The sequence below is a fragment of the Frigidibacter oleivorans genome (genome assembly GCF_003993775.1).
In the GTDB taxonomy this organism is placed as follows: Bacteria; Pseudomonadota; Alphaproteobacteria; order Rhodobacterales; family Rhodobacteraceae; genus Frigidibacter; species Frigidibacter oleivorans.
In genome coordinates this window covers 1-104,737 of sequence record NZ_RJRZ01000012.1, presented here as the reverse complement: position 1 = coordinate 104,737, position 104,737 = coordinate 1, and the positions used below count along the sequence as shown (strand labels likewise).

Annotated in this window: 109 protein-coding genes, 3 tRNA genes, 1 other RNA gene and 2 pseudogenes; 33 read left to right on the top strand and 82 right to left on the bottom strand. The window is 69.0% G+C overall.

Translation table 11 applies throughout. The annotated features are described in order from the left end of the window. Window positions 1-1,871: hypothetical protein (locus EEY80_RS14650; protein ID WP_205749132.1), on the bottom strand; the 1,871-nt coding region annotated here is incomplete at its 3' end. After that, window positions 1,862-2,863: a phosphatase PAP2 family protein gene (locus EEY80_RS14645; protein WP_164738269.1), complete on the bottom strand. Its 1,002-nt coding sequence runs from the start codon at window positions 2,861-2,863 to the stop codon at window positions 1,862-1,864. The genes EEY80_RS14645 and EEY80_RS14650, both read right to left, overlap by 10 nt. A 217-nt stretch (window positions 2,864-3,080) precedes the next feature. Here EEY80_RS14645 and EEY80_RS14640 point away from each other — a divergent pair, with 217 nt between their 5' ends. Further along, window positions 3,081-4,685 carry an SARP family transcriptional regulator gene (locus EEY80_RS14640; RefSeq protein WP_126977615.1) on the top strand — a complete coding sequence of 535 codons (1,605 nt, stop codon included), beginning with the start codon at window positions 3,081-3,083 and terminating at the stop codon, window positions 4,683-4,685. A 13-nt stretch (window positions 4,686-4,698) separates the two neighbouring features. On the opposite strand, the gene EEY80_RS14635 is transcribed toward EEY80_RS14640, so the two are convergent. The 8 genes from EEY80_RS14635 to EEY80_RS14600 all read right to left on the bottom strand — a co-directional run bounded on the left by EEY80_RS14635 (window position 4,699) and on the right by EEY80_RS14600 (window position 12,624). Beyond that, on the bottom strand, window positions 4,699-5,373 hold the full coding sequence (locus EEY80_RS14635; RefSeq protein WP_126977651.1) for a TetR/AcrR family transcriptional regulator: 675 nt from the start codon (window positions 5,371-5,373) through the stop codon (window positions 4,699-4,701). Further along, window positions 5,373-6,374, bottom strand: a complete 1,002-nt coding sequence (gene ppk2 / locus EEY80_RS14630) for a polyphosphate kinase 2 (RefSeq protein WP_126977613.1) — start codon at window positions 6,372-6,374, stop codon at window positions 5,373-5,375. The genes EEY80_RS14635 and ppk2 overlap by 1 nt, the downstream gene beginning before the upstream one ends. 73 nt (window positions 6,375-6,447) lie before the next feature. Next, entirely contained in the window at window positions 6,448-7,386 is a 939-nt protein-coding gene (locus EEY80_RS14625; protein WP_126977611.1) for an alpha/beta fold hydrolase, read from the bottom strand. A 1-nt stretch (window position 7,387) separates the two neighbouring features. Further along, window positions 7,388-8,329 carry a homoserine O-succinyltransferase gene (locus EEY80_RS14620; RefSeq protein ID WP_126977609.1) on the bottom strand — a complete coding sequence of 314 codons (942 nt, stop codon included), beginning with the start codon at window positions 8,327-8,329 and terminating at the stop codon, window positions 7,388-7,390. Between the two features lie 59 nt (window positions 8,330-8,388). After that, window positions 8,389-9,267, bottom strand: coding sequence for an ATPase (locus EEY80_RS14615; protein ID WP_126977607.1), 879 nt, complete (start codon window positions 9,265-9,267; stop codon window positions 8,389-8,391). Window positions 9,268-9,337: 70 nt separating this feature from the next. Then, a complete protein-coding gene (locus EEY80_RS14610) occupies window positions 9,338-10,264 on the bottom strand; it encodes a DMT family transporter (RefSeq protein ID WP_235829861.1) in 927 nt (308 codons plus the stop codon). A gap of 158 nt (window positions 10,265-10,422) precedes the next feature. Then, window positions 10,423-11,571 carry an outer membrane protein transport protein gene (locus EEY80_RS14605; RefSeq protein WP_126977605.1) on the bottom strand — a complete coding sequence of 383 codons (1,149 nt, stop codon included), beginning with the start codon at window positions 11,569-11,571 and terminating at the stop codon, window positions 10,423-10,425. A 132-nt stretch (window positions 11,572-11,703) separates the two neighbouring features. After that, window positions 11,704-12,624 (bottom strand): DMT family transporter, encoded by a 921-nt coding sequence (locus EEY80_RS14600; RefSeq protein ID WP_235829860.1) that lies wholly within the window; start codon window positions 12,622-12,624, stop codon window positions 11,704-11,706. Window positions 12,625-13,082: 458 nt separating this feature from the next. On the opposite strand from EEY80_RS14600, the gene EEY80_RS14595 reads away from it, so the two are divergent. Genes EEY80_RS14595 through EEY80_RS14585 form a run of 3 tightly spaced genes read left to right on the top strand, consistent with a single transcriptional unit; the run spans window position 13,083 to window position 15,495 of the window. Beyond that, entirely contained in the window at window positions 13,083-13,895 is an 813-nt protein-coding gene (locus EEY80_RS14595; RefSeq protein WP_126977603.1) for a TIGR04255 family protein, read from the top strand. Window position 13,896: 1 nt separating this feature from the next. Then, window positions 13,897-14,625: a hypothetical protein gene (locus tag EEY80_RS14590; RefSeq protein ID WP_126977601.1), complete on the top strand. Its 729-nt coding sequence runs from the start codon at window positions 13,897-13,899 to the stop codon at window positions 14,623-14,625. Window positions 14,626-14,637: 12 nt separating this feature from the next. Continuing rightward, complete coding sequence (locus EEY80_RS14585; RefSeq protein WP_126977599.1) at window positions 14,638-15,495, top strand: hypothetical protein; 858 nt, start codon at window positions 14,638-14,640, stop codon at window positions 15,493-15,495. Between the two features lie 142 nt (window positions 15,496-15,637). Here EEY80_RS14585 and EEY80_RS14580 read toward each other — a convergent pair whose 3' ends face one another. The 5 genes from EEY80_RS14580 to EEY80_RS14560 all read right to left on the bottom strand — a co-directional run bounded on the left by EEY80_RS14580 (window position 15,638) and on the right by EEY80_RS14560 (window position 20,602). Next, window positions 15,638-16,714 carry an ABC transporter ATP-binding protein gene (locus EEY80_RS14580; protein ID WP_126977645.1) on the bottom strand — a complete coding sequence of 359 codons (1,077 nt, stop codon included), beginning with the start codon at window positions 16,712-16,714 and terminating at the stop codon, window positions 15,638-15,640. 62 nt (window positions 16,715-16,776) lie between these two features. Next, window positions 16,777-17,586: an ABC transporter permease gene (locus tag EEY80_RS14575; protein ID WP_126977597.1), complete on the bottom strand. Its 810-nt coding sequence runs from the start codon at window positions 17,584-17,586 to the stop codon at window positions 16,777-16,779. A gap of 49 nt (window positions 17,587-17,635) precedes the next feature. Then, complete coding sequence (locus EEY80_RS14570) at window positions 17,636-18,529, bottom strand: ABC transporter permease (protein ID WP_126977595.1); 894 nt, start codon at window positions 18,527-18,529, stop codon at window positions 17,636-17,638. A gap of 124 nt (window positions 18,530-18,653) precedes the next feature. Then, a complete protein-coding gene (locus EEY80_RS14565) occupies window positions 18,654-19,175 on the bottom strand; it encodes a hypothetical protein (protein WP_126977593.1) in 522 nt (173 codons plus the stop codon). Window positions 19,176-19,177: 2 nt separating this feature from the next. After that, window positions 19,178-20,602: an aminotransferase-like domain-containing protein gene (locus tag EEY80_RS14560; RefSeq protein ID WP_126977591.1), complete on the bottom strand. Its 1,425-nt coding sequence runs from the start codon at window positions 20,600-20,602 to the stop codon at window positions 19,178-19,180. A gap of 85 nt (window positions 20,603-20,687) precedes the next feature. Here EEY80_RS14560 and EEY80_RS14555 point away from each other — a divergent pair, with 85 nt between their 5' ends. Then, window positions 20,688-20,900: a DUF1127 domain-containing protein gene (locus EEY80_RS14555; protein ID WP_235829859.1), complete on the top strand. Its 213-nt coding sequence runs from the start codon at window positions 20,688-20,690 to the stop codon at window positions 20,898-20,900. A gap of 124 nt (window positions 20,901-21,024) precedes the next feature. On the opposite strand, the gene EEY80_RS14550 is transcribed toward EEY80_RS14555, so the two are convergent. After that, window positions 21,025-21,654: a lytic transglycosylase domain-containing protein gene (locus EEY80_RS14550; protein WP_407920738.1), complete on the bottom strand. Its 630-nt coding sequence runs from the start codon at window positions 21,652-21,654 to the stop codon at window positions 21,025-21,027. A gap of 250 nt (window positions 21,655-21,904) precedes the next feature. Between EEY80_RS14550 and ssb the strand changes: the two genes are divergently transcribed. Further along, window positions 21,905-22,438, top strand: a complete 534-nt coding sequence (gene ssb / locus EEY80_RS14545) for a single-stranded DNA-binding protein (protein ID WP_126977587.1) — start codon at window positions 21,905-21,907, stop codon at window positions 22,436-22,438. Between the two features lie 7 nt (window positions 22,439-22,445). Here the strand turns inward: ssb and EEY80_RS14540 are convergent, their stop codons facing one another. Together EEY80_RS14540 and EEY80_RS14535 are read right to left on the bottom strand one after the other, a co-directional pair. Then, entirely contained in the window at window positions 22,446-23,168 is a 723-nt protein-coding gene (locus EEY80_RS14540) for a phosphotransferase (RefSeq protein ID WP_164738268.1), read from the bottom strand. A gap of 26 nt (window positions 23,169-23,194) precedes the next feature. Beyond that, window positions 23,195-24,373: an NAD(P)/FAD-dependent oxidoreductase gene (locus EEY80_RS14535; RefSeq protein WP_126977583.1), complete on the bottom strand. Its 1,179-nt coding sequence runs from the start codon at window positions 24,371-24,373 to the stop codon at window positions 23,195-23,197. Between the two features lie 237 nt (window positions 24,374-24,610). Here EEY80_RS14535 and EEY80_RS14530 point away from each other — a divergent pair, with 237 nt between their 5' ends. Further along, entirely contained in the window at window positions 24,611-25,378 is a 768-nt protein-coding gene (locus EEY80_RS14530; protein WP_126977641.1) for a helix-turn-helix transcriptional regulator, read from the top strand. A gap of 463 nt (window positions 25,379-25,841) precedes the next feature. On the opposite strand, the gene tsf is transcribed toward EEY80_RS14530, so the two are convergent. The 3 genes from tsf to EEY80_RS14515 all read right to left on the bottom strand — a co-directional run bounded on the left by tsf (window position 25,842) and on the right by EEY80_RS14515 (window position 29,448). Continuing rightward, the gene (tsf, locus tag EEY80_RS14525; protein WP_126977581.1) at window positions 25,842-26,750 is read right to left on the bottom strand and encodes a translation elongation factor Ts; all 909 of its coding nucleotides are present in this window, start codon (window positions 26,748-26,750) and stop codon (window positions 25,842-25,844) included. A 148-nt stretch (window positions 26,751-26,898) separates the two neighbouring features. Further along, window positions 26,899-27,666, bottom strand: coding sequence for a 30S ribosomal protein S2 (gene rpsB, locus EEY80_RS14520; RefSeq protein ID WP_126977579.1), 768 nt, complete (start codon window positions 27,664-27,666; stop codon window positions 26,899-26,901). Between the two features lie 216 nt (window positions 27,667-27,882). Beyond that, window positions 27,883-29,448 carry an NAD(P)H-hydrate dehydratase gene (locus tag EEY80_RS14515; RefSeq protein ID WP_126977639.1) on the bottom strand — a complete coding sequence of 522 codons (1,566 nt, stop codon included), beginning with the start codon at window positions 29,446-29,448 and terminating at the stop codon, window positions 27,883-27,885. Between the two features lie 204 nt (window positions 29,449-29,652). On the opposite strand from EEY80_RS14515, the gene EEY80_RS14510 reads away from it, so the two are divergent. The 3 genes from EEY80_RS14510 (at window position 29,653) to EEY80_RS14500 (ending at window position 32,520) form a co-directional block, all read left to right on the top strand. Then, window positions 29,653-29,991 carry a P-II family nitrogen regulator gene (locus EEY80_RS14510; RefSeq protein ID WP_126977577.1) on the top strand — a complete coding sequence of 113 codons (339 nt, stop codon included), beginning with the start codon at window positions 29,653-29,655 and terminating at the stop codon, window positions 29,989-29,991. A 69-nt stretch (window positions 29,992-30,060) separates the two neighbouring features. Next, window positions 30,061-31,467: a type I glutamate--ammonia ligase gene (glnA, locus tag EEY80_RS14505; protein ID WP_126977575.1), complete on the top strand. Its 1,407-nt coding sequence runs from the start codon at window positions 30,061-30,063 to the stop codon at window positions 31,465-31,467. A 216-nt stretch (window positions 31,468-31,683) separates the two neighbouring features. Continuing rightward, window positions 31,684-32,520 carry a hypothetical protein gene (locus EEY80_RS14500; protein WP_126977573.1) on the top strand — a complete coding sequence of 279 codons (837 nt, stop codon included), beginning with the start codon at window positions 31,684-31,686 and terminating at the stop codon, window positions 32,518-32,520. A gap of 124 nt (window positions 32,521-32,644) precedes the next feature. Here EEY80_RS14500 and EEY80_RS14495 read toward each other — a convergent pair whose 3' ends face one another. Further along, window positions 32,645-33,106 (bottom strand): Lrp/AsnC family transcriptional regulator, encoded by a 462-nt coding sequence (locus EEY80_RS14495; RefSeq protein WP_126977571.1) that lies wholly within the window; start codon window positions 33,104-33,106, stop codon window positions 32,645-32,647. Window positions 33,107-33,241: 135 nt separating this feature from the next. On the opposite strand from EEY80_RS14495, the gene cobA reads away from it, so the two are divergent. From cobA to infC, 7 genes are all read left to right on the top strand, one after another. Next, window positions 33,242-34,006, top strand: a complete 765-nt coding sequence (gene cobA / locus EEY80_RS14490) for a uroporphyrinogen-III C-methyltransferase (protein WP_126977569.1) — start codon at window positions 33,242-33,244, stop codon at window positions 34,004-34,006. Then, window positions 34,003-34,308 (top strand): DUF2849 domain-containing protein, encoded by a 306-nt coding sequence (locus EEY80_RS14485; RefSeq protein ID WP_126977567.1) that lies wholly within the window; start codon window positions 34,003-34,005, stop codon window positions 34,306-34,308. The genes cobA and EEY80_RS14485 overlap by 4 nt, the downstream gene beginning before the upstream one ends. Next, on the top strand, window positions 34,301-35,968 hold the full coding sequence (locus EEY80_RS14480) for a nitrite/sulfite reductase (RefSeq protein WP_126977565.1): 1,668 nt from the start codon (window positions 34,301-34,303) through the stop codon (window positions 35,966-35,968). The genes EEY80_RS14485 and EEY80_RS14480 overlap by 8 nt, the downstream gene beginning before the upstream one ends. Next, window positions 35,958-36,776 carry a phosphoadenylyl-sulfate reductase gene (locus EEY80_RS14475; protein WP_126977562.1) on the top strand — a complete coding sequence of 273 codons (819 nt, stop codon included), beginning with the start codon at window positions 35,958-35,960 and terminating at the stop codon, window positions 36,774-36,776. The genes EEY80_RS14480 and EEY80_RS14475 overlap by 11 nt, the downstream gene beginning before the upstream one ends. Next, window positions 36,773-37,144 carry a DUF934 domain-containing protein gene (locus tag EEY80_RS14470; protein WP_126977560.1) on the top strand — a complete coding sequence of 124 codons (372 nt, stop codon included), beginning with the start codon at window positions 36,773-36,775 and terminating at the stop codon, window positions 37,142-37,144. The genes EEY80_RS14475 and EEY80_RS14470 overlap by 4 nt, the downstream gene beginning before the upstream one ends. Window positions 37,145-37,248: 104 nt before the next feature. Continuing rightward, on the top strand, window positions 37,249-38,088 hold the full coding sequence (locus EEY80_RS14465; RefSeq protein ID WP_126977558.1) for a ferredoxin--NADP reductase: 840 nt from the start codon (window positions 37,249-37,251) through the stop codon (window positions 38,086-38,088). 141 nt (window positions 38,089-38,229) lie between these two features. Then, a complete protein-coding gene (gene infC / locus EEY80_RS14460; RefSeq protein WP_328590529.1) occupies window positions 38,230-38,838 on the top strand; it encodes a translation initiation factor IF-3 in 609 nt (202 codons plus the stop codon). Window positions 38,839-38,946: 108 nt separating this feature from the next. On the opposite strand, the gene ndk is transcribed toward infC, so the two are convergent. Beyond that, entirely contained in the window at window positions 38,947-39,369 is a 423-nt protein-coding gene (ndk, locus tag EEY80_RS14455) for a nucleoside-diphosphate kinase (protein WP_126977556.1), read from the bottom strand. Between the two features lie 264 nt (window positions 39,370-39,633). Here ndk and EEY80_RS14450 point away from each other — a divergent pair, with 264 nt between their 5' ends. The 4 genes from EEY80_RS14450 (at window position 39,634) to EEY80_RS14435 (ending at window position 43,542) form a co-directional block, all read left to right on the top strand. Further along, complete coding sequence (locus tag EEY80_RS14450; protein ID WP_126977554.1) at window positions 39,634-41,481, top strand: ABC-F family ATP-binding cassette domain-containing protein; 1,848 nt, start codon at window positions 39,634-39,636, stop codon at window positions 41,479-41,481. A gap of 83 nt (window positions 41,482-41,564) precedes the next feature. Next, window positions 41,565-42,215, top strand: coding sequence for a MarC family protein (locus EEY80_RS14445; RefSeq protein ID WP_126977552.1), 651 nt, complete (start codon window positions 41,565-41,567; stop codon window positions 42,213-42,215). A 44-nt stretch (window positions 42,216-42,259) separates the two neighbouring features. Then, on the top strand, window positions 42,260-42,853 hold the full coding sequence (locus tag EEY80_RS14440; RefSeq protein WP_126977550.1) for a retropepsin-like aspartic protease family protein: 594 nt from the start codon (window positions 42,260-42,262) through the stop codon (window positions 42,851-42,853). Next, the gene (locus EEY80_RS14435) at window positions 42,853-43,542 is read left to right on the top strand and encodes a M48 family metallopeptidase (protein WP_126977548.1); all 690 of its coding nucleotides are present in this window, start codon (window positions 42,853-42,855) and stop codon (window positions 43,540-43,542) included. The genes EEY80_RS14440 and EEY80_RS14435 overlap by 1 nt, the downstream gene beginning before the upstream one ends. A 33-nt stretch (window positions 43,543-43,575) precedes the next feature. Here the strand turns inward: EEY80_RS14435 and EEY80_RS14430 are convergent, their stop codons facing one another. From EEY80_RS14430 to EEY80_RS14420, 3 genes are all read right to left on the bottom strand, one after another. Then, window positions 43,576-44,646 (bottom strand): aldose epimerase family protein, encoded by a 1,071-nt coding sequence (locus EEY80_RS14430; RefSeq protein WP_126977546.1) that lies wholly within the window; start codon window positions 44,644-44,646, stop codon window positions 43,576-43,578. Window positions 44,647-44,652: 6 nt separating this feature from the next. After that, window positions 44,653-45,465 (bottom strand): RlmE family RNA methyltransferase, encoded by an 813-nt coding sequence (locus tag EEY80_RS14425; RefSeq protein ID WP_126977544.1) that lies wholly within the window; start codon window positions 45,463-45,465, stop codon window positions 44,653-44,655. 83 nt (window positions 45,466-45,548) lie between these two features. Next, window positions 45,549-46,667 carry a Ppx/GppA phosphatase family protein gene (locus EEY80_RS14420; RefSeq protein WP_126977542.1) on the bottom strand — a complete coding sequence of 373 codons (1,119 nt, stop codon included), beginning with the start codon at window positions 46,665-46,667 and terminating at the stop codon, window positions 45,549-45,551. Between the two features lie 224 nt (window positions 46,668-46,891). Between EEY80_RS14420 and rimK the strand changes: the two genes are divergently transcribed. From rimK to EEY80_RS14405, 3 genes are all read left to right on the top strand, one after another. Continuing rightward, window positions 46,892-48,289 carry a 30S ribosomal protein S6--L-glutamate ligase gene (gene rimK, locus EEY80_RS14415; RefSeq protein WP_126977540.1) on the top strand — a complete coding sequence of 466 codons (1,398 nt, stop codon included), beginning with the start codon at window positions 46,892-46,894 and terminating at the stop codon, window positions 48,287-48,289. Between the two features lie 20 nt (window positions 48,290-48,309). Beyond that, window positions 48,310-48,667: a transfer-messenger RNA gene (gene ssrA, locus EEY80_RS14410) on the top strand. Between the two features lie 79 nt (window positions 48,668-48,746). Next, entirely contained in the window at window positions 48,747-49,406 is a 660-nt protein-coding gene (locus EEY80_RS14405; RefSeq protein ID WP_235829858.1) for a DUF1194 domain-containing protein, read from the top strand. 6 nt (window positions 49,407-49,412) lie between these two features. Here the strand turns inward: EEY80_RS14405 and EEY80_RS14400 are convergent, their stop codons facing one another. The 7 genes from EEY80_RS14400 to EEY80_RS14370 all read right to left on the bottom strand — a co-directional run bounded on the left by EEY80_RS14400 (window position 49,413) and on the right by EEY80_RS14370 (window position 56,163). Beyond that, on the bottom strand, window positions 49,413-49,625 hold the full coding sequence (locus tag EEY80_RS14400) for a ribbon-helix-helix domain-containing protein (RefSeq protein ID WP_126977537.1): 213 nt from the start codon (window positions 49,623-49,625) through the stop codon (window positions 49,413-49,415). Beyond that, window positions 49,622-49,819, bottom strand: a complete 198-nt coding sequence (locus tag EEY80_RS14395) for a DUF4169 family protein (protein ID WP_126977535.1) — start codon at window positions 49,817-49,819, stop codon at window positions 49,622-49,624. Before EEY80_RS14395 ends, EEY80_RS14400 begins: the two co-directional genes overlap by 4 nt. Window positions 49,820-50,072: 253 nt before the next feature. Continuing rightward, window positions 50,073-51,467, bottom strand: coding sequence for a class II fumarate hydratase (gene fumC, locus EEY80_RS14390; protein ID WP_126977533.1), 1,395 nt, complete (start codon window positions 51,465-51,467; stop codon window positions 50,073-50,075). 131 nt (window positions 51,468-51,598) lie between these two features. Then, window positions 51,599-52,060 (bottom strand): SspB family protein, encoded by a 462-nt coding sequence (locus EEY80_RS14385; protein WP_126977531.1) that lies wholly within the window; start codon window positions 52,058-52,060, stop codon window positions 51,599-51,601. A 75-nt stretch (window positions 52,061-52,135) separates the two neighbouring features. Then, a complete protein-coding gene (gene chrA / locus EEY80_RS14380) occupies window positions 52,136-53,413 on the bottom strand; it encodes a chromate efflux transporter (RefSeq protein WP_126977529.1) in 1,278 nt (425 codons plus the stop codon). Between the two features lie 102 nt (window positions 53,414-53,515). Then, window positions 53,516-54,889: a cytochrome P450 gene (locus EEY80_RS14375; RefSeq protein WP_126977527.1), complete on the bottom strand. Its 1,374-nt coding sequence runs from the start codon at window positions 54,887-54,889 to the stop codon at window positions 53,516-53,518. Continuing rightward, window positions 54,886-56,163, bottom strand: a complete 1,278-nt coding sequence (locus EEY80_RS14370) for a hypothetical protein (protein ID WP_235829857.1) — start codon at window positions 56,161-56,163, stop codon at window positions 54,886-54,888. Before EEY80_RS14370 ends, EEY80_RS14375 begins: the two co-directional genes overlap by 4 nt. 190 nt (window positions 56,164-56,353) lie before the next feature. Here EEY80_RS14370 and EEY80_RS14365 point away from each other — a divergent pair, with 190 nt between their 5' ends. Further along, on the top strand, window positions 56,354-57,394 hold the full coding sequence (locus tag EEY80_RS14365) for a cytochrome-c peroxidase (RefSeq protein WP_126977631.1): 1,041 nt from the start codon (window positions 56,354-56,356) through the stop codon (window positions 57,392-57,394). A gap of 54 nt (window positions 57,395-57,448) precedes the next feature. On the opposite strand, the gene EEY80_RS14360 is transcribed toward EEY80_RS14365, so the two are convergent. The 4 genes from EEY80_RS14360 to purM all read right to left on the bottom strand — a co-directional run bounded on the left by EEY80_RS14360 (window position 57,449) and on the right by purM (window position 59,904). After that, a complete protein-coding gene (locus tag EEY80_RS14360; RefSeq protein WP_126977525.1) occupies window positions 57,449-57,916 on the bottom strand; it encodes a PPC domain-containing DNA-binding protein in 468 nt (155 codons plus the stop codon). Window positions 57,917-58,009: 93 nt separating this feature from the next. Then, a tRNA-Val gene (locus tag EEY80_RS14355) sits at window positions 58,010-58,085 on the bottom strand. Between the two features lie 155 nt (window positions 58,086-58,240). After that, on the bottom strand, window positions 58,241-58,846 hold the full coding sequence (gene purN / locus EEY80_RS14350) for a phosphoribosylglycinamide formyltransferase (protein ID WP_126977523.1): 606 nt from the start codon (window positions 58,844-58,846) through the stop codon (window positions 58,241-58,243). After that, window positions 58,843-59,904, bottom strand: coding sequence for a phosphoribosylformylglycinamidine cyclo-ligase (gene purM / locus EEY80_RS14345; RefSeq protein WP_126977521.1), 1,062 nt, complete (start codon window positions 59,902-59,904; stop codon window positions 58,843-58,845). Before purM ends, purN begins: the two co-directional genes overlap by 4 nt. Before the next feature lie 230 nt (window positions 59,905-60,134). Here purM and EEY80_RS14340 point away from each other — a divergent pair, with 230 nt between their 5' ends. The 3 genes from EEY80_RS14340 to EEY80_RS14330 all read left to right on the top strand — a co-directional run bounded on the left by EEY80_RS14340 (window position 60,135) and on the right by EEY80_RS14330 (window position 61,467). Further along, window positions 60,135-60,653 (top strand): hypothetical protein, encoded by a 519-nt coding sequence (locus EEY80_RS14340; RefSeq protein ID WP_126977519.1) that lies wholly within the window; start codon window positions 60,135-60,137, stop codon window positions 60,651-60,653. A gap of 191 nt (window positions 60,654-60,844) precedes the next feature. Then, window positions 60,845-60,920, top strand: a tRNA-Ile gene (locus tag EEY80_RS14335). 163 nt (window positions 60,921-61,083) lie between these two features. Next, window positions 61,084-61,467: a DUF6283 family protein gene (locus EEY80_RS14330; protein ID WP_126977517.1), complete on the top strand. Its 384-nt coding sequence runs from the start codon at window positions 61,084-61,086 to the stop codon at window positions 61,465-61,467. Here the strand turns inward: EEY80_RS14330 and mnmH are convergent. After that, a complete protein-coding gene (gene mnmH / locus EEY80_RS14325) occupies window positions 61,446-62,588 on the bottom strand; it encodes a tRNA 2-selenouridine(34) synthase MnmH (protein WP_126977515.1) in 1,143 nt (380 codons plus the stop codon). The genes EEY80_RS14330 and mnmH overlap by 22 nt on opposite strands. Window positions 62,589-62,795: 207 nt before the next feature. Here mnmH and EEY80_RS14320 point away from each other — a divergent pair, with 207 nt between their 5' ends. Continuing rightward, complete coding sequence (locus EEY80_RS14320) at window positions 62,796-63,026, top strand: hypothetical protein (RefSeq protein WP_126977513.1); 231 nt, start codon at window positions 62,796-62,798, stop codon at window positions 63,024-63,026. Between the two features lie 28 nt (window positions 63,027-63,054). On the opposite strand, the gene EEY80_RS14315 is transcribed toward EEY80_RS14320, so the two are convergent. Beyond that, entirely contained in the window at window positions 63,055-64,371 is a 1,317-nt protein-coding gene (locus EEY80_RS14315) for an ATP-binding protein (RefSeq protein ID WP_235829856.1), read from the bottom strand. Between the two features lie 283 nt (window positions 64,372-64,654). On the opposite strand from EEY80_RS14315, the gene EEY80_RS14310 reads away from it, so the two are divergent. Together EEY80_RS14310 and EEY80_RS14305 are read left to right on the top strand one after the other, a co-directional pair. Further along, window positions 64,655-65,473 carry an MBL fold metallo-hydrolase gene (locus EEY80_RS14310; protein ID WP_235829862.1) on the top strand — a complete coding sequence of 273 codons (819 nt, stop codon included), beginning with the start codon at window positions 64,655-64,657 and terminating at the stop codon, window positions 65,471-65,473. 182 nt (window positions 65,474-65,655) lie between these two features. After that, window positions 65,656-65,730, top strand: a tRNA-Asn gene (locus EEY80_RS14305). 258 nt (window positions 65,731-65,988) lie between these two features. On the opposite strand, the gene EEY80_RS14300 is transcribed toward EEY80_RS14305, so the two are convergent. The 6 genes from EEY80_RS14300 to EEY80_RS14275 are packed head-to-tail and all read right to left on the bottom strand — an operon-like array spanning window position 65,989 to window position 68,426. Beyond that, entirely contained in the window at window positions 65,989-66,333 is a 345-nt protein-coding gene (locus EEY80_RS14300) for a hypothetical protein (RefSeq protein WP_205749131.1), read from the bottom strand. Continuing rightward, the gene (locus tag EEY80_RS14295) at window positions 66,330-66,572 is read right to left on the bottom strand and encodes a hypothetical protein (RefSeq protein ID WP_126977505.1); all 243 of its coding nucleotides are present in this window, start codon (window positions 66,570-66,572) and stop codon (window positions 66,330-66,332) included. The genes EEY80_RS14300 and EEY80_RS14295 overlap by 4 nt, the downstream gene beginning before the upstream one ends. Window positions 66,573-66,576: 4 nt before the next feature. Next, a complete protein-coding gene (locus EEY80_RS14290) occupies window positions 66,577-66,870 on the bottom strand; it encodes a hypothetical protein (RefSeq protein ID WP_126977503.1) in 294 nt (97 codons plus the stop codon). Then, complete coding sequence (locus tag EEY80_RS14285; RefSeq protein WP_126977501.1) at window positions 66,867-67,184, bottom strand: hypothetical protein; 318 nt, start codon at window positions 67,182-67,184, stop codon at window positions 66,867-66,869. Before EEY80_RS14285 ends, EEY80_RS14290 begins: the two co-directional genes overlap by 4 nt. Further along, window positions 67,184-67,648, bottom strand: a complete 465-nt coding sequence (locus tag EEY80_RS14280; RefSeq protein ID WP_205749130.1) for a DUF5681 domain-containing protein — start codon at window positions 67,646-67,648, stop codon at window positions 67,184-67,186. Before EEY80_RS14280 ends, EEY80_RS14285 begins: the two co-directional genes overlap by 1 nt. Before the next feature lie 37 nt (window positions 67,649-67,685). After that, on the bottom strand, window positions 67,686-68,426 hold the full coding sequence (locus tag EEY80_RS14275; protein WP_126977499.1) for a hypothetical protein: 741 nt from the start codon (window positions 68,424-68,426) through the stop codon (window positions 67,686-67,688). Between the two features lie 229 nt (window positions 68,427-68,655). Between EEY80_RS14275 and EEY80_RS14270 the strand changes: the two genes are divergently transcribed. Beyond that, on the top strand, window positions 68,656-69,030 hold the full coding sequence (locus EEY80_RS14270; protein ID WP_126977497.1) for a hypothetical protein: 375 nt from the start codon (window positions 68,656-68,658) through the stop codon (window positions 69,028-69,030). 159 nt (window positions 69,031-69,189) lie between these two features. Here EEY80_RS14270 and EEY80_RS14265 read toward each other — a convergent pair whose 3' ends face one another. Then, window positions 69,190-69,543, bottom strand: coding sequence for a hypothetical protein (locus EEY80_RS14265; protein ID WP_126977495.1), 354 nt, complete (start codon window positions 69,541-69,543; stop codon window positions 69,190-69,192). A 227-nt stretch (window positions 69,544-69,770) separates the two neighbouring features. Here EEY80_RS14265 and EEY80_RS14260 point away from each other — a divergent pair, with 227 nt between their 5' ends. Continuing rightward, window positions 69,771-70,586, top strand: coding sequence for a hypothetical protein (locus EEY80_RS14260; protein ID WP_235829855.1), 816 nt, complete (start codon window positions 69,771-69,773; stop codon window positions 70,584-70,586). A gap of 390 nt (window positions 70,587-70,976) precedes the next feature. Here EEY80_RS14260 and EEY80_RS14255 read toward each other — a convergent pair whose 3' ends face one another. From EEY80_RS14255 to EEY80_RS20140, 36 genes and pseudogenes are all read right to left on the bottom strand, one after another. Further along, a complete protein-coding gene (locus EEY80_RS14255) occupies window positions 70,977-72,227 on the bottom strand; it encodes an AAA family ATPase (RefSeq protein ID WP_205749129.1) in 1,251 nt (416 codons plus the stop codon). Window positions 72,228-72,448: 221 nt separating this feature from the next. Next, the gene (locus EEY80_RS20515; protein ID WP_235829854.1) at window positions 72,449-72,778 is read right to left on the bottom strand and encodes a helix-turn-helix transcriptional regulator; all 330 of its coding nucleotides are present in this window, start codon (window positions 72,776-72,778) and stop codon (window positions 72,449-72,451) included. A gap of 427 nt (window positions 72,779-73,205) precedes the next feature. Then, window positions 73,206-73,397 carry a hypothetical protein gene (locus EEY80_RS14245; protein ID WP_126977491.1) on the bottom strand — a complete coding sequence of 64 codons (192 nt, stop codon included), beginning with the start codon at window positions 73,395-73,397 and terminating at the stop codon, window positions 73,206-73,208. Window positions 73,398-73,637: 240 nt separating this feature from the next. Beyond that, on the bottom strand, window positions 73,638-74,978 hold the full coding sequence (locus EEY80_RS14240) for a tyrosine-type recombinase/integrase (RefSeq protein ID WP_126977489.1): 1,341 nt from the start codon (window positions 74,976-74,978) through the stop codon (window positions 73,638-73,640). Between the two features lie 1,612 nt (window positions 74,979-76,590). Beyond that, window positions 76,591-79,129: pseudogene (locus tag EEY80_RS14235) on the bottom strand (baseplate multidomain protein megatron); the annotation flags it as partial. Further along, a pseudogene (locus EEY80_RS20770) lies at window positions 79,108-79,224 on the bottom strand (DUF3883 domain-containing protein); the annotation flags it as partial. The pseudogenes EEY80_RS14235 and EEY80_RS20770, both read right to left, overlap by 22 nt. Window positions 79,225-79,285: 61 nt before the next feature. After that, entirely contained in the window at window positions 79,286-80,098 is an 813-nt protein-coding gene (locus EEY80_RS14230; RefSeq protein ID WP_205749128.1) for a DNA adenine methylase, read from the bottom strand. 137 nt (window positions 80,099-80,235) lie between these two features. Then, on the bottom strand, window positions 80,236-81,048 hold the full coding sequence (locus tag EEY80_RS14225; protein WP_126977487.1) for a hypothetical protein: 813 nt from the start codon (window positions 81,046-81,048) through the stop codon (window positions 80,236-80,238). A 1-nt stretch (window position 81,049) separates the two neighbouring features. After that, window positions 81,050-82,756, bottom strand: coding sequence for a hypothetical protein (locus EEY80_RS14220; protein WP_126977485.1), 1,707 nt, complete (start codon window positions 82,754-82,756; stop codon window positions 81,050-81,052). A 129-nt stretch (window positions 82,757-82,885) separates the two neighbouring features. Then, window positions 82,886-86,275, bottom strand: a complete 3,390-nt coding sequence (gene gpJ, locus EEY80_RS14215) for a TipJ family phage tail tip protein (RefSeq protein WP_126977483.1) — start codon at window positions 86,273-86,275, stop codon at window positions 82,886-82,888. A 23-nt stretch (window positions 86,276-86,298) separates the two neighbouring features. After that, a complete protein-coding gene (locus EEY80_RS14210; RefSeq protein ID WP_126977481.1) occupies window positions 86,299-86,724 on the bottom strand; it encodes a C40 family peptidase in 426 nt (141 codons plus the stop codon). Then, window positions 86,721-87,251 (bottom strand): hypothetical protein, encoded by a 531-nt coding sequence (locus EEY80_RS14205; protein WP_126977479.1) that lies wholly within the window; start codon window positions 87,249-87,251, stop codon window positions 86,721-86,723. The genes EEY80_RS14210 and EEY80_RS14205 overlap by 4 nt, the downstream gene beginning before the upstream one ends. Then, a complete protein-coding gene (locus EEY80_RS14200) occupies window positions 87,248-87,679 on the bottom strand; it encodes a hypothetical protein (protein ID WP_235829853.1) in 432 nt (143 codons plus the stop codon). Before EEY80_RS14200 ends, EEY80_RS14205 begins: the two co-directional genes overlap by 4 nt. Beyond that, a complete protein-coding gene (locus tag EEY80_RS14195) occupies window positions 87,664-91,326 on the bottom strand; it encodes a phage tail tip lysozyme (RefSeq protein ID WP_126977477.1) in 3,663 nt (1,220 codons plus the stop codon). The genes EEY80_RS14200 and EEY80_RS14195 overlap by 16 nt, the downstream gene beginning before the upstream one ends. A gap of 2 nt (window positions 91,327-91,328) precedes the next feature. Further along, a complete protein-coding gene (locus EEY80_RS20730; protein ID WP_407920737.1) occupies window positions 91,329-91,550 on the bottom strand; it encodes a DUF1799 domain-containing protein in 222 nt (73 codons plus the stop codon). A gap of 128 nt (window positions 91,551-91,678) precedes the next feature. Beyond that, the gene (locus EEY80_RS20505) at window positions 91,679-92,008 is read right to left on the bottom strand and encodes a hypothetical protein (protein ID WP_126977475.1); all 330 of its coding nucleotides are present in this window, start codon (window positions 92,006-92,008) and stop codon (window positions 91,679-91,681) included. 58 nt (window positions 92,009-92,066) lie between these two features. Continuing rightward, the gene (locus tag EEY80_RS14180; protein WP_126977473.1) at window positions 92,067-93,005 is read right to left on the bottom strand and encodes a phage tail tube protein; all 939 of its coding nucleotides are present in this window, start codon (window positions 93,003-93,005) and stop codon (window positions 92,067-92,069) included. A 1-nt stretch (window position 93,006) separates the two neighbouring features. Continuing rightward, window positions 93,007-93,198 (bottom strand): hypothetical protein, encoded by a 192-nt coding sequence (locus tag EEY80_RS14175; protein ID WP_126977471.1) that lies wholly within the window; start codon window positions 93,196-93,198, stop codon window positions 93,007-93,009. Then, a complete protein-coding gene (locus tag EEY80_RS14170) occupies window positions 93,195-93,626 on the bottom strand; it encodes a phage tail terminator protein (protein ID WP_126977469.1) in 432 nt (143 codons plus the stop codon). Before EEY80_RS14170 ends, EEY80_RS14175 begins: the two co-directional genes overlap by 4 nt. Next, window positions 93,626-94,054 (bottom strand): gp436 family protein, encoded by a 429-nt coding sequence (locus EEY80_RS14165; protein WP_126977467.1) that lies wholly within the window; start codon window positions 94,052-94,054, stop codon window positions 93,626-93,628. Before EEY80_RS14165 ends, EEY80_RS14170 begins: the two co-directional genes overlap by 1 nt. Window positions 94,055-94,204: 150 nt before the next feature. Next, entirely contained in the window at window positions 94,205-94,591 is a 387-nt protein-coding gene (locus EEY80_RS14160) for an HI1506-related protein (protein WP_126977465.1), read from the bottom strand. A gap of 3 nt (window positions 94,592-94,594) precedes the next feature. Further along, window positions 94,595-95,491 carry a Mu-like prophage major head subunit gpT family protein gene (locus EEY80_RS14155; protein WP_126977463.1) on the bottom strand — a complete coding sequence of 299 codons (897 nt, stop codon included), beginning with the start codon at window positions 95,489-95,491 and terminating at the stop codon, window positions 94,595-94,597. A gap of 12 nt (window positions 95,492-95,503) precedes the next feature. After that, window positions 95,504-95,950 carry a hypothetical protein gene (locus tag EEY80_RS14150; RefSeq protein ID WP_126977461.1) on the bottom strand — a complete coding sequence of 149 codons (447 nt, stop codon included), beginning with the start codon at window positions 95,948-95,950 and terminating at the stop codon, window positions 95,504-95,506. Continuing rightward, a complete protein-coding gene (locus EEY80_RS14145) occupies window positions 95,950-97,002 on the bottom strand; it encodes a phage protease (protein ID WP_126977459.1) in 1,053 nt (350 codons plus the stop codon). The genes EEY80_RS14150 and EEY80_RS14145 overlap by 1 nt, the downstream gene beginning before the upstream one ends. Before the next feature lie 113 nt (window positions 97,003-97,115). Continuing rightward, the gene (locus tag EEY80_RS14140) at window positions 97,116-97,589 is read right to left on the bottom strand and encodes a phage virion morphogenesis protein (protein WP_164738267.1); all 474 of its coding nucleotides are present in this window, start codon (window positions 97,587-97,589) and stop codon (window positions 97,116-97,118) included. Window positions 97,590-97,656: 67 nt separating this feature from the next. After that, window positions 97,657-98,937, bottom strand: a complete 1,281-nt coding sequence (locus tag EEY80_RS14135) for a PBECR3 domain-containing polyvalent protein (RefSeq protein ID WP_126977455.1) — start codon at window positions 98,935-98,937, stop codon at window positions 97,657-97,659. After that, window positions 98,930-100,588: a DUF935 domain-containing protein gene (locus EEY80_RS14130; RefSeq protein ID WP_126977453.1), complete on the bottom strand. Its 1,659-nt coding sequence runs from the start codon at window positions 100,586-100,588 to the stop codon at window positions 98,930-98,932. Before EEY80_RS14130 ends, EEY80_RS14135 begins: the two co-directional genes overlap by 8 nt. Further along, window positions 100,585-100,791, bottom strand: a complete 207-nt coding sequence (locus EEY80_RS14125; RefSeq protein WP_126977451.1) for a hypothetical protein — start codon at window positions 100,789-100,791, stop codon at window positions 100,585-100,587. The genes EEY80_RS14130 and EEY80_RS14125 overlap by 4 nt, the downstream gene beginning before the upstream one ends. Before the next feature lie 57 nt (window positions 100,792-100,848). Then, the gene (locus EEY80_RS14120) at window positions 100,849-101,028 is read right to left on the bottom strand and encodes a hypothetical protein (protein WP_126977449.1); all 180 of its coding nucleotides are present in this window, start codon (window positions 101,026-101,028) and stop codon (window positions 100,849-100,851) included. Beyond that, window positions 101,028-102,518, bottom strand: coding sequence for a phage terminase large subunit family protein (locus EEY80_RS14115; RefSeq protein ID WP_126977447.1), 1,491 nt, complete (start codon window positions 102,516-102,518; stop codon window positions 101,028-101,030). Before EEY80_RS14115 ends, EEY80_RS14120 begins: the two co-directional genes overlap by 1 nt. Then, a complete protein-coding gene (locus tag EEY80_RS14110; RefSeq protein ID WP_126977445.1) occupies window positions 102,519-103,055 on the bottom strand; it encodes a phage protein Gp27 family protein in 537 nt (178 codons plus the stop codon). 1 nt (window position 103,056) lies between these two features. Beyond that, window positions 103,057-103,362 (bottom strand): VpaChn25_0724 family phage protein, encoded by a 306-nt coding sequence (locus tag EEY80_RS14105; protein WP_126977443.1) that lies wholly within the window; start codon window positions 103,360-103,362, stop codon window positions 103,057-103,059. Then, window positions 103,359-103,715: a DUF2730 family protein gene (locus EEY80_RS14100; protein ID WP_126977441.1), complete on the bottom strand. Its 357-nt coding sequence runs from the start codon at window positions 103,713-103,715 to the stop codon at window positions 103,359-103,361. Before EEY80_RS14100 ends, EEY80_RS14105 begins: the two co-directional genes overlap by 4 nt. A gap of 138 nt (window positions 103,716-103,853) precedes the next feature. Next, window positions 103,854-104,108, bottom strand: coding sequence for a hypothetical protein (locus EEY80_RS14095; RefSeq protein ID WP_126977439.1), 255 nt, complete (start codon window positions 104,106-104,108; stop codon window positions 103,854-103,856). Continuing rightward, window positions 104,108-104,488 (bottom strand): hypothetical protein, encoded by a 381-nt coding sequence (locus tag EEY80_RS14090; RefSeq protein WP_126977437.1) that lies wholly within the window; start codon window positions 104,486-104,488, stop codon window positions 104,108-104,110. Before EEY80_RS14090 ends, EEY80_RS14095 begins: the two co-directional genes overlap by 1 nt. Window positions 104,489-104,499: 11 nt before the next feature. Further along, a partial coding sequence (locus EEY80_RS20140) for an SH3 domain-containing protein (protein ID WP_407920736.1) occupies window positions 104,500-104,737 on the bottom strand: 238 nt, incomplete at its 5' end.

The following is a 104,737-nucleotide window of genomic DNA, read 5'->3' as shown; positions in this document are numbered from 1 at the left end:
GGCAGCGCGGCACCGTCGGCCAGCCGCTGCGCCAGCCAGCGCGCCACCTGCGGCGCCGCGACCGAGGTGCCGGTCAGCCGCGCCGCGCCGCCGCTGCGAGAGGCCGGGGCCGCGATCCCCCGTGCCGCATGCCCCGCCTCGCAGACCGCGCGCAGGTCGCCGCAGCGCGGATCGCCCTGCCCCGGCAACAGCCCCGCATAGGGCAGGTCGCCGCCATCGCCGAAGGCGCCCCCCACCCGCAGCGGCGCCTCGCCGCAGGCGAAGGCATTGAGCGTGCCCTGCCGCCGCACCGGACCCGCGGGCGGGACCGGATCGAAGCCCGCCACATGCCCGTCGGGCAGCCAGTGGCGGAAGGCCGGATCGTCGAAGCGGCCCTGATGTCCGGCGCGGCGGAAGCCCTGCACCGCGTCGTCGCGCTGGACCGAGGCCTGCCACGCACCCCCGTCCGCGTCGGAGACCGCCAGCGTCCAGCGCCCGGCCTGCGCCTGCGGCAATCCGGGGGCCATCGGCGCGGTGGGCGGCAACACCAGAACGATCCCCTCGCGCCAGCCGCCCCGCGACCGCAGCAGCCGGTGATAGGCGCGCGCCGTCTCGCGCCCTGCCCCGTCGGTCAGCCGCTGCCAGTCGCCCGCGGCGGCAAAGCCGGTCGTCACCGGGGCGGCCAGCCCGGCGCAGCGCAGGGTCAGCTGCGCGGGCTGCGGGGGCGGCGCGGGCCGGACCGGACCCCAGAACTCCACCGCGCTCGGCGTGCGGTCATCGGGCGCCACCAGCCAGTCGACCGGCGCGCCGGGGGCCAGTTCGGCATGCAGCCGCGCCATCCGGTGGTTGCCCGCGGGCAGCACGAAGCGCACCTGCCCCAGCCCCGGCAGGCGGGTGCCCGACAGCGCATCGATCAGCCGCGACAGCGGATCGCTGCCGTCGCGCGGGCCGGCGGTCACCCCATAGGCGATGACCAGCGTCACCGGCGGCCGCAGGCTGCCCTGCGGCAGGCCGCGCAGCGCCTCCACCCGCCGGGCCAGGCGCCGGGCGCGGTGCAGGATGAACAGGATCCCCAGCATCAGGAAGGGCGGCGCGAGGCTGCCCATCGTGTCGCGCGTCACCTCGGCGGGCAGGCTGACCGCGATCAGCGGGTGGTCGCGGCCCGCGCGCTCGGCCAGGGGATCGCCGGGGTCATGCCCCGCCGCCAGCCCCGCCACCGCCGCGCCATGCCCCTGCGCATAGGCGGCCGAGGGCACGACATCCCGCGCGAAGTCGAGCGCGCCGGTGCGGCGGTAGAGCGTCTCTTCATCCGGGATCGCGGCGCTGCCCAGCCTGTCCAGCATCGCGCCGATGCCGGAGCCCCGCCATTCCCGCCCGAAGGGCAGGTCGCCGCCGGGCGCCTGCGCCGCGGGTCCGGGCCAGGCATCCTGCAGCCAGACCGCGGCGCAGCGGCTGGCCTGCGCCTGCGGCCCACAGCGGAACAGCCGGTGGGCGAAGGGGATCGCGTCGTCGATCACCCCCAGCACCGACAGCCGCGCCGGATCGTCGGGCAGCGCCGCCGCGTCGAGGAAATCGCCGCCGGGCCGGGTCTCGTCCCCGGCCCGGTAGGAGCCGGGGTGCGGGTTCAGCCGGTCCTGCCCCGGCAGGCCGGCCATGCCGGCGAGCGTCGCGGCCAGCCCGGCGAAGGGGTCGGCGCCCTCACCCTCGCCCGTCAGACGGTCGGCCAGTGCGTCGAGCCGCGCCTCCAGCCGCGCGGCAAGGTCCACCAGCCCGGCGCGGCGGCTGCCGTCGGGATGCGGCGCGGCCCCGGCCGCCTGCCAGTCGCGCCAGGCATGCAGAACGGGCGGCACCGCCCCGGCGGGGGGTGTGCCGGGGGTCCAGGTCAGCTCCATGTCTCGCCCCATTCCTTGACGGCCTCGGCCCAGATCCCGGCGAAGAGCGGCGCCTGCAGCACCGCCCCCCCGGCGCTGCGGTCGATGGTGCCGTCGCCCGCCAGCGCCGCCAGCAGTTCGGCAAGGTGGAAGTCGCGCGGCCCCGGCGCCAGGTCCCAGGCCCCGCCGTGGAACTCGAAGGCCTCCGCCGCCCCCGACGCCTGCGCCCGCGCCGCCAGATAGCCGCCGACCGCGATGCCGATCACCGCGCCCGCCGCGCTGTCCACCGGATAATGCACCCCCGCCACGGTGCGGTTCGCCGCGATCCGTGCCGCCATGCGGAACAGCTGGCTGTCGGCCGCGGGTTCGCCCCCGGCGCCCGACAGGATCGACAGCACCGTCGCCACCGTGAAGGCCTGCGTCGCATGGCCGGACGGATAGGACGCATGCACCGGCCCCGGGATCGCCGGTTGCAGCGAGGTGGAGAACTGGTAGGGGCGCGGCGCCGCCAGCGCCAGCTTCGCCCGCTGCGACACCGCCGTGGCGATGTCGAGCGCCAGACCCAGCACCAGCCCCGTCCGCTTCATCCGCGGCTGTTCCATCCGCAGGATGCCGGCAAAGAAGCTGACGATGTCGCCGGTCTGGATCTGGATCTCGGCCATCCGGTCCAGCCGCAGATCGGCATAGGCCGCGACCAGCTGCACCTGTTCGGCGAATTGCGCATCGGTGGGCCGGGCGATCCGCAGCAGCGGCACATAGCTCGCGCTGCGCGGCGCCGCCCCCGCCTCGCGGCGCAGCACGGTGATGGCGCTGGCGGCGAGCCCCGCCGGTTCGACCTCGTAGTCGAGATCGGCCAGAAGCTCGGCCTCGAGGATCGCGCGGCGCAGGCTCGCGTCCAGCCGCAGCAGCCGGCCGACCGGATCGAGCGTTACCGCCCCCGGCGGCGACAGCGGCAGCGGCCCGCCGTCGACGATCCCGTCGCGGGCCTGCATCAGGGCCGCGGCCAGCAACATCGACCCTACCCCCGCGCCCCACGTGCCTTCGGCGGATTGGGCGTTCTGCGCGTTCTGTGCATTTTGCGCGTTCTGCGCATTCTGGGCGTTTTGCGCATTTTGCGCGTTCTGTGCGTTCAACAAAGACATCGGCACCCTGCAATCGCTGAGATTGAAATGAAATTTCCTTCACCCGCCGGGACGGGCCGGGCTAACCTAGCACGCAAGATCAGCGGGGGTGAAGAAACTGGGGCCGAAGATCATCCTGCAGGTGGCGGGACCGCTGCGCCTTGTCACGGCGCAGGGCCTGGACCTGACACCGCGCGGCATGAAGGCGCGGGGCGCGCTGGCCGCGATGGCCACGGCGCGCGACATGCGCATGGCGCGGTCGCGGCTGCAGGACCTGCTGTGGAGCGGCAGCCCCCCCGACCAGGGCGCGGCCAGCCTGCGGCAGGCGCTGCGCGAGATCCGGGCGAGCCTCGGTGCGTGGCGCGCGGTGCTGCTGACCGGGCCGGGCTGGGTGGGCCTTGACCCCGAGGCGCTGCATCTCGACGCGGCGGCGCCCGCAGAGCCGGGGACGGAGTTCTGCGCCGATCTGGACATCCGCGACCCGGAATTCGAGGACTGGCTGCGCGAGATGCGGGCACATCACGCCGCCCTGTGGGAGGGGCGGGCCGCGCCGATGCCCGCGGCGGCCCGCCGCGCCGCGCCGGCCGATGCGGCGGGCCTGCCCGACCTCGTGGTGCTGCCGGTGGCGGCGGGCGACGAACCCTCGGCCATCGCCGCGACCATGCTGCTGCAAGAGGCGGCGGCGCGGGGGGCGGACCTGCTGCCGATGGCCGTCTGGGATGGCGGCGGCGGTGACGGCGGCGCGCCGGCCACCGGGCTGGAACTGTCGGGCATGGCCACGCGCGAGGCCGAGGGCTGCGCGGTGCTGGTGGTGCTGCGCGACCGGGCGAGCCGGCGGAACCTGTGGCTGAAACGGTTCCGGCTGGACAGCGCGCATCTGTCGGAAACGCTGGGCGCGGCGGTGGGGCAGATCGCCTTCGCCCTGCTGCGCGCCGCCGAGACATGGACGGATCGCAGCCTTGCCGCCCGGCTGCCGGTGTCGGACGTGTTCAGCTATGCCGCCGACCGGCTGGAGGCCGCGGACCAGGCGCTGGCGCGGTTCGAGGGGCTGGCGGAACCGGCGACGATCTGGGCGCTGCGGGCCTATCTGCGCAACACCCAGGTGCTGGAACGGCTGGCGCCCGATGCGCGGCAGGCCGAGGACGAGGCGCAGGATTTCGCCGTCCGCGCGCTGGAACGGGGGCCGGACAATCCCGTGGTGCTGTCGGCGGCCTCGCTGGTCGCCTCGCTGCGCCGCGAACCCGAGGCCGCGCATGTGCTGGCGCGCCATGCGGTGGCGGCCGATCCGGGCAACGGGCTGGCGCGGCTGGCCTTGTCGCAATCGCTGAGCGAGATCGGCCGCCATGACGAGGCGCTGGCCGAGGCGCGCGTCGCCCGGGCCCATCCGATCGCGGCGCTCGGCCCCGCCACATGGGAGATGCGTCAGGCCATCGCGGCGCTGCGGGCGGGCCGGCTGGACGAAGCCGAACGCCACGCGGCCACCGCGCTCGGCTTCGCGCCGGCCTATCGCCCGCCGCTGCGGCTGCTGGCGGCGCTCAGGCACCGGCGCGGCGATCTGGCGGGCGCGGTCGATGCGCTGTCCCGGTTGCGGCGGTTCGAACCGGATTTCACCCTCGACCGGATGGCAGAGCCGGACTATCCGGTGGCCTCGCTGCGCGCGCTCGGGCTGCTGCTGGTCACGCGCGATCCGGGGCTGCGCGAACGTTTCGGCTGAGGGGCCGGGCGGGTCAGGCCGCCGGATCGGCGGGGGCGGTATCCGGCGCCGTGCCTGCCGAAGGGTCGGGCGCCGTATCCGCCGGGATCAGCCCCAGCCCGCGCAGGTAGATGCCGATCCCCGCCTCCAGCAGGTCCTCGGGCGGATAGGGGCCGCGCGCGCCGGGGGCGCCGCGCGCGAAGAGCTCGACGACGCCGTGGCTCATCGCCCAGACATGGGCGGAAATCATGCTGGCCGGCGGGCGGCGGCCCTCGGGCAGATGGTCGCACAGCGCGGCGGCGGCGCGGGTCAGCACGCCCTGCGCGCGGGCGGCGGCGGCGGCGAGGTCGGGCGTCACCGAGGGCGACAGCCCGCTTTCGAACATCGCCATGTAATGCCCCGGAAAGCGCCGCGCGAAGGCGAGATAGGCCCGCCCCGTCGCCTCGAAGGCCAGAAGAGCCGAGGGCCGCCCGTCATTCCAGGCATGGTTCATCAGGTCGCCGAAGATGCGGAACCCCTGCAGCGCGCATTCGGCGATCAGGTCGTCGCGCCCGGCGAAGTGGCGATAGACGGCGGCGGGCGTCACCCCGGCGGATTTCGCCGCCTCGGACAGGGTAAAGCCCTGCGGCCCCTGCGCCTCGATCAGGCCAAGGGCAGCCTCGACCAGCGCCTGACGCAGATTGCCGTGATGATAGCCCTGCTTGGCCATCACGCCCCGCCCTTGCCGCCCTTGCCGTCGCCCTTGCCGGTTTCGCCGTCGCCCTCGCTCTCCGGCCCGGTCAGCGGCGGCAGCACCTCGGGCCCGCCGCAGATCGCGGGGTCGGGCGTGCCGATCGCCGCGGGGTCCTTGCCCGGATAGTCCACGGCCAGCAGCACCGACTGGATCGCGGCGATGCGCGCCCGGTCCTTGTCGTCGGACAGGATCACCGTCCAGGGCGCGGGATCGGTATGGCTGCGGGCCAGCGTTTCCTCGATGGCGGCGCTGTAGCCGTCCCACCGCCGCAGCCCCTCGACATCGATCCAGCTGAGCTTCCATTGCTTCAGAGGGTCGTTCGCCCGGTCGAGGAAGCGGCGCAGCTGTTCGGCGCGCCCGACCTCCAGCCAGATCTTCACCAGCGTGATCCCGTCCTCGACCAGCATCTTCTCGAAATCCGGCAGCTGGCAGAAGAAATGCTCGCGCTGGCGCGGCGTGCAGAAGCCGAAGACCTGTTCCACCACGCCCCGGTTGTACCAGCTGCGGTCGAAGAGCGCGATCTCGCCCGCCGCCGGCAGCCAGTCGACATAGCGCTGGAAATACCGCTGCGCCGCCTCGCGGTCGTCGGGCTTCGGCAGGGCGACGATATAGGCGGCGCGGGGGTTCAGGTTCTCGCGCAGGCGTTCGATGGTGCCGCCCTTGCCCGCGGCGTCGCGGCCCTCGAACAGCACCGCCACCCGCCCGCCGGTGACCTTCAGCCCGGCCAGCATCTTGACCAGTTCGACCTGCAGCGCCTGCATCCGGTCGTCATAGTCGTCGCCGTCCATCTCGCGCCCATAGGGATAGAAGGGGGCGAGGATGTCCTTCTTGCCGGCCTTGGCGATGGCCTTGCGGATGGATTTCGGCGCCGTCTCGGCGTGGTAGCGGCGGATATCCTCCGCCAGCGCCAGTTCGGGGGCAAGCGTGGGGGCGGTGGCCGCATCGGTGGCGGCATCTGGCAGCGGATCGGTCGGCATCGTCATCCTCCTCGGGCCGGCCGAAGCTAGGCCAGCCGTGCCGTCACTGCAATCGGCAGCGCGGGACCGCCCCTCACCGCAGCCCCGCCCGCGCGGCGGCGCGGTCGATGGCGGCGACCACCGCCTGCGGATCGGCGTGATGGGGCATGTGGCCCACCCCCGGCAGCACCGTCAGCCGCGCCCCTGGCACCGCGCGGGCCAGCGGGCGGGAATGGATGTCGAGCCCCACGGTCCGGTCGGCGCCGCCATGCACCACCTCCACCGGCACATCTATCCCGGGATAGCGCGGCACCAGCGCCGCCAGTTCCGGCTTCAGCGTGGCGCGCTGCTGCGCATTGGCGGCCAGCGTCCGGCGCGAGGCCGACATCAGCGGCCCGAAATGCGCGGCATAGCCGGGCGGCTCCTGCTGCGGGGCGAAGACGTTCTCGACCATGCCGTTGACCGTGCCTTCCGGGACCAGCGCGGTGATCGCCGGCACCACCGTCGCCCGCCCCACCGCCGAAGAGGTGACGCGGTAGAAGAACGGCAAGTCCCCCTCCCAGGGATGCGAGGCTGCCGCCAGCGTCACCAGCCCGGCGATGCCGTCCGGCCGGTCCGCCGCCCAGGCCAGCGCCACCGCGCCGCCATAGCTGTGGCCCGCCACGAGCGGCCGGTCCGCGCCCAGTTCCGCCGCCGCCCCGGCCAGCAGCGCCGCCTGTTCGGCCAGCGTCCCGCCGCCCGGCAGCGGATCGGACCAGCCGAAGCCCGGCCGGTCGGGCACGATCACCCGGTATCGGTCTTCCAGCCGGCCCACGAGGTCGAAGGTCATGTCGCGCCCCGAACCCGAGGCGCCGTGGATCAGCACCAGGTCCGGCCCCTGCCCCCGCACCACCACATGCACCCGCTGCCCGCCGACGCTGACGAAGCGGCCCTCGGGCGGATAGGCGGCGCGGGTCGCGGCCTCGCGCGAGGCGGCGCAGGCCGACAGGCCGAGGCTCGCCACCAGCGCCATCAGGCCGGTGCCGCGCGCCATCCTAGCGGCCAGCGACCGGGTCCAGGCCGATCTCCTCGATGCGGAAGGGCGTGGTCTGGTAGATTTCGTTGATCCAGTTGCCATAAAGCAGATGTGCATGGCTGCGCCAGCGGTTCAAGGGCGGGCGGGCCGGATCGTCCGAGGGATAGTAGTTGATCGGCACGTTGATCGGCTTTCCGGCCGCGACGTCGCGATCGTATTCCTCTTTCAGCGTGCCGGTGTCGTATTCGAAGTGGTTGAAGATATACAGCGCGCGATGCCCCGCATCCTCGATCAGGCAGGGCCCCACCTCGTCGGAGCCGAGCAGCGTCACCAGCCCCGGCGCCGCGTCGATCTCGTCCTGCCGCATCTCGGTCCAGCGGCTGACGGGGATGACGAAATCGTCGGAAAAGCCGCGCAGAAAGGGCGAGGCCGGCACCCGGTTCTGGTGGCGGAAGCAGCCGAAGGCCTTGGCGTTCAGCAGGTGTTTCCGCACGCCGTGGAAATGATAGATCATCGCCATCCCGCCCCAGCAGACGCCGAAGGTGGAATGCACATGGGTCTGGGTCCAGTCGAAGACCCGCTGCATCTCGTCCCAGTAGGTGACCTGGGCGAAATCCAGATGCTCGATCGGCGCGCCGGTGATGATCAGCCCGTCGAACTTCTCGCCCGAGGCCTCGACCTCGGCGAAGGGGCGGTAGAAAGCCTCCATATGTTCGGCGGCGGTGTTCTTCGTCTCGTGATCCGTCATCCGGATCAGCTGGAAGTCGATCTGCAGCGGCGTCGCCCCGATCAGCCGGGCGAACTGGTTTTCGGTCTGGATCTTCTTCGGCATCAGGTTCAGCAGCCCGATCCGCAGCGGCCGGATGTCCTGCGTCGCAGCCCGGCCCGGCGACATCACCATCACGCCCTCGCGCGACAGGATGTCGAAGGCGGGCAGCGTTTCGGGCAGGGTCACGGGCATGGCGGTTCTCCTATCGAGCCGCTCAGATAATCCGCGGGCGCGGCAGGCTCAAGCCCCGCTCACGCCGGGCGGGCCAGGGCGGGCCGGTCCAGCGCCGCGGCGATCAGCGCCTCGAAGTCGCGGGCGTCGCGGACCTGCGCCACCTCTTCGGCGGTGACCGACACGCCCCAGTTGCGCGCCATCGCCGCATAGCGCGGCTGGCGATGGGCCAGCGCCCGGGCATAGGTCCAGCGCACGAAGGCATCGGGATCGACCCCCGACTCTGCCGCGCCGGTTTCGGCCCGGTAATCCGCCCAGGCCTGCTGCAGGAAGTCGGGCTGGTAATACATGGGCTTCGGCGCGCGGTCGAAGCGGCGGACGAGTTCGGCGGTATGTGCCTCGGACCCCTCGATCCAGACCATCAGCGTGGCGGCGGCGAGCGCGGTCAGCACCGGATCGGCGGGATCCTCGGGGTCCACCACCTCGCAGATCGACCCGCCGCTGTCGCAGACGAAATGCGGATAGGCATAGATCTCGCGCGCGCGGTCGATGAAATGCGGCGTGTCGAGCAGCGCCGCGATCTCGCCCCGCCGGTGCTGGTCCTGCCGGCGCAGGTATTCGGCGAAGGGCAGCCCGTGCCGCGCCGGGTCGCCCGGCTTGCCCAGATAGGTGGACAGCGGCGCGAGGTTGTCGAAGGTGATGTTGGACGCGATGCAGACGGAATCCGTCATCAGCAGTTCGCGCAGCAGCGGCACCTTCATCGCCTCGCGCTTGAAGTTGTCGGCGATATGTTCGCCCATGTAGCGGGTGCCGATGCGGTAGTCGATCGAGTAGTGGAACCAGTCGCCGGTGCCGCGCAGCGTGTTCGACAGATGGGTCTTGCCCAGTCCCGACATGCCGAACAGCAGCACCCGCTTCTGCGCCGCCGCCCGCCAGTCTGCCCCGCTGGAATAGATCATCGCCCTGCCCGCCCGTCCGCCTGCCATCCGGTCTGGCCGGGATGTAGCGGCAGGCCGGGGCCGCGTCACGTCAAATCCGGGGGCGGGGCGGCAGCGGCCGGTAGAGTCGCGGCAGGAAGCGCCCGTCGATGACGATCAGCCCCGCCGCCAGCAGCGCAAAGCCGCCATAGGCCCGCAGGGGCAGCGTCTCGCCGAAGATCAGCGCGCCCAGCAGGATGCCCACCGGCGCCACCATCAGCGTGACCAGGCTGGTGGTCCCGGCCCCGGCCAGCCGCAGGATGCGGAAGAAGACGAGATAGGCCGCCCCCGTCGCCACCAGCCCCAGATAGCCGAGCGCCCCCAGCACCGAAGGCGCGGGCAGGCGCGCGGGCAGACCCTCGACGATCAGCGCCAGCGGCAGCACCACCGCCGCCGCCGCCGTCAGCGTGCCCGCGGCCGCCACCTCGGGCGCGGTGCTGCGGCTGATGCCGCGGCCGATGCTGCCCGCCACCGCATAGCACATCGCCGCCGCCAGCACGGCCAGCTGGCCCGCCGAGGTCGGATCGAACGCTGCCAGCCGCGCCGGGCCGATCACCGTCGCCACGCCGAGAAAGCCGAGCGCCACCCCCGTGCCGCGCCGCGCCCCCAGCCGTTCGTCGCGGAAGACCAGCGCCGCCACCAGCACGCCGAAGATCGCGGTGGAGGCGTTCAGGATCGCGGCAAGGCCGGAATCGATGCGGGTCTGGCCCCAGACGATCAGCGAGAAGGGCAGCGCGGTGTTCAGCAGGCCCGTCACCGCGATCCGGCCCCAGACGCCCGGCCGCCGCGGCAGGGGCGCCCCCCGCAGCGCGACCAGCGACCACATCACCGTGGCCCCGAGGCAGATCCGGATGGCGACCGTCGTCAGCACCCCCATTTCGGCCAGCGCCAGCCGGTTGGCCGGGAAGGACCCGCCCCAGATCAGCGCGAGAAGGCCCATCAGGGCCCAGACGAGGGCGGGAACCTGGCGTTCGGTCATGATGCAGCCTTCCTACGCCCCGCGCCCCCGCCCGGCGACCCGGATCTTGTGCCAAGGACAATTCCGCGCGGCGCCGGGGCCGGTGCAGGCCGGACCCCGACGCGAAAGGGGGGCGCATCGGCTGCGCCCCCCGGTCTTCGTCCCGATCCCGTGAGGGATCAGAAGCTGTAGGCGACGCGCAGCCCGAAGGCCACGCCCTCGTTATCCTCGAACTCGCCGAAGGTGGTGCCGCCCGGATAGGGCAAGGGCGCCTCCGTCTCGGTATCGCCCAGCCAGATGTAGCGCGCGCCGCCCGTGATCTCGACCGGGCCGCGGGTATAGGTCGCGGCGACGCCGAGCGCCGTGGCCCCGTCGGTCGGGCCGAGGTTGCCGGAATAGCCGCCGACCGCATCCTCGTAGCTGGCGGTGACCGCGCCCGACCAGGTCTCGTTGAAGCGGCGGCCCAGACCCAGCGTATAGGTGATGGTGTCGCCGTTGTAGTCGACGAGGTTGTCCTGCGCGCCCGCCACATAGAGCGGCGGGGCGATCACGAATTCCGACCAGTCCACCCAGCGGATCGAGCCGAAGAGCAGCGTATCGGCCATGATCCCGGTCTGGAACTCGAGGTTCAGCGATTGCGGGATCGTGGTCGAGAAGTCGTTCTGCTGCGACACGGGCACGATCACCCCCGGCGCCACCTCGACCAGCGCGCTTTCGTCGGCGCTGAAGTCGTGATCCACCGCCGAGTTGTAGGTCAGCGAGACGCGGGCTGCGATCTCGGGCTTCTCCCAGGCGACGCCCAGCAGGTAGCCCCAGTCGGTTTCCTTGTCGACCGACATCTCGTAGCCGTTGAACAGCGACACCTCGCCCTCGGTCTGGATCGCGCGGATCCCGCCGATCACCGAAAAGGCCGGCGTCGCCTTCCAGCGCAGCATCGCCGTCAGCGCGTCGCTGTCGAGCGTCGCGGTCGAGCCGCCATAGGAATAGCCGGTGTCGTCCGGGTAATCGACATCCGCCCCGATCGGCTGGTCGATCACCAGCGCGAAGGCGAAGCGGTCGCCCAGGTCGGTCTTCACCCCCATCGACCAGGTCATGTAGTCGCCGGCCATGTCGCCCGACGAGTTGCCCGCGGGTGTCGTCAGCGGCACCTGCTGCACCCCGCTCACATCCGGGCTGACGCTGCCGAAGGTCAGTTCGACGTAATCCCCCGTCTCGAACAGGATGGCGGTCGACTGGGTCGACCGTTCCACCCCGCCCGCGACCGCGGCCCCGGCCGTCAGTCCCGTAGTCAGGGCCAGAACGCTGGCCCCGGCGATCAAATGTTTCATGTCCGTCCTCATCCCCGACATGCTCCTCCTGGAACCAGCTAAGGTCACAGGGACGTGACGGTCAATCCGTGACGCGGCGTTCCGCCGCATGGGCGAAGTTTCTTTTGCGCCGCAGCGACTTGTCCAGCCTATTTACGGTGCCAGCGCCGGACTGCCCCGCCGGTCGCGGCGGTCGAGCCACAGATTGAGGCTGTTGGCGCCGAAGATCATCGCCCCGCCGAGGAAGACGAAGGGGTCCAGCGCCTCGTCATAGAGCAGCATTCCGATGACCGCGATCAGCGGCAGGCGCAGGAAGTCGATGGGCGTCATCATCGAGGCGGGGGCGAGCGACAGCGCCACGGTCAGGCACAGATGCGCGAGCAGCCCCGCGACCGACAGCACCACCACCGGCAGCACGGTCGCCGGCCCCGGCAGCGCGATGTCGCCGTCCCCTCCGGCGCAGGCCAGCGCCATCGCCAGCTGCATCAGGCACAACCAGTGCAGGATCGCCGTCAGCGAGGTGCCGGCGGTCAGCCGCTTGGTCGCGATGGCGGAGCCGGCGAAGCCGAAGGCCGCCAGCAGCGCCGCCACCTGCCCCGGATCGAACCCGCCCGAGGGCGAGGGCCGCGCCACCAGCAGGATCCCCGCGAAGCCCACCGCCGCGAAGACCAGCACGCGCGGGCGGAAGACCTCGCCCAGCAACAGCGGCGCCAGCAGCGCCACGAGGATCGGATAGGTGAATTCCAGCGCGAAGACCTGCGCCAGCGGGATCGTCGCCACCGCGTAGAGCCAGCAGTTCTGCCCGAAGAAATGCGCGGCATTGCGCGCCGCGTGCAGGCGCAGCCGCTCGGGCCGCAGCGCCGCCGCCTGCCCCGTCGCCAGCGCCACCGCATCGACCAGCACCAGCCCGATCAGCGACCGCCAGACCAGGATCTCGAAGGTGTCGAGTTCCGCCGAGGCCGAGCGCCCGGTGACCGCCATCGCCGAGAACCCGGCCAGCGCCCCCAGCATCCACAGCGCACCCAGGAGGGGCCGCTGCCCCCGCGCCGGGGCTGGCCCGCCGACCGTCTTCATGCGCCGATCCTCCCGCCCCCCGCGCGCGCGCCCCGGATGGCCGCGCCCCCGGATTAGGGCGGCGGCGGCGGATGTGCAAGCGGGGGGTGGGGGGGGTGGTGGGGGGACAGGCCGGGGCGATGGGTTTGGGTGGGCCTGTGTAGGGGGTGAGGTGATGTGTGGCGGCGGGCGGCGGACGGCGGACGGCGGGGAGCACTTTGGGCGGAGAGCGGTCTTTCGCTGCGAAGCGAACGAGTGGCTGCGACGTCGCAGCCGGCGCCCAGCCACGGCATGGGGAGAACCACACAAGGGCTTGGCTGCATTTTGTCTGCTCCTTCGGCTTGCTGTTGCGACTGCGCCAGCTCGCGCTCGAGTAGTGCACCGACCGTTGAAGGATTCTTCAACCTCTGACGGCTAGAAATTCGTACTTCACACTTTACTTCATATGCTATATTCCGTTCAAAAAGAGGGAGAACAACATGGCAGACCGTTGCGACGACCCCCTCTTCGGGGAGGTTCCTGAGCGCGTGCTGCTGAGCAACGCGCCGTTGGTGCGCGTGCTGGGTCAGGTGAAGTTCCCTAGGATCGCCAAGATCGCGGAAGAAAGCTACATTGCGAACTTCCAAGAGGCTATCCGCGGGGAGTACCCGCATTTTCAGAGGGATACGATCCAAGGCGTCGACATCGTTATCACGGGCAACGAAGTGAGGCCGCACCAACTCACTACCACTATCTGGCGATTTTTCGACGCGCGCAGAGTGATACGTGTGTCTTTAGCGCCCGATGCAATCACTCTGGAAACTGCGAGCTACGTGTCGCGAAACGATTTCCTTTCTAGGTTTGAGTTCATTCTGTCGAAGCTCGTTGAGACGATCCACCCTGCACTGGTTCAACGGGTGGGGTTCAGGTATGTCGACCGGCTGCAAGACCCGAACGACCTCGCCGCGCTATCTGATTTGATCCATGCGGAACTCTTGAACGTGCTTCAATCAGGGTTGGTGCAACACATTGATATTTCGATGACCGAGATCACCGGCACGACCAAGGAAGGTAAGATCATCGCTCGATATGGGCTCGCACCACCTAAGTTCAGCCATGACCCTGAAATGGCGCCGCCGGTTCGCGTAAAAAGCTGGGTCCTTGACGTAGATTCTTTCAGTACAGATTGTGCTGGACAGGCATTCGATACCCAAGTGCTGTGCGCTGAACTCGACAAGGTTGCCGCACGCGCTTATGCTTTCTTCCGCTGGGGTGTGACTGAAAAATTCTTGGAACGTTTTGGAGCCAAGTGACATGCTGATTGAACAGCTTCCCGCAGGCGCTGTCGCCGCGGCGATTTTTCTCGCTCCCGGATTGCACGGGGCAGGTCGACTGGACGCAATGGACGAAGCCATTCCCGAAGTGGCAGCGCCCTTCTCGCACGCGCCGAGCTTCAAGATATCTGTAAGTGACATTCAGGCGCTCGCGCTTCGCCAAGAGTACTTGGAAGGCAGTACGGCTCTGAACCTACCAGTGTCCTTTTCTATGAAGGACGAAGGTTATTTCGCGAACCAGACCCCTGCCGAACTGGTCAACGAACTCCGGCGGGTTTCTGGGCTGACGTGGGCGCAGGTTGCGGAGGTCTTCGGGGTTTCTAAGCGCACACCGTACCATTGGTCATCAGGTGAAACGGTATCCGCTGAAAACCATGAGCGTTTGGGCAGGGTCGTAGCTGTCCTTAGGTTTATCGACAAAGGGTCTGCGGAAGAAAACCGGAATCTGCTTCTGGGGCATACACGTTTTGGACAAACCTACTTGGAATTGCTGCGCAGCGGTGAATACGAGCTTGTCCGCGATCTGGCCGGGAAAGGTGCGGGGCGGCCGTCCTTCGACCGCGTGTTGACGCAGGAGGCTGAAAAACTCAATGCTTCAACACATTGGGGGAAGGCCATCGTAGCAGCGGACGGAATGGATGAAACAGAGATCTTACCGCTCAATCAGCCGAAGCTTCGGCGCGCAAAAGCGCGTCGGGGCAAGGTATAAAGGACGTGCCGGTTGCCCGAGGAAAAATCGGAGAGCGACAAAGATCTTCTGGTTCGCCTTGCTGAATGGCAGCAAGGCGATTTCTCTCTTAATTGCGGTGACTTCCTCTTTCGCGACATATCCGAGCGGACAGAAGATGGCGAAGATGACGGAGGAGCCGTCTTTGACTCCGAAGTAGTCGGTTTTGCCGTCGTTTCGCAGACTTGCGAAGTGGTTCGCGAACCAGCGCGCGTTCCGCACGTATCAGTCTGCTCAATGGTCACCGTCGATGCGAAACGCATTGAGGACATCGAGCGTGGTCAAGCGCCTCGTTACGGTTTTCTGTCGGCAGCGCCGGAAGGCGCAGTTGTCGATTTCTCTCGCACCATGAGCGTAACCAAGAAGCTTCTTGTAACTTGGAAGCGCCATCGAGGATGTAAAGACGAGCAACAACAGCTCGAATTTGCATCGGCGCTCGAAACTTACTTTGGCCGTTTCGCTTTCCCAGACGACTTCGTCGCGTCGGTCGCGTCATTGCGCAGGGCGATCCTATCGAAGCACCCGAAAGGCGAGTCAGACTTGGGAAAAGCGGTGCGCTCAATACGTGAGTTGCGCGTGTATCCTCATGCAAGGTGGTCAAACAAAGACTCTATCCCAATCACTTTCATCGCAATTCTTGACGACGAGGAAAAACGCGAACTGGCGGATCGCGACGAGATCAAGAGGCATATTTCGCCGAAAATCAACGGCATCAGATGGATAGCTCCGTTCTCTTTGTCCGAGATCGGTCTCCGATTGGCGACGTTGAGCGACCTGACTGCTGCCGACTATCTGAACTCATACCCTCTTGACGTAAACTCGCTGTCGTTCGCGCGACGGAACATCACGTAAATCTTCGTTTCGAGGTCAGCGATGCTGCGCGCTCTCTGTTCGGAAATCTGCCGTTCGCAGCGCCTAGTCCGAACTGCCGGTTTGGGCCGAATCCAGCCCCCCGCCACACCAACCCCGCCCGCCCGCTTCGGACCGCCCCCCCTCACCGGAACAGCACCAGCGCCCCCGGGCTCCAGGCGACGCGGGTGCGGGTGCGGATGTCCAGCACCGGCCGGCCGAAGACGTTGCGCATGGAAATGCGCACGGGCCGGTCCACCCCGTCCAGCTTCACGTCGTAATAGGTCATGTCGCCGTAATAGACGACCTCCTCGATGGTGCCGGGGGTTTCGCGGTCGGTGGCGGTCTGGCCGTCATAGAGGATCGTCAGCGTTTCCGGGCGGAAGCCCACCTCGGCCGCGCCGCCGGTCAGCGCGCCGGGGGCCTGGCCCGCGTCGATCTCGCAGGGGCCGAGGCCCTGCACGTCGATGGCAATGCGCCCCGCCGCCTCGGAGGTGACGGTGGCGGGCAGGAAGTTCATCACCCCGATGAAATCCGCCACCTGCCGCGTCGCCGGGCGGCGGTACAGCATCTCGGGGTCGGCGAGCTGCGCGATCTGGCCCTCGAACATCACCGCGATCCGGTCGGACATGACCAGCGCCTCTTCCTGGTCATGGGTGACGAGGATGAAGGTGATGCCCACCTGCCGCTGCAGCCGGATCAGCTCGACCTGCATCTGTTCGCGCATCTTCTTGTCGAGCGCCGACAGCGGTTCGTCCAGCAGCAGCACCTTGGGCTTCAGGATCAGCGCCCGGGCCAGCGCCACCCGCTGCCGCTGCCCGCCGGACAGGGCATGGGCGGCGCGGGCGCCATAGCCCTTCAGCCCCACCATCTCCAGCGCCTCGTCCACCCGCCGGGCCTTTTCCGCCGCGGTCCCGCCCTCGCGGCGCAGGCCGAAGCCCACGTTCTGTGCCACGGTCAGATGCGGGAAGATCGCATAGGACTGGAACACCATGTTGGTGGGCCGCACATTCGCCGGCACCCCCTGCATGTCCTTGCCGTCGATCAGCACCGCGCCCGAGGAGATGCCCTCGAACCCGGCGATGGTGCGCAGGAGCGTGGTCTTGCCGCAGCCCGAGGGCCCGAGCAGCGAGAAGAACTCCCCCGCCCGGATCGTCGCGGTGATCCCACGCAGGGCGTGATAGTCGCCGTAATATTTGTGGACGTCGCGGAACTCGATCATCGTCGGGCGCGGCGTCGCGGCGAGCGTTGCGGCGGGGGCCGCCAGAGGGTTGGGGGCGAGCGTCACAGGAAACCTCCGGTATCCTTGCCGCCGACCTTGGCGATGCCGCGGCGGCGGAAATATTCGGCGATGGTCAGCAGCACCACCGACACGGCCACGAGGATCGTGCCGAGCGCGAGGATCGAGGGGATCTGCTTGGGGAAGCGCAGCTGCGAGTAGATATAGACCGGTAGCGTCGGTTCCGCCCCGGCGAGGAAGAAGGCGATGATGAACTCGTCCATCGAGATGGTGAAGGAGATCAGCAGCGCCGAGACGATCCCTGGCATCACCAGCGGCAGGGTGATCAGCCGGAAGGTGGACCAGCGGCTTTCGCCGAGGTCGTAGGCCGCCTCTTCCAGCGAGCGGTCGAGGCTCTGGAACGCGGCCGAGAGGATGGCGATGGCGAAGGGCATGCAGATCAGCGTGTGCCCGAGGATCACCGACCAGACGGCAAGGTTCAGCCCCATGCCCAGAAGGACCATCAGCAGCGACATCGCCACGATGATTTCCGGCAGGACCAGCGGCAGCATGATCAGCCCCATGATCGGACCCTTGCCGGCGAAGTCGTAGCGGCTGGACGCGCGGGCGGCGAACAGGCCGAGCGTGGTGGCGAGGATCGAGGAGGAGACCGCGATGATCAGCGAGTTCCTCAGCGCGTCGAACAGCGTCGGCAGCTGCGCAAGCTGGCCGAACCATTTGGTGGTGAAGCCCGACAGCGGGAAGGCCACGATGGTCGCGTCGTTCAGCGCGAAGACCGGCAGCAGCAGGATCGGCGCGTAGAGGAAGACCAGATAGAGGATGGCATAGAGTCTCAGCCCGCGACCGTCCGTCATCCGCGGCCCCCCTTTCCGTCACGCAGCCCGTTCCTGTCGCGGGACTCGCTCATTTCTTCACCTTCAGGAAGCGGGCGTTCAGCGCCACGAAGGCCAGCGCCACCACCGTCACCACCAGCATCGCCACCACCGCCAGCGCCGAGCCGAGCGGCCGGTTGTCGAGGTCCAGCATCCGGCTCTGGATCAGGTTGGCCACCATCGGGATCTTGCCGCCGCCGATGATCTGCGGGGTGACATAGTCGCCCACGGTCGGGATCAGCACGATCAGCACCGCCGCCACCACCCCCGGCATCGCCAGCGGCAGCGTCACCCGCAGGAAGGTCATCGCCTTCGATTCCCCCAGATCCTGACCCGCCTCCAGCAGCGAGCGGTCGATCTTTTCCAGCGCGACGAAGATCGGCAGGATCGCGAAGGGCGCATAGGCATGGGCCAGCGTGATGACGATGGCGTTGACGTTGTAGAGGATGAAGGTCAGCGGCTCGTCGATGATGCCGAGCGTCGTCAGCCCGGAATTGATCACGCCGTTATAGCCGAGGATCACCTTCCACAGGAACACCCGGATCAGGTAGCTGGTCCAGAACGGGATGGTGATCAGGAACAGCCACAGCGACTTGCGCTGCGGCGCGACGTGGAACGACACGTAGTAGGCGACCGGAAAGGCGAGGATCACCGTGACCGCGGTGACGAGGATCGACACCGACAACGACCGGATCATCACCGCGCGATACAGCGGTTCGGTCAGCGTGGCGATGTAATTGTCCAGCGTGAAGTCCCAGACGATCCGGGTCTGGGTGTCGCCATCGGTCAGGAAGGAATAGAGCAGGATGGTGGCCAGCGGCGCGGCCAGCAGCAGCAGCGCATAGAGGGCCGTGGGACTGACGAGCGCGAGGCCCGCGAAGGACTCGGATCGGCGGAACCGCCCCCACCAGCCTTGGTCTTCCATGCCCGCCTTCCCCGTCCGCGCCAGTCTCGGTGCCCCGATGGTGCGCCTGTCCCGTACCTTCAGTTTGCACAGGTCTTTCACGGATGGAAGCGGGCAAGCGCGGGGGGCGGCGCGGTTTTTGCGGTCAGAACCGGCAGATGCCCGCGATTTGGGCAAAGCCCTCTGCCGCCTCGGGCGGTCCGGTCAGCAGGCTCAGCACCCCCGGGGGCAGCCCCGCCCGGCGCAGGCGGTCGGCCAGCGCCACCAGCCCCGGCGACAGCGGCGCGGGGCGCAGCAGCACCACCGCAGCCCCCGCGGCCATCATCCGGGTCAGCCGGCGCGGACCGGCCCGGCCGACGACCAGAACCGGCTCCGGCTCGGCCCCCGGCTGCCATGCGTCGGGCAGCGCCTGCCCCAGCCCCAGCAGCACCGCGCGGCCCTCGCCGCCGCGCGCCCGCCAGCCCGCCCCCGCCGCGCGGGCGGCGGCCAGCGCCCGGGCCAGATCCGCCGGCCCCGCCAGCACCATCGGCCCCTCGCCCATCCGCACCGACAGCGGCGCGCGCCAGTCCCCGGCGACGAAATGCGTCAGCCGCCGCTCTGCCGCATCCTCGTCGATGCCGGTTGCGGGACCGGGTGCCCGGGCGGGAGGATGGCGACCGTCGGTCACCGCTAGACCGGCAGGTCGCCGGGCGGATTGGCCAGCAGCCGCGCCAGCCGGTCCAGCGCCCGGGCGAAGCGATCCTCGGGCACGCCCGCCGCCACCGCGATCCGCACCGCGTTCGGCGCGTGATGATCCTGCAGCGCATATTCGTCGGCCGAGCGGATCAGCACGCCCGCACCCTCGGCCTCGCGCGCGAAGGTCGAGGCCCGCCAGCCGGTGGGCAGCCGCAGCCACAGGAAGGACAGGCCCGGCTGCCAGGACAGGTCGTACAGCCCGAGCGCCGAGACCGCCATCGCCAGCCGGCGCGCATAGACCGCGTTCACCTTGTCGCGCAGCTCCGCCGCCCGGCCCGAGACCAGCAGGTCGGTCACGATGTCCGTCAGCGGCCGCGCCATGCCGAAGAAGCCGTGCTGCGCCGTCAGCCGCCCCGCCTCGCCCATGCCGCGCGGGGTGATGATGCAGCCCACCCGCAGCCCGGCCGAGACGGATTTCGACAGGCTCGACACATGCCAGACCCGTTCCGGCGCCAGCGCCCGCAGCGCCGGATCGGCATTGCCCGGCACCGAATAGCAGTCGTCCTCGATGATCTGCAGGTCATGGGCGCGGGCGACGGCCACGATCTCGTCCCGCCGGGACAGCGGCATCCGCACCGAGGTCGGGTTCTGCGCCTCGGGCGTGATGAAGACGATGCGCCCGCCGTGACGGCGGCAGGCGGCGTCGAGCGCGTCGGGCCGCAGCCCCTGCGCATCGAGCGCGACGGGCACCACCTCGGCCCGGCTCAGCCGCGCCGCGTGGCGAAAGCCGGGATAGGCCAGTTCCTCGGCAAAGACCACGGGCCGGTCGCCCCGCAGGCAACATTGCAGCACGATGTTCATCGCCGATTGTCCGCCATGTGCGGGTACAATCTCGTCGGCATCGAAACGCCCGAGGTCGCGGGGGCCGAGCCAGTCCACCAATGCCTCGCGCAGCGGGCGGTCGCGGCGCAGCGAGGGATATTCCAGCCAGTCCTGCCCGATCTCGCCCGCCGTCATCCGCGCGGCGACCCGGGCCATGCTGTCGGCCAGCGCGGCGCTTTGCCCGACATCGGGCAGTTGCGGCGACCGCAGGTCCACCGGCCCCCGCCCCGAGGCATCGGGTTCGGGCCGTTCCACATGCAGCGACTGGCTGGGACCCAGCCGGGGCTGGCGGGCCGAGACGAAGGTGCCGCGCCCCACCGCCGCCTGCAGCAGCCCCTCGTCGGTGCCGATCGTATACGCGCGGGCGACGGTGCCTGGCGTCACCCCGATCCGCCAGGCCAGTTCCCGCACCGGCGGCAGCTTCTGCCCCTCGGTCAGCCGGCCCTCGCGCACCGCGTCGCGCAGGGCATGGGCGAGGGCCAGATATTTCGGCCCTTCGGCAGAGGCGAGGTCGGGGCACCAAGTTGTATCTGTCACAATGTTTCTCTGGCAGCGATCCGGGAGCGGGCGTAGGGTACAAACTACCAGACAACATGAATTGTATCAACACAAAGGTGCCATGATGACGACGCTTCCCCTGAACGCCACGCCAGCCGCCACCACCGGCGCGGTGCGCCGCGCGGTCCGGGGCGTGGCGGTCACCATTGCCGACTATCGCCTGCGCCGCGCCACCCGCCTCGCGCTGCGCCGGCTCGACGCCCGCCTGCTGCGCGATATCGGCGTTGCGCCCGACCATGCGGCGCACGAGGCGGAAAAGCCCTTCTGGCGCGCCTGATCCCGGCGGCGCCATCCCTCCCTGACGGTTCGGGTTACCGCCAACCCCTGACGGCAACCCTCTTCCTGGCCGGGCCTTCGCGCCCGGCCTCTTTTCGTCGAGGGGCGCTCAGTCGGGGGGTCGCTCAGCTGCCGAGGATGACCTTCACGTAGTTCAGCGTCTCGACATAGGGCGGCACGCCGCCATGCTTCTGCACCGCCTCCGGCCCCGCATTGTAGGCCGCCAGCGCCAGCTTCCAGTCGCCGAACCGGTCGTACATCAGCCGCAGATAGCGCGCCCCGCCCTCGAGATTGGCGCGCGGGTCGGCCGGATCGACGCCAAGCAGCATCGCCGTCTCGGGCATCAGCTGCGCCAGCCCGAGCGCGCCCTTGGGCGACACCGCCCCCGGGTTCCAGCCCGATTCCTGCTGCACCAGCCGCAGGAACAGATCCTCGGGCACCCGGTGCTTGCGGGCGGCCGCGCGGGCGACGGGCAGGTACTCGCCCTTGTAGGCGCCGGCAAAGCGCGGGATGCCCCGCACCACGCTGTTGGTTTCGGCATCGTAGTTCGGCTGGTAGCGGACCGAGTTTTCGTATTGCTGCGACGCCCGGCCGTCGAGCACCGAAAGCTGGCTGGAAAACAGCGTCATCCGCGACTGGGTCGAGGCGCGGGGGGTCAGGCCCTCTGCCCGGACCGCACCGGGCAGCAGGACGGGAACCGCCGCCACCAGCCCGGCTGCCAGCATCAGGCCACGCGCGGCGCGGGCCGAAGACATGTCCTGCACTGTCTGTCCCTCGTGTTCTGTCGGCGGGACTATAGCAAAAACTCCGCCGCGCGCCAGATCGCCCGGATTCCCCGCCGCGCCGCCCGCACCGCCGGCAGCGAAAGCCCGCCATCGCCCGCCCCCGCCCGCCCCCGCCCTCGCGGCCGGGCGGCGTTTGCCTTCCGTCAACCATCTGTGGTCTAACCGTGGCTCGATACGGGATTCGCCGGAAACGCCGGCGCCGCGCAGCAGGGAGACGGTCATGGCAGGCTCGGTGAATAAGGTCATCATCGTGGGCAATCTCGGGCGCGATCCCGAGGTGCGCAGCTTCCAGAACGGCGGCAAGGTGGTGAACCTGCGCATCGCCACCTCGGAAACCTGGCGCGACCGCAATTCCGGCGAGCGCAAGGAACGGACCGAATGGCATTCGGTCGCGATCTTCTCGGAACCGCTCGGCAAGATCGCCGAGCAGTATCTGCGCAAGGGGTCGAAGGTCTACATCGAGGGCGCGCTGGAAACCCGCAAATGGCAGGACCAGTCTGGCCAGGACCGCTACACGACCGAGATCGTGCTGCGACCCTACCGGGGAGAGCTGACGCTGCTCGACGGTCGCGGCGAAGGCGGCGGCGGATCGGGCGGCGGCTATGGCGGCCCGGATGAGGGCTATGGCGGCGGCGGCGACTACGGCGGCGGCTCGGGCGGCTCCTATGGCGGCGGCGGCCGCTCGGGCGGCGGGTCCGGGTCGGGATCGGGCGGCGGCTCGCGCGGCGACCTCGACGACGAAATCCCGTTCTGAGGGGGGCCTAGCCCGCCCTCAGCCCCCGGGCGAGGCGGCGCGCCCGCGCAGGCTCGACATGCCAGCACACCGCGACCTCCCAGGCGAGGCAGGCCCGGGCCGCCACGGCGTCGTCCGCCTGCATCAATGCGGCGAGGTCGAACAGCGGCGCGTCCCGCCTCGCCTCGTCCCAGTCGATCAGCGCCGGACCGTCGACGGTCATCAGGATATTGCCCGGGCCGAGGTCGCCATGCAGCGCGGTCATCGGCTGCCCCGCCAGCGGCGCCCAGGCCCGCAGGCAGGCCGCGGCCAGATCCCCGGGCATTGCGGGCAGGTCGAGGTCGCCCGCGGCCGTCCGCGGCCCGGCCTCTGCCGCCGCGACGAAGCCCGGACGCTGCGGCAGGGGGCGGGCGTTCCGGTGGAACCGGTCCACCAGCGGCGCGATGCGGGCCAGATCGGCGGCCTCTGCCGGCACCCCGGGCAACCACGGCTCGCAGGTCCAGCCCTCCACCCGCAGATGCCCGGCCGCGCTGGCGATCAGCCCCGGCGCCCGCAGGCCCGCCGCCCGCGCCGCATCCTGCACCGGCCCCAGCCAGCGCAGCGCGGCCTCGTCGCGGCGCGTGGTCTTGAACACCAGATCGCGCCCGCCGCCCTGCCCGCGCAGCACGAGGTTGCGATGCCCGCCCGGCAGCGGCGTCAGCGCCAGCCCCTCGGCGCCCCAGGCGGCAAGCGGCGGCAGATCCCCGGTCACCCGGTCCCCGGTCGCCCGGTCCCCGGTCACACGATCGCCTGTTCCCGCGACCGCGCGCCCGAGGTCAGCCGCGCTGCCGACAGGTCCGACAGGTCGATGCTGACATAGCCGCCGGTCAGCATCAGTTCCGCCACGCCGCGCCCCACCGCGGGCGCCTGTTGCAGCCCGTGGCCGGAAAAGCCGTTCAGCAGGAACATGTTGTCCAGATCCGGATGCCGCCCCACCAGCCCGTTGTGATCCACCGGGTTGAAGTCATAGTGCCCCGCCCAGACCCGCGTCACCCGCGCCTGGTCGAAATCGGGGATGCGCGCCCAGATCCGTTCCCAGATCAGCGCCTCGAACTCGTCCGCCTCGGGGGCGAAATCCTGCGGGTCGCAGGGGCCGTCGCGGTCGGGGACGGTCGCGGTCAGCCATTGCCCGTGTTCGGGCCGCATCCAGTAGCCCGCCGGATCGACGATCAGCGGCGCGTCCGGCTGGCGGACCTTCGGCGCATCGACGACGAAGACGGTGCGCTTGCGCGGCTCGACCGGCAGATCGGCCCCCGCCATCCGCAGCACCGCGCCCGCCGCCGTGCCCGCCGCGCAGGCAAAGCGGTCGGCGGCGATGCGGCTGCCATCCTCCAGCCGGGCAGCGACAATGCGGTCGCCGTCGCGGTCCAGCCCCACCACCCGCCCGCGCAGGAACTGGGCGCCCTGCGCCCGCGCCGCGGCCTTCAGCCCGGTGACGAGGCCCATATTGTCGAACCAGCCCTCGTCGCGCGGACCGAAGCTGCCGGCCTGCAGCCCCGCCACCTCGATCCAGGGAAAGCGCGCGGCGATCTCGGCCGGGGTCAGCACCACGGTCGCGGCGCCGAGGCTGCGCTGCATCGCCGCCAGCGCCTCGAACCGCTCGGCCTCGGCCGCGCTGTCGGCGAGGAACAGATAGCCGTTCTCGCGGAAGCCCAGCGAGGGCACGCCGCCCGCGGGCCCGGTCCAGCGGGCGAAGTCGCGGATGAACTCCACCCCGAACCGGCTGATCGCCACGTTGACGGGTTCCGAGAATTGCTGCCGGATCGAGGCGGCGGAAAGCGCGGTGCAGGACCGGGCATAGCTGGGGTCAGGCTCGATCACCGTGACGGGCAGGCCCGGCTCCATCCGCGTCAGCCAGAAGGCCAGCGACGCCCCCATCGCCGCGCCGCCGATCACCACCACGCCGGTTTCCGTCATGCCCCGTCCCCCGCCTCCCGCGCCGCGCCGCCCGGGTCCCCCGGTGCTAGCAACAGCCGGGCCTCTCCGAAAGGGCTCTCGACATGCGGGAACGGGCATGGCAGGAAATTTCCGGGGACAGGCCGATCGCTGCAACAATCTGGCGCAAGGCGACGTGCCGCATATTTCGCGGCGCAAGGCACCGGCAGGTGCGGACGGCGGTCGGAGCGGTCCCCTTGTGTGGGAACGAGCGTGACGATGATTGACCATCTGGAACAGCTGATGCAGGCCGAGCGGATGGAGGACGTCTGGGCGCTGCATCTGTCGCGGATGGCGGAATACGGTTTCGACCGGCTGATCTATGGCTTCACCCGGTTCCGCACCGCGCATTCCTTCGGCGACCTCGACGACCTGCTGATCCTGTCGAACCACGACAAGGCCTATCTCGACGGCTTCATCCGCGGCGGGCTCTACCTGCAGGCGCCGATGGTCCGCTGGGCCGCCGATCACGAGGGCGCGCAGTCCTGGCGCATCCGCGAGGAGCGCGCGGCCCGGGGCGAGCTGACCGCGGCCGAGCGGCGGGTGATGGAGTTCAACCAGCTCCACGGGGTGGTGGCGGGCTACACGATCAGCTTCCGCGACGTGTCGAGCCGCGCGAAGGGTGCGATCGGGCTTTGCGCGCAGCGCGGGCTGCGGCAGGCCGAGGTCGATGCGATCTGGGCCCGCCACGGGCGCGAGATCCTGCTGCTGAACAACGTCACGCATCTGCGGATCACCGCCATGCCCTACACCACCCTGCGCCGGTCGCTGAGCCCGCGCCAGCGCGAGGCGCTGGAATGGGTGGGGGACGGCAAGACCACCGCCGACATCGCCAAGATCATGGGCCTGACCCCGGCCACGATTGAAAAGCACCTGCGTCTGGCGCGCGAGGCGCTGGAGGTCGACACCACCGCGCAGGCGGTGCTGAAAGCCTCGTTCCAGAACCAGATCTTCGTGCTGGAACATCCGGGCGAGCCCCGCCCCTGACCGGCGGGCGCCCCGGGTAGGCGCGCACGCTTGCGGCAGGGCCATCGGGCTTCAACGGCGGTTGTCAGAAAATTCTTACCGGACGGTAAGGATTTCCGGACTTTCCTTACGCTGCGTAAATGACGAAAGTGCGATCGTTCCGTGAGTGGTGGCTTTTGCCAGGAACAGCGGCCAAGGTTCAGCCCGGGCATTTCCGGGGAGCCTTGCCGCACGTCGTGTGCCGGCCGCGTTTCGGGCCGGCCCGACACCCATCGTGATGCGCGCCCTGTCCTCATCCCCAATGATGCGGCGCGTCCCCGGGGGCGGTGTCGGCTGGACCGGCATCGCCTTCCCGTGTTTCGTCCTCCGCTTTCGCCCTGCCCCGCCCGCGCAGGCGCGCCGGGAAAAGCGAAAGGGCCGGAGGTCTCCCCCCGGCCCGTCGGATCGTCTGGTGAAGGCAAGCCCGAAGATCGGACCCTCCGGATCAGGCGCCGCGGGTCTTGGCGACCTCGGCGGCGAAATCCTCTTTCTCCTTCTCGATGCCCTCGCCCACCATCACCCGGGCATAACCGGTGATGCGGACGCCCGCGTCATTGGCCGCCTGTTCGACGGTCACGTCGGGATTCATCACGAAGGACTGGCCGAGCAGCGTCACTTCCGACAGGAACTTCTTCATCCGGCCCGGGATGATGTTGTTCTGGATCACCGCCTCGGGCTTCGGCTTGGCCGAGGCCGCGTTCTCTTCCAGCGCCTTGGCCGTCTGCACTTCCAGCTCTCGCGCAACGACGGCCGGGTCCAGATCGGCCTCGCCGAGCGCCAGCGGCGCGGTGGCGGCGATGTGCATGGCGAACTGCTTGCCCACTTCGCGGGCCTTGTCGGCGGGACCGGTCAGCGCGACCAGCACGCCGATCTTGCCCATGCCTTCGGCGGCGGCGTTATGGACGTAGGACACGACGGTATCGCCTTCCAGCAGGTGCATCCGGCGGAAGGTCATGTTCTCGCCGATCCGGGCGATGGCATCGGTCAGCACCTGTTCGACGGTCTGGCCGTTCAGGTCGGCGGCTTTCACCACCTCGACCGAGTCGCCGGTTTCCAGCGCCACCCGGGTCACGTCGCGCACGAGGCCCTGGAATTCCTCGTTCTTCGCTACGAAGTCGGTTTCCGAGTTGATCTCGACCGCGACGCCGCGGCCATCGGTCACCATCACGCCCACCAGACCTTCGGCGGCCACGCGGTCGGCCTTCTTCGCGGCCTTTGCCAGACCCTTGGTGCGCAGCCAGTCCACCGCGGCATCCATGTTGCCGTCGGTTTCGGTCAGCGCCTTCTTGGCGTCCATCATGCCCGCGCCGGTCGATTCGCGCAGTTCCTTCACCATCTGGGCGGTGATTGCCATGTCCGGCTCTCCTCGATTGTGCGATATGGCCGGGAAGCCGGCCTTCCTTCGGAAGTCAGGCGGGGAGTATCCCCGCCCGATGACAGTTCCGTAACAGTGGGGACGGGCCGGCCCTGCCCGGAGGCAAGGCCGCGGCCCCGGCCCGGCCTCAGGCGCCGGCGCCTTCGGCCAGTTCCTCTTCCGGCGCCACATCCTCGAGCGCGCCGAGGTCCACGCCGGCCGCGCCCATCTGGGCGGTCATGCCGTCGAGCGCGGCCCGGGCGACCAGATCGCAATAAAGCGCGATGGCGCGGGCGGCGTCGTCATTGCCGGGGATCACATAGTCCACGCCCTTGGGCGAGCAGTTGGTGTCGACCACGGCCACGACCGGGATGCCCAGCTTCTGCGCCTCGAGGATGGCGAGATCTTCCTTGTTCACGTCGATGACGAACAGCAGGTCCGGCAGGCCGCCCATGTCGCGGATCCCGCCCAGCGAGGCCTGCAGCTTGGCCTGCTCGCGTTCGGTGTTCAGCCGTTCCTTCTTGGTCAGGCCTTCCGCGCCCGACGCCATGACCTCGTCGATCTGCTTCAGACGGGCGATCGACTGCGACACGGTCTTCCAGTTGGTCAGCGTGCCGCCGAGCCAGCGGTGGTTCATGTAGTATTGCGCCGATTTCTCGGCGGCCTCGGCGATGGCCTTCGAGGCCTGACGCTTGGTGCCGACGAAGAGGATGCGGCCGCCCCTGGCGACGGTATCGCGGATCACCTGCAGGGCCGCGTCCAGCATCGGGACCGTCTGGGTCAGGTCGATGATGTGGATGCCGTTGCGGTCGCCGTAGATGTATTCGGCCATCCGCGGGTTCCAGCGCTGAGTCTGGTGACCGTAATGCACGCCAGCTTCCAAGAGCTGACGCATGGAGAAGTCGGGAAGCGCCATGGTCGTTCCTTTCCGGTTTGCGCCTCGGCAGGGGATTCAGGCTTGCGCCCAACCGGCGGACCCTCGGGGATGTTTCCCCCTCGGGCCCAGCCCCTGCCTGTGAAGTGCCGCGCCATTACGCCATGCGCGGGGCTTTGGCAAGGGGAATGGCGGGTCGCGGGGTGTCGCGACCCGCACCTTCGCAGGATATCTGGGTCGGGTGCAGGGGGGGCGGAGTCAGAACCCGAGATCGCGGAAGACGCCCGGCAGCGCCTCGGGCAGATCCTCGGCGATCAGGCCGGGGCCGAAGCGGCGCGCGGCCTCCACATGCAGCCAGGCGGCGGTTTCGGCGGCGGCGGATGGATCGAAGCCCCGCGCGAGCAGCCCGGCGATGAAGCCCGCCAGCACATCCCCTGCCCCGGCAGTGGCCAGCCAGGGTGCGGCGCGGTCATAGGCGGCAGCGTTGATCGCGGCCCGTCCTTCAGGGGTGGCGATCACGGTGTCGGGACCCTTGTAAAGAACGGTGCAGCCGGCGCGGGCCGCGGCCTCGCGGGTGGCATCGACCTTGGACCAGGCGGGGCCGGCGGTGGCGGGGGCGGCGAGGCGGTCGGCGATGTCGGGGAAGAGCCGCGCGAATTCGCCGCCATGCGGGGTGATGACGCAAGCCCCGTGGAGCATGGCGAACAGGTTCGGGTCGGCGGCCAGCGCGGTCAGCGCATCGGCGTCGAGGACGGTTTTCCGCTTCGCCTCGAGCGCGACGGGGATCAGCGCCGCCGCCCTCTCGATGCCGAGCCCGGGACCGAGGCACAGCGCGTTGACGCGGGCATCCTCCAGCAGCTCGGCCAGCGCCGCGGCCTCGCTCTCGCCCCGCAGCGGGCGCAGCATGATCGCGTCGAGCCGCGCGGCATTCTCGATCAGCGCGGCGGGCGGGCAGGCGAGGGTTACCAGCCCCGCCCCGATCCGGAGCGCACCGCGGGCGGCAAGCCGGGCCGCCCCGCCCCGGCCCGGGCCGCCGGACAGGATGAGGGCGTGGCCGTGATGGTATTTGTGGCCGGATGCCTTGCAAACGGCCCCCGAAACCGAGGCCTCCTCGACCCTGGCCTGCCGCGAGGGCAGCCCCGGCTCGCGCCCCCGCCCGATATCCGCGACCACCAGCTTGCCGCAGGCGACGGGCCCCTCTGCCAGAACATGTCCCAGTTTCGGCGCGTGGAAGGTGACGGTCAGATTGGCCGAGGCCGCCCCGCGCCCGCCATGCGACGGGTTCAGCGTCTTGCCGCTGTCGGCGTCGATCCCGCTGGGCAGATCGACCGCGACGACGCGGGGCACGTCGAACGCGGACGAGACCCTCCGGACCGGATCGGCAGAGATGTCGGCGGCATCGCCGAGGTTGGACAGCACCTGCGTCAGATCGTCGAGGGGTCGCGTCAGTCCCGTGCCGAACAGCGCGTCGACGGCCAGATCGGCGCCGTGCCAGCCCCTCCGCCGGTCGAAATCCACAAGAACGTCTCCGACCTTTTCACCCCACCGCTCGTAATTCACCCGGGCATCCGGCGGCAGCCGCGCCGGGTCGCCATAGAGGAACACCTCCACCCTCCACCCCCGGTCGCGCAGCAGCCGCGCCACGACGAAGCCGTCGCCGCCGTTGTTGCCCGGACCGCACAGCACCACGGCACTCTGCGGGCCGGCCGCCAGTGCCGGCCATTCCGCCAGCACCGCCGCGACCACGCCCTGCCCGGCCCGCTCCATCATCTCCAGCCCGGAGGTGACGCCAGAGGCAATCGCCGCCTGCTCGATGGCGCGCATTTGGGCAGAGGTCAGGATTTGATGCTGTTTCACCGGCAATCCGTTCTCAATTCGCACAATCCGTAGGCGACATGATCATTTCCTGATCGCGACCCGCGAAAAGCTGCCGGGGCGTCCGGCAGGGCCAGCCTAGCCAATTGTGAGCCCCGGACGAAAGTGGTCTGACACGGTCCGAAGGGCGAGAGGCAGAGGGAGTCGTCGCGGATGAAGAAGATCGAGGCGATCATCAAGCCGTTCAAGCTGGACGAGGTGAAAGAGGCCCTGCAGGAGGCCGGCGTCCAGGGGCTGTCGGTGATCGAGGTCAAGGGGTTCGGCCGCCAGAAGGGCCATACCGAACTCTATCGCGGCGCCGAATATGTGGTCGATTTCCTGCCGAAGGTGAAGATCGAGGTCGTGCTGGCCGATGACATGGTCGAGGCGGCGGTGGAGGCAATCATCTCGGCCGCGCGCACCGACAAGATCGGCGACGGCAAGATCTTCGTCTCGCCCGTCGAACAGGCCATCCGCATCCGCACCGGCGAGACCGGCGACGACGCCGTCTGATCGCCCCAGAATTCCGGGCCGGACCAGAGGGACGCGGCCCCAATGCTCTCAACGAAGGGAAGAAGTCACATGAGCATCAAAGACGCCCTGAAGCTGATGAAGGACGAGGAGGTCGAATATGTCGACATCCGCTTCACCGACCCGCGCGGCAAACTGCAGCACGTGACGCTGGTCGCCGATCTGGTCGACGAGGACTTCTTCGAGGAAGGCTTCATGTTCGACGGCTCGTCCATCGCCGGCTGGAAGTCGATCGACCAGTCCGACATGAAGCTGATCCCGGATGCGACCTCGGTCTATATCGACCCGTTCTACGCGGAAAAGACGATGTGCGTGCATTGCACCGTCGTCGAGCCGGACACCGGCGAATCCTACAGCCGCGACCCGCGCGGGACCGCGCTGAAGGCCGAGGCCTATCTGAAATCCTCGGGCATCGGCGACGCGGCCTATTTCGGCCCCGAGGCCGAATTCTTCATCTTCGACGACGTCCGCTATTCGGTGACGCCGGCGAAAGTGTCCTACCAGATCGACGCCGACGCCGCCGCCTGGAACACCGACACCGACTATGAGGGCGGCAACCTCGCCCATCGCGCCGGCCACAAGGGCGGCTACTTCCCGGTTAACCCGGTGGACGAGGCGCAGGACCTGCGCGGCGAGATGCTGTCGACCATGAAGCGCATGGGCATGAAGGTCGACAAGCACCACCACGAAGTGGCGACCTGCCAGCACGAACTGGGCCTGATCTTCGGGGGGCTGACCGAACAGGCCGACAACATCCTGAAATACAAGTACGTCATCCAGAACGTCGCGGCCGCCTATGGCAAGACCGTGACCTTCATGCCGAAGCCGATGAAGGGCGACAACGGATCCGGCATGCATGTGAACATGTCGATCTGGAAGGACGGCAAGCCGCTGTTCGCGGGCGACCAGTATGCCGACCTGTCGATGGAGGCGCTGTATTTCATCGGCGGCATCCTGAAACATGCCAAGGCGCTGAACGCGCTGACCAACCCCTCGACCAACAGCTACAAGCGGCTGATCCCGGGCTTCGAGGCGCCGGTGCTGCGCGCCTATTCCGCCCGCAACCGGTCGGGCTGCGTCCGCATTCCGTGGACGGAATCGCCCAAGGCCAAGCGCGTCGAGGCCCGCTTCCCCGACCCGACCGCGAACCCCTACCTCGCCTTCGCGGCGCTGCTGATGGCCGGCCTCGACGGGATCAAGAACAAGATCCATCCCGGCCCGGCCTCGGACAAGGACCTCTACGACCTGCCGCCGGAAGAGCTGGCGGAAATCCCGACGGTCTGCGGCTCGCTGCGCGAGGCGCTGGAATCGCTCGAGGCGGATCACGAGTTCCTGCTGGCCGGCGACGTCTTCACCAAGGACCAGCTCGAAGGCTACATGGCGCTGAAGTGGGAAGAGGTCTACGCCTACGAACACACGCCGCATCCGGTCGAATACCAGATGTACTACTCGGCCTGATCCCGCCGGGAATCAGTCGCCACAGGGCCCCGCGCAGCCGCGCGGGGCCTTTGCTTTGCACGCTGCGGTTGCGCGGTTGACGCAGGGTTACCGTGCAGATAGTGGCGACAATGCGGTGGCCGCGCGTCTTTGTGCGCGACTTTTCCTCAATCCTTCCGAATTCGCGGCCCATTCCACCGTCACCCTGCCAGGTACAGAAACAGGAGAAGACGGACGATGCATCACGCATCCGCAACAGTCGTCGCCGCCCTGCTGTACCGAGAACCGATGGTGGGTGAATTCGAGCGGCTGGTGGAACAATTCGATCGGGCCTTCCGGGACCGGCCGCGGACCGATTACCGGCATCTGCGCCCCTATGACGATTTCGCGCTGTTCGCCATCGACGGCGCGCGCATCTCGCTGGCCCATTGCGCCGATCCGATGCTGCAGGCGGCCGCCGCGCCCGGGCCGGACCGCGCGCGGTCCGCGCTGGTGATCGCGGTCAGCTTCGGCATCGCCGAGGGCCTGCCCGTGGTGCTGGCCGAACGGCGCGAGGCGCTGTGCCGGTCGCTGGTCGAGAAGGTGCAGGCGGTGTTCCCCGCCGACGAGGTGCTGTGGAGCGAGACCGGCGGCGCCTTCGGCCCGGACGAATTCGACGATGTGGTGCGCGAACTGTGCCGCGAGGCGCAGGAGGCGCCGGCGGCAGAGGACGCCATCGCCCGGGCCGAGGCTGCCCGCCAGCGCGCGGCCGCACGGCGCAACGCGGCGGCGCAGGTGGTGGCCAACGACCTGCCCGACCTGCCCCATCCCATGCGGGACGAGGCCGCGCGCATCCGTCAGGCGCTCTATGCCGATCCGGCGGCGGCCAATCCCAACCTGCCGCAGCGTCTGACGCTCTACGCGATGGACATGGCGTTGGTGGTGGCGGTGCTGCCGGTGGGTCTGGCGCTGCTGACCTACAACGCCTTCGGCAAGGAAGACCTGCGCCTGACCGCGCGGGCGATGTCGCTGACGGGGATCGGCTTCGCCTTTGCCGGCTCGCCGCTGGCGCAGACGGTGGGCGCCTATTTCTGACGGGCGGGCCGCGGCCCTGCCCCAGCGTTCCGGCCGCGGTTGCCTCCGGCGGTCGGTCCCGGCGGCGCGGGGATGTTGCCCCCGCGCCGCTGGTCCTTAGGGGGGCCGCCCCGACAGAACCCCGCTACAGCGGCAGCAGCGTCGTCGACTTGATCTCTTCCATCGACAGCAGCGCCGTGACGTTGTGGATCTTCACCTCGGCGATCAGCGCCTGATAGAACTGGTCATAGGCGCGGGCATTCCGCACCCGCACCTTCAGGATATAGTCGATATCGCCGGCCAGCCGGTGCGCCTCCTGCACCTCGGGCCGGGCGCGCAGCGTGGTCAGGAACCGCCTTTGCCAGTCGGCCTCATGCTCGCTGGTGCGGATCAGCACGAAGAAGCAGGCCTCCAGCCCCAGGGCCTCGGCATCCAGCAGCATGGTCTGCCGGCCGATCACACCGGCCTCGCGCAGCTTGCGGATGCGGTTCCAGACCGGGGTCTTGGAACTGCCGACCTTGCGCGCGATCTCGTCCAGCGACTGGCCCGCATCCTCCTGCAGTTCGGCAAGAATTTTCCGGTCCATCTCGTCGATGCGGACTGACATTCGCATTTCTCCGGTTTTGGCGAACGTGCGGTCTTCTGCGGCGCAGAATTGGAACGAACGTCCTTATTGATGGCGGCTTCTGGCGTCATACGGGAATTTTTTTCTATATTCCAGAGAAGAACAGCGAGGTGCCCCATGCCGTCCAGCCAGTCCGAAATCGCGCCCGTGCTCTTCGTCGGCGCGGGCCCCGGCGATCCCGACCTGCTGACCCTGCGCGCCGCCCGCGCGCTGGCGGCGGCGGATATCGTCCTGCACGACCGGCTGGTGGGGCCGGGCGTGCTGGCGCTGGCCGGGCCGCAGGCGACGCTGATCGCCGTCGGCAAGGAGGGCTTCGGCCCCTCCACCCCGCAGACCGAGATCATCGCCCTGATCCTCGCCTTCGCGCGGGCCGGGCGCCGCGTGCTGCGGCTGAAGGGCGGCGATTGCGGCATCTTCGGCCGGCTGGACGAGGAAACCGGGCCGCTGGCCGAGGCCGGGATCGGCTACGAGATCGTCCCCGGCATCACCGCATCGGTCGCCGCGGCCGCCGCCATCGGGCAAAGCCTGACACGCCGGGGCCGCAACACCGGCCTGCGCATCCTGACCGGTCACGATGCCGAAGGCTTCGCCGACCAAGACTGGCGCGCGCTGGCGCAACCGGGTCAGGTGGCCGCGATCTACATGGGCAAGAAGGCCGCGCGCTTCGTGCAGGGCCGGCTGATGATGCATGGCGGCGATCCCGCGACCGAGGTGACGGTGGTCGAGAATGCGAGCCTGCCGCACCAGCGTATCGTCGCCACCACCCTCGCCGCCCTGCCCGGCTGTCTGGAGGATGTGGCCGGCCCCGCCGTGATCCTGCTCGGCCTCGCGCCCCGTGCCGCGGCCCTTGCCCTTCCCGAACTGAAAGAGGCCCTGTCATGAGCCGCCGCTTCACCCCGAAAGTCGTCACCGCCAACGATCTGCTGGAAGGCGACGTGATCTATCTGACCGCGGATGACCGCTGGAGCCGCCATCACCACGAGGCCGAGCTGATCGAGGACGAGGCGCATGCGCAGCTGCGCCTCCTGTTCGCGGAAAGCCAGCGCGACCGGGTGGTGGGCGCCTATCTCGCCGATGCCAAAGCCGGCCCCAGGGGTCCCGAGCCCACCCATTTCCGCGAGGCGTTCCGCACCCGCGGCCCGTCCAACTATCCCCACGGCAAGCAGGAGGCGCAGCATGTATAACTATAACGACTTCGACCGCGCCTTCCTGGCCGAACGCAATGCGCAGTTCCGCGCCCAGGTGGAACGCCGCATCGACGGCAGCCTGACCGAGGAAGAATTCCGCCCCCTGCGGCTGATGAACGGGGTCTATCTGCAGCTGCATGCCTACATGCTGCGGGTCTGCATCCCCTATGGCACGCTGAACCCGGACCAGATGCGCCGGCTCGCCCATGTCGCCGAGACCTGGGACAAGGGCTATGGCCATTTCACCACCCGGCAGAACATCCAGTTCAACTGGCCGAAGCTGAAGGACATCCCCGACATCCTCGACAGTCTGGGCGAGGTGGGCATCCACGCGATCCAGACCTCGGGCAACACCATCCGCAACACCACCGCGGATCACTTCGCCGGCGCCGCCGCCGACGAGATCGAGGACCCGCGCCCGGTGGCCGAGCTGATCCGGCAATGGTCGACCGACCATCCGGAATTCCAGTTCCTGCCGCGCAAGTTCAAGATCGCCATCACCGGCAGCCCGAACGACCGCGCCGTGACCCGCGCCCATGACATCGGGCTGCGGATGATCCGCAACGCCCGCGGCGAACCGGGTTTCGAGGTGCTGGTGGGCGGGGGTCTGGGCCGCACGCCGATGCTGGGCGCGGTGATCCGCGACTTCCTGCCCAAGGCCGACCTGCTGCCCTATCTGGAAGCGATCGTCAGCACCTACAACGTAATGGGCCGGCGCGACAACAAGTACAAGGCGCGGATCAAGATCACCGTCTTCGAGAACGGCATCGACACGTTCAAGGCGGCGGTCGAGGACCGCTTCGCCGAGACGCGCGCGCAGTTCAGCGGCGTCGACCAGCAGATCCTGCAGGGGATCGAGGCGCAGTTCGCGCCCCCCGCCTTCCGCAACGCGCCGGTCGATGCCTATGATACGGCCTATGCCGCCGATCCGGTCTTCCGGGCCTGGGCCGATACCAACCTGCATCCGCACCGGGTGGAGGGCTATGCCATCGTCACCGTCAGCCTGAAGGCGCATGGCGCGACGCCGGGCGATGCCTCGGCCGAGCAGATGCGGCTGCTGGCCGATCTGGCGGAACGGCACGGGCATGGCGAATTGCGGATCAGCCACGAACAGAACGTCATCCTGCCCCATGTCCATCGCGCCGACCTGCCGCAGATCCATGCCGAACTGCAGGCGGCGGGGCTCGCCACCGCCAATGTCGGGCTGGTGTCGGACATCATCGCCTGCCCAGGCATGGACTATTGCGCGCTGGCCACCGCCCGCTCGATCCCGGTGGCGCAGGAAATCGCCACGCATTTCGACGCGCTCGGGCTGGAACAGGAAATCGGCCGGCTGAAGATCAAGATCTCGGGCTGCATCAACGCCTGCGGCCATCACCATGTCGGCCATATCGGCATCCTCGGGCTCGACCGCGCGGGGGTGGAGAACTACCAGATCACGCTGGGCGGCGACGGCACCGAAACCGCGGCCATCGGCGAACGGGCGGGGCCGGGCTTCGCCTACGATCAGGTGGTGCCCGCCATCGAGCGGTTGCTGCGCGCCTATCTGGCGGAACGCGCCGGGCCGGAAGAAGCCTTCATCGACGCCTATCGCCGGCTTGGCCCCGCGCCGTTCAAGGCCGCGCTCTATCCCGAAGAGGCGCGCGATGCCGCATAACGCCCTTGCGCGGGTGGAACCGCCCGCGCCCGTGCTGGACCCGACGGCCGAGCGCGTGATCCGGCTGAACGACCGCTATCGCCATCACGGCGCGGTGGCGGTGCTGGAACATGCGCTGAAGGATGTCGATCTGGGGCGCATCTCGCTGGTCTCCTCCTTCGGGGCGGAATCGGTGGTGCTGCTGCATTTGATCTCGGTCATGGCGCCGGACCTGCCGGTGCTGTTCATCGACACGCAGATGCTGTTCCCCGAGACGCTGGAGTATCAGCGGATGCTGGCAGAAAGGCTGAAGCTGACCGACCTGCGCACCATCACCGCCTCGGACGCGGCGCTGGCGCTGGACGACCCCGACGGGACGCTGCACCAGTTCAACACCGATGCCTGCTGCCATCTGCGCAAGACGGTGCCGCTGGAAACCGCGCTGAAGGACTTCGACGCCTGGATCACCGGGCGCAAGCGGTTCCAGGGGTCCACGCGTGCCGCGCTCGACTTCTTCGAGGAGGAAGAGGGCACCGGCCGGGTCAAGATCAACCCGCTGGCACACTGGGGCCGCGAGGATCTGGAAGAATACATGGTCCAGAACCGCCTGCCCCGGCATCCGCTGGTCGCCCGGGGCTATCCCTCGATCGGCTGCGCGCCCTGCACGAGCCCGGTCAAGCCCGGCGAGGACCCGCGCGCCGGACGCTGGCGCGGCTCGGCCAAGGAAGAGTGCGGCATCCATTTCATCAACGGTCGCGTGGTGCGCGGCCCCCTGCCCGCCTCGGTCAACCTGACCGATGGCAGCGACCCGAAGGAGGACGTGGCATGAGCGTGATCGTCCGCGACGACGGTTTCCACCCGGACGACTGGCACGGCGTATCGCTGGACCTGGCGCCCGATACCTGCCTGTCCACCATCGAGGACCGGCTGGCCGGCATCGGCATGGTGATTGTCGAATTCCCGGCCTTCTCCGACGGGCGCGGCTTTACCATCGCGCGGCGGCTGCGGGCGCTCGGCTATGTCGGGCGGCTCAGGGCGCGCGGCCATGTGCTGGCCGACCAGTATGCGATGGCGCGGCGGTCGGGCTTCGACGAGGTGGAGATTTCCGACGATCTGGCTGCCCGTCAGGATGCCGCGCAGTGGCGGTTCCGCGCCGACTGGCAGGCCCATGACTATCAGTCGCGGCTGCGGGCCTGACAGGCCCCTTGCCCGCCCCCCATATCGCGATAGAAGGAGAGACGCGCCCGAGCCGCCCGGCAGGCCCCCCTGCCCAGCCCCGCCAGCCGCGCGCAGCCAGACCCATGACCGAACAGAGTGCCGTGACCCAGACCGCCGCCAGTGCCGCCATTCCCGCCGTCAAGACGCTGCCCGATGCGCAGACCGTCACCGCTGTCACCCATTGGACCGACAGCCTGTTCTCGTTCCGGGTGACGCGGCCGCAGTCGCTGCGCTTCCGCTCGGGCGAATTCGTGATGATCGGGCTGATGGGCGACAACGGCAAACCCCTGCTGCGCGCCTATTCCATCGCCTCGCCCAGCTGGGACGAGGAACTGGAATTCTACTCGATCAAGGTGCCGGACGGGCCGCTGACCTCGAAGCTGCAGCATATCCAGCCGGGCGACGAGATCATCCTGCGGCCGAAGCCGGTGGGCACGCTGGTCCATGACGCGCTGCTGCCGGGCAAGCGGGTCTGGTTCCTCGCCACCGGCACCGGCATCGCCCCCTTCGCCAGCCTGATGCGCGACCCCGAGACCTACGAGAAATACGATCAGGTCATCATGATGCACACCTGCCGCACCGTGGCCGAACTGGAATACGGGCGGCAACTGGTCGAGGGGCTGCGCTCCGACGAGCTGATCGGCGAGATGGTCGAGGGCAAGCTGCTCTACTATCCGACCACCACCCGCGAAGCCTCGCCGCATATGGGCCGGATCACCGACAACCTGACCTCGGGCAAGGTCTTCGCCGATCTGGGCATCGCGCCGATGACGGCGGCGGACGACCGGGCGATGGTCTGCGGCAGCCTGGCCTTCAACAAGGATGTGATGGCGGTGCTGGAAGGCTTCGGCCTGCACGAGGGCGCCAATTCCGAACCGCGCGAATATGTGGTGGAAAAGGCCTTCGTGGGCGACGGCGTCTGACGCGCCCCCCGTCCCGATCCCTCCGGCCGGCCTGCGGAACCGCTCTGGAACCGCAGGGCCGGCCGTTCCGTTTTGCCCCGGAACCGCCGCCCATCGGACCGCCCGCAATGACGTCCGCATGACGGTCCCGTGAAAACGCGGTTGAAAGCCCGCGTCCCTGCCCCTATTTTCCGCGCCAATTCCCCCGATGGCTGTAGAAGGAATCCTACCATAGCCCGCAGACCCCACAATGCCCCGCCGCAACGCGACACCGGCCCCCGCGTCAACGACCGCATCCGCGCCCCCGAGATCCGGCTGATCGGCGCCGATGGCGAGAATGTCGGCGTGGTGACCCCCGGCCGCGCGATGATGCTGGCCGAAGAGGCGGGACTCGATCTGGTGGAAATCTCGCCGAACGCGGTGCCGCCGGTCTGCAAGATCATGGACTTCGGCAAGTTCAAGTACGAACAGCAGAAGCGCGAGGCCGAGGCCCGCAAGAAGCAGAAGATCATCGAGATCAAGGAGATCAAGTTCCGTCCCGGGACCGACCTTCATGATTACGAGGTCAAGATGCGGTCGGTCTTCAAGTTCCTCGAAGAGGGCGACAAGGTGAAGATCACCCTGCGCTTCCGCGGCCGCGAGATGGCGCACCAGGAACTGGGCATGGAACTGCTGAACCGCGTCGCGGGCGATGTGGCCGAGAAGGGCAAGGTCGAGTCGATGCCGAAGCTGGAAGGCCGGCAGATGATCATGATGATCGCGCCGCGCTGAGTCGGCACAGGCTGAAATGCAGAAGGGCCGGCGCGGGGATCTCCGCGCCGGCCCTTTGCGTTTCCGCCGGGATGGCGGCGCCGGGGCGCCGCCGTGCCTCCGGTGTCGTCAGCCGACCAGTTCGAGGCCCGAGAAGAAGAACGAGATTTCCTCTTTCGCGGTTTCCGGCGCGTCCGAGCCGTGGACCGAGTTCTCGCCCACCGACAGCGCGAATTCCTTGCGGATGGTGCCGTCCGCCGCCTGCGCGGGGTTGGTCGCGCCCATCACTTCGCGGTTCTTCGCGATCGCGCCCTCGCCTTCCAGCACCTGCACGACCACCGGTTCCGAGGCCATGAACTCGCACAGTTCGCCATAGAAGGGGCGTTCCTTGTGCACTTCGTAGAACTTGCCGGCCTGTTCCAGCGTCAGCTTGATGCGCTTCTGCGCGACGATGCGCAGGCCCGCTTCCTCGAACTTGGCATTGATCTTGCCGGTCAGGTTGCGCCGGGTCGCGTCCGGCTTGATGATGGAGAGGGTGCGTTCGGTCGCCATGTCGGTCAGCCCTTGGGTTGGACAGCGTGAAAGGGTCGGCGGGCCGGCGGCCCGCCATCTTGCCGGCGCCTGCTAGCACGGGCGCGCGCGCTTGGAAACCCGCCGTTTCGGGCGGCGGCCGGCGCGGGGACAGGAAGAGGGGGGCGCTGCCCCCCGCCGGCCTGCGGCCGCCTCCCCCCGGGATATTTGCGAACAGAAGATGGGGCGGCCCGGTTTCCGGCAGGCTCTGTTGACGCGGGCGCGCGGCTGAGGCAGCAAGCAGCCATGCTGAAGATTTCCGACATCACCTATTCCGTCGAGGGGCGGCCCCTGTTCGAGGGCGCCTCGGCCACCATTCCCACCGGCCACAAGGTGGGTCTGGTCGGGCGCAACGGCGCGGGCAAGACCACGCTGTTCCGGCTGATCCGCGGCGAACTGGCGCTGGAGGGGGGCACGATCTCGATCCCCGCCCGGGCGAGGATCGGCGGGGTGGCGCAGGAGGTGCCCTCCTCGGCCACCAGCCTGATCGACACGGTGCTGGCCGCCGATACCGAACGCGCGGCGCTGATGGCCGAGGCCGCGACCGCCACCGATGCGCATCGCATCGCCGAGGTGCAGACCCGGCTGGCCGATATCGACGCCTGGTCGGCCGAGGCGCGCGCCGCCTCGATCCTCAAGGGGCTCGGCTTCGACGATGCGGCGCAGCAGCGCCCCTGTTCGGATTTCTCGGGCGGCTGGCGGATGCGGGTCGCGCTGGCGGGCGTGCTGTTCGCGCAGCCCGATTATCTGCTGCTGGACGAACCGACCAACTATCTCGACCTCGAGGGCGCGCTGTGGCTGGAAAGCTATCTGGCGAAATATCCCCATACCGTGCTGATCATCAGCCATGACCGCGGCCTGCTGAACCGGGCGGTGGGGGCGATCCTGCATCTGGACGACCGCAAGCTGACGCTGTGGTCCGGCCCCTATGACCAGTTCGCCCGCCAGCGCGCCGAACAGCGCGCCGTGCAGGCCGCCGAGGCCCGCAAGCAGGAGGCGCGCCGCGCCCATCTGCAAAGCTTCGTGGACCGGTTCAAGGCCAAGGCCAGCAAGGCCCGGCAGGCGCAGAGCCGGGTGAAGATGCTGGAGAAGATGACGCCGATCACCGCGCCCGAGGAGGCGGCGAAACATGTCTTCACCTTCCCCGCGCCCGAGGAACTGTCGCCGCCGATCCTGCGGCTGGAAGGCACGGCGGTGGGCTATGGCGACCGCGCGGTGCTGAGGAAGCTGGACCTGCGCATCGACCAGGACGACCGGATTGCCCTTCTGGGCCGCAACGGCGAGGGGAAGTCCACCCTGTCGAAGCTGCTGGCGGGCAAGCTGCCGGCGATGGCGGGGCAGATCCATCGCGCCTCGAAACTGCGCATCGGCTTCTTCGCCCAGCATCAGGTCGAGGAACTGCATCTGGACGAGACGCCGATCCAGCATGTGCAGCGCCTGCGCCCCGAGGAAGGCCAGCCCCGGCTGCGCGCCCGGCTGGCGGGCTTCGGCCTTGGCGCGGATCAGGCGGAAACGCGGGTGGGGCGGCTGTCGGGCGGGCAGAAGGCGCGGCTGTCGCTGCTGCTTGCCACCATCGACGCGCCGCATCTGCTGATCCTCGACGAACCGACCAACCACCTCGACATCGAAAGCCGCGAGGCGCTGGTCGAGGCGCTGACCGATTATTCGGGCGCGGTTATCCTCGTCAGCCATGACATGCACCTGCTGGGGCTGGTGGCGGACCGGCTGTGGCTGGTCAAGGACGGCGCGGTGACGCCCTATGAGGACGACCTCGAGGCCTATCGCGCCCTGCTGCTGCAATCGGACGAGCCGAAGCCGGAGAAGCCGAAGCCCGAGAAGAAGCGCGCGAGCCGCGACGAGATCCTGGCGCTGAAATCCGAACTCCGGAAATGCGAGGAGCGCGTCGGCAAGATCGAGGAGATGCGCGGCAAGCTGGCCACCAAGCTGGCCGATCCCGAGCTTTATGAGCCCTCCCGCGCCGGCGAGCGCGAGACCTGGCAGAAGAAATATGCCGAGGTGATGGAGGGCCTCGACCGGGCCGAGGCGCTGTGGCTGGCCGCGCAGGAGCGGCTGGACGCGGCCGAGGCGGGCTAGGGGCGGCAACCGGACGCGGCGGCAGACGCGGCGGCATTGCCCGCGCGCTTGCGCGGCGGCCGGCGCCGGGCCAGTCTGCGCGCATGGCCGACCCCTCGTTCTACGTCACCGCCTTCGTCACCCTCTTCGTCGTGGTCGATCCCATCGGCCTCGCGCCGCTGTTCATCGCGCTGACGCAGGGCATGGACGCGCGCCACCGCCGCGCCATCGGCCTGCGCGCCACCGCCATCGCGCTGGTGCTGCTGACGGCCTTCGGCCTGTTCGGCGAGGGGCTGCTGTCCGGCATCGGCATCTCGATGCCCGCCTTCCGCATCGCCGGGGGCGTGCTTCTGTTCCTGACCGCGCTCGACATGCTGTTCGAGCGCCGCACCCGCCGGCGCGAGGACCAGTCCGCGCCCTCGGCCGCCGACCCGGCCGACGATCCGTCGATCTTTCCGCTGGCGACGCCGCTGATCGCGGGGCCGGGCGCGATGGCGACGATGATCCTGCTGGTCAACCGCCCCGGCGCGGGCTGGGGCCATGTCGCGGCGGTGCATCTGGTGATGGCCGGGGTTCTGGGCTGCGTGCTGGCGCTGTTCATGGTGGCGGGCCCCATCGAGCGCGCGCTCGGCCGCACCGGCACGCTGGTGGTGACGCGGCTTCTGGGGATGCTCCTGGCCGCGCTGGCGGTGCAGTTCGTGCTGGACGGGATGCGCGGCGCGGGAATGATCGGGATGCTGCCCTCGGGCCGCTGACAACGGCGCCGCCGCACCCTACATCTGCAAGGGGAGGACCGCGCGTGACCGGCGACGAGATTGCACGACTGATCTATCTGGGCCTGCTGGCGCTGGCCGTCGGCGGCTCGATCGCCATCCTGTGGCGCGGACGTCTGGGGCAGATGGCGGCCCAGGCGGCGGTCTGGGGGCTGATCTTCCTGGGCGTGGTCGCCGCCCGCGGGCTGTGGGACGATATCGGCCGCGACGTGATGCCCCGGCAATCGGTGTTCGAGGCCGGCGCGGAGGGCGGCGCCCGCGTCGAGGTGCCGGTCGGCCCCGACGGCCATTACCACCTGACCGCCGAGCTGAACGGCGTGCCCGTCCGCTTCGTCGTCGATACCGGCGCGAGCGACATGGTGCTGAGCCGGGCGGATGCCGAACGCATCGGCATCGACCCGGCGGGGCTGGCCTATGTCGGCCGGGCGCAGACCGCCAACGGCATGGTCGCCACCGCCCCCGTCCGCATCGACAGCGTGGTGCTGGGCGGGATCGAGGATCGCCGGGTGCGCGCCACGGTCACCGACGGCGGGCTGGAGGATTCCCTTTTGGGCATGGGTTATCTCTCGCGGTTCGAAAGCCTCGAGATCCGGCGCGACCGGCTGATCCTGACCCGCTGATGCTGAAGTTCCTGCCCTTCCTGCTGATGATCGGCTACGGCCTGCTGATGTGGCGGCTGTCGGCGATGCGGCTGCGCCACGAGCTGGACGCGAAGTCGGTGCGTCTGGCCGATCCGGCGCTGGAACCGGTGCTGGAGCGTCTGGCCGAAGCGGCGGGGGTGGAACGCATCCCGGTCCGCATCTACGAGGTCGATGTGGTCAACGGCCTTGCCGCCCCTGACGGGCGCATCTTCCTGACCCGCGGCTTCTATCGCCGCTTTCGCGCGGGCGAGGTCACGGATACGGAACTGGCCTCGGTCATCGCGCATGAGATGGGGCATGTGGCGCTCGGCCATGCGCGGCGGCGGATGATCGACTTCGCCGGGCAGAACGCGGTCAGGATGCTGCTGATGACGGTGCTGGGCCGGCTGATCCCGGGGCTTGGCATCTGGCTCGCCGATCTGGTGACGGGGCTGGTCGCGGCCCGGCTGTCGCGCGGCGACGAATACGAGGCCGACCGCTGGGCCTCGGCGCTGCTGGTGAAGGCGGGGATCGGCACCGCGCCGCAAAAGGCGCTGTTCCGCAAGCTCGACCGCCTGACGGGCGCGCGCGGCGCGCCGCCCGCCTGGCTGATGAGCCATCCGAAAACGGCAGAACGGATCGCCGCCATCGAGGCGAACGAGGCGCGATGGGGGCTGCCGCAGCCGTAAGGGGCGCGGCCCCTCCGGCCCGGGCCGGGCCGTTCACCCCGGTATAGTATCGCCGACCGGAAGCCGCAGGGGCGCGCCCCGTTCCGGGTGCAGCACCAGCCCGCCCTCGGCGCTGACGGCGGCGAGCCGGGTCCAGCCGGGCGGGCGCGGCAGGGCGAGGATCGCCTGCCAGGTCCGGTGCACCCGGCCCGGCGCCAGCGGCACGCAGGAGGCCACGCCCTCGGCCGCGATCCGGTTCGCGCCCGCGGCGGCGCGGCTGCCCTCGTCGCCGGCGGTGCAGCCGTCCTCGATGCCGATCACCCCCAGATGCCGCCCGTCCCAGGGGGCGCGGTCGCGGCCGCCATTCGACAGCCACAGCATCGTCACCGGCAGCGTGGCGGGGTCCTTCAGCACCAGCACCAGATCGTCCTCGGCCTCTCGCATCGCGCAGGTCCAGCCGAGCCGCGCCCCCGGCGCCTCGACCAGCGTCAGGAAATCTTCGTGCCCCGGAGGCCAGGGCCAGCGGTGCAGGTCGCAGGGACCGTCGACACCGGGCAAGGCGGCCAGGTCGATGCCCCGCGCGGCGATGGCCAGCCGGTGCCGCCCCGGTTCCGCCGCCGTCGCCGTCAGCGCCGCGCGTTTGGGCGAGAAGGACAGATGCCCCGGCCCGGCAAAGCGCAGCATCGGATGATGGGCGAGCGTCAGCGTCCCCTGGCCGCCCGCGATCTCGTGCCGGGTTTCCAGCAGCGGCAGCCCGGCGCGCAGGGTCAGCCGCTTGTCGATACGCGCGCCCCGCACCGGCGCCCGCAGCCGCAGCAGCGCCTCGGCCCGGTCCGGGCGCTCGGCCACCTCCAGCACGTCCCAAGGGCTGTTGGCGGCGGGGCCGTGGATCGGGCCGCCCGGGTCCAGATCGTCGCGGCCGAAGGGGGCCGACAGGAAGTCGCCCTCCAGCCCCGCCTCGACCGGGGCGAGGCCCGCGGGCACCGGCCCGCCCACCCAATGCGCCCGGTGCAGCGGCCGGCTCACGCGCGGACCATGCGCGAACCACAAGTCGGTCAGCACGCCGCGGCCAAGGTCGATCTCGACCCCCGCATCCGCCACGGCCAGCCGCAGGCGGTCAGCCACGGGCTGTCACTCCTCGGCCCAGGGATCGTCCTGCACATCGGCGCGCGGGTCGTCCGGGTCGGGCTCCATCTCGCTGCGGCGGCCACGAAAGCCCTGCGCCACCACGAATTTCTCCGACGAATCCGCGCGGCTCGCCGGCGGCTTCACATTGGCCACCTTGCGGAAGTTGCGCTTCAGCACCGCCTGCAGCTGGGTCTCGGCCCCGCCCGCCAGCACCTTGGCGACGAAGGTGCCGCCCTCCTCCAGCACGTCGAAGGCGAACTCGGCCGCCGCCTCGCACAGCGCGATGATGCGCAGATGGTCCGTGCCGCGATGCCCCGAGGCAGAGGCCGCCATGTCCGACATCACCACATCCGCCGGACCGCCGAGCCAGGCCTTCACCTTGTCATCCGCGCCCTCGGACAGGAAATCGAGCTGGTGGATATCGGCCCCCGCGATCGGCTCCACCTCCTGCAGGTCGACGCCCAGCACGGTGCCTACCTTCTTGCCGGATTTCTCGCCGAGCGCGTTCACCCGCTCCACCGCCACCTGGCACCAGCCCCCCGGCGCGCAGCCGAGGTCCACCACCCGCGCGCCGGGCACGAGGAAGCGATAGCGGTCGTCAAGCTCGAGGATCTTGTAGGCGGCGCGGCCGCGATAGCCTTCCTTCTTGGCCCGCTGCACATAGGGGTCGTTCAGCTGGCGTTCCAGCCACAGGGTCGAGGACAGTTTCCGGCCCTTCGCGGTCTTGACCCGCACCCGCAACTCGCGCTGGCCCCGGCCCGAGGTATTGCCCCCGCCGCCGCCTGCCCCGCCGCCTGATCCCGGTATCTTCGCCATCGCCGCCTTCCTGTCCAAGGGCGTCCAGATAGCGGGCCGCGGCGCGCATCGCAACCGTCCCGCGCAATCGCCCGCCCCGCCCGTCAGAGCGCCCCTTCCGCCAGCACCCCATGCGCCGCCATCTGCGCGTAAAGCAGCCCCTCGCGCAGGCCCCGGTCCGCGACCGACAGCCGGTCGGTGGGCCAGATCCGCATCAGCGCCTGCAGGATCGCCGCGCCCGACATGATCAGCGTGTGCCGGTCGCGGCCGATGCGCGGGTCGGTGCGCCGGCCTTCGGGGCCGAGCGCCAGATAGTCGCGGATCACCCGGTCGATCTGGTCCGAGGTCATGCGCAGCCCGTCGACCTTGGTCCGGTCATAGCGGCGCAGGCCCAGATGGCTGGCCGCGACCGTGGTCACCGTCCCCGAGGTGCCGATGATCTGGAACCCCTCGCGGGTCTGGGCGGCATTGTAGGGCGAGAAATCGGCAAGCTTCTCCTCGAAGAACCAGCTCATCAGCGCGAAGCGGGCGGCATCGTCCTCGACATCGTGGAACTGGTCCTTCAGCGTCGCCACGCCGAGCGGGACCGAGATCCAGTCCACCACCCGCGCCGCCGGGTGATTGGTCACCGGTTCGGACCGGAAGCCCGCCGACAGCCGGGTGATGGCGCGGGGACGGTCCGGCCCCGGCACGCCCGACAGGTCGATCCAGACCAGTTCGGTGGAGCCGCCGCCGATATCCACCACCAGCAGCTGTTCGGTCTTGGGCGACACCAGCGGCGCGCAGGCGATCACCGCCAGCCGCGCCTCTTCCTCGGGCTCGATGATCTCCAGCGGCAGGCCGGTCTCGCGCCGGACATAGCGCAGGAAGTCGCGGGCATTGCGGGCGCGGCGGCAGGCCTCGGTCGCGACCAGCCGCATGTGCCGGACCCGGTGCTGTTCGATCTTGCGGCGGCAGATCTGCAGCGCCTGCACCGTGCGGGCCATCGAGGCACGACTGAGCTTGCCCGAGGCCTCCAGCCCGTGGCCCAGCTGGACGGTCTTGGAAAAGCTGTCCACGACCTCGAACTGCGCACCCTGCGGACGGGCGATCAGCATGCGGCAACTGTTGGTCCCGAGATCCAGCGCCGCATAAAGCGGCGCCGGCTCGGGCGCATCGGATGCGAGAGGCTCGACCGCAGGGACCGGGAGCGCCCCCGCACCCGTGGGACGCCTGGGCGTCATCGTCACGCCCTCCGATATCAAGTTGTCCCCACCGTAAGGAGCAACGGGCGCCGGCGCAAGCCGGCAGGTCGGCCCGACATCCCCGCCCCGCGCACGGCATCCCTGCGCCGGGCGGGCGCGACTGTCACATTCCTGTCGGAATGCTCGGGCATCCCACGGCCCGAACGGGCGCCGGACCCGATGCCCCCCGGGACCCGACTGCCCGACAGAACTGCGAGGCCGCGATGAAGGATGTCTCCGCCACCCCCTTCCGGCTGGGCTGGGAAGAATGGGTGGGCCTGCCCGCGCTCGGCCTGCCGGCGCTGAAGGCCAAGGTCGATACCGGGGCGCGGACCTCGGCGCTGCATGCCTTCGACATCGAGCCCTTTGGCCCCGTGAACGCGCCGAAGGTGCGCTTCGCCATCCATCCCGTCCCCGGCCGCCACGACCTGACCATCCCCTGTTCCGCCCGCATCGTCGACCGGCGCGAGGTCATCAGCTCCAACGGCGAGATGGAGTACCGCTACGTCATCCGGTCCGAGATCGAGATCGGCCCCCGGCGCTGGCCGGTGGAGATCACCCTGACCGACCGGGGGGCGATGGCCTACCGGATGCTGATCGGGCGGCAGGCGCTGGCCGAAGGGGTGACGGTCAGCCCGACCGAAAGCTTCCTGCAACCGGAACGCGGCTACGAGGTCTATTCCTCGGCGGCGATGAAGACCCAGGCCCCGCCCCGGACCCTGCGCATCGCCGTGCTGTCGCGCGAGGGCGGCGCCTATTCCACCCGGCGGCTGGTGGCCGAGGGCGAGGCGCGCGGCCATGTGGTCGAGGTGCTGGACACCACGCGCTGCTATCTTGCCATCAACGCGCTGGAACCGGCGGTGCATTACGACGGCCAGCGCCTGCCCCGCTTCGACGCGGTGGTGCCGCGGATCGGCGTGTCGGTCACCGCCTATGGCGCGGCGGTACTGCGCCAGTTCGAGGCGGCGGGCACCTTCGTGGTGAACCCCTCGGACGGCATTCTCGCCAGCCGCGACAAGCTGATGGCGCATCAGGTGCTGGCCCGCCACCGGGTGCCGATGCCGGTGACGGCCATCGCCTCGTCGCCCAAGGATACCGACAACCTGATCGGGCTGGTCGGGCAGGCGCCGCTGGTGGTGAAGCTGCTGGAATCGACCCAGGGCAAGGGCGTGGTGCTGGCCGAGACGCGCAAGGCTGCGCAATCGGTGATCTCGGCCTTTCGCGGGCTGAAAGCGGATTTCCTGGTGCAGCAATTCGTCAAGGAGGCGGGGGGCGAGGACATCCGCGCGCTGGTGATCGGCGGGCGGATCGCCGCGGCCATGCGCCGGGTCGCGGCGCCGGGCGAGTTCCGGTCGAACCTGCATCAGGGCGGCCGGGCCGAGCCGGTGAAGCTGACCCGCGCGGAACGCGAGGTGGCGCTGCGCGCGGCCCGCGCCTTTCGGCTGGGGCTGGCCGGGGTGGACATGCTGCGCTCCGCCGAGGGGCCGAAGGTGCTGGAGGTCAATTCCTCGCCCGGCTTCGAGGGGGTGGAGGCCGCGTCGAACCGCAACGTCGCCGCCATCCTGTTCGAGGAGATCGAGCGCCGCGTCCGCCCCGCCCCCGCCCGGCGCCTGAAGGACTGACCGGCGACGCTCGCCGCGAACCGCTTGCGGGCCGCGGCCCCGCGCCCTATATCGGACCTGTCCGGGGCAACCCGGACTATGGACATAAACGCGCTCGGAATAAGCGGATCGGACCCGGGGGCGGTACCCGGCGGCTCCACCAATACGACCCTCGTTGGGGGCGGAGGGGGCCGAAACAGGATCGACGAACGTCTAAAGGGGTTTGCTTTGTCCCGGTGAGGTACCACCGTTATCGGTCCGAAAAGTACAGTTGCCAACGACAACCGTGCTCCGGCAATGGCTCTGGCTGCGTAAGCAGTTCGGGTCGCCGAAACTAAGTCCTTGCGCTTAGCCGCGTAAGGCGGGGTTCGCAGGTACCTGGCAACAGAAACCTGCACTTTTTCCCGATACGCGCCCACTCCGTCAGCGCGCTTTGCCGCGCCGCCCCGCCATGTCACACTGGCGCATGGATGGCCGGTTGCGCCTGACTCTTACCCTGATCCTTGCCGCCGCGGGCCCGGCCCTGCCCGCGCGGGGCTGCGACATCGCGCTGATGCTGGCCATCGACGTGTCGGGCTCCATCGACCGGGGCGAATACCGGCTGCAGACCGAGGGGCTGGCGGCCGGGCTCGCCGATCCCGAGGTGGCGGCGGCGCTGGCGGCGGGCCGGGCGCTGGTGGCGGTGGTGCAATGGTCCTCGGTCGGGCAGCAGCGCATGGTCCTGCCCTGGACGCGGATCGCGGAACCCGCCGAGGCGGCGCGGATGGCGCAGGAGGCGGCCGGGCTGCCGCGCGCCTTTGCCTTCTCCGACACCGCGCCCGGCGATTTCGTCGCCTGGGCAATGCCGCAATTCGACGGGACCGGGGGCTGCCGGCGCCGGGTTATCGACATTTCCGGCGACGGCCCGATCAATGCCGGACGCCCCGTGACCTCGCAATCCATTGCCGCCCACCGGCAGGGAATCGAGATCAACGCCATCGCGATCGAGGAGCCGGGCGCGGGCATCCCGATCACCGAATTCTACCGCCGCTATGTCATCACCCCCGGCGGCTTCGTGGTGACGGCGCGGGGGCTGGCCGACTATGCGCCCACGCTGCGGATGAAGCTGTTGCGCGAGATCGTGGCCCCCACCGGCTGAGCCGCGTCAGCGGTCGCGGTAGTGCGCCAGCACCGCCAGCCGGATCGCGGTGGCGAGCCCCGTGTCGCCCCGGGCGTCGTCGATCCGTGCGGCGAGCGCGTTGATGCCAAGCCCCTCGGCCGCGGCGAGGTCGCGGAAGCCCTGCCAGAACTCGTCCTCCAGCGTGACGCTGGTCCGGTGGCCGTGCAGCGTCAGCGACCGCTTGGCGGGGCGGGTCATTCGGCGTCGGACCCGTCGCCGCCGTCGCGGCGATGCGCGTCGAGGTCGCGGCGGGCCTTGCCGGCCTCGGCCTCCTGCCGGGCCCGCTCGGCCTTGCTGCGCCCGAACTTGGCGGCATTGGCATCGGCCGTGGCCCGCGCCCCGGCCTTCGCCTTCTGCTTGCGGGCCTGCCGCAGGTTCACGATCTCGGCCATGGCACCCTCCGTCGCGGCGAGACTAGCATGGATGCGGGGAAAGGCGATGGGTGGGCCGCCGGCCAGCGGCCGACCGCGGGGGGCCGCTGCCGACGCCCGTGGTCGCCACTTGATGGCAAAGCCGCTTCCCCCGCAATCGTCGCGCCGACGGTGAGGAAGCGGCCGCCCGGGGGGCGGTCGGCCGCTGGCCGGCGGCGCGTGCCGCGCCGCGTTTCGGCCAGGCTCTCCGCTCCGCGCGCGCCCGCGCCCGTCCTCAGTCCTCCGGCCCCACCATCAGTTCCGGGCGCACCACGCGGTCGAAGGTTTCTTCATCGACGAAGCCGAGCGCGATGGCCTCTTCTTTCAGCGTGGTTCCGTTCTTGTGGGCGGTCTTCGCGACCTTGGTCGCGTTGTCATAGCCGATGGTCGGCGCCAGCGCCGTCACCAGCATCAGCGATTCCTTCATCAGCTTGTCGATCCGCGGCAGGTTCGCCTCGGTGCCCACCACCATGTTGTCGGTGAAGCTGCCCGCCGCGTCGCCCAACAGCTGCATGGATTGCAGCACGTTGTAGCTCATCATCGGGTTGTAGACGTTCAGTTCGAAATGCCCCTGCGACCCGGCGAAGCCCACGGCGGCGTCATTACCCATCACATGGGCGCAGACCATGGTCAGCGCCTCGGCCTGGGTCGGGTTGACCTTGCCCGGCATGATCGAGGATCCGGGCTCGTTTTCCGGCAGGATTAGCTCGCCCAGACCCGAGCGCGGGCCGGAACCGAGCAGCCGCATGTCATTGGCGATCTTGAACAGCGAGGCCGCCACCGTCTTCAGCGCGCCCGAGAACATGACCATCGCGTCATGGGCGGCCAGCGCCTCGAACTTGTTGGGCGCGGTGACGAAGGGCAGGCCGGTGATCTCGGCGATCTTGGCGGCGATGGCGCTGTCCCAGCCCTTCTTGGTGTTCAGACCGGTGCCGACGGCGGTGCCGCCTTGCGCCAGTTCGTAGATGGCGGGCAGGCACATCTCGACCCGCTTGATCCCCATGGCGACCTGATGCGCATAGCCGCCGAATTCCTGGCCCAGCGTCAGCGGCGTCGCGTCCTGGGTATGGGTGCGGCCGATCTTGATGATGTCCCTGAACTCGTCCGACTTCGCCGCCAGCGCCGAATGCAGCTTCCTCAGCCCCGGCAGCAGCACGTCGCGCGCCACCATGCCGATGGCCACATGCATGGCGGTCGGGAAGGTGTCGTTGGAGCTTTGCCCCATGTTCACATGGTCGTTCGGGTGGACGGGCTTCTTCGATCCCATCGTGCCGCCGAGGATCTCGATCGCGCGGTTCGAGATCACCTCGTTCGCGTTCATGTTCGACTGGGTGCCCGACCCCGTCTGCCAGACGACCAGCGGGAAGTTGTCGTCGAACTTGCCCGCCACCACTTCCGAGGCCGCCTGCACCATCGCCTGACCGATCGCGGGGTCCAGCTTGCCGGTGGCGATGTTGACCTCCGCCGCCGCCTGCTTGATGACGCCGAGCGCCCGGACGATGGCCACGGGCTGGCGTTCCCAGCCGATGGGGAAGTTCATGATCGACCGCTGGGTCTGCGCGCCCCAGTACTTGTCGGCAGGAACCTCGAGCGGGCCGAAGCTGTCGGTTTCGGTGCGGGTGGTGGTCATAGGCCAAGCCTCCGGATGCTGTCGCCCCGGGTGATAGGAAATGCGGGCAGGCTTTGCAATCGGCATGCCGTCGCATGCCGGGGCCGGACCGGCCCCGCGTCACGTCCGCCCCGTGTCACGTCAGCCAGGTGTCACTTCCGCCAGGTATCGAGCCGCACCACCTCGGCATCGCGGCGGGGGGCGTCCTGATCGTCCTCGTCCTCGTCGTCATCCTCCTCGTCGTCCTCGTCATCGTCCGATTCCTGCGTCTCGAAGCGCAGGCCGAATTCGACCGAGGGATCGACGAAGGTGCGGATGGCGTCGAAGGGGATGTAGAGCGGTTCGGGGCTTTCGCCGAAGTTGAGCGTCACGGCGAAGCCCTCGTCATCGACGCTCAGATCCTCGAACCAGTGCTGCATCACCACCGTCATCTCGTCCGGATAGCGGTCATGCAGCCAGCTGGCGATGCGCACCTGCGGATGGGTGGTGTCGAAGGTGATGAAGAAATGGTGGCCGCCCGGCAGTCCATGCGCCGCCACATCGGCCAGAACCTCCTGGATCAGCCCGCGCAGGGCACGATGCATCAGGTTGCCATAGTCGATCTGGCGGGCCATGCCGAACTCCTCAGCTCCGGGGGCGGGCTCGCGGCCAGCATAGAAGGTTTGCGGTCGAAGGAAAGGGGGCGGCGACTACAGCGCCGCCGCCATCGCCGCCCCGATGCCCTGCGCCGCCAGCCCCGCCCCGGCCGCCACCGCCAGCACCTGCAGCACCGGCCAGTGGCGCAGCAGCAGCAGCCAGCCGGCCAGCAGCGCGATCGCCAGCGCCCCGAGGTTCAGCGCGCCCCAGTCCGGCGCGGGCAGGGCCAGCGGGCCGTCCCCCGCCGGGCCGAACAGCAGGTGCAGCACGAAGACCGCCGCCAGATGCGCGATCACCCCCACCACCGCCGCCGTCACCCCCTTCAGCGCCCCGGCCAGCCGCGGCATCGCCACCAGCCGGCCCACCTGCGGCGCGAAGGCGAAGATGAAGGCGAAGGAGGGCAGGAAGGTCATCCACAGCGTCAGCAGCGCCGCCGCCAGCGCCAGCGCCGCCCCGCCCTGCGCCTGACCGGCGAGGAAGGCCGCAAAGGCGGTGACCAGGATCAGCGGCCCCGGCGTGGTTTCGGCCAGGCCGAGCGCGTCCATCATTCCCGCCGTCGTGACCCAGCCCCGGCCCGCCGCCATTTCCTCGACCATCCAGGCCAGCACCGCATAGGCCCCGCCGAAGGTCAGCAGCGCGAGCTTGGCGAAGAACAGCCCGAGCGCCAGCAGGAAGTCCGCCCCCGCCAGCGCCAGCACCGCCAGCGGCGCGAGCCACAGCAGCGTCAGCCCCCCCGCCGCCCGCAGCCCCTGCGCCACCGCGCCGGGCTGCACCGGTTCGGGCGCGGTGGCGGTGCCGCCGCGGGCGGCCAGCGCCCCCCAGATCGCCGCGGCGATCAGGATCGCCGGGAAGGGCAGGCCCAGCACGAAGAGCCCCGCGAAGGCCAGCGCCGCCACGATCCGCGGCGCGGGGCCGGTCAGGCTGCGCCGGGCGACGCGGATCAGCGCCTCGATCACGATGGCGGCGACGGCAGCCTTGATGCCCAGGAAGGCGGCCGCGACCAGCGGCACCTGCCCCCAGGCGACATAGGCCGCCGCCAGCGCGAGGATGATCAGCGCCCCCGGCCCCACGAACAGCCCGCCCGCGATCAGCCCGCCCGCGATGCCGCCGCGCCGCCAGCCGGCATAGGTGGCCAGCTGCATCGCCTCGGGCCCCGGCAGCAGCATGCACAGCGACAGGGCGCGCAGATATTCCGCCTCGGTCAGCCAGCGTTCCTCGTCCACCAGGACCCGGTGCATCAGCGCGATCTGCGCCGCCGGCCCGCCGAAGGACAGCAGGCCGATGCGCAGAAAGGTGCGGGCGATCCCGCCGAGAACGGTCCGGTCGGTCATCATGGCCCCGCGAATATTCCGCGACCTTCTGCCACGGGCGGGACGGTCCGGGCAATCCGCCGGACGCGCCGTCAGGAAAGGTTCACAAACGGCTGCGCGGGATCAGGGCGCGCGCGGGACGATCCGCAGCCAGATGCCGTCCTTCGCGCGCACGGTCAGATGCGCCACCGGCACCGGCACCCGGGCCGGATCGGGATCGAAGCGGAAGGCGCGCAGCAGCACCGCCAGCATCAGCACCCCTTCCAGCATCGCGAAACCGGCGCCGGTGCAGACCCGCGGCCCGGCGGAAAACGGCAGGAAGCCGTCGCGCGCCGCCTGCCGCCCGGCCCCGGTCTGCCAGCGGTCGGGGTCGAACGCGTCGGGATCCGCCCAGATCCGGTCATGCCGGTGCAGATGCCAGGGCGACAGCACCACCTGCGCCCCGGGCGCAACGGGCCGGCCGCGGAAGGTCTCGGCCTGCACCGTCTCGCGCACCATCATCGGCACCGGCGGATACAGGCGCAACGCCTCGCGGAACACGTCGCGGGTAAAGCGCAGGCGCGACATGTCGGCCATCTGCGGGCGATCCGGCAGGGCGGCGGCCTCGGCGGCGGCGCGGTCCTGCGCCCCGGGATGGGTGGCCAGCAGATAGAGCGTCCAGGCCAGCGCCGAGGCCGAGGTCTCGTGTCCCGCCAGAAAGAAGATCGCCACCTGATCGACCATCTCGGCGGTGTCGAAGCGTTCGCCGGTCAGCGGATCGGCGGTGGTCATGATCTTCGTCGCCAGATCGTCAGGGGCGGTGCCTGCCGCGATCTCGGCCTGCCGGGCGGCGGTCAGCCGCTCGATCAGCGCACGGATCGACCGGGCGGTGGCACGGGTGCCGCGCGGATAGGCGCGCGGCAGCCAGCCGGGCAGCCATCGGGGCAGCGGCAGGAAGGCCGCGAGGTTCAGCAGCGGCTGGTTGCGCTGATAGCGGCGGAACTGCGCGAAGACCTCGGCCGCGATCTCGTGCTCGATCGGGATGGAAAACAGGGTGCGGAAGATCGCGTCGGCGGCGGCGTGGCTGGTTTCCTGTTCGATCTCGATGGTTTGCCCAGCGTTCTTCGCCAATCGCATACGGGCCGCCTCGGCCGCGGCCAGCATCGCCGGGAAGGTGTCGCGCAGCCGCCCGCCCTCGAAGGCGGGATCGATGATCCGGCGCTGGCGCTTCCACACCTCGCCATTGGTCACGAAGACGGAATTGCCGAGCAGCGGCACCAGACCCTCGCGCACCCGGCCGGATTTCGGAAAGTCGTTCGGCCTGTCTTTCAGCACCGTATCAACAAGTTGCGGATCGTTGCACATGTAGCTGGTGAAGAAAGGCGTGCGAAACTCCGCCATCCAGGCGTGATACAGCTTCGCCGGCTGCGCCGACAGGATATCGGCCCGGAACAGCCGCAGATAGCGCCAGAGCGAGACCTTGTCCGGCCGGGCGGGCGGTTTGGGCGGCAGGGTCATGCGCAATCCGTGAAGCGGTTGACCGGCCGGGCGATGCGGCCCTTCGCAGGGCTGCGGCCCCCCAGCCGGTCGGCCAGCGTCAGCGGGCCGGCGGTGATGCGGAAATAGTCATAGTCGTCCGTCCGGCCCGGCAGGGCGTCGAAGGCGCAGAGATACTGGAAATGCAGCCGGAAGAACCGCCAGCGCAAGTCCCGCCAGCGCGCGGGCGACAGCGTGCGGGTGAAGGCGGCAGTCAGGACCAGCGGCCATTTCTGCCCCTCGGGCGCCACCCCCGACACCGCCACCGGATCGCACAGCGCGAAGGCGCAGCCATCCCCCGGTGCGGTCACGTCCACCCAGGTCAGTTCGTCCCGCGCCGACAGGAAGCGCAGGTCGCCCCGCAGCCGCCGCGCGCCGGGCAGGAAGCTCATCATCGGCACCACCTGCCCCAGCGACAGCAGCGACAGCGCCGCGCCGCCGGGCACCCGCCCCGCGCGGATCAGGTCGGCCAGCACCGACACAGCCAGATGCGCGCCCGAGGAATGGCCCACCACCAGCACCTCGTCCCAGTCTTCCGACAGCGCCGCCGCGATCCGGTCGCCGAAGGCCTCCATGCGCGCCTCCAGCTCCGGCGGGTTGGCGCCCTGCCAGCGGGCCGAGAAGGCATAGTCATGCATCAGGTAATAGGCGTAGAAGCGGCCATCGGCGCGGCGGAACCGGTCCAGCACCAGCGCCGCGACCGCGAGCCCCGCCGCGATTCCCGGCAGCGCCGTCCAGTCTGCCGGCAGCGCCCCGGTCAGCAGCCGCCCCGCCAGCCACCCGGCCAGCGCCGCCAGCGCCGCCTGAACCAGCAGCATGACCACGGGGTAAAGCGCGGCGATGGTCGGCCCCTTGCGCAACCGCATCAGCCGGAACAGCGCGCCCGAGCCGATATAGGCCCAGGCCGTCGCCGCCATCTGTGCATAGGTGGCGGGAATCGAGCGGCCCATCGAGCCCTTCACGATATCGGACCAGACCAGCACATCCATCACCGTGCGGACCCGCGCGCCCTCGACCTCGCCCTCGATGGTCCAGCCGAAGGGGTTGCGGGGCTGGCGGCTGAGCGACAGGTCATAGCCGCCGAGCCGCGCCTGTTCGGCGCCCTCGCGGCGATACAGTTCGCGATAGCGGCGCGGATGGAAGGGATCGTAGCCGGGGATGTAGAACACCCGGCGCCGCCGGACCGTGCCCACGCGCCTGTCCCGGGCCTCGCCGACCCCGTCCTCCCTGTCCGGCCCCTGCCCGTCCGCGATCATCCCGCCCCCTGTCTGTGCGCAGGCTAGCCGGAAATCCGGGCGGGAATAAGGGGATGGAATGGCACGGGCGTTCCCCGGCTGCGTCACCCTGTCTCGCCAGTTTAGAATTGATCCAAATCAAGGCTCCGCTCGCGGCGCCGTGATCGAAGAAGATGCGCGGACGAGCCAGAAGGAGCCAGAGATGCCCCGCATGCTTCCCCTGTTGATGATCACGGCCGCTGCCGCCGCGGTGGCGGCTCCGCTGCGGGCCGACCCGCTGCGCGAGGCGGCGGCGGAAATCTTCCACCCGCTGCCCTCGACCACGCCGGCCATCGCCGACAACCCCTCCACCCCCGCCAAGATCGAACTGGGCAAGGCGCTGTTCTTCGATCCGCGGATCTCGGCCTCGGGGGTGTTTTCCTGCTATTCCTGCCACAACCTGACCACCGGCGGCGACGACAACATGGAAACCTCGGTCGGCCATGGCTGGCAGAAGGGTCCGCGCAACGCCCCCACCGCGCTGAACGCGGTGCTGAACGAGGCGCAGTTCTGGGACGGCCGGGCCGAGGATCTGAAGGCGCAGGCCAAGGGCCCGGTGCAGGCCGGGGTCGAGATGGCCAACACGCCCCCCAATGTCGAGGCGATGCTGAACTCGATGCCGCAATATGGCGAATGGTTCGCCGCCGCCTTCCCGGGCGAGGCGAACCCGACCAGCTTCGACAACATGGCCAAGGCGATCGAGGCCTTCGAGGCGACGCTGATCACCCCCGCCCCCTTCGATGCCTGGCTGAACGGCGATGACGCGGCGCTGAGCGCCGAGGCGAAGGCCGGGCTGCAGCTGTTCATGGACAAGGGCTGTTCCGCCTGCCATTCCGGCGTGAACGTCGGTGGCCACGGCTATTATCCCTTCGGCCTGATCGAACGCCCCGGCGCGGATATCCTGCCCGAAGGCGACAAGGGCCGCTTCGCGGTGACGGAGACGGCAGATGACGAATATGTCTTCCGCGCCGCGCCGCTGCGCAATGTCGGCGTGACCGCGCCCTATTTCCATTCGGGCAAGGTCTGGGATCTGGCCGTCGCGGTCGAGATCATGGCGGAAAGCCAGCTGGGCGAGGCGCTGGCCCCCGAAGAGACCACGCAGATCGTGGCCTTCCTCGACAGCCTGACGGGCCGGATGCCGGAGATCGTGCTGCCGGTGCTGCCGGCCGAGACCGGGGCCACCCCGCGCCCGAGCGCGATGATCGTCCAGTAGACCCACATCCTGCCGCGCGGGGGGGACGAGGGGCGGCGGCCGCCGCCCCCGTCGTCATGATCCGGGCGGGGTCTGCCGCGCCGCCACCACCAGCTCGTCATAGCCGGACAGCGGACAGGGCGCGCGCCGGAAGGACAGGCCCGGCAGCGCGACCACCACCAGTTCCGCCGTGGTATAGACCGCCGATCCCGGCATCAGATGCCCGCCGAAGGCCCGCCCCTCGCCGTCGGCCAGCGCGATATGCAGGTGCATGTGTTCCGGATCGACGGTGCCGGTCAGCGAGGTGATCTCGAAACGCCCCTCATGGACGGTCGCCGCATCGCGGTCGGCATGGCGGATCGCGGCGCGGGTCAGGCTGCCCACACAGGTGACCACCGCCATCGCCTGCAGCCCGTCCTGCTGCTGCGCGATGCGCCGGAACAGGTCGCGCAACGCCTGCCGCGGATCGGCGCCCGGAATCAGCCGGACCGCGTGGAAGATGCCGGGCGAGGCGGGAAGCGGATCGTCGGTCGATGGGGTCATGCCGCGTCTCCCTCGGGGTTGCGCGCAACCACGCCGCATTGCCGGCACCCGCCTCCGGCGGCAGCCCGTCGGAACGGCCGGCGCCTGCGGGCGTGGTGGGTGATGAGAGGCTCGAACTCCCGACATCCTCGGTGTAAGCGAGGCGCTCTACCAACTGAGCTAATCACCCTGCGGGCGGGGGTTTAGCCCGAGGGGCGGGCCGACGGCAAGCGGGGATTGTCGCGGGCCGGCGGGACCGGCGCTGCCGGCCGCCCCCTGCAGCTGACGAAAATATCCCGGGGTGAATTGGCCGGCACGGCCAAGAGGGGCAGCGCCCCTTCCCCTTCAGGACAGCAGCACCGGCCGCCGGTCGCCCGCCGCATAGCGGCGCAGCACCGCCGGATACAGCCGGTGTTCCATCGCCAGTACCCGCGCCGCCAGCGTCGCGGCCGTATCGCCCGGTTCCACCGGCACCCGCGCCTGGCCGAGCAGCGGCCCGTCATCCAGCGCCGCCGTCACCTCATGCACCGTGCAGCCGGCTTCGGCATCGCCCGCCTCCAGCGCGCGGGCATGGGTGTGAAGCCCGGGATATTTCGGCAGCAGCGAGGGATGGATGTTCAGCATCCGCCCCTCGAACCGCTGCACGAAGCCCGGGGTCAGCACCCGCATGAACCCGGCGAGGCACAGGATGTCGGGCCGGGCGGCGAGGATCGGCTTCAGCAATTCCGCCTCGAACGCCGCGCGGTCGCGGCCGAAGGGCCGGTGATCCACCGCTGCCACCGGCACACCCATCGCCGCCGCCCGGGCCAGCCCCGGCGCCGCGGGATCGTTCGAGGCCACCAGCACCGGCCCCGCCGGATGGCCTTCCGCCTCGGGACCTTGGGTCATGCTCTCGACCAGACGGATCATGTTCGACCCGCCGCCCGAGATCAGGATGGCGACGCGTTTCACAGAAGCGCGTTCCGGTAGCTGACCCCCTGCCCCGCCCGCACATGGCCAAGCCGCGTCACCGTCTCGCCCGCCTCTTCCAGCAGCGCCGTCAGCGCCCCGGCGCGGTCGGGCGCGACGACAAGGATCATGCCGATGCCGCAGTTGAAGGTCTTCAGCAGTTCCGGCTGATCCATGCCGGCGGTGGTGGCGAGCCAGCGGAAGACCGGCGGCAGCTGCCAGGCGGCAAGGTCGATCTCGGCCCCCAGACCCTCGGGCAGGACGCGGGGCAGGTTTTCCGTCAGACCGCCGCCGGTGATATGGGCCAGCGCATGCACGCCCCCCGCCCGGATCGCCGCCAGCGCCTGGCGGACATACAGCCGGGTGGGCGCCAGCAGCGCCTCGCCCAAGGGCGCATCGGCGAAGGGCGCGGGCGAGGCCCAGCCGAGGCCCGCCACATCCACCACCTTGCGCACCAGCGAATAGCCGTTGGAATGCACCCCGTCCGAGGCCAGCCCTAGGAGCAGGTCGCCCTCGGCCACGCCGGCGGGCAGCGCGGTGCCCCGTTCCATCGCGCCCACGGCAAACCCCGCGAGGTCGAAATCGCCGCCGTGATACATGCCGGGCATTTCCGCCGTCTCGCCGCCCACCAGCGCGCAGCCCGACCGGGCGCAGCCCTCGGCGATGCCCTCGATGATCCGCGCCGCCTGATCGACATCGAGCTTGCCGGTCGCGAAATAGTCGAGGAACAGCAGCGGCTCCGCCCCCTGGCAGACGAGGTCGTTGACGCACATGGCGACAAGGTCGATGCCGATCGTGTCGACATGGCCGGTGTCGATGGCGATGCGCAGCTTGGTGCCCACCCCGTCGGTCGCGGCGACGAGGATCGGGTCCGCATAGCCCGCCGCCTTCAGGTCGAAGAGCGCGCCGAAGCCGCCGAGCCCGCCCGCCGTGCCGGGCCGGTCCGTCCGCTTCGCCGCCGGCTTGATCCGCTCGACCAACGCGTTGCCCGCGTCGATGTCCACGCCGGCCGCCGCATAGGTCAGCCCGTTCTTGCCCGCACCCGTCGCGCCCTCGGTCATCCGTGCCCATCCTCTCGCTGTCTGCCGCCCGATAGCGCAACGCGGCCGCGCGGGCAACGCGGGCAGGGTCTCGCGGGCGCTTTTTTCGCGGGCCGGGTTTCGCCGCCGCGCCGGGGCTGCATCGTGCACGATCCGGTCGTGCGCGAATCCGGCCGCGACTTTGCGGAACCAAGGCTTCAGACCTGCGTTGTCTGCCCATCTGAGACACATGATCCGAAAGGACGATGCACATGAAACGCTTCGACAAAACCGCTCTCTTCGCTTCGGTCCTGGCCCTCGGTCTGGGTGGCGCTGCCATCGCGCAGGAAGCCACCGGCGGCGGCGAACTGACGAAGAACGAACTGCCGGTGACCATCACCACGATCAGCGGCGAAACCCACGAGATCGTCACCCCCTCGACCGGTGGCGCCGGCCCGCTGGCCGGCTGGGAAGTCTATTCCTCGGACGGCGCGGTCGTCGGGTCGGTCGTGACCGCCGCCTTCAACGCCGAGCGCGGGCTCGACTACATCATCTTCGCGATGGACAACGGCAACCAGGTGCAGGTCGATGCGACCGGCGTGGCCCAGGTCGGCGAGAACAACCTCGTGATCGCCGTGGACCAGCCCGAGCTGATGGCCAAGGCCACCGCGCCGGTGACCGCGCTGGAATTCAGCGACGCGACCAAACGCTTCGAGGATTCGGCGGAAGCCAAGGGCGAAGCCGTGGCCACCGAACTGCAGATGGACGACACCGACGACGTGCAGCAGTAATCCAGCCGGCGGGGCGCTTCGCCCCGCTGCACCGGCTGACCGGGCCCGCGCTTCGGCGCGGGCCTTCGTCGTCCGGGCCCACACCGCGCCCCTCGCCAAGCGGCGAAACGTGCCCCGGACGCATCGCCGCGCCGCGGCCCCCCCCGCTTCCTGTTGACCGCCCCGCCCCGTCGGCTATGGATAGGGCCGCCGGGCCTGTAGCTCAATGGTCAGAGCAGGGCGCTCATAACGCCTTGGTTGGGGGTTCGAGTCCCTCCGGGCCTACCAGGCCTCCTTCTTCCCGGTGCTGCGCCGCCCGACCTGCCGGGACCCGGTCTGCGCTCTTCGACGCCCGATCGCCATTTCATCGCCCTAGAAAGGTCCAAGACAGGCGCGATAGGACTGTCGACACCCGTGTCACCGAGATGTCGCAGTTCAGGGATGACGAAAAATGCTGAAGCCGCCTCCGGCGCCCTGCCGCGCCTGCCCCTACCGGACCGATGCGCCTGCGGGGGCGAAGGCCGAGGACCGCTATGAAACCCTCGCGGCCTATGACCTGCCGACGCCGTTCCAGCCGGAAGAGGTGCTGATGTGCGACGAACGCAAGGGCTGCCTCTGCGGCGGCTGGCTGATGAGCCATGACCGGCGGCAGCTGCTGGCGCTGCAACTGCATGCCGACCGGGTCGACCCCTCCGTCTGGGACTATGCGCCCGATGTCGAGGTCTTCGCCTCGGGCCACGATGCCGCGGATCACGGCCTGTCGGGCCTCGATGCCGAGGACAAGCAGGCCCCCCGCCGGATGGCCGGCACGCTCTACCCCAGCCGGCTGTCCTGACGGCCCCCGGACGCGCCTGCGGATAATGCCGCGGCGGCACGGGCCTGTCCGGCCGCCGGTCCGACCAGCGCCGCGACCCGGTCCGCCAGATCGGGCAGCGCCGCTTCGGCAAGGCTGGGCGCCGGACAGTCCAGCACCGGCACCGCCAGCCGTCCGCGATGCCGGGCATAGCGCGGGTCGTAGTGCCGCTCCATCAGCGCCTGCGCCAGCGCGGTGAACTGCCCCGCCGCCGCCATCGCCTGCCAGGCGCGGATCAGGTCCGCCGCGTGATAGGGGCGCAACCGGTCGAGCGTCGCGGCAAGCCGCCCGCCCCCCGGGGCCGCGTCCCCCTGGCCACCCTCGCACAGGTCGGCATAGGCGCGGGTGAGGTAGCGCGCGCGTTCCGCGGCGGGCGCCGCCAGCGCGATCCGGGGCGCCGCACACATCGCCTTCCACAGCGGCGGCGGCAGGCGGCAACTGCCGATGGTGGAGCTTTCCGCCTCGATCACCACCGGCCGCGCCGGGTCGAGCCGCGCCAGCGCCAGCGCCAGCTGCCCCTCGAACGCGCGTTGGCCCGGCTGCGGCCCGGTCGCCCCGAACAGCGAGCCGCGATGCCGCGCCATCCCCTCGAGGTCGATCACCTGCACCCCGCGCGCCGCCAAGAGCGCCAGGAGTTCGGTCTTGGCCGAACCGGTATTGCCGTCCAGCAGCACCACCGGCGCGGGCACCGGCCGCTGGTGCACCGCCTCGACCACCAGGCCGCGCCAGCTTTTATAGCCGCCCTGCAGGGTTTCGACCCGCCAGCCGATCTGCGCGAGGATCGTCGCAAAGGACCCGGACCGCTGCCCGCCGCGCCAGCAATAGACCAGCGGTCGCCAGCCGCCGGGCCGGTCGGCCAGCGGGCCTTCCAGATGCGCTGCCGCATTGCGCGCCACCAGCGCCGCGCCCAGCTTGCGCGCGGTGAAGGGCGAGACCTGCTTGTAGATCGTGCCGACGCGCGCCCGTTCGGCATCGTCCAGCACCGGCAGGCTGATCGCCCCCGGCACATGGTCGTCGGCATATTCCGAGGGCGAGCGCACGTCGATGATCTCGTCGACATCGAGCCGCGCCAGATCGGCGATGGAGGAGAGCGTCAGGGCCATGCCCCCGCTTAGAGCAAAGCGCCGGATCGGGAAAGCGGGACGGCCCCGGTCCGGGCACGGCGGTCGCGAGAATACCCGGCGAATGCCACCGCTTCGGCCCGATCGCGCCATGCCCGCACCGCGGGCGCGGGGAAAACTGGCGGCAGAAAGGCGGCCGGAGCGGAACCGGCGCCGCTGACGAACGTTCAGCACGAGGGAGGAACTGCAATGATTTCAAGAGCCAAGACTCCGGTCGCACGGGCCATGGACCGGCCGCTGACCCAAGGCGCCTCCCGCGTCTCGTTCGGCCCGGCCCGGCGGCCGCAGGCCTTCGACCGGCGGGACGCGGGCTCGCGCGGCCCGGCGCCGATGCAGCCGCTGCCGGCGGGGTCGTGGCTGGTGATCATGGCGCTGCCCGCGCTGCTGGTCTGGACCGCGCTGCTGTCCCTCGCCATCTGACCCGCGATCCGATCCGGGTCGGCGCGCCCTAGCGCGGCAGCACGATCTCGGCCTTCAGCCCGCCCAACCGCTCGCTGTCGCCAAGGCGCAATGTCCCGCCGTGGCTGCGCGCGATGTCGGTGGCGATGGCAAGGCCCAGCCCGACGCCGCTGCCGGCATTCTGGTTGCGCGCGGTATCGAGCCGCGAGAAGGGCCGCAGCGCCTCGTCCCGCCGCGCGCGGGGAATCCCCGGCCCGTCATCCTCGACCGAAAACACCACCGCCCGCGGGCTGAGCGTCACGCCGACCTCGGCGCGGCCGCCATAGCGCACCGCATTGCCCACCAGATTTTCCAGCGCCCGCAGGATCGCCTGCCGCCGCAGCGGCACCGTCGCCTCGGCCTCGGCCCCCGCCGAGACCGGCCCCACGGCCACCGGCTGCCCCCCCCGCGACCAGCGTTCCACCAGATCGGCCACCAGCGCCACGGGATCGGCCGGTTCCGGCTCGCCATCCAGCGCGTCGCCCCGCGCGAAGGCGAGGAAGGCGTCGACCAGCGCCTCCATCTCGGCCACGTCGCGGGACATGGCGGCCGCGCTCTCCTCCTCCGGCAGCATCGCCAGTTCCAGCTTCAGCCGGGTCAGCGGCGTGCGCAGGTCATGGCTGACCCCCGACAGCATCAGCGTGCGCTGTTCGATCTGCCGTTCGATCCGCGCCCGCATGTCGAGGAAGGCATGCCCCGCCGCCCGCACCTCGGTCGAGCCCGAGGGCCGGTAGGGCACCACCCTGCCCCGCCCGAAGGCCTCGGCCGCCAGCGCCAGCCGCCGTACCGGGCGCAGCTGGTTGCGCAGGAACAGGAAGGCGATGAAGGTCATCAGCAGGCTCGTCACCGCCGTCACCACCACCAGCTGATGCGGGTTCGAGGGCGAGACGCGCCGCCGCTCGAAGCTGACGGCGAGCAGCCCGTGCCGGGTGTCGATCGAGACCGTCACCGGCCCGCCCGGCACCAGATCGACCGCCCGCACCCCCGCCACCTCGTCCTCCAGCGTCTCGATCACCGTGCGGCCCGACAGATCGGTCAGCGCGCGGCCATCGGTCAGCGGACCGCCGGCCGGCAATTCGGCGCGGACGCTGGCCGAGGGGCCGAGATCGCGCAGCACCTCTTGCGCGGCGGGCAGGTCGGGCGCCGCCTCCACCGCCTCGGCCAGCGCCTCGAGCCCCGAGGCGAGCGAGCGGGTCATCTGCCGGGTGACATCCTCGTAAAGCCGTTGAATGACCGCCACCGACAGGACAATCTGCACCGTGACCACCGGCACGACCAGGATCAGCGCCGCTCGGCCGTACAACCCCCGCGGCAGCAGGGGCCGCACCGGCCGGCGCCGGGACGGCGGCGGGGCAGGCAGGGCCGGGGCATCCGGGGCCGAAGCCGGGTCCGCCGCGTCGGGGGCAGCGCCGGGGGCATCATCGGGGGCATCGCCGGGACGGGCCGCAACGGGAAGGGGATCACGCGCCATGCGACCGAACCTAGCCGCAGAGCTGCGCCGGGGAAAGACGGCAGCGCCGGAAGACGGCGGGTCCGGCGGCGGCCGGCCGCCCGCGCTGGTGCAGGTCGCGCCCGGCCTGCGGCGGGTGCTGGCCCCCAACCCCTCGCCGATGACGCTGCACGGCACCAACAGCTGGATCCTCGGCGAAGGCCGGGTGGCGGTGATCGATCCGGGGCCGGAGGATCCCGCGCATCTGCGGGCGATCCTGGGCGCGCTGGCCCCGGGCGAGACGGTGAGCCATATCCTCGTCACCCACGCGCATCGCGACCACGCGCCGCTGGCCCGGGCGCTGGCCGCCGCGACCGGCGCGCCGGTGCTGGCCTTCGGCGACGCCACCGCCGGCCGGTCGCAAGCGATGGCGCGGCTGGCCGCCGGGGGCCGCGCCGGCGGCGGCGAGGGCGTCGATGCCGGCTTCCGCCCCGACGAGCGGCTGGCCGACGGCGAAACGGTCGCCGGCGCGGGCTGGAGCCTGACCGCGCTCCACACCCCCGGCCATATGGGCAACCACCTGTGCTTTCTCTGGGGCGAGCGGCTGTTCAGCGGCGATCACGTGATGGCCTGGTCCAGTTCGCTGGTCTCGCCGCCCGATGGCGACATGGGCCAGTACATGGCGGCGCTGGACCGGCTGGCCGGCACGGGCGCCCGGGTCGCGCATCCGGGCCACGGGCCGGACGTGACCGACCTGCCCGACCGCATCGCCGCGCTGGCCGCCCATCGCCGCGCGCGCGAGGCGCAGATCCGCGCGGCACTGGCCGAGGGCCCCGCCACCGCGGCCGCCCTCGCGGCACGGCTTTACGCGGACACGCCCGAGGCGCTGCTGCCCGCCGCCGCCCGCAACGTCTTCGCCCATCTCGTCGACCTCGCCGAACGCGGCCTCGCCCGGCCCGAGGGTCCGGTCGACCCCGACACGCGCTTCGGGCCGGGGTAAGGGCGGCGCACGGGACGGGTCCGGGGCGGCGCGGAGCCGTGCAGCGGGGCCGTCCGGACCCGGCGCATGGCGGCCCGTTCCCGCGCCCCGGCGCCTGTCGTGCTGCCGAAACGAAGCCGTCGAGAAAACGTCGCAAAGCCTCTGGACACCCCCCCGCCCGGCCGCTATATCCGCCCCCGTGTTCCGGCGTAGCTCAGCGGTAGAGCAGTTGACTGTTAATCAATTGGTCGTAGGTTCGATCCCTACCGCCGGAGCCAAAAATCCCAATAAAAGCAGGTAGTTAGCGGTAGGTCAGTGACCGTTGCCGACCCTGCTTTTTGCGCTAGCAAGCCTTTAGCAAGCGGGGCAAAACGAGAACGCCCCGGACTCGCGCCCGGGGCGTACCGTTGCGAGCGGCAGAGAATGACCGCCGACGGCTGGCTCCGTTCGATTAACGAGGGACGGTGGCCTTGTCCTCGTCGCGGGTGGTATGGCGACCCGCGCCCCGTCCGGCTCTTCTCCACAGCCTCGCGGGTTTAGTCATCAGCGCCCTTGCAGCGGTTGCAGAGGCGGATGCTGACCACATCGACAGACCAGAACGGCTTCTGGCACTTGAGGCAGACATGCCACCCGACGCGCCGGACGATTCGGGGTGGGGAACGGTCGTGGTCCAACACCGGCTCGCGCCGCACCCCGCCATCCCATGCCCACGCCTCGGAGGGCGGTTCCTCGAACCCCTGCCAATACTGCCCGGCCCGCGTCTTCTCGGGTGCGGTGGAGACGGGTGCTGGCTTGGCGGTGCGCTTGGGTGCGGGCTTCGGGACCGGCGCTGTGGGGTTCGAGGCGCGCCACGCGACCAGCCAGTCGGGCTGCTCGGTCATCGCGTCCACACCCGGTTCCCGCCGCGCCGCCACTGCGCCCATGTACCGTCGCGCTCCCACCGGGCGAGGCAGTCAATCGGAAAGTCCTTCGCCAGCTTGCCCGCCTCCATCTCGGCGCGGCACTCAGCCTCGAACTGCTCGAACGTCCCGTAGATCGCCGCGAACGGCGAGAGCTGCGCGGCGGTGCGGTCCCGTTCCAGCTTTCGCACACGGGCAAGGAGCGATTGCGTGCTGGGCATGTGGTCACCCCGCGCCTCCCGCCGCTCTCACTGCCGCCCCCAGCTCCCGCAGCCCCGCCAATGCGCGGTCGCGCTCGGCGAGCCGCGTTCGCGCTGCGTCCTCGGCGCGCTGCCCGATCAGGCGTTGCTCGGCGGGCGTCACCGTGTTGTCGGGATCGTCGCGCATGGCCTCGCGGCGGAAGAACCGCCCCGAGTGGAAGCTGAGGCCGGTGTGGTCATCCTCGCTGGCCTGCGCCCGGTTCGGTTCGGGGTCAGCGGCCTGTGCCGGGGATAACCACATCGCGGCGCGGGCGCTCATTGGTAACGCCCCTCGTAGGCGGCGATTGCCGTCTCGCGAACGTCTTGGGGAAGCTCGCCCCAAAGCTCGGTCAGCGAGTCCTTGTTCCGCTCGACGTACTCCCGCGCCGTGATGGGCAGGAGTGTGACCGGGTGGTGCTGCCAGGTCGCAATCTTCTTTGCGAAAGCCAGCACCTCGTCGTAGCGCCTCAGCGGGACCGTATGCAGGTCGCTCGACCCGGCGGGCGTGCCAATGATGACAACCACAAACCGATCTTGCGGTGTCGGTTCGTAGGCAACGACCATGCCGCCGTTCTCAACGTGATGGACCGGCATCAGTTCACCTCCCGCGCTTCGAGTTGGATGATGCGGGCTTCTAAGTCCTCGGTGGCACGCACGCTGCTCAGCGTGCTAATGGCATTGATAATCATCTGCCCCACATCCGGCGGCACCTGACCGGCAGCTACCGCAGCAAGCACAGCTTCGATCTGCTTCCCAATGGGTAGCTCGGGGTCGAAATCAAACTCGACCCGCTCGGTTTGCGAACGCAACGGCGGCAGAAGCCTCGACAGGACAAGCGATGCCGCCTGCATGTCCCCGGCAAGCGCTGCGTCGATCACCTTGCGCGCGACAGCGGGTCCATCGTCCCGCAGTTCGCGGGCAACCTTGTCGCGGCTGCTCAGCGACCCCTTCGGTCTACCCGCCGGGTTGCCGGACTGCCCCTTCCGCCATCGCCCCGGTGCGGGCGAGGTATCGGGGACAAAGCCCTGCATCCATGTGGGCTGGGCTGCATCTGTCATGAGACCACCTGCATCAACAGTTTCAGTTCAAGGCGGGTCAGGCGTGCTGGGCGTAGACCTTGGCACTGGCATCGCGCTTCTTGCGAACCTCCTGTGCGGTCACGTGGCGCATCGGGCCGCCGTGTTCGTTCGGGATGGCGATGGTCCCGACCGCTTTCGTCATTTCTGCGAACAGCGTCTGACCGCGCTTCATCATCTCGGCGCGCGCTTGCGTCAGCACCTTGAGACGGTTAGCGGCAACCGGGTCGCGAACCTCGTTGTACCGGCGCAGCCAGATCGCGTGCAGCTCGGGCGTCATGCCGCTAAGGTAGTGAGGCCCCCCGAGGATGCTCGACAGGGTATCGTGATCCCCACGGACCATCGCGTCGTCCAACAGCTTGTCGCGTTGTTCCAAGCTCAAGCTCTTGGCGTGGGCGCGGACTTCGCCGGAAATCATCTGGCTGGCCTTCGCGACGACCGGAGCGCTGAGCGCAGTTTCGAGCGAGGCAATGGCTTTGCCGAAGTTCTGGTGAACGCTGTCGAACTGCCGGGTCACGGCGGCCAGCTTGGTCTGTGCGTGATCGTCTGCCCGGAGCAGCGCAGCTTCCCTCGTCAGCGTCGGGTCGGCATCAGCCGCAGCCTTCACATCGTGAATGCCCGCGATGAACTTGTACGCAGACTTTAGCGTGTCAACGGCGGGGGCGATCACCGCACGGGTGTCGTCGTCCAGCCCGTCGAGCGTCGACAGGCTTTCGGGATGCAGGCTCGGTGAAATTCGGGTGTCGATGTGGTCGGACATGGTGTGGGAAACCCTGATGTGGCTTGCTGTTGCATGGCTACACTAGCTGTTAACCCCCGGCCGGTCTCCTGATATTTGTTTTAGATCAATGCGTTACGTCAAATCCTCCCGTTGATTGTCAATCTTTGGGGCGCATGAAACCGGGAAAAGTGCGGTGCGCTGTTCACAGGGAGATTCCACGGCTTCCGCATATGTGCGACCGTTAGGTGCCAAGCAGCAGGAGAACATTATGTCCCTCGACTATGTCTGCGAACGTTCGCATCGCTCGATCAACATGCTTTGCATTCATCCTTCCGCGCTGAGGGTTCGGCTGGCAGACGCATGGGACGAGGGCATGTCGCAGATCGCGCCGTCCGAAATCCCCGAAGGCTGGGACAGCGCGAGGTTGCTGCTTTCCACGCTCCGGGCGGAGTTCAACCGTCGAGAGGACAGCAGGTCCGGCAATGCCCGCGCCAGCCTTCGGCGTCGGCATGACACAACCTTGGTGGCGCTCGCCAAGAAGATGGTGTCGCTAGATGCGTGGTTCCAAACCATGTTCGAAGCTCATGGGCAGCAAATGACCGGTGAGAAGCAGGGGCACAGCCGTCGCACGGACAGCGCGTAGCGCAGCGCTACAGCGGGGGGGTTACCGCGCCGCTACCCTGGCACCCCAAAACCGCGCTCACCCCCTACAGCACGCGCTGCGGTGCGGCAGGGGTGCGAAAGCAAACGGGGCGCTACCCTGCGGCAGCGCCCCGGTGCGGGACAAGTGGTGGAGCTGGGGCTACGCGGCGGTGAACTGCTTCCAGCGATAGAACTGGACGTTCAGCGTACCCGTCGCCCACCCGCGCTCGGCAGCGACCGCCTTCGCCTCCTTGAGCGTCGGTGCCCTGCCGTTCTCGGCCAGCATCCCGTCCAGCGCGGTCCACACCGCATCCAGCTTGCCCCCGGCACGCGGGCGGATGATGCCGTTGCTTTCGACCTTGACCTTGATCGGGGCGGGCTGTTCGTCGGTGTGGGTAACCACACCCGTCAACGCGGCGCGCATTCCGTCATTGTCGAGGTTGGCGTAGCTGATCCCCGCCTCCTTGCACGCGGCGCGGAGCTGGGCCTTGTTCATCGTGGCATAGTCGGTCATCGGTGGTTCCCTTTCTGTTCTCACCTACGACCTACATCACATCAGCCTGCGCGCCTGTCTCCGACGAATTCTGCAAACAGGCACGCACGCGCACCGGCACCATAGTGACAAATAGTTCCCTCCATTGCGTCCCAAGCACTTAACGATGCCCTGCCGGGCTACTTGCTCGATGCTTGACAAGGATCAACTCTCAGAGACACTCTCGCAAGAAATGCAGGAGCCGTGATATGTCCGAAAAGACCAAGAAGTTCGGAGAGCAGCTAGACGCGCTTATCACGAGAGGCGATTCGTTGCGGATGGCCATTCAACACGACTGCCATCCAAAGGAATTTGAAAAACAAGTCTCAGAAGCGTTTAAAGGCGACGAAGACAAGATCGAGAAGTATCTCAAAGATTTGCCGGACTTCAGATCCAGCTATCAAGCATGGTACTCCGAAGCGCAGGCCGTAATCAAACAGGTTATGCCCGACCGGCTTGCGGACTTTATATCGTACTTTGAGTACCCGCGCGTCCGAAAAGATATAACGTTCCAGAACTATATGATTAGAGATTACTTGCAGGGGCTAAAGATCACTAGAGCAGGGTACGAAGTCGTAGCGGACGGTTCAGCCGCAATCCCAGAGTTCGTTCAGCAGCTCAATCTAGTTAAGGCTGCAAAAGCAACTCTAGATTCCGCTCTAATGGACCTAAAGGCCGTGTTGCAGGCGGATCTATTTGACAGTGAGATTGAGACCGCGGGCGCGCTCGCAAAAGCAGGCTACCTCCGCGCTGCCGGGGCAATATGTGGCGTGGTGTTAGAGAAGCACCTTCACCACGTTTGCGACACCCACAATATCAAGGTCACAAAGAAGAACCCGTCTATCTCTGACCTTATTCAGCTCTTGAAGGACGGCGGTACGATAACTGTTGCGCAGTGGCGGTTCATTCAAAGCCTAGCCGATACTCGCAATCTGTGTGACCACGCAAAGGGGCGAGAACCTACCAAAGAGGAAATTGCTGACCTTTTGGCTGGGACGGAGAAAACGATGAAGCAGGTATTTTGAGTCCACCGGTCGCAAGCCAGAGTCAATCAAACCCCCGGCCGCGAGTCGCGTTGGCGCTTATCGCTCCCTAGCCGGATGCTGCGGCGCGCGTGGATGACCACACCGGCAACGGATGCAACGGGTTAGGTGCCCGGTGCGGTTGATACCCGGTCAAGTGGACGACCATTACTCAGTTATTAGGTCTGCGTAATGCCGGTAACGCACCAAACCGCCCTTCGTGCTTCCAAACCACATTTCGGCGTAAAAGCTGACATACCCTTTAATTGGTGCGTTGCCCTATAGGGGCTAACGCAGCAACGCACCAATGGCGTTGCGCTTGCGTGCCCGTGCTCCTTGGTACGTTAACGCGCCAATAACGCACCAATAACGCACCAACGCACCAATCCTTGCTCATGTGGTCATCGGTAATTCAACCGGACGCAAATAGTGATGGGCACCCCCTCTGCCGCCGCCGCTGTCCTCTTTGCTCAAGCGATCCTGCGCCAACAGCCGCTTCACGGTTTGCCTTGTCACCCGCTGAGGCAACACCCTTGCATCTTCGAGGGTGTTTTGGGTGTGCTTGCGCCCCGCAACCCATTCGGCTTTCAGAAAGTCGAACACCTTGTCATCGGCAATTTGGTTCACCTTCTTAGCACCCTCGGTTTCGCCGACGTGGTCGTACCGGGTGAACGTGTAGCGGTGGCGCTTGAGGTAAATGTCGGGCTGCGGGGGGCACCACGTCAGCTTCGGGCGCGCCAGCACAAACCCTGCGTCCTCCCCTTCCAGCACGTCGCCCGTCGCGCTGGTCCATTCGTCCGCACCGAGGCGCTGCAATACGTGCATCATGCGCGCACCATCTGCCAATGCGCTACCTCCGCGCCCGCTGTACTGGTCGGTCGTCTTCTCGCGGGCGTTTTGCTTGCCGGTGTGGTGAACGTAAAGCACGCCGCACCGCGCAGTATTGCGAATGTGCCGCGCGGCGTCGATCAGCCCTTGCTCAGCATCGTTCACGCGGCTCTCGCCCACGCCAAAGGACACCATCGGGTCAATGATGAGCAGCGAGGGGTGCAGGAGCGCCACCTGTACGACCAGCCGGTCGAGGTATCCGCTCGGGACCACCACGTCCTTTTCCACCTTGGTCAGCTTGATGCCCCTGCCGGACACGTCCGTGATGATAATTTCATTGCGGACGGTTTGCATCTCCTGCTCGGTCAGCCCCAAGTCGTAGCTCATCTGTCGTAACCGGGCGACCAGCGTTTCCCGGCTGTCTTCGGCGGTCAAGATCACCACAGGCCCCGGAGCCGCCACCATGTGCCCGAACAACGGTCGGTCCAGCACGATGTGTATGGCTTGGAACAGGAGGAGCGTCGTCTTGCCCGTCCCGCCAGGGGCAACGAACACACCCACGTCCTCGTAGAACCAGCGGTCCACGATAGAGGGCGGTGCGGTGCGCGCATCGCGCCACTCGTCCGCCGAAATCGGTCCACCCAGCGTCAGCGGATTTGCCCTATCTGAGAGGCTTGCAATCTCGCGCAGGAACGAGCCGGTCAGCGTAATCGCCGGGAACTGGCCAGCAGGCACCTGCACGTCCGCTTTCGGTCCGTCAGCCCAGAAGGAGCCAATCGCGTTACCTCGCCCATCCGCACTCGGAATGTCAGCCACGGCGCACCTCCGCCGCGCCAATGCACGAATTGGGTTTACGCCTGTAATTGAAGCGCTGGCCGTGCAGCGCGGTATCGGGTAGGTTTCCCATTGTGCTTGTCTCGCTATGCAAGGTGGGATTGCGTTGCTATCGCCCGGGAGCTGGTCACTTCCGGGCGATTTTATTGGCGGCGCTCACTGCGGGCTTGCTGCGGGCGGCTCAGGTCCAAATTCGGCAGCAATTACCTGCCCCCGCCATTGATTGACCGTAAAGCGTTCGCGGAATACTCGCTGGTACTCCCGGCGCTGTGCTGTTCGATCCACTCAAGAACATCACCGAGCCGGTAACGCACGGGCGATTGGGCAGTCGAACCAAGTTTGATGAAGCGCGGTCCCTTGCACTTGAATCTCCATTGCTCGAGAGAATTGTTCAGGATGCCGAGCATCGCGGCGGTCTCTTGCGACGTAAGGAGTTTGTTGGGATCGGGCGCGCGATAGGACGCGGTCTCGGTCGGCGGAATAGAAGCCGCACGGTTCCCGTTCATCCACGGAGGCGTAATGGTGTCAGACATGCTTTCGGTCCACAGCTGGCCAAAACCGCTCACGGCGGTTCGGCACGTTACGCTGTGGTCACCAGCACCAGAGGAACACCCCTTGGCAGAGTGTCCGGGTCCACGGGTTGGAAAACCCTACTCCCCGACTAACGGAGACGGTACTTCTTCTTTTGTGCCGCGCCCCGCTCTGGCCCGGCCTTGGGAAGCTACAATAAGATGCCTAATTCTAGCAAGCGAAAATTGCACGCGTTCTGCGGGTAAATGCGGTTGCACGGCCACCCCCAAAATCTCGCGCTACAGCGGGGGTAAGCTGGGGCCGCTGGTAGGGTAGCTGCCCCACCCTTCTCAGCACCCCAGCGCGCGAAAAACAGGGGTGCCCGGCGGTGCTGCACACCGAGGGCGGGAACCGCCCCGCCGAAGCGGGGCGGCGCGTATCCGACGGTGCTTACTCCGCAGCGACAGTCGGAACAGGGTGCGGCGGATTGAGGCGATTCTGTTTTGCCAAAATGGCCTTGTTGAACTCATGCTCGACAATGCGCATGAATGCGCGCGAACCATAGCTCATATCCGGACTCACATTGAAGCATTCCCACAGCTTCACGGCCACGTCCTTGGCCTCACTCGCAATAAGTGCCATATCGTTTCTCCTTCGCCCAACAGGACATTAATTGTCGCCGCCTGAAATGCATAAAGCAGGCGGACGTGCGGTTTCTGATTTTGGGGATGTCTGCCGTATCTTGTTTCTGCGGCAGTGAATTATCTAACCGACTCAGGCAAATCATCGGCCGTTAAAATGAATCACAAAAGAACAGCGCGAGCAAGTGTTATTCCTGCTCGCGCTTTCAACAGTGGGTTTTTGAGCTTTGAACGATGCCGGTCAGGCGGTAGCCCCTAGCTGCACGACGTTCTTCCCCGCCGCGACCGCCGCCTTCTGTTCGATCCAGCCGCCGATTTGTTCAGTCTCGGGGTGCAGCCAGCGCAGGTCGGTCAGGTCAAGGTACGCGCGGCTGGTCACATCCTCTTGGGCAGGCTTGTGACCGATCAACAAATCGGTGCGGAATTTCTCGATGCGCAGCTCGCGCTGCGAGATGTTGGAAAGCGTCTTGCGCAGCCCGTGCGCACCCACGATGCGCCCAGCCAGCTTGTCCACCTCGGCGAGCACCGTGCGCGGATCGGTGATATGCCCGTCCTTGCCCCGGCTGGGGAACACATGGTCATTCCCATCCACCCGCTTGCAGGCGTCGAGGATGGCAACCGTGGCGGATGACAACGGCAACATGATCGGCTTGCCCTGCTTCCGGTCCCCGAGGAACCAATACGACCTGGCGGGGTCTTCGCGGTCGATGTGAACGTCAGTCCATAGTAGCTTGGATGCCTCCCCTCGGCGGCAACCTGTGGTTAGCAGGAACATCACGAAGTTCACCCCGGCCAGCACATCACGGTTGCGGGCGGTCTCGCGCGCGGCGAGCAGCATGTTCCAGACCGCGCCCACCTTGTCGAAGGGAACATAACGGTCGGTCCGGTCCCCCAGCGGTGCCCAGTGCCGCTTCATCGCACCCACGGGGTTCACCGGGATTAGCGGGCCACCGTCCGCAAGCTGATGCTCGTCCGCGGCGTAATTCAAGATGATGCGCAAGACGACCATCGCCGAGTTGGCGCTGGCCGGTGCCCCGCCCTTCCGCTTCTTCCCCTTCAACCCGCCGCGTACCAGTTCCGCGTGCCGCTCGCGCACCATGTCGCGGGTTATGCTGACCACAGGCTTGTCCGCCCAGTCCTTGAAGGTCTTGTCGATGAAGAAGCGATACCAGTCCTTCGTGCTCTCCTTTAGCTTGCCCGGCCTGCCAAGGTAGCTGTCGAACACGTCCTTGAGCGTGATGCCTTCCAGCTCCTGCTTCTTCTTCGCGGCTTCCTCCTGCGCCTTCTTCTCCGCCTCCACGACGCGCGGGTCGATACCCCGGCTCATCGCGAGCACCAACTCCCGCGCCTCGTCCCGTGCGCGCTCGACCGTCAGCGGACCATAGGCGCCCACCGTGATCCGCACTGCGGCGCTGGCACCACCTTTGATCCGACGCTGAACGATGAAGATGCGCTTGCCCTTGGGGGTCACCTTCAAGCCGAACCCGGCAATGTCGGTGTCCCAAAAGAAGGCGTCTTGGTTGCTAGCAACCACCTTGTCGACGAAAGTTTTGGTGAGTTTGACGGTCGTTCTGTCGGACATAGCAAAATTCCCAGCAAGCAAATAGCAAACGGTTGCGGTACGGCTGCATAAAGCTACGCTCGGGCAGGTTAGTCGGTCAAGTGTATGATTTTAATAAACAAATAAAGCTATACCGGGGTTATGCAAAGCTGCGTAAAGGTGCGCGGCCCGATACTGTTAATCAATTGGTCGTAGGTTCGATCCCTACCGCCGGAGCCAAAATCCCTCAGACATAGGCAAAACGCCTTATTTCATTGGGTTTCCCACCATGTGACCTCCGACCAGAGTCGGAGCCACCTGTGCACGTGCACAAATTGGTGCACAAACGCGTGCCCGAACCGGTGCACCACCGCGACTCCCGGATGCCCTGGAACCCGTTTCGGAGGCTGCCTGCATGGCCGGAGTCGCACACACCCCCCACCTCGAAAAACGCCCTTCGGGCTACTTCTTCCGGCGTCGTCTGCCGAAGGCCTGGGTCGAGATATCGAACCCTGGTCAAAGTTCGGCCATCTGTCTCAGCCTTCGGACCGACGTCCTCTCCGAAGCGACATGCCGCGTCCGCGCCCTCACGGCGCTCACGGACCTGGCCGTCGCGCTGACGACGGAGAGACCGGTGGATCATCTGAGCCCCGAGCACGTGACATTGCTGACCGAATTGGCGCGCTGCCGGATCGCCGCCCACGAAGCCCTGCGGGCGTCGGCCGAACCGCGTTCCGAGGCGGCGGCGAATTTCGCGGCGCAGACCGAGCGCGCGACCCAGGACATGCTGCGCCGAGCCCTGGCGCTCGGCGACCGATCCCCGGTCACGGACCCCCTGCGCGAGATGGCGAAGCAGTTCGGCGTAACCCTCGACGAGACCAGCTCGGACTGGCGTGCCCTCGCCTTCGAGGCTCTGCGGGTCATGCTGGACGTGTCGCGCGAGCGAGAAAAGCGCGAGGTCGGGACCTACGAAGACGTGACGCCGATCTTCCGGTCGGTCATGGCGAGCCGGTCAGCCTCCCCCGCTGCCGCCCTGCCCGTGGCTGCCTCCCGATCGTCCGCCCCCGCTCTGGCCATCCCGGCAGCAGCCGCATCGGCCGCGACCTCCATCGCCGTGCCGCCCATGACGGCAGCTTCCACGCCACAGCCGGCAACGGAGGCTGCCGCGCCTCTTCAGGCGCCGGTCGACTCGGCCGCAGCCCCGGCCGCGAATGCGGCCACAGTGCCGGGGGCACCGGCAACGCCCCAGCCCGCGGCCGGGGACGCGTCCCCGGACACCGCGGCCAAGGATGACGACACCGCGTTCCGGATCAAGCTGCGCCCACCGCTCCTGAAGAACATCGACCTGCGGGACCTGTCGCCCGAAACGCGGGAAGTCGTTCTCACAAAGCCCCGGGGCATCACGCTTCTCGAGGGGATCAAGCTCATGAAGGAGCTCAAGATGGCCGGATACGGAGACGACTTCTCCATGGAGCAGACCGGCGATGCCGATGCCGGCAAGAAATGGACGTCCAACAGTGGCAGCAAGGCGAATGTCGCGGAAAAATTCTGGGTGGAGTTCGTCGGAGATGTCCCGTTCGAAGACGCAAATCGGGATCACATCCGCGACGCCCTGAAGATCCTGCCCGAGCTGCCCTTTCAGCATTCCAAGGGGCGGCGCGCCCCAATCGGCGGTCTGCTGGGCGGCGGTGTAGACCGCGCTGGTGGTGGCGGTGCTCAGCACCCGCTTCACGGTGGCGCCGTCGAGGATCTCGACCTCGTAGGCTTCGATCTCCTCGGCCAGCGGCACCTCCAGCCCGCCCCAGCTGTCGGCCGCGAGTGCGCGCGACCGGCGCGTCCAGCGGATCGCCAAGTCGCCGGGTGTGCGGGGTTTTCGCCACGGCTGCTCGACATGGGCGACGGAGAACGGCCGCAGTCCGATGCCTGCGGGCGTGAAGGCTTGCGCCACGTAGGTCTCGTCGCTGACCGGGCGGCTCGCCGGGCCGATGCGCCAGTTCCACGGGATGCCGAGATCGGCCTCGGCGATTGGCAGGGACGCCAGCGCGGTGTCCAGCACGACGACCCGTGCGCCTGCCGGAGCTGGGTTGCCCATGGCGCCCTCGGTGCCACGCTGGCCGCGAAGCAGGCGCGTCAGGCTGTAGCGTCCCGGCGCCAGCAGCTCGGCCGCGCCCGCCTGCACGATCTCCCAGACGCCGGGCGCGCTCTCGATCGCGAGTGCGTTGGCACCGCCGAAGAGCGTCAGGTCCGTGACGCTCTCCAAAGTGCCGGTCAGCAGATCGACGACCAGAGCATTGCCGAGGTCGAAGCGCGAGGTGGGGCCCGGATAGAGGTCGGAGACCAGCGCGCCGATCCTGGCACGACTGCCGAACGTGGTCAGCAACTCGAAACCATCCATGGAGGGGCTGCGAAACACCGCCATTTCGCCCGGCCAGGGAGCCGCATGCGCGGCGACAAGCGGGCGATGCGCGGGCTGGTCCTCGGTCAGCTGCGGCAGGTCCATCAGCACCGCATCCGGCGCGCCGAACACCACGGCCCGCGTCAGTGAGGCTGCGCGGGGATCGCCAGGCGGTAGGTCGTAGGTCGCGCGGTCCGAGCGCACCGCCTCGATGCCACGCGCCTCTGCGTCGGCGATGGAGACGAGCCGCAGGTCGACCAGCCGCCCGTCATGCTCCAGTCGGATCGCGTCGGCTGGATCGAGCGCAAGGCGCGAGGGCGGCAGACGGAACGCCGCCGTCTCGCGCCCCACCCACGCCTCCATCAGAGCGCGGCGGCAGCGCCGCTCGGCTTCCTCGGGCGGCACGGCCATCGGGAAAGACTCGGAGGCGATCCGGGTCGTGTCCACAGTGATGCGCCGCGTCTCGACGAGGGCGGCGTCGTAATCCTCGTCGGCGCGGGCGACCTGCCACTTCAGCGCCTGCGGCAGTTCCGTCTCCTGGCCGCGGGTCAGTTCCAGCAGGTCGCCCTCGCGGGCGGCCACCAGATCGTCGGGCGCGAGGGTGGCCACAGAGGCCCGGCCGCGCATGACGAACCGGATCACACCCTCGGTCTCCACGGCGTCGAAGCCGAAATGCCGCGACAGTGTGGTGATCGAGGCGCGCGGGCTTTCGAGCGCCGTGATTGCGTAGCCTTCGACCGCGCCCCAGAGGCCGGTGACGTCGATGCGGGACTCAGGCAAGCCCGCGCGCAGGCAGAGATGCCGGACGAGCGCCGCGAGCGACACCGCCCCCAGCCGTCCGGTCAGCCAGTGGCCGAGCCGCCAGTTCGCCCCGTCGGTCCAGACGTCGGTCAGCGCCGGGAAGAAGGGATAGGGCCGCGCGTCCCAGGTCCAAGGCGGCGCATTCGGGCACATGCACCATCCGACCGTCGTAAACGGAGGACAGCGGGTTGTTCGCGGCCTCGCCCCACCAGAGATACGTTGCCTCCAGATAGGCCCGCTGGATCGCGTCATCGCGCCAGCCCCGCGAGAAATGCGGCGTGAAGCTCTCCGACGACTTCGGGTCGAAGAAGACGTTCGGCTGGTTCGTGCCGCGGTCGATGGCGGGACAGCCGAGCTCGGTGAACCAGATCGGCTTGGCCTCCGGCACCCACGCGGTCGGCGTGCCGCTCTCCACCCCGCCGGGGCGGTTGTAGTGCGGGTTCGACCACCAAGCGCGCAAATCCTTGTAGCGGAACACCCACGGCTTGGCCGCCGCGCCATCGGTGACGGGGGTCCGCACCTGCGCGGATCGGTCGGCCGCGCTGGCGTAGAACCAGTCGTAGCCCTCGCCGCCCGCGATGTTCCCCTGCAGGTAGGCCCGGTCGTAGATGGCGGGCCAGCCCTCCTGCGCATCGGCATGCTCGAACCCGTCGCGCCAGTCCGAGAGCGGCATGTAGTTGTCGATCCCGACGAAATCGATCTCCGGGTCGGCCCAAAGCGGGTCGAGATGGAAGAACACGTCGCCCGAGCCGTCGCCCGGCTGGTGCCCGAAATACTCCGACCAGTCCGCCGCATAGCCGATCTTGGTCCCGGACCCGAGGATCGACCGCACATCCGCAAGCAGGTCCCGGTAGGCCTGCACGGCCGGATAGGTGGACGCGCCCGAGCGGATCGTCGTCAGCCCCGGCATCTCGGTTCCGATCAGGAAGGCGTCCACCCCGCCTGCCGCCGCGCAGAGATGGGCGTAGTGGAGCACCATGCGGCGCAGAGCCCCTTCAGCACCGCGCTGATATTCTGGTGCTTGAACTCGACGGACCCCTCGGACCGGTCGTTCAGCAGCGGCAGCAGCGCTCGGCGATGCTCGGCCTTGCTGTTGTAGCGTGACAGCTAAATTTGCAGTGTGTGACAGCAGAAGTTGCAGCAGAGCGGTTTTCTAACCGCCCCCGCCATTGATCAGCAGCTCGGCCGCCCCCGCCGCTCCTTTCCCCGCCACCGTGTACGTCGTCCTCACCCCCTCGACCCGCGCCCAACCGAACATCTCCCGCACCTCCGGCACGTCGTTGATCGACAGCAGGAACTGCCCCTGGATGCCCCGCAGCTGGTCCGCCAGCTTCTGGAAATCATCGCGCCCGAACATCGCCTTGCCGTAGTCGTCCTCGCTGCCCCAGTAGGGCGGATCGAGGTAGAACAGCGTGCCCGGCCCGTCGTAGCGCCGGATGAAGTCGCCATAGCCCAGACACTCGATCACCACGCCGGCGAGGCGGGCATGCAGATCCTCGAGCATCGGCTCCAGCGTGGTCAGGTTGAAACGGCCGGGTCTGTCCTTCTGCACCCCGAAGTTCCGGCCAGAGACCTTGCCGCCGAAAGCGGTGCGCTGGAGGTAGAGGAAGCGCGCGGCCCGCTCCAAGTCGGTCAGGGTTTCGGGGCGGGTGTCGACCAGGCGATTGAACTCGGTGCGGGTGGTCAGCTGGAAGCGCAGCACCTCCAGAAACTGCGGATAATGGCGCTGCAGGATGCGGAAGAGGTTCGCGACGTCGCGGCTGTAATCGTTGATGACCTCGGCCCGCGGCCGCAGCGCGCGGCGCAGAAAGATGCCGCCCATCCCGAGGAAGGGTTCGGCATAGGTGGTGTGCGGGATGCCCTCGATCATCGCGCAGATGCGCTTGGCGAGGTTGCGCTTGCCCCCGAGCCAGGGCGCGGGTGGAGACACCGGTTCCACCGGCGTTAAAGGGCTGTTCAAGACCATCAGAATCGTGCCTTCATGCCGCTCCCTCGCGAGGGTGGGGGCGGCCATAAGCTATCGCTGGTCGGCGGGGGACGGCCTCAATCGGTCCCCGTGTCGGGAGGCGTTGGCGCGCCTCCCGGCCCCTCGAGGGGGCAGTATCAGGCGGCGAACCGCCCGGCATTCGCCGCGATTTCCGCTGCGAGATAGGCGTCGATGTCGAAGTTTTCCGGGTCGATCTTCCGGATGCGCACCCGGTGCACGGTGCCCTTCCATCCCGCCACGTAAGACCCAAGCCCACCGATGATCGGATCGAAGTTGGCGCCGACTTGCGTCACGCTATTGAACGGATAGGCCGTGTCGGCGCCGGCCGCGACCAGCTCGTCATCGCGGTAGAGGAGCTTCTCGAAGGTCCCGGCCGACTTGCGCCGGCAGAGGATCGTCAGCAGCACAGGCACATCCGGCGTGACCGTCGTGCCGAACCGGGTACCGCTGGTCGCCGCGTTGACCGCAGCCGTGATCGTGTTGCCGGTCTCGAAGAGGAGCGACCACTGATGCTGGCTGGAGTTCAGGTAGGCGTGGCCGATGATGCTGCTGAGGGAGGTGCCGCCCGCGCGATGCGTGAGCCAGGTCGAGATCAGCAGCGATGCCTCCGAACCGAGCTGGGCGAGGTCGAACTGCGCAGGAGGCAGGTATAGCCGGCGGGTGCCGGCGGCAGGATCGAAGACCAGCCCCTTCGCGGCCTCGACGCCGGTGAAGGCGACCGCCCCGGCGTGGCCGGCGTCCTGGTCGAAGATCAGCCCGGGCACATCCGCGCCCGCGGCGATCGTGTCGGCCTGGTCCTCGAGCGCGAAATCGAACAGCGCCAGATCGCCGGCCATCACCTGACCATGAGGATCGGTCTGCAGCCCCGGCAGGTTCAGGACGGCCGGCTCGGGAATTTCCCAGTCGGTTGATTGCAGGATGATTGCCATGTCACCAGCCCCTCGCTTGGATTTGACGTGCCTGATATTGCGCGGACATCTCCCAGCCCACGTCCTCATAATGGACCCCGTCGCTGCTGATCAGTGTCCGGGGGATCGTGTCGGAGGCGATGTCGTCGAGATCGTCGGCAGTGATCTCGGCGATCAGCCCCTGGTCGAGCGCGTCGTAGATCGCGTGGTCGATCATGTATCGGCGCATGTCGCAGAAGTTGGCGCCGAAGGTCGCCGCCAGCTCCTCGTTGAAGGCGGTGATCTGCGTGTGCGCCGTCGTGCCGACTCCCTGGCCGACACCGGTATGGACCGACATGATCAGGAACCGCTTCGAGGCAGGAGACATCCAGCGCACCATCGCCTCGATCCCCTCCCGTGCCTGCACGATAGCTTGCCGGCTGATGAGGCTTGACCAGTCGTTGCGGCCCGACTGGATGATCTGGGTGAGCGGGCGGGCATAGATCGCCTGATCCAGGGTGACGACGCTGTCGTTTGGCACCGCCAGCGCATCGCCGAGCGAGGCGAGGCGCAGGGTCCAGCGCAGGCTCGGATCGGAGTTGTCGCCATCGGAGTACCGGCGCAGCACCACCGGGACCCCGAGCAACGTTCCGGCACGCGTCGAGCTGGTCTGGTTGTTGTAGGGGTTGGCGGCGGGCCGCCCGTCGAGCGGCGAAATCGTTTCGGAGAACGGCAGCAGATCGGCTTCGGAGCCGTCGCCGGGAATTGTCCCGCCGACGACGCGGACTGGTAGCGGCAGGCCCCCCTGCAACTCGCCGATCGCGCGTGTGGTCATGCCACCCACGGCATATCGTTCCACAGTGCGACCCAGCCTGGTCGCCAACCGCGACCGCACCGCCTCCGGCGACATGCTGTCCCCGAACATGGCGATGGTGGCCGACGGGATCAGTCCGGCGGCGACGGGGTCATAGGCCGCCAGCGACCCGCCCAGCTTGGCGAGCACCTGATTGGCCATGTCCTGCGACACGCGCATCCGCGCCTCCCCGGTCGCCGGATCGAACCCGAGCAGCTCGGCCCGGCCGGCGAAGATCCCGGGCAGCGGCGCAGAGGCAAGCTGCAGCAGCCCGGAGGATCGGGCAACCACGTCATTCAGTTGCACGGCGTCGGCCAGCTGACCGGTGGCGGCCGCCTCCGCCACGAGCGCGGCGAGCGATGCCGGCGACAGCGTCAGGATCGCCCGTCCCGCGCCGTCGAAGGTCAGGATCACGGCGCCGTTGGCCGACATGATCGCCGGCGGCCCGGCATAGGCCGGAACCGACCGCAGCACTGCGACGCGCGGCGCGATCTCGTCCACGTCGGCCTCGATCTCGTCGACCTGCGCCTGCGGCGCCTTTGTCGCCAGCGCGTCGGCACTCGGCACCGTCTCGACCAGTGTCGCCACCGGCCCCGCGTCGTGACGGTAGATGTAGCTCGACACGGCCGGGTCGGTGCTCAGAAGCCGGAAGAAGTCGCCCTCGTCGGTGCCGGCCAGACCGGCGGCTGTGCTGTCGAAGCGTGGGGCGTCGGCATAGGCGGCGGCGGTCAGCGCCGCGAGGTCGGAGATCAGCGGATCGAGTGCCTCCGGCCCGATTTTCGCGGCCAGGGCCTCGGCCAATGCGCCAGCGGCCGCCAGCTGGGCCGCGAGGTCCGAGACTGCCTGGCGTCCGGAGTTGCCGTCCCGGTTGCCAAGCACCTCGTCGATCAGCGGCATTGTTGCGCCGCCCACCTGCGTCGTCGGAACGCCTGCAGTTGCCATGTCTCACCCTCGGCCCGAAGTGTCGCCGCATCCTGCGGCGAGACGGGCACGCGATCCGCCCGCAAGCACCTGCGGGGCCGGGCTTCAGAGGATGGTGACGGGGACCGGGCCGGTCGTTGTGCTGGGGGCGCCGTCATCGTTGACGGTCTGCACCCAGTAGTCGTAGTCGCCCGGATCGATGGCGGTCGCGCTGTCCTGCCAGATGGCGATGTCGGTGACGGTGCCATCGAAATCCGCGCTGGCGACAAAAGCAAGGCCCGTGTTCCCGGCGGCGGCGACCAAGGGCTGACGCTGCAGCCCGTCTTCTGTCACGGCCGATCCCGCGACCGTGGTGCTGCCCCCGATGAACTGCGGGGTGACGCTGCCGGCGGTGCGGCCGCCGACCGTGAAGGAGAGGTGATAGGTCGCGCCAGCGACGGGTGGGCGGGCCTGCGACAGGATGCTCTCGGCGCCGGGTGTATGGACGGCGGCCCCCCCGATTCCCGGCATGCTCGCAATGGTCCAGCCGCCGGCGGCGGTCCAGTCGTCGGCCGTCGCGAAGTCGCCGTTGGTCACCAGATTGCGGCGGGTGCCATCGCCGTCGATACGCTCCAGCGTCTGCCCCGGTGTGGCGGCGTAGGTGCCTGCGAAGGCGGCGAAGTTCAGCGTGCCTCCCGCCGGCACCCGATACACCCATATCGACGTGATCGTCGGGTCGACCGGAACAGCGACCGAGAGGCGGGCGGCGCCATACCCGCCCTCCACGACGAGCGCACCATCCGGCACCGCGGGAGGCCAGGTCCGATCGGCGGTCACCGGCGCCGCGACCACCGGTGTCGGCGGCCCCACGGTGCCGTCGATCCCGACGGCACGGGCCCGCAGCTGCACGGTTTCGTCGCCGTCGAACGGGCCAAGGCTGGCCGTGGTGGCGACCGGGATGACGCCGGTCGCATAGTCCGGATCGGTCGCCACCCGCCAGTCGAGTTCATAGGCCTGCAAGAGGGCCGTCTCGCCCGCAGCAGGCGCCAGCTCCACCTGCAGCCGATATTCATAGTAGCCAGGTTCCTCGTCGTTCTCGCCGACGTTTGTCGCGGGATGCCAGATCGTCGACGAGCGCAGCGCCACGAACTGCGGCGCAAGCGGGGTCATGGTCCCGTCGATCACGCTACCTATCCGGCCGGACCAGTCCGGGATCTCGGTTTCGGCCAGGATCGTGTCGATCTCGGGCGCGGCCGCGACCATCGTCAGCACCCGCGTATCGCTCTCGCCTGCCTGCACCCCCTTGACGATCATCGCGGCCGAGACTGCCCCTACCGCCCCGAAATGCACCAGCTCGCCCACCGTCGGACGAAGCGCCGGCAGATCGGCCGGATCGACCAGCTGGACCAGGCGCGACGGCCCGGCCCGCCAGACCAGGTGCCGGACCGTCGACTGGCCGAGCACGTCCTCGTCATCGGCATAGGTCCGGTACAGCAGCGCATAATCGGTGCCCGGCTCCATCTCCAGCCACTCATCCAGTTCGACCAGATCGCCCAGGACGCGGGTGACCCGGGCGGCGTGCTGGCGCTGGTCCAGCACGTCGGATGACAGCATCACCTGGTCGCCGCGTGTCGCCACTTGAGCCCGTCCCGACTGGACGACCGGGATCTCTTCGGGTCGGTGGATCAGGCAGAGCTGCAACCGGCGCAGCTCGCGCCAGACCTCGGCCGGGTCCGTCTTGCCCGGCATCTCGATCATCTCGGTCAGCGTGACGTCGCCCTCGTAGCCGGGCCAGATGCATTCGCGCTCGGCCCATTCGTAGTCGTTCGTGGCGTCCCGGAATCGCGCGCGGAAAGCGTGCGGCGGATCCATATAGCTGCCGGTGGCGCGCAGCTCGGCCGAGTTGCGCGGCGACAGGTGATCGACCGAGATTTCCTGCGGCCGGTCGATGACGACGCCCCACCGAACCCCGTCATGGCGCCAGGTGGCCCGGCCTGCGCGGCAGACAGTTGCCAGCGCCTCGCCGAAGCTCTGCGCATCCTCCAGCACATCGTCATAGTGCAGGCCCTGCGCCACGCACCAGGCGTACCAGTCCGCGATCTGGTCGAGATCGATCTCGGCATCGGGGACCGGGAACGGGTTCTGCGGCCCTTGAAGCAGGCGCAGGAATGCCGAGGCCGGATTGCTGTTCGGCACCTCGGCCGTCCAGGCCGTGCCATCCCAGTGCGGCCCGTAGCGCTCGCAGATCGCGGTGATCTGATCCAGGCTGCCGTTGAGCTGCGCGGTGGCCTTGACCTTCAGCCCCAGCAGCGCCAGCGGCACCGGACTGTTGATCGGGTATTCGGGGCGGATGGTCTGGATCGCCACCAGCTGCGTGACATCGAAGGTATCGGGATTGAGCCGCTCCTCGGTCATCCGGGTGACCTCGATCTGCCAGCGGCCTCGGGTCGGGAACACCCATGTATGCGAAGCATAGATCACCTCGTCGGTGCTGTCGGAGATCGCCAGCGTCGTGACCTCGGTATACTCGTCCCCGGCCAGGCGGTGCCTGATGCGGATCTGGATGTCCTTCGAACTGATATCGCCGTCGCTGTCCTTGATCCGCCCCAGACCGCGCGGAAATCCGATGATCACCGTGCAGGCCCAGGCCTCGATCGCGGTCCAGCGCTCGACCGGCGTCTCGACCGGCGGCTCTCCCTCGATCACCTCGTTCTGATCGTCGCGCGGATAGGGGCGCGTCAGCTCGATGTTGGTGGCCTCCTCCAGCACCTGGCGCGGGTAGAGGTAGATCGGCTCGTCTCCGGTCGTGCCCTCCCGCACCTCCATCACCAGCTCGTCATAGTCCTCGAACGGGGTCTGCCCGATCCGCCATTCCGAAAACCGGACCCGCCCGGCGCCGGCCGTCAGCACCCCACGGTAATGCAGCTGCCGTCCGACGATCTCCATGTAGGGCGGACAGATCCACGGCAGCGCGTAGCGCAGGCGGCCATGCAGGTCCGGCAGCGGCTGGTCGGGCCGCTGCTCGTTCTTCCAGCCGCTGATGGCATAGCTGGGGTCCTTCTCGTGCTCCTTGGGCTGCGGAACCGGCACCAGAGCATTGACCAGTGCTGCCCCGACGATCGAGGCACCGGCGGTGATCAACCCGGCGGACAGCTTCACGCCCAGGCCGGTGGTGCGGGCGAGTGCCGGCGCCCAGGCCTGTCCGAGGCTCACCGCGGCCGCCGTGACGATCAGCGACAGGATCGAGCCCAGCCGGCCATCGCCCGGCACCACGCGCAGCACGATGGTGACGCCGGGGTGCGGGCGGGTCCGGTGCCAATGCTCCGGCAGGACCGGCGTGCTGCCGGCCTCCGTCACCATCTGCAGGCGGATATGCCCCAGATCCCGCGCACCGCTGCCCGGGAGGGCGGCCGCGACGATCTCGGCCAGGGTCAGCCCGTGGGGCAGATCCAGCACCCGCCGGCCGGCCCCGGGGTCCAGCAGCGGCAGGATCAGCACAGGCGTTCGAAGCGGCATTGATGAGGCGTTGAACGGGGTGTTCAAGGCCGGTCCTCCATCTGGCGGTGGCGGTATATCCCGGCGAGGCGCTGCCCCCAGCGGCTGCGGTCCAGATGCGCGATGCAGGAGCCGGTACGGGGCATGTGCAGCATCAGCCGGCCCGTCACGATGATGCCGACATGCGACCGCCAGCCACCGCGGGTGAACAGCGCCAGATCGAACGGCTGCGGCTGCTCGACCTGGCGCCAGTCGCTCCAGGGCTCGCGGTCCGAGAGGGCGCGCTCGATCTCGCGCGCCTCGGCCGGATCGGCATAGGCCTCGTCATAGGAGGGCAGAGGGATGCCGCACTCGTCCGCATAGACCAGCCGCGCGAGGCCCCAGCAATCGGCACCGGCGCGACTGCGGCCGAGATCGGCATAGGGCAGGCCGAGCCAGGCATCCGACCAGACGGGAGAGGGGCGGGTCACCTGCGATGCACTCCCGGCGCCAGCCCCTTGCTGAAGCTCAGCATCGGATAGCGCTCCTCTTCGATCCGCTTGCGGGCAATCTCCAGCCGCACTTCGCCCGCAGCGATGTCGCGCTCGACCAGCTGCAACCCGCGATGCTCCTCCTCGATCACCGAGGGCGACGAGGCCAGCACCAGGGCGAGATGCACGGTGGCCCGGGGGTGAGTGAAGCTGCGCAACAGGGTGCCGATGGTGCCCGAGAGATCCCAGATCACGATGCTTGCCGCGGCGGGGACATCCTCCTCGTCCGAGGGCAGCGCGGCTGCTGCCAGCACGAACTTGAAGGGCTCGGTCATCGGGTTGGCCCCCAGCCAGGTGCTGCGGGTGCAATAGACGATCGGATCGGCAGACAAGCGCTCTGTCGGATCGGTTGAGAAGCGCAGCGGCGCCGCGAGCGCCGGATGCTCGATCTGGATCAGCAGCAACTCGATCTTGTCGGTGGTGCCCTCATTGGCCGCCCGCCGTGCGGCCAGGGAAATCAGCCTCATGGCATCACCACCACGCTGAACGATTTGACGAACTCGACGCCCTGCACCGTCTCGATCGGCTGGCTGGACCCGAACAGGCAAAGCCATTGCGCGGACAGCAGCATCGGCGTGCCCTCGGCGGTCAGCAGCGGGGTGCCGTCGGCGGTCAGCATCGGCCAGCCGTCGGTGGTCGGATCCGGCATCCAGAACGGCAGGCTGCCGTGGCCCAGATCGCGGTGGAACAGGTCGAACACGCTCCGCTGCAGCCGGGTCAGCGTGACCACCAGCTCGACCGTTTCGGCGACGGCCGAGTAGCGGCGGCGATAGCCGGGCGGTCCGGTTTCCGTGCTGCGGGCGAGGCGCGGGTCCAGCGCCTGGCGCTGATAGCCGGCGCGGCTGGGGCGGGGTAGCTCGGAGGGCCATGTCGGGATCGTCATGAGCGCCGCCATGTCTGCGCCTTGGCGCCCCGGCTGCGCAGTGCCTTGTCGGTGGGACCGCCCCGCTGGCTCACCGCCTGCGCGACGGCCTTGTTCAGCCGCGCCTCGACGGTGATGCCGCCGGTCTCGTCGATGGTCGCTTCGCCCTCGGCCTCGATCGGCACGCCGGAGTTGTTCACCAGGTTGAACGACACGCGCATGGGGCCACCGCCGGCGGCGGGCTGCCGGGCGGCCGGCGACGGTGCGCCGAGGATCGACCGGGTCAGATCGGCCGGCAGGATGGTGCTGGGGCCGGTATATTCGAGCTCCGGTCCGTTCTCGCCGACAATGCGCAGCCCGCCCGCGTGGACGCCGCCCACCGCGAATCCCGGAATGCCGAGCGCGCCGAAGATCGTTCCGAACAGGCCCTCGGCACCGGCGCCGCCGGTGAGCATATTGGCCAGGGCCGACCCGAAGGCATCGAACCCGCTGCCGAGCGTGCCGAGGCCGGCCGTCGCCTCGCCGGTCGCGCCGGTGAAGGTCGTCATCGCAGCCTCGGCCGCGGCGAGGCGCGACGGCCAGCTCTCGGCCATGGCCGCATCGGAGGGTCGCTCGAATCCCGTCATCCAGGCGGAGGTGGCGCCGGCGACATCGGTGGAGGACAAGAGCTTCTGCAGCGCCTCCTTCTCCGAGCTCATCAGCTCCTGCCAGACATATTCCAGCTGGCCCTGCACATTGCCGAGGCCGCTCATGCCGCCGAGCGAGCCCAGCAAGCCGGCGCCGCGCTCCGCATGGTGCTGGAACAGGCCGTAGGAGGTACCGTTGTCGCCCACCGCCAGCGGGTTGAAGCCGCTTTCGCCCTGGACGTTGCCCATGATGCCCGCGATCTGATGCGGCGCCAGTCCCTTGCCCCCGAAGAACTCCCAGATCTGCCTCTGGATCTCGCCCGACATCGACGGCGCGGCGGCAACGTTCGCCGCGCCGATCCCGGTCGCGCCCATGGCAGCCATCGGGCTCCCGAGCATGCCCGCAATGCTGCCATTGAGAACCACCGTCGCCGCGGTGACATTCATCGAGCCGACGCCCATGCTGCTCGCCGTCGCCGTCAGCTCCGGTGCCTGCCCGGTCAGGCGGCCCCAGATACCCTGCAAGCCGCCGACGTCCTGCATCGTGCCGTAGTTGGTGCCGAGGATCGCGTTCTTCAGCGGGTTCGTGACCGCCAGCTCGGTGAACACGTCCGAGAGTTCGTCGGCAACCGCCTCCAGCGCCCCGATGATATCGCCACCCTTGAGCTGTTCGACGATGCCGTCGATGGCGCTCTCGGCCGAGGACTGGACGTCCTGCCAGGCCGCGGTCTGGCGCTCGATGCTGCGGGTCAGCTCGAACTCCTGCATCGCCGCGGCCCGGATCTCGGCCGCGCGGGCGCTGGTCAGGTCGATGCCCTCGCGGCGCAGGTCGCGCTCGACCTCCCACAGCGCGATGGTGCGGCGCTGGATCGCCTCGTTCTGGCCCAGGAGGCTCTGCTCGAGCCGGAGCTTGTCGATCCGCTCCTGCTGGTCCGCCAGATAGCTGTTGCCCGCGGCGATGCGGCCGAACGGATCGGCCGAGGCCAGCCCCCGCGCCGCCTCCCAGGCCTCGCGCAGATGGGTCTTCATCTCCTCGGAGATCCGCATCGTCGCGAGCTGCTGCTCGAAGGCCCGCCGGTCGGCCGCGATCTGCAGCTCCTTCACCCGCAGGCTGTCTTCGCCGTGGATCAGGATCGCCTGGCCGATCGCGGCCTCCTCGCGCAGGTCGGCCAGCAGGTCCTGGCCGCGCTTGTCGGCGGCGCCTTGCCGGATGGCATTCGCCCGGTCGCGCTCCGCCTGGAACAGCGCCTGCGCCATCGCGATCAGCTGCGGTCCGAGGCCCATCTCGGCAAGCCGGGCGGCCTGGACATCCCAGGCATGGCGGGCGCGGACGGCCTCGACCTCGGCCGAATCCTCGCCGAACTGCAGGATGGCGGTGGAGAGTTCCTGCTGGCGCCCAAGATCGGCGAAGACCTCGGTTTGGGCCTTCTGGCGCCGGGCCTGTGCTGCGTCGGCATCGGCATTGAGCTTGGCGTTGAGCGCCGCATAGGCGCGCAACTCTTCCGCGCTGCCCTGCTGGACCTTCATGTCCTCGAGCCGGATCCGAAGAGCCTCGCGCGCCTGCCGGGCACGGATACCTTCGACCTCGACGCTGTTCTCGCCATAGCGCAGCGAGGCTTCCGCCAGCTCCAGCTGCTGCGTGTAGCCCTGCACCATTCTGTCGATCTGGTGGGTGATCGCATTGGCCTGGGCGGTGCCGTTCAGGACCGCTTCGAATTTCGCAGCGTCGATCGCGGCCGAGCTGAGCGCGCCCCAGAGTTCGCGCAGTTCCTTCGTCATGCCGGTGAAGGATCCGCCGCCCGCCATCGCCGCCTGCAGCGCCAGCAGCTGCTCGGTCACCGCCTCGATGTCGCCAGCCTCTGCAAGCGCCTTGATCTCGGCGGTGCGCTTCTCGAAGTCGTCGAGAGAATTGGCGGCGCCAAGGGCGGAGTAATTCGCGATCCGACTCGACTCTTCCGGGAACGAGAGCGCGCCCCCCATACCGCCGATCGTGCCGATGGCGAGCGACCGCGCGGTCAACTGAAGAAAGCTCTCCTCAATGTCCCTATCGAGGAAACCGTCGATCACGTCACCGAGCTGCTTCAGTTCGGCCGCCCGATCCAGATCGAGCATGCCCTGCGCCAGGCCGCGCACCGACCCGGTGAGGCTGCCGAAGGTGTCTTCCAGCCGCACGGTGCCCAGCAGATCGAGATTGCCGCGCATCCGCGCCAGCGTGCCGTTCAGGTCCTTCAGCTCGTCGTCGAAACTCCGCGTCTCGCCGCCGAGCCTCGACAGCGCCTGGACGCCCGCGGCGCCGAGGCCGATCATGCCGAGGGTCAGCAGCCCGACCGGGTTGAGCACCATGCCCAGCGCCCCGGTCAGGGCCGCGCCCAGAGATACGCCCTGGCCGCGCATCTGGCCCATGATCTGCACGACCTGCGGTCCCTGCTGCATCATCAGCATCCAGGGCGACTGCCCCACCGCGGTCATCATGAAGATGTCGTTCATCTGGAACGACAGGTTCGCCGCATGGGCGGCGGCGGCGCGCGAGGCGTCGCCGAACTGCCCGAGGCCGGCGGTAAACGGCGTCAGTGCCAGCGCCGCGCGGCTCCGCGCCGCGGCCGCCTCCTGGGCGGAAATCGCCCCCAGCCGCTCGGCCTCGGCGATGCCGTGGAGCTGCAGTTCGTAGTCGCGCGAGGCGGCGAAGAGCGGGTTGAACCTGGCCTTCAGCTCATCGAGCATCGCGCCGTGCCGGAGCTGCGCCGCGAAGGCGCCTTCCGACGCCGTCTTGATCCCCGCGAAGGCCGCCACCTGGCGTTGCATGACGGTTTCGGCGGCGGTCATCGCGCCCACCATCTGGGTGATGGGCTGGGTCATCGCCGCGATGCCGCTGGCCGCGGTCTGCGCCGCAGCACCGGCCCGATCGATGGCCGCGCCGGCGGCGGACGTCTTGCGGCCGGCCTCCTCGGCCGCGGTGCCCAGCGCCTTCACGTCCCCGCCAAGGGCCGCCGCCTCCCGGCGCGCCTGTTCGGCCGCGAGACGGATCAGGACGGATATGTTGATCTCGCCGGCCATGGCTACCTTTCGCGGTTCAGTTCTTCACGGGCGCCGTGTTCGATCAGGCGGAGATCCATCCAGGTTTCCGGCGAGACGGTGAGGCCCGCCAGATCGAAGCCGGTCTTGGCGGCCGCGTAGTCGAGGCCGATCCAGTAGGTCCCGCCGAGACCCCGCGGCGTGGCGCGCCATTGACCGGAGACCAGCAGGAAGGCGGTCCAAGCGGCCTCGTTCTCGGCCCAGATGCCTTCGAAGCCGGTCCTGTCTTCCCATCCGCCGGGGAGATCGATCCCCCAGAGCCGGGCGTCGTCAGCGGCTTCGTCCAGCGCGGTTCCGTCTGCGTCGCCCCGGGCCCATGCCGCCCCGGCCTCCTTCAGTTTCCCCGTTTCGCGCCCATCATCGCCGCGTTGTAGGCGTTGATGATCGCGGTGCGGACATAGGCAATATCGATCAGCCAGTCGCGGGAGGCGTCGTTGAAGGCGATCGGCTCGCCGGCCTCGTCGGCCACACCCTCCCACCCGACCAGGATGGCGCGCAGGAAGTCCACCGTGCCTTCGGGCGTGAAGGTGTTGATGGCAGCCATCTCGCTGACCGGAAGGGCCTTGAAGCGGGCGGTGAAGCTCGACTCGACCACGCCGCCCTCGGTCGGTGCGGTCACCCTCACGGTTGCGGTGAAGACCGGGTTCTTGATCACCTTGAACATCGGATCTGGCTTTCTGGCTTTCAGCCTTTCGGGGTTTCGGAGACGGGCAGCAACCGGATCAGGTGAGCGTCAGCGTCCACTGGTCGTTGCCGGCGGTCGGCAGCGGCACCATGCGCAGCGGCCATTCCTTGATGTTCTGCTGGTTCTCCAGCGACTGGGGCCGTTGCATCTGCGCGGCCGGGATCGCCAGCGACGCGATCCGGCCGGCCGCCGTGCCATGGGTCAGCGCCACCGCACCCGTCGTCTGGCTGTAGGCGAGCTGGAAGGGGTTGAGCGTGGTCAGCGGCACCGCCTCGACCGTCGTCTCGATCGTCTCCATCTTGTCGGGGATCAGGACGCTCTCCGAGCCGATCAGGAAGCGGGTCTCCACCTGGTTGCCCAGGTTCAGCGCGAAGGAGCGCATGACGAGCGGGGTGCCGTTGATGGTGAAGACCGGCGTGTTGGCGGTGGTCGCGACCTCCGGCTTCAGCGCGATCTGCGCGGCCAGGGCCGGCGTGGCCTGCGGCGTCTCGGACGGCAGCGAGAAGAGCCCGGTCAGGTCGACCTCGAGATAGACGATGCCCTGGGCGGTGACCCGGATCACGGCCGTGCCGCGCGCCCCGGAGATCTTGTAGAGCGTGCTGGCGATCCAGAGGTAGAGCGTGATCGACTCGTGCCCGTCGGTCACCGGATTGTATTCGACCGATGTATCGGCGGTGATTGTCTCGGCCACGGCGCAGGCGCGCAGCAGCACGCCCCAGGCAGGCGGGGTGCCGGCCTCGCCCGACGGCGTCATCTCGACCCGGAACGACAGGCGCTGGTGCAGACCGGTCGGGATCGATCCCTGCGCGCCGAGCCAGGGCAGCTCGAGCTCACGGCCGACGTCCTGGCCTTCCATCGGTGTCAGGCGCACCTCGGTCGCGAGGATCGCGTTCAGCGCGCCGGTGGGCGTGGGGTCGGTGCCATAGGTGGCCTCGACCTTCGCCAGCAGCACCTTCGATTTCCACTTCAGGGCCATTTCACGCGTCCTTCACGGGCTGTTTTGCGGGCTTCCCGGCGGGCTTGTCCTGGACAGGCTCGAGCACGGGCGGGGCGAGGGTTTCGGAGGGCGCGGCGGGCTCGGGATCCGCCCGCCGCGGCACGAGCGTGCCGTCCGCCTTGCGGGTGAAGCTGCCGCCCGTTCCGGGCATGGGCCGGGATTTCTGGGTCACGGTATGATCCTCAACTGGTCGGGAACGGAAAACTCGAGCTGGAAGGCGAGCGCGCCCTCGCCGAGGTTGATCATCGCGCCGCGCACGAGCTGGAAGGGGCCGATGGCCTCCTCCGGAACCCAGCCGCACAGCGCCTGGATCACGTCCTGCTTCAGGCTCTCGATGGTCGCGCCCTGGCGGCCGAGGCCCCGCTCGGCGGGCACCAGGATCACCACGGCGATCACCTCGTCGACGATCTGGGTGAAGACGCCGGTGGCCGACTCGACGCGGCCGCCCCGGATGCCCGAGGGCATCACATAGGCTCCGCCCTGGGCGGAGCTGATGCCCTTCATCTGCAGGAGGGCCGCGTAGTCCTCGGCGGCGCGGATCCGGCCGGCCAGGGCAACCACCCTGTCGCCGAGCCGCGCGATGATGTCCTGGACGAGCATCAGATGAAGCCCTTCAGGTTCTCTGCCGTCAGCGGCCGTTCGCGGTCGGTGATGCGCGCACCGCCGGTGTTGGCGGTGGCGGGCTCGACGCCGGCGACGGGCAGGCGCACCGCGCCCTTGCCGATCCGGTCCAGCAGGGACATGGCCTCCTTGTAGTCCTTCTCGATCTTCTCGTTGGGCTGATGCCGGTGCAGCTTCCAGATGGCGATCATCTGGGCGATGTCGGACAGCAGCGGCGGAGTCTCGGCGATCGGCAGGACGTAGCGGTCCTTCAGGAAGCCGTCGATCACCGCATCGGTATCGGACAGCACGCGATCGATCACCGCCTCGTCCACGACGCTCGTCGCCACCTCGCCCCGATCCGTCAGCATGACGAGCATCTGCTCGCCATAGCGGTCGGTCAGCTGCTGAAGGGTGGTGTAGGTCATGGGGCGGGCGATCCGTGGCTGGTGCGTGGCGTTCCTGGCGGCGATCGAGCCGCCGCCAGGCAGGCTCCCTTTGCGGAGCGGGGCTTGGTCTCTCACGGCCGGCGCCCATCCCGGCCGCTGCCCGCCGGCCTCCCGCCGGGGATCGGGGGCCTAGACGAACTCGACGGTCAGCGCCGGATCCGCACTCAGCGCCTCCAGCTCGTCCTCGGTCAGGTCGTCCATCGGGATCAGGACAGGCTCGCGCCCGAAGGCCCGGCCAGCGCGGCGCCGGCCCTTCTTCGGGCCGGTGACCTTCACGCACGGCAGCGGAGCGCTGTCATCTCCCGGCGGCTGGCCACCATCGCCGGATGCAGATGCTCCCGCATCGGCGGCCAGCCGAGGGTTTTCCGGCGTCCCCGCGTCGGTGGCCCCCTCGGTATCGGGTGCGGAGGTGGCCTCGGCCGCCTCCGCTGCGACCACCGCTTCAGCGGCCGCTTGCGCCTTGGCCCCGGCGGGGCTGTCTTCGGCGCGGCTGGTATTGGGGGTGCGGCGGGCCATGACTTACAGCCAGTCGCAGATGAAGAGCTCGGCGGTGTTCCGCCAGACGTTGGTGGCGCCGGCGGCATTGCGCTCGGCGTTCAGCAGCTCCAGCGCCTGCGCCTCGAGCGATCGCGGCACCACCAGCAGGTTCGGTTTGATGCCGAGCGGCGAGCCGAAGTCGCCCTTCATGCCGCCGAGCGCGGCCCGCGCGGTCGCGTAATGATCCGCATCGAGCGTCTGCTTCGAGCCCCAGGCCATCTGCCACATGCCGTAGCCGACGTTGCGGCGGGCATCGACGCCGTAGACGAACTCCTTCTTCATGAAGACATTGTCGTCGGTGACATTGTCCTTGCTGACGAACTCGTCCTGCTTCCGGGTCTGAAGGAAGATCGGCTTGATGATTTCGCTGGTGGCCAGCAGGAACCAGGGCGTGCCCGACCCGCCATCGGTGTTCGCCACCGAGACGGGCACGCCGGCCTCGTTCAGCACCGGGTGATCGGTGTCGAAGAAGAACTGCCCGTCATAGCACTCGGTGGCGAAGCCGGCCGCCAGCGCACCGAACACCAGCTGGTTCGGGTGGCGCGCCGCAGCGCGGCCCAGCGTCTTGAACCGGGTGCCGTAGGTGCCGAGCGTGTCGTCCTCGATGTGGTTCTTGCTGACGGCGACCGTCAGCTCGAAATCCTTGTTCTTGATCGCATAGTCGTGCTCGGCCAGGCCGTGAACCACGCGAGGGCCGATCCATTCGCGCATGCCGGGCAGCTCGCCCAGCCAGCCGTATTTCTCCTCGCCCGCGGACGAGGTGACCAGCTCGGCGATCTTCGCATAATCGGCCTTGCCTGCCTCGGCGTCGAAGGCCTGCTGGAAATGGGCCTTAAAGCCGACGCGGAGCGCGTCGAGGGCGGCTGAAGTCAACTTCATGGATCAGACCTCTCAGGAAAGCGCGGCTTTGGTGAGCGCGGCATCGAAACGGACCCAGACGCCGAGCTCGTCGATATCCTCGACGGTGCCGGCCGGGCTGCGGGTGTTGGTGGCATGGGTCTTGGCCACGGTCTGATCGTCGACCGCGTAGCAGACGTTGCCGATGTCGGCGGCGGTGATCTCGTCCGCGCCCGCCGAGTTGGCATAGCGGAACACGCCCGGGGCGTAGACGACATAGGCATCGCCGGCCGAACCGGCGCTGTTGTCGACCAGTTCCTCGGCGCGGCCGGCACCAACGAGGCCGGTGGCGGTCGAACCCTTCACCAGGGTACCCGCGGCGTTGCGCATGACCATGGCGCCCGCGAAGATCATCGCGCCGGCGGCGGCAAGGCCGCGACGGGGCGCCGGCGCCGGATCGAGCAGCTGGGGCGTGTTGCGGTTGGCGGTCAGCGCGGCCATCAGAGTGCCTCCTCGTTGTCCGCCTTCAGCGCGGCGGCATAGGTCTTGGGATCAAGGCCGAGGGCCCTGGCCGCCGCCACATGTTCGGACTGGAGCGCGAGCTCGCCCTCCTTCGCCGGCAGGGCCGGCAAGATGGTGTTGCCGGCGCCGATCACCGGCAGCGCCGCGATCTCCTTCTCGACGCGGGCGGCATCTTCCATGTGCATGGCGATGTAATGCTCGCGCAGCGGCTTCACCCCGACCCGGCCCCGCTTGATCTCGGCGTCGACGAAGCCTTCCGCCCGCGCCCTGGCGCCCGTGGAGATCACCTCGTTGAGCTTGGTCGCCAGCGTGGTCAGCTCCGACTGCAGGGCGACGATGACCTTCTTGTCATCGGTCTGGCTGACGGTCTTCGCGGCGGCGAGGATCGTCTCGGGCGTCGCGCCCTCGGCGACGCCGAGTGCCACGCCGATCTGACCGATCTGCGATTGCAGATCGACGGTCGCGGGATCGGGCTTGGCGTTCAACTTCCTGACGGCGGCGAGGATCGCCTCCATCGTCGCGTCATCGGCGAGGCCGAGGGCCTTTGCCAGGGCGGACAGATCCATTTCGGACTCCATATGCAGCGAGGTGAGCCCGCGCAGGTTGGGCTTGTTGGTGAGCGAGGCGCGCGCGATGCCGAAGATGCGCTTGTCGCCGTCATGGATGACCGCCGGGGAAATCCCGAGATAGGCGCGGTCGGCCATCAGGGCACGGCCCGCCTCGGTCCAGTCCACGCGCCCCCAGATCCCGTCATCCCGCGCCTGCAGCTCGAGGATGTAGCCACGGGCCGGGGAGGGCTCTCCACGGGGGGCGGCCCAGTCGATCGCATGGTTCTCGTCGATCGGGAGCTTCTTCCCGACGGCCGAGGCGACGATCTCCTGGGGATCCGTGACCCGGTAGGGACCGCGGTTGTCTCCGGTCATGATCGCCGCGCCGGCAGGCAGCAGGTGGATCCAGTCCGGCACGGTCTTGTCCGTGACGGGAGGCAGGTCCAGGGCCTGCATCAGCGCGATCTGAAGGTGCTTGCTCATGCGCCGACAATCGCGGATCGGGGCGTGCCGATACATCCGCAAGGGTTTGCGGGCGCGGACCACGGGATGCGAAGCGGGGATGCCCCCACAGTGGCCCGGTCAGGGACGCGCGGTCAATTCCCCTGCGAGAGCAAACCCTCGACCCATTCCTGCAGCGCTTCGGCGATGTTGGAGCGGTCGGTCTCGCTCAGACCCATGAAGGGGCGCGCGGGGATGTTTCCCCAGGGAAGCGGCCGGCCCTTCGCGGTCTGGCCGAAGGCGCCCTTCGCCGCGCCGTAATGCATGGTGCGGACCTGCCTGCCGGTGGCGATGACCTCGGCATAGTCCGGGCCGTACTGATGATTGATGTTCCGTGCCATCTCGCCGGTGTCGATCAGCGGCCGGGGATCGCGGGTCCTCGTGAAGGGGGAGTTCAAGGCCCAGGCGGTGCCATCGGGCGCGCCGAGGCTGCGCTCGATGCGCTGCTGGTGGCTCTCGGCCAGGAAACCGCCGATCTCGTTGGTGACCTCGGACATGTCCTCGAGCCCGGCCCCGAGCCGCGCCAGCGCCCTGTCCAGGTCATCGTCCTTCAATTCGAGCGTGAACATCGCTATATTGCTCCTGCTGGCGCGGGACATCGACCGCCGCGGATCGGCCGATGGTACGCTCAGGGCGTCATGGTCGGGGACGCGCCGGCACTTCCACCCACATCGTGACCAGGCTCAGCCGACGCCGGCCGGGGCGCAGCTCGAAGAGCGCGACGAGCCGATCGGTGCCGACCTGCTTCTCATAGCGGATCACCTGCAGCTGTCCCGGACGCACATCGCCCAGGCTGACGGAATCGGGCGCATTCAGCAGCTCGCCCAGCCGCCCCAGATCTTCGGGCGTCACGGCGCGCTGGCCGCGGCTGCGCTCGGTCGCGGCATTGCCGTGGCGGTCGAAGACGTGGCGGACGGCGTTCCGGTCGACAGCGAAGTCATAGAGTGCCTCGCCGAGATCCGCGCCGGTCAGGCGCTCGATCTCGGCCCGCTGCGGTGCCGTGGCCAGCCCCAGCGTCTTTTGCGGCTCCACCACCACCTTCGGATCGATCGGCGCCCCATTGCGCGCCCCCTGGACCCGCTCGACCCATCTCCGGAGCTCCGTCCTCATGCTCGGCAGGTCGCGATATCCGGTCGAGAAAGCGTCGACGTGCGCCGCCGGCACCTGGCGCATATAGGCGGTGGCGAGACTGTACTCCCAGTTTACGGCCTTCCTGGTCATCTCGTTGATCGTCTGCGAGACCGTGCCGCCCGGCATATAGTCCCAGCCCTTGTCGATCCCGACCGGCGCGCCCGTCTTCGGATCGATCCTGTCCCAGAACTCGGGCAGCTTCTTGTCCGGATCGCCGCCGAGACGGCGAACGCCGGCGGCCGAGCGGGCGCCGCGGATCCGGCAGGAGCAGCCCCAGCCGTTCGGCGCATACCACTTCAGCCAGAACGGATGATCGGAAGGCAGCGCGATCCCGTCCAGCGCCAGGTGATGGACGCGGGGCTCGCGCGACCCGCCATGCAGATAGACCCAGATCGGGAAGTTGCCGTCGCGCAGCTGCGCGAGGCGGCCCGCGGCGCGCGAGACCGACATGTTGGTCTGGAACACGACCCGGGTGCGCCAGGCTTCGCCCTTCGCCGTTCCCTCGCCGGTCCAGCCATGCCAGCCGCGCTTCTCGACGATGGATTTCCAGTCCCGGCGAAACGCCTCGAGCCCGCCGCCGCTGACATTCGCGCTGTCGATCGCCGCGAAGATGTCCGTCAGCAGATCGGTCTTCAACGCACCGGCGACCATGAAGCTGCTGTCATGCGCGGATCGCTGGATGTCGTCCCACCGCGATGTCGGCACGAGGTCGCCCAGGCGAAGCCGCAGCGCCGCCACCTGTTCGGGAAACGGAACCCCCAGCGAGCCGCGGACCGGATCAGCCATCTTCGCTGGCGACCTCGGCGCGGCCGAGCGCGTGGGAGAGGATCAGGCCCTGGGCGAGCTTGGCGCCCATCCCGGTCGAGACGATCTGCGGGTAGGCCGCGATCAGCATCTCGCGGGCCTCCTCGAGCGAGCCCGCCGCCTCGATCACCGCCTCGATCGTTTCCAGCATGCCGTCCATGTCGGACGCCGTTTCGGCGAGGAGCTGGTCGACCAGATCGCTCTCCGGCGCCAGCGCCGCTGGGAGGGCCGTGGAGGCCCCTTCGGCATTCAGGGCGACCGATGTGCCCGGCGGGGCCTCACCCCGTTTAAATTCGCCGGGATTCCGTTTAATAGCCGGGTTCGACCCAGGAGGCGCCTTCGGGAGTGCAGCCGGAGGGGTGGAGAGGCCGGTTTCGGGCGGTTTCGGGGCGCCCAGGACCTCGGCGCCGGCGTCAGGTTCCTCGAAGCCCAGACGATCCCGCACCTCCGACATCTGCACCTTCAGGCCGAGCGGCACCAGCTCTTTCAGCGCCGCGGTCATGCCGGCGATGTCTTCGACCTTGGGGCGCCGGATCCTGATCCGCGGATACTTGCGCCGCGGGCCGTACTCCAGCATCACCCAGGGCCGGACCAGGTCGCGGTTGAGGATCCCCGCAAGGGCAGTCGCATCGGCCGTCTCGATATCTTCCTGCACCAGGCGCTGCACGCGCCCGACGGCATAACCGCCGGCAACGGCATCGGTGGTGCCCGTCTGCCCCAACACGGCCTTCGAGATCTGCTGGTCGAGCCAGTCCGACCGTTCCTTGTAATGGCCGGACGAGGAGCCGACGTTTTTCGCCTCGACGAACTCCAGCGACATGCTGTCCGGGATGATCGCCGCGCAGTCGCCCGCAATGTTGGCCACCGCCCGGAACAGCGTATCCTTGTCGCTCTCGGAGGCGCCGGCATGCCATTTGCCGACCCGCAGCGGTTGGCCATAGGTCTGCGTGAAGATCGCCCAGTCCCGCTGGGTGAACGCCTTGAACATCCAGCCCCAGCTCGCGACCCGGGCGAGGCCCGAGCGCAGGGCGAGGCCGGACTTGGCCGGGATGTTGGCATAGATGAAGTGGAAGGGCTCGAGCGGCACCTCCTGGCCGTGCTCGTCGATCATCATCGGCGTTGCCAGGTCGTGCCGGGCGAACCGGAAATGCCGGGGATCGCGCCGCTCCAGCCGAAGGGGTTGCCACTGGCCCTCCGAAGCGTCCCAGAGGATCTCGGTGAACGAGTAACCCTTCCCGATGCAGTCGAGAATGTGGAAGAGATCGTCGGTCAGCTCGTCGCGATCCAGCCAGTCCCGGATCATGTCGGCAATCCTGACATCCTCGGGATCGTCGCTGGCTGCCTCCACCGTCACCTCGATCTGGCTGACGGCGCGCTTGCGGGTACCGAGGACGCCCAGGTAGTGCGGGTCGCGCTCCTCGATCGTCTCGGCCAGCTCGAGGTACTGGATCGGGTCGCCCTGGTCGGCGGCGCGCAGGATGTTGGCGAGACGCATCGGGTTGAGCCCGTCGCCCGGATAGCCGGAGATCGGCGAGCGGACGCCGCCGAGCGTCGGCGCGGCGACCTCTGTCACAAGGGCCTGCCGGCGCACCGGATTGCCCCAGCGGTCGAGCAGCTGCGGGGTGCGGGTCATGCCACATCCCCTTCAGCAAGCAGATCGTCATAGACGGCGAGCAGGTCCCACCTGTCGATCTTCTTTGACCGCAGGGCGTGAAGCGCCCGCAGAGCTTCCGGGTCGGCCAGGACGGCCTGCCGCCGCTCTTTCGCCTCGTCCAGCTCGCGGCGGAGGTCTGCGCCGGAAATCGGGGCAAACTTGACAGTGAGGCTTCTGGCCATCGGCGGCGTCCTTTGGGTTGTGGTGGAAACTTCCCTTCTGCGCATGACTGGAGCTTCCTAAGTCGGGTCTTCCACGACGATCGAAACCTTGTACCTCCGGCCATCCATCTCGAATGCCCACTTCGCGACCGCTCCGGGAACAACCGAATTCATTCCCCTGAGCCGCTCGGCCATCTCAATGATCTTCCATCCGATTTCGCTTGCATCGTCTTCATCATCCTCGGTGCGACCCACCATCACAGGTCCCCCCGCAGGCCGGCGCCGAGCGGACTGTCCCACCAGTCCCGGCCCGGGCGGACGTCATCCTCGCGACGCGGACGCTCTTCCAGGCGGCCGGGCTTGGCGGCCCCGGGGAAGGCCGGCGCAGCACGATAGCCATATTCCGCCGGCGGCTGCTGCGCGGCCGAGACGGCCAGCGCGCCCGCCCAGAAGCGGTCGGCGTGGCCGTCGCTGTCGCTGTCGGCGATGAGGCGGCGGATCCCGGTGATCCCGACCTGGCTCTTGATCGAATGAAGATCGGCGCGAAGCACCGGATCGCCGGCCGGGATGCGCGCGCGCCGATCCTGCATCGTCTCCTTCAGCGCCGTCGCCATGTCGAGCTTCGCGGCGGTCGAGAACAGCACCCCCTCGACGCGCAACTCGCCATGCCGGCGCTTCGCGTCCTCGACCGGCTTCTCGCCCATCCCGGTCTGGTCCATCCGGAGCCGGACCACCCGGTAGCGCTTCATCACCTCGTCGAGGAGGCGGTCCTGCTCGGCGAAGCTGATCCGCCGCCTTGCGATGATCTCGCGCGTCCAGAGCACGTCGCCCACCAGCTCGAGCACCCAGATCACGAAGAGGTCGTTCCTCGCGGCGATGTCGACGCCGACATAGCAGAGGCCGCCGGCATAGGCGGCCGGGTCGCCCGCGTCGGTATGCTCGGCCGAGGAGATCAGGTCGTAGTCGAGCCAGGCGCTCGCCTCGTCCAGCCAGGCGAGCTCGAACTCCTGCGCCCAGGCGTCCTGGTCGGCCATGCCGGCGCGCAGTTCGTCGATATCGACGTCGAGGCCCTGGCGCACGGCCTCGTAGATGTCGACGTGGTGCTTCGACCAGCCGTTGTCGGCCGATGTCATCAGCTCATAGAACTTGTTGCCCTTGCCGTTCGGGGTGCTGATCACGCGGATCTTGTGACCGCCGCGTGCGGCCACCGGGAAAGCCGAGCCCCAGATGCGCCGCGAATCCGCGTGGAAGGCGAACTCGTCGAGCAGGAGGTTACCGCCGAAGCCGCGGGCGGCGTCGGGGCTCGCCGAGAGCGCCACCACCCGCGAGCCGCCCGGGAAATGCACCTCCTGCGTCTTGTAGCGGGCCTCGGGCACATCGATCGTCACCACCTGGTCGCCCTGGTGGATTTCGCGGGCATGGGCGGGGACATGGAATTCGTCCTCGACGAACCGCGGTTGCCCTTGGCGAGACAGGCCGGTGAGCACCGCGTAATAGGCCCGTGTCATCGGCTTCAACGCGTCTTCAAGGGCCTCCTTCGCCGTGTTCTCCGAGCGTGACAGGATGGTCCAGCGCACCTTGCGCCGGTCGATCTCCGCCCGGATGCAGTCGTCAACGATCTCGCCGCAGCTCCCGAAGGTCTTGCCGCCGCGGCGGGTGAACATGCCGATCTTGAAGCGCGACTGGTCGGCGATCCAGGCGCGCTGATAGGGCAGGAAGCTGATGACCGGCTGTTCGATGGCGGGCATTCACGCAAACCCCATGATCTCGCGGGCCTGCTGTCGGAAATCTGCGGAGATGTCGCCGGCCGCGACTGCTGCATCGAGCTTCGCCGCCTGGGCGGTGCGCTCGGCGGCCAGGATCGCATCGCGCAGCGAGGTCGACCGGATCAGGTTGTTGAGCGCCGTGGTCAGGTCCTTCATCCCACGCGGATCGGGCAAGGCGTCGGGCGCGGCCATGGCCATCTGCAGGCGCCACTGGATCGTCGTCAGCTGCTGGAACAACGCCTTGGTGACGTTCGCTTCGTCGGTGAGGCTGGCTTCCTCAAGGAAGATCCGGATCTCGTCCTGGGCCTGCTGCTGAAGCCGGGCGTAATCGCGGAATTCCTGCCCGTAGGCATGGATCGCTGACTTGCCGATCCGAAGCTCGAGCCCGCCGTCTGCCAGGCGGAGGTTCAGTGCCTCGGCGATCGCCTCGTAGTCGGCGAAGCCGCGAGCGCGCAGCTCTTCCTGCAGCCACGTCAGAAGCTCCGGCGGGAGGAGGTCGATCTTGCGGGGCGGCGGCATGTCAAAGCCTCGGCCGCGGGCTCGGCCGTTCGATCTCGGGATGGCTGGTCAGTCCGCGCGCGATCTCGACGCCACGCGTGCTCGCCGCGGCGATCACCACGGTCCCCAAGTCCTCGACGGCAATGAATCCCTGCTCCCTGAGCCAGGTCAGCTCGGTCACCACCTGGTCGCGGGTCGAGGTGATCCCGAGGCCGTTGAGGACCGACTGCAGGATCGCCGCATTCGAGGTATAGTCCGGACAGGCCTCGAGATGGCGCAGCAGCGCGAGGCGACGGTGGCGCCGCAGGAAATCGCCGTAATCGGTCATCTCGCCTTCTCCAAGAGGTAGTTCTCGAGCCGTTGCACCACCGCCTCCTGGCGCGCGCCCGTCGCGACGGCCGATGCCTGGTTGGCCCGCACCTCCTTCATGTCGCCCCGGAGGCCCTCGAGCGCGAGCCGCAGCTCGTGCATGTCTTCCTTTGCGGGAAGGCCGGACAGGGTCTGCTCGACGCTGGTGATCCGCATCTCGTGCCGGTCGAGCCGGGCGACTGCCTCCTCGAGCCGCTTGTCGTTCTTTCGCGCTCCGGAGGTCAGCGCCGTCCAGAGTGCGGTGCCGAGGGAGAGCAGCGTCGAAAGAGCCGCGGCCCAGGCAACGACCGGGCCGATGTCCAGAACCGTCATGCGCCGCCCTCGAAGGTGCAGCCCGCCGCGAGCCCCGATATCAGCAGATCGCCCGAGACCACGGCGGCATCGTCACCGCCTGTCGCCAGCGCCCGCGCATGGGCGCGGGCCAGAGGTTCCAGTGCGGCGCAGAGCGCCTCACCGCTCGGGCGGGGTTCCGGTCTCGCCGGCGCCGAACCGGCGCAGGCGCTCACGAGCAGCATCAGGAGGCAGAGGAGTGCGGGTCGCATCGTCGATCCTTTCGCGGGTGTCGATGGTGTCCTGGGCGGCATCGGCGGCGATTTCCTCGCGCACCTCTGCCTTGGCCGCGTCGCGGATCAGCTTCCGGCCGGTGAAGAAGACGATGGCGAGACCGAGGAGGGTCGCGGCCATCTCGGCCAGGCTGCCCAGCATCAGCGGACCCCCCAGCCCCAGAGGTCGCGCCACCGCTCGACCATCCGGGACCAGAGGCGGACAAGGAAAGCGCGAAGGCGGGCAATTGCTCCGGACAGCACCTCCACGACCCGCTGCAGCGGCGGACGCAGGGAGAGCGACAGGCGGTAGTGCGGTGCGCGGCGCTCCCACCAGGCCCAGAGGCCGAACCCGAGCGGCGCGAGCAGCATGATCTTCTCGACCACCTGATCGGGGGTGGTGCCGAGGCCCAGATGGGCGAGCCAGGGCAAGGGGTCCCAGCCAAAGGCGTTGCCGATGACGGTCAGCGCCAGCAGGAGCGAGGCGTAGAAGCTGCGCGCATGCCAGGCGGGCAGGATCGGCAGATTGTCGTTCTTGGCCATGGGGGGCCTCCTCACACGGTGAAGTCGGCGGTGTAGGCGGCCAGCACCCATCCCTGCTGGCCGCCATATTCGACGCAGAGCCAGTCGCGGCCGGCGAAGACGCCCTGGCGGAGCAGCGGCAGGAGGGTGGCGTCGGGGATCGCGGCGATGACGTTCGGGTTGAAGCTCGGCCAGCGGCGGAGGTTCAAGGTGTCGCCCGGCGTGTCCGTCTGCACGAAGCGGCCGGGCCGGATCGCGATCGAGCCGGCA

Bases quoted from the DNA above. Each gene is read 5' to 3' on its own strand.
- EEY80_RS14645 (WP_164738269.1), bottom strand. From the start codon at position 2,863: ATGTTGCTGGCCGCGGCCCTGATGCAGGCCCGCGACGGGATCGTCGAC.
- EEY80_RS14635 (WP_126977651.1), bottom strand. From the start codon at position 5,373: ATGGCCAAGCAGGGCTATCATCACGGCAATCTGCGTCAGGCGCTGGTC.
- ppk2 (WP_126977613.1), bottom strand. From the start codon at position 6,374: ATGCCGACCGATCCGCTGCCAGATGCCGCCACCGATGCGGCCACCGCC.
- EEY80_RS14625 (WP_126977611.1), bottom strand. From the start codon at position 7,386: ATGGCGCGCGGCACCGGCCTGATGGCGCTGGTGGCGAGCCTCGGCCTG.
- EEY80_RS14620 (WP_126977609.1), bottom strand. From the start codon at position 8,329: ATGCCCGTGACCCTGCCCGAAACGCTGCCCGCCTTCGACATCCTGTCG.
- EEY80_RS14615 (WP_126977607.1), bottom strand. From the start codon at position 9,267: ATGATCTATTCCAGCGGGGCAGACTGGCGGGCGGCGGCGCAGAAGCGG.
- EEY80_RS14610 (WP_235829861.1), bottom strand. From the start codon at position 10,264: ATGACCGAACGCCAGGTTCCCGCCCTCGTCTGGGCCCTGATGGGCCTT.
- EEY80_RS14605 (WP_126977605.1), bottom strand. From the start codon at position 11,571: ATGAAACATTTGATCGCCGGGGCCAGCGTTCTGGCCCTGACTACGGGA.
- EEY80_RS14600 (WP_235829860.1), bottom strand. From the start codon at position 12,624: ATGAAGACGGTCGGCGGGCCAGCCCCGGCGCGGGGGCAGCGGCCCCTC.
- EEY80_RS14595 (WP_126977603.1), top strand. From the start codon at position 13,083: ATGGCAGACCGTTGCGACGACCCCCTCTTCGGGGAGGTTCCTGAGCGC.
- EEY80_RS14590 (WP_126977601.1), top strand. From the start codon at position 13,897: ATGCTGATTGAACAGCTTCCCGCAGGCGCTGTCGCCGCGGCGATTTTT.
- EEY80_RS14580 (WP_126977645.1), bottom strand. From the start codon at position 16,714: ATGATCGAGTTCCGCGACGTCCACAAATATTACGGCGACTATCACGCC.
- EEY80_RS14575 (WP_126977597.1), bottom strand. From the start codon at position 17,586: ATGACGGACGGTCGCGGGCTGAGACTCTATGCCATCCTCTATCTGGTC.
- EEY80_RS14570 (WP_126977595.1), bottom strand. From the start codon at position 18,529: ATGGAAGACCAAGGCTGGTGGGGGCGGTTCCGCCGATCCGAGTCCTTC.
- EEY80_RS14555 (WP_235829859.1), top strand. From the start codon at position 20,688: ATGACGACGCTTCCCCTGAACGCCACGCCAGCCGCCACCACCGGCGCG.
- EEY80_RS14550 (WP_407920738.1), bottom strand. From the start codon at position 21,654: ATGTCTTCGGCCCGCGCCGCGCGTGGCCTGATGCTGGCAGCCGGGCTG.
- ssb (WP_126977587.1), top strand. From the start codon at position 21,905: ATGGCAGGCTCGGTGAATAAGGTCATCATCGTGGGCAATCTCGGGCGC.
- EEY80_RS14535 (WP_126977583.1), bottom strand. From the start codon at position 24,373: ATGACGGAAACCGGCGTGGTGGTGATCGGCGGCGCGGCGATGGGGGCG.
- EEY80_RS14530 (WP_126977641.1), top strand. From the start codon at position 24,611: ATGATTGACCATCTGGAACAGCTGATGCAGGCCGAGCGGATGGAGGAC.
- tsf (WP_126977581.1), bottom strand. From the start codon at position 26,750: ATGGCAATCACCGCCCAGATGGTGAAGGAACTGCGCGAATCGACCGGC.
- rpsB (WP_126977579.1), bottom strand. From the start codon at position 27,666: ATGGCGCTTCCCGACTTCTCCATGCGTCAGCTCTTGGAAGCTGGCGTG.
- EEY80_RS14515 (WP_126977639.1), bottom strand. From the start codon at position 29,448: ATGCGCGCCATCGAGCAGGCGGCGATTGCCTCTGGCGTCACCTCCGGG.
- EEY80_RS14510 (WP_126977577.1), top strand. From the start codon at position 29,653: ATGAAGAAGATCGAGGCGATCATCAAGCCGTTCAAGCTGGACGAGGTG.
- glnA (WP_126977575.1), top strand. From the start codon at position 30,061: ATGAGCATCAAAGACGCCCTGAAGCTGATGAAGGACGAGGAGGTCGAA.
- EEY80_RS14500 (WP_126977573.1), top strand. From the start codon at position 31,684: ATGCATCACGCATCCGCAACAGTCGTCGCCGCCCTGCTGTACCGAGAA.
- EEY80_RS14495 (WP_126977571.1), bottom strand. From the start codon at position 33,106: ATGTCAGTCCGCATCGACGAGATGGACCGGAAAATTCTTGCCGAACTG.
- cobA (WP_126977569.1), top strand. From the start codon at position 33,242: ATGCCGTCCAGCCAGTCCGAAATCGCGCCCGTGCTCTTCGTCGGCGCG.
- EEY80_RS14485 (WP_126977567.1), top strand. From the start codon at position 34,003: ATGAGCCGCCGCTTCACCCCGAAAGTCGTCACCGCCAACGATCTGCTG.
- EEY80_RS14480 (WP_126977565.1), top strand. From the start codon at position 34,301: ATGTATAACTATAACGACTTCGACCGCGCCTTCCTGGCCGAACGCAAT.
- EEY80_RS14475 (WP_126977562.1), top strand. From the start codon at position 35,958: ATGCCGCATAACGCCCTTGCGCGGGTGGAACCGCCCGCGCCCGTGCTG.
- EEY80_RS14470 (WP_126977560.1), top strand. From the start codon at position 36,773: ATGAGCGTGATCGTCCGCGACGACGGTTTCCACCCGGACGACTGGCAC.
- EEY80_RS14465 (WP_126977558.1), top strand. From the start codon at position 37,249: ATGACCGAACAGAGTGCCGTGACCCAGACCGCCGCCAGTGCCGCCATT.
- ndk (WP_126977556.1), bottom strand. From the start codon at position 39,369: ATGGCGACCGAACGCACCCTCTCCATCATCAAGCCGGACGCGACCCGG.
- EEY80_RS14450 (WP_126977554.1), top strand. From the start codon at position 39,634: ATGCTGAAGATTTCCGACATCACCTATTCCGTCGAGGGGCGGCCCCTG.
- EEY80_RS14445 (WP_126977552.1), top strand. From the start codon at position 41,565: ATGGCCGACCCCTCGTTCTACGTCACCGCCTTCGTCACCCTCTTCGTC.
- EEY80_RS14435 (WP_126977548.1), top strand. From the start codon at position 42,853: ATGCTGAAGTTCCTGCCCTTCCTGCTGATGATCGGCTACGGCCTGCTG.
- EEY80_RS14425 (WP_126977544.1), bottom strand. From the start codon at position 45,465: ATGGCGAAGATACCGGGATCAGGCGGCGGGGCAGGCGGCGGCGGGGGC.
- EEY80_RS14420 (WP_126977542.1), bottom strand. From the start codon at position 46,667: ATGACGCCCAGGCGTCCCACGGGTGCGGGGGCGCTCCCGGTCCCTGCG.
- rimK (WP_126977540.1), top strand. From the start codon at position 46,892: ATGAAGGATGTCTCCGCCACCCCCTTCCGGCTGGGCTGGGAAGAATGG.
- EEY80_RS14400 (WP_126977537.1), bottom strand. From the start codon at position 49,625: ATGACCCGCCCCGCCAAGCGGTCGCTGACGCTGCACGGCCACCGGACC.
- EEY80_RS14395 (WP_126977535.1), bottom strand. From the start codon at position 49,819: ATGGCCGAGATCGTGAACCTGCGGCAGGCCCGCAAGCAGAAGGCGAAG.
- fumC (WP_126977533.1), bottom strand. From the start codon at position 51,467: ATGACCACCACCCGCACCGAAACCGACAGCTTCGGCCCGCTCGAGGTT.
- EEY80_RS14385 (WP_126977531.1), bottom strand. From the start codon at position 52,060: ATGGCCCGCCAGATCGACTATGGCAACCTGATGCATCGTGCCCTGCGC.
- chrA (WP_126977529.1), bottom strand. From the start codon at position 53,413: ATGACCGACCGGACCGTTCTCGGCGGGATCGCCCGCACCTTTCTGCGC.
- EEY80_RS14375 (WP_126977527.1), bottom strand. From the start codon at position 54,889: ATGACCCTGCCGCCCAAACCGCCCGCCCGGCCGGACAAGGTCTCGCTC.
- EEY80_RS14370 (WP_235829857.1), bottom strand. From the start codon at position 56,163: ATGATCGCGGACGGGCAGGGGCCGGACAGGGAGGACGGGGTCGGCGAG.
- EEY80_RS14365 (WP_126977631.1), top strand. From the start codon at position 56,354: ATGCTTCCCCTGTTGATGATCACGGCCGCTGCCGCCGCGGTGGCGGCT.
- EEY80_RS14360 (WP_126977525.1), bottom strand. From the start codon at position 57,916: ATGACCCCATCGACCGACGATCCGCTTCCCGCCTCGCCCGGCATCTTC.
- purM (WP_126977521.1), bottom strand. From the start codon at position 59,904: ATGACCGAGGGCGCGACGGGTGCGGGCAAGAACGGGCTGACCTATGCG.
- EEY80_RS14340 (WP_126977519.1), top strand. From the start codon at position 60,135: ATGAAACGCTTCGACAAAACCGCTCTCTTCGCTTCGGTCCTGGCCCTC.
- EEY80_RS14330 (WP_126977517.1), top strand. From the start codon at position 61,084: ATGCTGAAGCCGCCTCCGGCGCCCTGCCGCGCCTGCCCCTACCGGACC.
- mnmH (WP_126977515.1), bottom strand. From the start codon at position 62,588: ATGGCCCTGACGCTCTCCTCCATCGCCGATCTGGCGCGGCTCGATGTC.
- EEY80_RS14320 (WP_126977513.1), top strand. From the start codon at position 62,796: ATGATTTCAAGAGCCAAGACTCCGGTCGCACGGGCCATGGACCGGCCG.
- EEY80_RS14310 (WP_235829862.1), top strand. From the start codon at position 64,655: ATGACGCTGCACGGCACCAACAGCTGGATCCTCGGCGAAGGCCGGGTG.
- EEY80_RS14300 (WP_205749131.1), bottom strand. From the start codon at position 66,333: ATGACCGAGCAGCCCGACTGGCTGGTCGCGTGGCGCGCCTCGAACCCC.
- EEY80_RS14295 (WP_126977505.1), bottom strand. From the start codon at position 66,572: ATGCCCAGCACGCAATCGCTCCTTGCCCGTGTGCGAAAGCTGGAACGG.
- EEY80_RS14290 (WP_126977503.1), bottom strand. From the start codon at position 66,870: ATGAGCGCCCGCGCCGCGATGTGGTTATCCCCGGCACAGGCCGCTGAC.
- EEY80_RS14285 (WP_126977501.1), bottom strand. From the start codon at position 67,184: ATGCCGGTCCATCACGTTGAGAACGGCGGCATGGTCGTTGCCTACGAA.
- EEY80_RS14280 (WP_205749130.1), bottom strand. From the start codon at position 67,648: ATGACAGATGCAGCCCAGCCCACATGGATGCAGGGCTTTGTCCCCGAT.
- EEY80_RS14275 (WP_126977499.1), bottom strand. From the start codon at position 68,426: ATGTCCGACCACATCGACACCCGAATTTCACCGAGCCTGCATCCCGAA.
- EEY80_RS14270 (WP_126977497.1), top strand. From the start codon at position 68,656: ATGTCCCTCGACTATGTCTGCGAACGTTCGCATCGCTCGATCAACATG.
- EEY80_RS14265 (WP_126977495.1), bottom strand. From the start codon at position 69,543: ATGACCGACTATGCCACGATGAACAAGGCCCAGCTCCGCGCCGCGTGC.
- EEY80_RS14260 (WP_235829855.1), top strand. From the start codon at position 69,771: ATGTCCGAAAAGACCAAGAAGTTCGGAGAGCAGCTAGACGCGCTTATC.
- EEY80_RS20515 (WP_235829854.1), bottom strand. From the start codon at position 72,778: ATGTCTGACACCATTACGCCTCCGTGGATGAACGGGAACCGTGCGGCT.
- EEY80_RS14245 (WP_126977491.1), bottom strand. From the start codon at position 73,397: ATGGCACTTATTGCGAGTGAGGCCAAGGACGTGGCCGTGAAGCTGTGG.
- EEY80_RS14240 (WP_126977489.1), bottom strand. From the start codon at position 74,978: ATGTCCGACAGAACGACCGTCAAACTCACCAAAACTTTCGTCGACAAG.
- EEY80_RS14230 (WP_205749128.1), bottom strand. From the start codon at position 80,098: ATGGTCTTGAACAGCCCTTTAACGCCGGTGGAACCGGTGTCTCCACCC.
- EEY80_RS14225 (WP_126977487.1), bottom strand. From the start codon at position 81,048: ATGGCAATCATCCTGCAATCAACCGACTGGGAAATTCCCGAGCCGGCC.
- EEY80_RS14220 (WP_126977485.1), bottom strand. From the start codon at position 82,756: ATGCCGCTGATCGACGAGGTGCTTGGCAACCGGGACGGCAACTCCGGA.
- gpJ (WP_126977483.1), bottom strand. From the start codon at position 86,275: ATGCCGCTTCGAACGCCTGTGCTGATCCTGCCGCTGCTGGACCCCGGG.
- EEY80_RS14205 (WP_126977479.1), bottom strand. From the start codon at position 87,251: ATGAGGCTGATTTCCCTGGCCGCACGGCGGGCGGCCAATGAGGGCACC.
- EEY80_RS14200 (WP_235829853.1), bottom strand. From the start codon at position 87,679: ATGGCGGCGCTCATGACGATCCCGACATGGCCCTCCGAGCTACCCCGC.
- EEY80_RS14195 (WP_126977477.1), bottom strand. From the start codon at position 91,326: ATGGCCGGCGAGATCAACATATCCGTCCTGATCCGTCTCGCGGCCGAA.
- EEY80_RS20505 (WP_126977475.1), bottom strand. From the start codon at position 92,008: ATGTTCAAGGTGATCAAGAACCCGGTCTTCACCGCAACCGTGAGGGTG.
- EEY80_RS14180 (WP_126977473.1), bottom strand. From the start codon at position 93,005: ATGGCCCTGAAGTGGAAATCGAAGGTGCTGCTGGCGAAGGTCGAGGCC.
- EEY80_RS14170 (WP_126977469.1), bottom strand. From the start codon at position 93,626: ATGCTCGTCCAGGACATCATCGCGCGGCTCGGCGACAGGGTGGTTGCC.
- EEY80_RS14165 (WP_126977467.1), bottom strand. From the start codon at position 94,054: ATGACCTACACCACCCTTCAGCAGCTGACCGACCGCTATGGCGAGCAG.
- EEY80_RS14160 (WP_126977465.1), bottom strand. From the start codon at position 94,591: ATGGCCCGCCGCACCCCCAATACCAGCCGCGCCGAAGACAGCCCCGCC.
- EEY80_RS14155 (WP_126977463.1), bottom strand. From the start codon at position 95,491: ATGAAGTTGACTTCAGCCGCCCTCGACGCGCTCCGCGTCGGCTTTAAG.
- EEY80_RS14150 (WP_126977461.1), bottom strand. From the start codon at position 95,950: ATGGCCGCGCTGACCGCCAACCGCAACACGCCCCAGCTGCTCGATCCG.
- EEY80_RS14145 (WP_126977459.1), bottom strand. From the start codon at position 97,002: ATGAGCAAGCACCTTCAGATCGCGCTGATGCAGGCCCTGGACCTGCCT.
- EEY80_RS14140 (WP_164738267.1), bottom strand. From the start codon at position 97,589: ATGTTCACGCTCGAATTGAAGGACGATGACCTGGACAGGGCGCTGGCG.
- EEY80_RS14135 (WP_126977455.1), bottom strand. From the start codon at position 98,937: ATGGCTGATCCGGTCCGCGGCTCGCTGGGGGTTCCGTTTCCCGAACAG.
- EEY80_RS14130 (WP_126977453.1), bottom strand. From the start codon at position 100,588: ATGACCCGCACCCCGCAGCTGCTCGACCGCTGGGGCAATCCGGTGCGC.
- EEY80_RS14125 (WP_126977451.1), bottom strand. From the start codon at position 100,791: ATGGCCAGAAGCCTCACTGTCAAGTTTGCCCCGATTTCCGGCGCAGAC.
- EEY80_RS14120 (WP_126977449.1), bottom strand. From the start codon at position 101,028: ATGGTGGGTCGCACCGAGGATGATGAAGACGATGCAAGCGAAATCGGA.
- EEY80_RS14115 (WP_126977447.1), bottom strand. From the start codon at position 102,518: ATGCCCGCCATCGAACAGCCGGTCATCAGCTTCCTGCCCTATCAGCGC.
- EEY80_RS14110 (WP_126977445.1), bottom strand. From the start codon at position 103,055: ATGCCGCCGCCCCGCAAGATCGACCTCCTCCCGCCGGAGCTTCTGACG.
- EEY80_RS14105 (WP_126977443.1), bottom strand. From the start codon at position 103,362: ATGACCGATTACGGCGATTTCCTGCGGCGCCACCGTCGCCTCGCGCTG.
- EEY80_RS14100 (WP_126977441.1), bottom strand. From the start codon at position 103,715: ATGACGGTTCTGGACATCGGCCCGGTCGTTGCCTGGGCCGCGGCTCTT.
- EEY80_RS14095 (WP_126977439.1), bottom strand. From the start codon at position 104,108: ATGCTGGGCAGCCTGGCCGAGATGGCCGCGACCCTCCTCGGTCTCGCC.
- EEY80_RS14090 (WP_126977437.1), bottom strand. From the start codon at position 104,488: ATGGCCAAGAACGACAATCTGCCGATCCTGCCCGCCTGGCATGCGCGC.